The following is a 114,300-nucleotide window of genomic DNA, read 5'->3' as shown; positions in this document are numbered from 1 at the left end:
ATTTTGCCACTTCGCGCTCATCATGACCTCTATCTTCAATTTTTTCGTGGATTTCATGTGTGCTTTTGTAAAGTAGAAAAAGTCCGCCCCCGAACAAAATAATCGCTTGCCAGCTTATTCCACCCGTTATCCAAGATTCGTCGATCACCAAAAAAGGTTTTTTCATTTTGGTAAGCCAGGTAATACCAAACAATAAAATAATTCGCATCACCATTGCCAGTAACAATCCAATATTGGTTGCCTTTCGTCTATTCTTTTTTTCCAATTTACCTGCGGCAATGGAAATAAAAATAATATTGTCAATTCCTAAAACAATTTCCAAAAAAGTCAGGGTCAACAATGCCATCCAGGCATCTGGGCTTGCGAAAATATCGAACATGGTTAGTCTATTTTATGGGCAGTTCCTTTAAATTTTCTTGTGTCTCCAATAACATTATACTCAAAAGTATAGGAAGCTTCGGCGGTAGTCAGAATTTTTATATGGATAGATTTCTCTTCTTCTTTATTTTTTGGGTGAATGTTTTTGAGCACATATTCACAATCATTGATCCATCGAATGGAGGAGGAATCAATTTTTCCATCAAATTCATCAACCTCCAAATCTTCATACCTTGAAAATATGGTTTTCTTTTCTTCTCCATCAATTGTTGTGGTGAAAGAGAATTTTCCAGTTTTAAAATCAGAACAATTACGTTGTGGCGGTTGACCGCAGGCCCAAAGGATTGTAAAAAGAGCCCCTAAAAAAAGATTTCTAATCATGTTACAAAGTAACGGAAAGAACACGAAAGGTTCAATCGTTTTCAGGAATGAATGCCTTAAAAGTACCATCCGAATAAAACCAAACGATTTTAACGAGTTCTGGAATATTTTTGGGAGTAGGTTTAGTTTCGGGAATCTTTTTCTCCAACTCCAAGGATGCATCGGGAAATTGAATAGGAGCATTTAAAGATGTTTGCGCAGGTGTTTCACTGACTAAAAACTCCCCCTCACCTTTTAACAGCCAATATAAATTTACTTCAGGATAGGAGTCTACCAGTTTCATTACAAAATCCAAGCTGGGTTTATTTCGTCCATTTAATAAATGAGACATGCTCGAACGCTGTACACCAATCTCATCCGCAAAGGCGGAAACCGATATGCCATAGTGTTCAATCACTTGTTTAACCCTATCAATAATATCCATATTTACAAATGTAAATTTATAGATGTAAATATAGTTTTAAAGTTTGATGTAACAAGAATATTCAAGAGGAGTAGTACTAATATTTTAAAGTAATAGATAATATAAAAGCTAATAATATATTGAAATACAGTATTTAAAGATAAAATAAATTTTAAACGATTACAATTGTAACAAATCACAAATATTTTAATGTGATACAGCGTACAACTGTAAACAATAGTAAATGAATACCTGTTACATTTGTAAACTTTTGCTTGATTACTTTTGTAAATCTTAAAAACTATTCGATGGTTAATTATTCCTTGTTTAAAGAGGATTCAATAAAGGGGCGTTATGTTACCCTAGCACAATTACAAAATCATTTTTTTTCTAAAATCCGATCAGAAGCTATATATATAGGTAAGTCTGTAAAGGGTGAAAATATTCCTGCATTCCAATTTGGTCATGGAAAATTTAAGGTGTTGATGTGGTCGCAAATGCACGGTAATGAATCTACGACAACAAAGGCTGTTTGTGATATGATTCATTTTTTGCAATCCGAAGATGTATTGGCCAAACACATTTTAAGCAAATGCTCCATAACTGTGGTGCCAATATTAAATCCAGATGGGGCAGAAGTCTACACAAGAATAAATCACAATGAAGTTGATTTAAATCGAGATGCAAAAGACAGAACGCAGCCCGAGAGTCAGGCGCTACGAAAGTTATTCAAGAAGATTCATCCGCAGTATTGTTTTAATCTTCACGATCAAAGAACTTTATTTAGTGCAGGGAACACACAAAAACCTGCAACCGTTTCCTTTTTGTCACCTTCAAGCAATGTAGAAAGAGATATAACCCCCACTCGGGAAGCGGCTATGAAATTGATCGTGGCCATGAATTATGATTTACAAGAACTCATTCCAGGGCAAGTTGGCCGCTACGATGATGGTTTTAATGAAAACTGTACAGGCGACAGTTTTCAAACTACAGGAACACCAACCATTTTATTTGAAGCAGGGCATTATGCTGAAGATTACGAGCGCGAAAAAACCAGGGAATATATTTTTCATGCTTTAATAAAGGGATTACAAACCATTGCGGATAACCAAGTGAATGAGTTCAGCACCAACGATTATTTTAAAATTCCTGAAAATCGAAAGCTCTTTTTTGATGTTGTTGTTTGGCATGCAAACAAGGTGAATCCTAAGTTTAAAGAAGGGGTGAAGGTCGGAATTCGGTTTAAGGAAGTGCTTATTGACGATAAAATCGAATTTATACCCGAAATAGCGGAAAAAGGCACCTTGGAAGGCTATTTTGGTCACAAATTAATAGAATGTATTGATTCCAAGGATTTTGGATTTAGTTCCAAGGATAAAAAGGTTCTAGAATTGCTCCAAAATTTCGATGTGTAACAATCATTTTTAGGGAGTTCTTGTATTTTATGTAAAAAAGAACCATTTTTATTACGTAAATTTCTATTTTCAACTAATTTTGCTGCAAAATTAAATATAATGACCAAAGTTAAGCTAGACGAAATCGACCACCAGATCTTAGATATGCTAATCGATAACACTCGTACCCCTTTTACAGATATCGCCAAGAAGTTGCTGATATCTGCAGGTACGGTGCATGTTAGGGTTAAAAAAATGGAAGAATCAGGAATCATCAAAGGTTCTTCTTTAACCTTGGACTATGTTAAATTAGGATATTCTTTTATTGCTTATGTTGGTATTTTCTTGGAAAAGACCCACCAAACAAAATTTGTTTTGGAAAGACTTAGCCAGATACCTTACGTAACCGTTGCGCATATTACAACTGGAAAATTCAATATTTTCTGTAAAATAAGAGCAAGGGATACAACACATGCCAAAAACATCATCTTTAAAATCGATGATATCGACGGTATCAGCAGAACAGAAACCATGATTTCATTGGAAGAGAGCATCAACGATAAAAAACGTTTGATGCACACTATTTTCAACGAACTATAGATTTTATATCCGTTTGTTATGTTGCGTTCAGAACTCCCAACTTCTGAATACAATAATTTTTATCATACCTATATTCTTGCTTTAGGTGATGTTGAGTTATTGTCGGGCTTAAAAATGGGCAAAGAAGATTTTTTGTCCCTATTAAACCAAATTCCAGAAAATAAATTAGGATTCGCATACGCCGAAGGCAAATGGACATTAGCAGAAGCGATAGTGCACGTTATTGACACCGAAAGGGTTTTTCAGTATCGTGCACTTCGTTTTGCTAGAAACGACAAAACCGATTTACCAGGTTTTGACCAAGACCTTTATGTTCCAAATTCCAATGCCTCGACAAGAAACTTGGAAAGTTTGCAAAATGAATACAAAGTTGTTCGAGAATCAACTTTATCATTGTTTGACTCATTGGATGATGAGGCACTGCTTCGCATAGGTATTGCCAGCGGTTCTCGAATGAGTGTTCGTGCATTGGGGTTTATCATCAGCGGGCACCAAGCCCACCACGCTCGCATAATAAAAGAGCGATATTTAAAAATGGAATAGTCGATTAATATTCGCTGTCCATACTTTCTGTTTCCAAATCGTTTTCTTCAAAAGATGCTGTGTCAAAATCTACAGCGGCTTCAGGAACCATGTCTTTTTCCAATTCCTTTTCAATAATTTCTTCGAAATTGGCAATAAAGTTGGAAAGACTCTTGCTGATTTTAACCAAGTAGACCGTATCATCGGTATGTACCTCTACGGCCTCGATGATTTCTCCATTTGGTTTTTTAAAAGTAATGATGTCATCATCCCCATAACCATCAGGATATGAGTCGATTAATTTGGAAGCAGCCTTGTGGTCCAATTTTTTGTAGTCTATGAGAATGCGTTTCATAATGGTTAGTTATTAATTGCATTCCTAAGCTAGATTATTTTTTAATTGCTCCTTATAAAGAGTTGTAAATGGAAAAAAGTAGTAGGTGAATCACCTATTCTTTGTAGTAAGCAAATGCTTTTTCAAACAGATTTTCAGGCACTTTAATATCTGTTACAGCAATTCCGATGGATTGCAACAGCACAAAATTGATATCCCCGTGGGAGTTTTTCTTATCGTACTTCAGCAGTTTTAAAATGGAATCAATATCATTCTCATCAAATTCAACTTTTTCAAAATGCTTTAAGAAGGTTTGCTTGATATCATCCAAAGCCAATTTGGACAATCCTGTTAATTCATGCGAAAGATAACCCTCCAAAATCATTCCAATGGCAATGGCCTCACCATGAAGTAATGTCCTCTTGTCATAATTCTCTAAACAATAGGATTCAATAGCATGACCCAAAGTGTGACCGTAATTTAAAATCTTGCGAATGCCTTTTTCCGTAGGATCCTGTGTAACTACATCATTCTTGATTGCAATAGATTTTTGAATGCTCGACGCATCTTTAAAATCTTCTTTGGTCTTTAACTGTTCCCAATACTCCTGCTCTTTAATCAGTCCATGCTTTAGCATTTCAGCAAAGCCACTGGTTACCTGTCTTGGTTCCAAGGTTTCTAAAAATTCAGGAAAAACCAGTACCATTTGGGGTTGGTTGATGACACCGATTTGGTTTTTCAAGGCACCTAAGTCAACACCTGTTTTACCTCCAATAGACGCATCGACCATTGAGAGTAGGGTAGTGGGAATATTTATGAAATGGATACCTCTTTTAAATGTAGAGGCCACAAATCCACCTAAATCGGTAAGCACACCACCGCCAAGATTGATCAATAAGCTTTTTCGGTCTCCATCTTCATTGGATAGGAATTCCCAAACTTTTAAGCAGGTTTGGATGTGCTTGTTCTCTTCTCCAGATGCTATTTCAAAAATATCATCGATGGAATGTTCGAACATTTTTTGAAACTGCGGCAAACAAAATTTTCTGGTGTTTTCGTCCACCAAAACAAATATTTTGGAATATCCATGTTTAGCAACATGCTGATTCAGTGCAGCTTCTCCCAACTCATTTAAAAAGACTTCGTACGACTGTGATTTAACCGATTCCATAATTTGAATTACCCTGCTAAATAAAGACTATTTTAATAGATATCATTCTAATTTCCGTACTTATATTTGGTTCTTTAAAGGATTACCAAGAATGCAACCTAATTTTGAGAATACTGCAATAGCTTTTGAGCTTAAATCCGACTCAGAGTTGGAAAGAGCTTACTTTCTTTTTAAAATGATTGCCAACGAACCCTTGGTTCGTATCGGGACTGCGGTGACCAATTTCGCCATCAAGGCGCATCTTCCTGTTGAAGGACTTATTAGGGCCACGGTGTTTGACCATTTTTGTGGTGGTGTTAGTGAAAAAGACTGCCTACCCATTATCGATAAAATGTTTGAAAAAGGGGTGTGCTCTATTTTGGATTATTCCGCTGAGGGAAAGGAAGTGGACAATCAATTTGATTTTGCACTTGAAAAAACCTTGGAAATCCTTGATTTTGTAAAGGAGAAAGATGCCATGCCATTTGCGGTATTTAAACCTACTGGTTTTGGTCGTTTTAAGCTGTTCGAAAAGATGAGTGCAGGTCTAGACTTGACTTCGGATGAAGAAGCTGCCTGGGATAGAATTGTAGGACGATTTGACAAAGTGTGCAAAAAAGCACATGATTTAGATGTTTGCTTGTTGATTGATGCTGAAGAAAGCTGGATGCAGAAGGCAGCCGATGATTTGGTGTTGCAAATGATGCAGAAATACAACAAAGAAAAGGCTATAGTTTTCAACACCTTTCAAATGTATCGTTGGGACCGATTGGATTACATAAAAGCGTTATTTGAAAAAGGTTCTAAAGAAGGTTTTAAAATTGGTGCGAAAGTGGTTCGTGGCGCCTATATGGAGAAAGAAAATGAACGAGCCATTGAGAAGGAGTACAAAAGTCCTATTTGTAAATCCAAACAAGAAACCGACGAAAATTTTGATGCTGCCATTGAATATATGATGAATCATCTGGACCAGTTTGGTATTTTTGCAGGTACTCATAATGAGCAGAGTAGCCATAAACTGATCAGTTTAATGGAGCAAAACAAGCTTGAACCCAATGACCCGAGAGTCTGGTTTGGTCAACTGTTTGGGATGAGTGACCATATCACCTACAATTTGGCGGCAAATGGCTTTAATGTGGTTAAATATGTGCCTTATGGTCCTGTTCGTGATGTAATGCCTTATTTAATTAGACGTGCAGAAGAAAATACCTCTGTAGCAGGGCAAACTTCAAGGGAATTGGGCCTTCTCCAAAAAGAGCGAAAACGTAGGAAGCTGGAGGATTAATGTTAATTGTTGATTTCTTGAATCACAATTTTCTCCGCACAACTCTGCGCCTTTAACACCTTACCCTCATTTTCGATCAAATAGGTTTTGCAAGGTTCTGATTTGGTATCGCTATTTCCGAAATCCACATCACCATCGGTTAAAAAAGCTTTGATCAATAAGGTGTCTTTATATTGTTCTGGCAGGTTTTCATCAAAAGTCAAGGTTTTGGAGCGCATGTCCTTCAACACCCTACAATTGGGCAAATAGCAGAATTCAATTCCCTCTTCCCCTGATTTTTTCTTTAAAAAGAACACTAAAAAAATCAATCCAATGGATAGTCCAACCAAGTACCATCCCAAACGCCTTAAAAATGCCATGCAGTATTAAAAAATAAGAAAGTTAATGTCGTTGTAGCTCAATCCAAACCAATCTCCCACCGATTTATTGGTCAAAATGCCGTGGTACATGTACAACCCGTTTCGTAAACCTTTATCGAATCTTAGGGAGTGTTCCAAACCACCATCTTCACCAATTTTCAGTAAATAGGGTGTAAAGATATTACTTATAGAAATAGAAGAGGTCTTTGGATAACGCGATGGAATATTGGGTACTCCGTAGTGTACCACTCCAAACTTTTCAAAAGTAGGTTTTGTATGCGTAGTAATTTCCGAGGTTTCAAAGCAACCTCCCATATCAATGCTCACATCGATAACCACCGAACCTTTTTTCATGTTTTCCACCATTGAACTACTCACCACAACAGGGGAGCGGTCCTTTCCGCGGGTGGCACCAATAGCCACATCACATCGTTTTAGGGATTTTATCAAGTTCTTAGGTTGTATAGTCGATGTGTAAAGCGTTCTATTTAAGTTGGTCTGTAATGTACGTAACTTACTTATGGAATTATCGAACACTTTAACGTTGGCTCCCAATCCAATAGCGGAACGTGCTGCAAATTCACCAACAGTTCCAGCTCCGATAATCACGACTTCCACTGGTGGTACGCCACTGATATTTCCGAACATTAAGCCGTTTCCATTATTGGTATTTGCCATAATTTCTGCCGCAATCAAAATGGAGGAAGTTCCAGCTATTTCACTTAAAGAACGAACCGCAGGGTAATTTCCATCTTCATCTCGAATGTATTCAAAGGCAATGGCGGTCAAGCGCTTTTTTGCCATGATCTCAAAATACTCCTTTTTCTGCGTTTTAATCTGAAGTGCAGAAATCACAATCGTTTGAGGATTCAACAAATCAATTTCGGAAAGGGTAGGCGGTTCTACTTTTAATATTATGGGGCAGGAAAATACTTTCTTGGTATCGCGGGTAATTTCAGCTCCTGCATTGGTATAATCAATATCCGAAAAATTAGCTCCTTCGCCAGCGCCAGATTCCACCAATACACGATGTCCGTTTGCTGTAATGGCATTTACCGCATCTGGTGTAAGGCAGACTCTTTTTTCTTGGTACTGGTTTTCTTTGGGAATTCCTATTATAAGTTCCCCTTTTTGTTTTACTACCTCTAGCATTTCTTCTTGTGGTAGTAATTGTTGCTTGCTAAATGGGGAGGAGGGTTGGTTCATAAATGAAAAATGTATCCATGCCTAAAGGCGATTGGACAAATTTACATTTTTTTTGAGACGGTTTTTTGACGCTGTTCCAATTTCTGGCGTTCTTTTCGAAGCTCTTCTTTCTCCTTTAAAATTTGAAGTTCTGCATCCATGGCATCCAGATCGATACCATGCACATGTTTGTCTACCAATTTCACCCTAATAAAGTAAACGATAGGCACGACAACCATGGTAACCACGATGACGTACATCACTTCGTTTTCATCTACAATACCCGATCGGAAAGTCAATACCGAAAACAATTGGAAACTGTACATGGAAATAGGTATGAGGATTGCGTAGTACCACCAATCCTTACTGGTTATAAACCATATCACCAATGCCAACAAAGGCACTATTTTACTAAAGTAATAGTAGAAAGACTCACTTACATCATCAAAACCATTGGTACCAAACTCAATTCCCAAAAAGGTATAGGTTTGCGACCCTATCGGAATATACTTGTACCAATAGAACAAAATAGGGATTAACACAATAAGGAAGGCGAACAGACCTTCCAAGATCAGTTTCTTTTTTATGCTCTTTTTGTCACTCATCAATGTGATAACATAAAAAATCCCATTTTATTGCAAAAAAAATGGCCCTATTAAAAAATAGAGCCATCTTAATTTCTAAAAGTTTGAAAATTACAGTTTTCTAATTTTCGACTTTTCAATACTAACTGTTTGATCTTTGTCAATAGAAGCAGTTGAAACTGCAGTCATCGCTAAGAAAGCAACAGCCAATACTCCAAAAAATACTTTTTTAGTGTTCATCGTAAAAGAGTTTTTGGTTAATAAATGAATTCATTCACAAGACAAATGTAGGAAAATATTTCAACTGACCATACATTTTATCGATAAAATTGGGTTTTAAACGTTAAAATCGTACTCTTTATCGAAATCGTCTTGCTTAGAACATTAATTACAGGGAAGATATACGGAAACCCCTTTAAGAAATATTTAACTCGATTGAACGAGTGTTTTCATCGACAAACTGCAAGAATACCCCCACAGCATCTGAAGGTAAGAGTGATTTTATTTTTTCGGGCCATTCAATGAACATCCATGCATCTGAATTTAAATAATCTTCAAATCCCATATCCAATGCCTCCATTTCATCATTCAATCGATAAAAATCAAAATGGTAGGCAATGGGTTCATCGTTTAAATTGGAGTATTCGTTCACCAAGCCAAAGGTTGGACTGTTAGCGTTACCTACTGCTCCAATTTCTTTGACCAATGCTTTTATTAAAGTTGTTTTACCAACGCCCATGTCGCCATAGAAGCAAACAACTTTGTCCGTAAATCTATCAATAAGTTCTTTAGCTACGGAATCAATTTCATTTAGTTTAAACTCTCTTTTCAACTTTTTTTATTTTGGGTCCAAAACTACAAAGGGAACAATCATTTCTTCCAAAGAAACCCCTCCGTGTTGGTAGGTATTCCTATAATAACTTACATAATGATTGTAGTTATTGGGGTAGGCGAAGAAAAGATCATTCTTGGCAAAAATAAAGCTGCTACTTAAATTAATATTGGGAAGATATATTTCTTGTGGATTTTTTGTAGAAAGCACATCCTTGTCCTCAAAAGTTAAGCTGCGACCAGTTTTGTACCTTAAATTCAAACTCGTTTCACGGTCACCAATTACCTTGGATGGCTGTTTTACATTGATGGTTCCGTGGTCGGTAGTCAATATAAGTTTCATCCCTAAGTCTTGCGCTTGTTGAATTATATCCAATAAGGGCGAATTCTTGAACCAGCTTAGTGTTAGGGAACGATAAGCTTTATCATTGGATGCCAATTCCTTAACCACTTCCATTTCAGTTTTGGAATGTGATAACATATCCACAAAATTATAGACCACAACGGTTAAGTCATTATCCTTTTGGGTTTTAAAGTTGGAAGCTAGTTGCTTACCTTGCTTTAGATTGCTGATTTTATGGTACTCCCACTTTAAGTTAAGTCCCAAACGTTTCAATTGCTCACCTAAAAACTCGGCTTCAAATAGGTTTTTACCACCCTCATCGGTATCGTTCTTCCACCAATTCGGATATCTTTTTTCCATTTCAGAAGGCATCAGCCCTGAAAAAAGAGCATTACGGGCATATTGCGTAGCGGTTGGCAAAATACTGCAATAGGCCGATTCTTGCTTTTTCTTATAATGAACCGAAAGGGTCTTTTCGAAAGCCAGCCATTGATCATAGCGAAGGTTGTCAATCACCACCATTAAGGTTTTATTGCCTTCCAGTTCAGGTTGAACCTTGTTTTTAAATAGGGTGTGCGACATGGTGGGAGCATCTCCGTCCTTAAACCAGCTTTTATAGTTTTTGTCTATAAATTTACTGAACTGCGAATTGGCCTCAACTTTTTGACTTTCCAATATCTCGAACATGCCTGAATCCTCAATTTGCTCCAGTTCAAGCTCCCAGTAAATTAGCTTTTTATATAATTCGGCCCACTCTTCATAAGAATTGACCATGGAAAGGTCCATCGCAATTTTCCTGAATTCTTGTTGATAATTCGATGTGGTTTTTTCCGATACCAACCTAGAATTGTCTAAGCTCTTCTTCAAAGACAACAATATTTGATTGGGATTTACGGGTTTTATCAGGTAATCGGCAATTTTAGAACCGATGGCCTCATCCATTATATATTCCTCCTCGCTTTTGGTGATCATAACCACAGGAATGGAGGCATCATATTTCTTTATTTCATTTAAGGTTTCCAAGCCAGAAAGCCCTGGCATATTTTCATCCAAAAAAACAATATCAAAAAAGGAATTCTTTATCTCTTCCAGCCCATCTTGACCACTGGGACTGGTCACAACTTTGTAATTTTTGCTTTCAAGAAAAAGAATGTGAGGTTTTAATAGGTCAATTTCATCATCGACCCAAAGAATTGTTATCTTGTTCATATAGTCGTTATCTTTGTGGAAATAAAACAAAAACACTTGGTAAAAACCAATAAGCTTAATGTTTTCAACGATCCAATTTACGGTTTTATTGGAACACCCAACGAACTTATATTCAACCTAATTTCGCATCCGTATTTTCAACGTTTGCGTAGGATTTCTCAAATGGGCCTTTCATATTTGGTTTATCCAGGGGCTCACCACACTCGATTTCATCATGCCCTTGGTAGTATGCATTTAATGACCAAGGTAATCCAAGTACTCAAGTTAAAGGATGTTGAAATTTCTCCCGAAGAAGAAAATGGATTGCTTTGTGCCATTTTACTGCATGATATTGGTCATGGGCCATTTTCCCATGCTTTGGAAGGTTTTGTGGCCAAGGATATAAGCCATGAGCAGATTTCATTGGAATTTATGAAAGAGCTCAATCAACAATTTGATGGACAGCTCGAAATAGCAATTGCTATTTTTAAGGGTGATTATCATAAAGCTTTCTTGAATCAGTTGGTGTCCAGTCAGCTGGACATGGACCGTTTGGATTATTTAAAAAGGGATAGTTTTTATTCTGGAGTAACTGAAGGGAATATTAATTCCGAACGCTTAATCTCCATGTTGAATGTAGTTGATGGCAATTTGGTGGTAGAGGAGAAGGCTATTTATGCCGTAGAAAAATTTTTGATGGCCCGTAGATTTATGTATTGGCAAGTGTATTTGCACAAAACAGGATTGGTGGCAGAACAATTATTGGTTCGAATTATGCAGCGCGCTCGACTGTTGTTGAAGCAAGATGTTGAATTAACTGCGAGTCATCCCCTAATGTTTTTTTTAAGGAACAATGAGAGTCCATTAAAGCTGGATACTCTGAAAACCTTTGCCCAATTGGATGATGTAGATGTGCTTTCGGCCATTAAAAACTGGCAGTTTCATGATGATTTGGTGCTTTCCAAACTTTGTCAGATGTTGCTTAATCGCAAATTGTTGCACATAAAAATCAAAAAGCAGCCAATTGATGAAGAAAAAATGACACAAAGGTTGAGCTCATTAATGGAAAAGCACAATCTTTCCGAAGATGATGCGTCCAATTTTGTGTTTCAAGGAGAAATCTCGAACAGAGCATATGGTAAGGAACAAGCCATTAGCATTCTAAAAAAGAATGGCAAAGTCACCGATGTTCTTAAGGAATCGGACCAACTTAGTTTAAAGGCTTTGGCCAAGACTGTAACCAAATATTACAGTTGCTACCCAAAGGAAGCCGTTTAACAAATTTTGTTACTTTTGCACAGATGAAATTTACAGCTACCCAAATTGCCGGAATCCTAGAGGGGGAAGTTGAGGGAAATCCTCAAATTGCTGTCCATAAATTGTCTAAGATAGAAGAAGGTGAATCAGGGTCCTTGACCTTTTTGGCCAATCCAAAATACACCTCATATATATATTCGACAAAAGCCTCTATAACCATAGTAAACAAGGATTTTGTGCCTGAGCAATCCATTTCTACCACATTAATTAAGGTAGAGGATGCGTATAAGTCCTTTTCCAAATTATTGGAATACTACAACCAAGTAAAAAACAACAAAGTTGGCATTGAAAATCCTTCTTACATTTCAGAAAGTGCTGAATATGGAGAAGGTTTTTATTTAGGCGCCTTTGCCTATTTGGGAAGCAATGTGAGCATAGGCGACAATGTTAAGATTCATCCCAATGCTTTTATTGGCGACAATGTAAGAATAGGTGATAATGTTGTTGTTTTTGCAGGAGCTAAAATATATTCAGAAACCATTATTGGGAACAATTGTGTTATTCACGGAGGTGCCATTATCGGTGCCGATGGATTTGGTTTTACCCCCAATGCAAATGGAGAATATAGCAAAGTGCCCCAGACAGGAAACGTTATTATAGAGGACAATGTAGATATAGGAGCTGGCACAACAATCGACCGTGCCACTTTGGGCTCCACTATTCTAAGAAAAGGGGTGAAGTTGGATAATCAGATCCAAATTGCGCACAATGTTGAGATTGGAGAGCATACGGCCATTGCAGCTCAAACAGGCGTGGCAGGATCCACCAAAATAGGCAAGCATTGTTTAATTGGAGGCCAAGTAGGAATTGTTGGGCACATCACAATTGGTGATCGTGTTCGCATTCAAGCCCAATCAGGAATTGGTAGGAACGTTAAGGACGATGAAGTGCTTCAAGGATCTCCAGCATTGAGTTACGCGGACTACAATAAATCATACGTACATTTTAAAAATTTACCGAAACTGGTAAATAAAATCTCCAACATCGAAAAAAAGGTTGAAGGTGAGTAAGATAAGCAACAAACAACGCACTATACAGAATAAAGTAACCCTTCAAGGCGTGGGGTTACATACAGGTGAAAACGTGACCATGAGTTTTTTACCTGCTCAGGAAAACCATGGTTTTGCCTTTAAAAGGATAGACCTTGAGGGGGAACCTATTATCGAAGCAGATGCCAACTATGTGGTTAATACCCAACGAGGTACCAACTTGGAAAAAAATGGTGTCAAAATCCATACTTCAGAGCACGTTTTGGCTGCTTTGGTTGGTTTGGATATCGATAACGTTCTAATTGAATTGGACGCTCCTGAGCCACCAATCATGGATGGGTCATCCAAGTTTTTTGTGAAGGCTTTGGAAGAAGCAGGTATTGTTGAACAAGAACAAGAAAGAGAAGAATACATTGTAAAAGATGTTATTTCCTATAAAGATGAAACCACAGGAAGTGAGATTACCATAATTCCTTCAGATCATTACCAAGTCACCACAATGGTTGATTTTGGTACTAAAGTATTGGGCACCCAAAATGCCACCTTGGAAAAAATGTCCGATTTCAAAGAGGAAATTGCGGATGCAAGAACATTCAGTTTTCTTCATGAAATTGAAATGTTGTTGGAGCATGGCTTAATCAAGGGTGGTGATCTTAATAATGCCATTGTTTATGTGGACAAGGAGATTTCCGAAGCCACCATGAAAAAACTGGAGAAAGCATTTAACAAAGAAAAACTGTCTGTAAAGCCTAATGGGATTTTGGACAACCTTACCCTTCATTATCCCAATGAAGCGGCAAGACATAAATTATTGGATGTAATTGGTGATTTAGCCTTGGCTGGAAGCAGAATTAGGGGCAAGGTGATTGCCAACAAGCCTGGACATTTTGTGAATACGCAATTCGCCAAAAAATTGTCCAAAATCATCAAAATTGAAAAGCGCAATAAAGTTCCTAGCTATGATTTGCACCAAGAACCATTGATGGATGTAAACAAAATCATGGCCAAATTGCCACACCGTCCTCCATTTTTATTGGTGGATAAGATTTTGGAACTTTCTGATTCGCATGTGGTTGGGGTGAAAAATGTAACCATGAACGAGCCCTTTTTTGTAGGGCACTTTCCTGGAGCTCCCGTAATGCCTGGTGTGTTACAGGTAGAAGCTATGGCTCAAACAGGAGGGATTTTGGTGTTGAGTACGGTTCCTGACCCAGAAAACTACTTGACATTTTTTATGAAAATGGACAATGTAAAGTTCAAACAGCAAGTAGTTCCAGGGGATACCTTGATTTTTAAATGTGATTTGATTTCACCTATTCGTAGGGGAATCTGCCACATGCAAGCTTATGCCTATGCCAACGGTAAATTAGTATCAGAAGCAGAATTGATGGCACAAATCGTAAAAGTAAAACAAGACTAAATGAACCAGCCACTAGCATACGTTCACCCAGGAGCAAAAATTGCCAAAAACGTGGTGATAGAGCCCTTTACAACCATACATAATAATGTGACCATTGGCGAGGGCACTTGGATTGGATCCAACGTAACCATCATGGAAGGCGCGCGCATTGGAAAAAACTGTAATATTTTCCCTGGTGCTGTAATTTCCGCCATGCCACAAGACCTTAAATACCAAGGGGAAGAAACAACCGTACACATTGGTGACAACACCACAATTCGTGAGTGTGCCACGATCAACAAAGGAACTTCCGACCGAATGAAAACGGTGATTGGAAACAACTGTCTTATCATGGCTTACTGTCATATTGCCCACGATTGTTTCGTAGGTGATGGATGTATATTCAGTAACAATTCCACTTTAGCAGGCCACGTGACCATAGGTCAGAATGTGGTTTTAGCAGGAATGGTCGCCGTGCATCAATTTGTTTCCATCGGGAATCATGCTTTTGTCACAGGTGGTTCTTTGGTGAGAAAAGATGTGCCACCATTCGTAAAAGCGGCTCGTGAGCCCTTATCATATGTAGGTATCAATTCCATCGGACTCCGAAGAAGAGGCTTTGAAGCTGCGAAGATTCGTGAGATTCAAGATGTATACCGTATACTTTATCAAAAAAACTACAACAATTCACAAGCGGCCTCCATTATCGAAGCTGAAATGGAAGCAACTCCCGAAAGAGACGAAATTCTTCAGTTTATTAGGGATTCGCAACGCGGAATTATGAAAGGATATTTTAGTTCAAATTAATTTTATGGCAAGTACTTCAGATATTAGAAAAGGGTTGTGCATCCGTTACAACCATGATATTTACAAAATCATTGAGTTTTTACACGTGAAGCCAGGTAAAGGACCTGCATTTGTAAGAACCAAATTGAAAAGTGTAACCACTGGCAAGGTAATCGACAATACGTTTTCCGCAGGACACAAGATTGATGATGTTCGTGTGGAAACTCGTTCGTATCAATTTTTGTACCCAGAGGGAGACACGTTTCATTTTATGAACACGGACGATTACAACCAAATTGCCTTGCAAAAAGATAACTTGGACACTCCAGATTTATTGAAAGAGGGAGAAGTAGTGACCATTATCTTTAACGCTGAGGATAACATGCCTTTATCTGTTGAAATGCCAGCAAGTGTTATTTTGGAAGTGACGCACACGGAACCAGGAGTGAAAGGAAATACGGCCACTAACGCCACAAAACCCGCCACTGTTGAAACTGGAGCACGAATCAATGTGCCTTTGTTCATCAATGAAGGGGATAAAATTAAGATAGACACTGAGAAGAGTGCCTATATGGAACGTGCTAAAGAATAGCGCAAATGAAATTTCCTAAAGCCCACACCTTAAAGGCAATAGCAGAGATCATAGGTTCCGATTATGTTGGAGCAGATGATTTTCCTGTATTGGGCATGAATGAAATCCATGTAGTAGAAGAAGGTGATATTGTATTTGTGGACCATCCCAAATATTATGACAAAGCCCTTGAATCCAAAGCCACTATTGTTCTCATCAACAAAGAGGTGGAGTGTCCAGAGGGTAAAGCATTGTTGATTTCGGATGATCCCTTTAGAGATTTCAACAAATTGACATTACACTTTAAGCCTTTTCAAAGTGCCAATGCATCCATTGCTGAAACGGCCGAAATAGGAGAGGGGACCATTGTCCAACCGAATGCTTTTATCGGTAACTATGTGAAAATTGGAAAGAATTGTTTGATTCATCCCAACGTGACCATTTATGACCATTGTATTTTGGGCGATAATGTAACCATTCATGCCAATACGGTTTTGGGTGCCGATGCCTTTTACTATAAAAATCGTCCAGAAGGTTTTGATAAATTACTTTCTGGCGGAAGAGTAGTCATCGAAAACAATGTGGACATTGGTGCATCCTGTACCATTGACCGTGGAGTAACTGGTGACACAACTATAAAAGAAGGTGCTAAACTGGATAATCAAATCCAAGTGGGCCACGACACCGTGATAGGCAAAAAATGTTTGATTGCCTCCCATGTTGGAATTGCAGGCTGTTGCATTATCGAAGATGAAGTTACCCTTTGGGGCCAAGTGGGAATCACAAGTGGAGCCACCATTGGAAAAAAAGCAGTGATTTTGGCCCAATCAGGCATCTCAAAATCATTGGAAGGAGGGAAGACTTATTTCGGATATCCTGCCGAAGAAGCTAGGGAAAAACTGAAACAAATTGCATTGGTGAAAAAGATTCCAGAAATCCTTCAAAAATTAAAAAAGATTTAAAAAATAGGTGGCTAAAAATTGTAGCATACCCTATTTTTGTAGTAATAATAAGTAAAACCTATGAGCGTCTTAGTAAACAAAGATTCAAAAATAATTGTACAAGGATTTACCGGTAGTGAGGGAACTTTCCACGCCGGACAAATGATTGATTACGGAACCAACGTGGTTGGGGGTGTAACTCCAGGAAAAGGAGGTCAAGAACACCTTGGAAAACCAGTTTTTAATACAGTGGCTGATGCCGTTGAACAAGTTGGTGCCGATACCACAATTATTTTTGTGCCGCCTGCATTTGCTGCAGACGCAATTATGGAAGCTGCTGATGCTGGAATCAAAGTGATCATTACCATCACAGAAGGAATTCCAGTAGCGGATATGGTAAAAGCCAACGATTACATTCAAGATAAAGACTGTACTTTGGTTGGTCCTAACTGTCCAGGGGTTATTACTCCAGGGGAAGCAAAAGTGGGTATTATGCCAGGCTTTGTTTTCAAAAAAGGAAAAGTTGGTATCGTTTCAAAATCTGGAACCTTAACTTATGAAGCTGCTGATCAAGTAGTACGTCAAGGATTGGGAATTACAACTGCCATTGGTATTGGTGGTGACCCAATTATCGGTACTACAACCAAAAAAGCGGTTGAACTTTTGATCAACGACCCAGAAACCGAATGTGTGGTAATGATCGGTGAAATTGGTGGTCAATTGGAAGCAGAAGCTGCAAGATGGTACAAAGAAAGCGGAAGCAAAAAACCAATCGTTGGATTCATCGCTGGTGAAACTGCACCTGCTGGACGTACCATGGGACACGCTGGAGCTATTGTTGGTGGTAGCGATGACACGGCCCAAGCCAAGAAAAGAATTATGAAAGAATGTGGTATTCACGTAGTGGATTCCCCAGCTGAAATTGGCGTAAAAGTGAAAGAAGTGGTTGGATAACCAACCGTTAAAACCATACTAAATCCCGTTTTATGCGGGATTTTTTTTCGTCTAAACATAAAACAACAACTATATTTGGTTATTAACCATTCAAACAAACGTAGTATGAAACTTTTGGAAGGTAAAAATGCAATTATAACTGGAGCAAGTAGAGGAATTGGAAAAGGCATTGCAGAAGTATTTGCAAAGCACGGTGCCAATGTTGCTTTCACTTACAGCTCCAGTGAGGCTCCAGCTTTGGAGTTGGAAAAAGAATTAACCGCACTTGGCGTAAAAGCCAAAGCATATAAAAGTAATGCGGCAAGTTTTGAAGATTCTGAAGCATTGGTAGCAAAGGTTTTGGAAGATTTTGACGGCAGAATTGATGTACTTATCAACAATGCGGGAATCACCAAAGACAATTTATTGATGCGTATGGGTGAGGATGATTTTGATAAGGTGATTGAAATCAACCTAAAATCCGTGTTCAACATGACCAAAGCTGTGCAACGCACCATGCTGAAACAACGCAAAGGTTCTATCATCAACATGAGTAGTGTTGTTGGTGTAAAAGGAAATGCTGGACAGACCAACTATGCGGCCTCAAAAGCAGGAATGATTGGATTTACTAAATCCGTTGCTTTGGAATTGGGATCTAGAAACATCCGTTGTAATGCTATCGCCCCAGGTTTCATCGAAACAGAAATGACCGAAAAATTGGACGAAAAAACCGTTCAAGGTTGGAGAGAGGGTATTCCATTAAAAAGAGGAGGAAGTCCAGAAGATGTAGCAAACGCCTGTTTGTTCTTGGCTTCAGATTTGTCAGACTACGTTACAGGGCAAGTCTTGAACGTAGACGGAGGTATGCTAACATAAGCCTATGGATTTGAGCACGGTACTTCTTATTATTTTAGCAGTAGCAGCCGCGCTTACCATAGTTTATTTTCAATATTTCTATAAAAACCCAAGAAAGGGTTCTTTAAAAATACTATTGGCCGCACTCAGGTTTATTACCCTGTTTTGCGGCCTTTTACTTTTGATCAATCCAAAATTTATTGATAAAGACTATTTTATTGAAAAATCCAATCTGATTTTTCTGGTGGATCAATCCTCCTCCATGCAAAATGGAACTACCGAGGATGAATTAACCGCGACCGTTCAAAGTCTAAAACAGAATAGCGAACTGAACGAACGCTTTCAAATGCATCAATATGGATTTGGGAATACCTTGCAGGCCACCGATTCCATCCGTTTAAATCAGAACAACACCAATATTTCGGAAGCTCTTTCAACATTGGACCAAGTTTTTGTGAATGGCACGAATGCAGTGGTTCTTCTTTCAGATGGAAACCAAACCAGGGGTCGGGACTACGAATACCTTAATCTGAATGAAAACCTGTCGATGTTTCCCATTGTGGTCGGAGATACCACGCAATATGAGGATATTTTCATTGGGCTAATCAATGTCAATAAATACGCCTTTCTTCAAAATAAATTTCCGATTGAGGCTACGGTTCAATTTCGTGGAGATAGACCTATAACCAGCACGGTCACTATTTCCATAAATGGAAATAGGATGCATCAAGAGCGGGTTCAGCTCAATTCTTCAAAAACCAGCGAGACAATCAATGCATTGGTTGAAGCGGAAAGTGTGGGCATAAAAACCATTAAGGTCGAAGTAAGCACCTTGGAAAATGAAAAAAATACAGCCAATAATAGCAAGGAAACTGCCATTGAGGTCATTGATGAGAAAACCAATGTGGTAATTGTTTCGGATATGTTGCATCCAGATATCGGAGTGCTAAAAAAATCCATTGAAGCCAATGAGCAACGTACGGTAAGCATAATTGAGCCAAATGCATCAAGAAACCAATTGGAAGAGGCTGATATCATTATTCTGTATCAGCCCAATGGGAGTTATAGGGCAGTATATCAGTTTTTAAAAGATTCGAACGCCAACTATTTTACCATTACTGGCAGCAAAACAGATTTCAATTTTGTAAATCGTTCCCAAGAAAGTTTTACCTACCGAAGCAGTGGTCAATCTGAAGAAATTGTTCCCGTTTTAAATAATGCCTTTAGCATTTTTGGTTTGGGTGAATTTAATGTTGATGGATTTCCACCATTGTTGGGTACTTTGGGAGAAGTTGAGTTCCAAAAGAACAGCGAAACTTTAATGTCTCAACAAATTAAAGGGGTAAACTTGGATAATCCTTTATTTGCTATTGTTACCGATGGAACTCAAAAGGAAGCTGTTTTGTTTGGTGAAAACCTTTGGCGGTGGAGAGCGCAGACGTACAGAAGTGATCAAAGTTTTAACAAGTTCGATGCCTTTATGGGCAACTTGATGGTGTATTTGACGGCCAACAATCAAAGAAATAGATTGGAACTGGATTATCAATTGGTATTTGACAACCCGAGTATGGCAATGGTTCGTGCTTCTTATTTTGATGAAAGCTATCAATTTGATTCCGATGCCAAGTTATCTGTCACCTTAAAGGGTAAGGACAACGAATTTGAACGTGAGGCTCCTCTACTTTTAAAAGGCAATTACTACGAAGTTGATTTAAGCGATTTGGTCGCTGGCGCATATGATTTTACAGTTACTGCCACCAATGCAAATATTTCACGTTCAGGAAGTTTTAGAATATTGGATTTTAATCCTGAGCAACAAGTAACTGCATCCAATTATCAAAAAATGGGTAGGTTGGCCGCCAAAACCAATGGTCGATTGTACTATTTGGACAACCTAGATTCATTTGTTGCTGATTTAAGTGAAAACCCTCAATTTCTACCTGTACAAAAGAGCAGGGATAATGTTGTATCTTTAATAGATTTCCGTATTTTACTCGGACTGATGGTACTTTCCCTAGCTTTGGAGTGGTTCATCAGAAAATATAACGGACTAATATAAAACCATATACAAATGGATAAATTACCCAAAATTGCATTGCCTGCATTGGCAGCTGTTATTTTTCTAATTATTTTAATTTCTAAATCTGCCGTGACCATAGGTTCAGGGGAAGCTGGAGTACTTTACAAAACTTTTGGAGGTGGTGTAGTTACCGACGAACCACCTTTAGGTGAAGGTTTTCATCTAGTGGCCCCTTGGAACAGAGTTTATGTTTACGAGGTGCGTCAGCAGGAAAGACTGGAGAAAATGAACGTGCTTTCCTCCAATGGATTGGATATTAAGTTGGAAGCATCTGTATGGTTTCAGCCTAAATATGTTGAACTTGGAAAATTGCACCAAGAGAAGAGTGAGCAATATATTGAAAGAGTGCTTCTCCCAGCTATTCGTTCCGCAGCACGTAGCGTTGTAGGTCGATATACGCCTGAACAATTGTATTCCAGTAAGAGGGATGCCATTCAACAAGAAATTTTTGAGGAAACACAAATTATTGTGGAAGACCAATACATTCAATTGAATGAAGTTTTGGTAAGGGATGTAACACTTCCACCAACCATTAAGGATGCCATCGAACGTAAGCTAAAGCAAGAACAAGAGTCCTTGGAATATGAGTTTAGATTGGTCACAGCCGAAAAAGAGGCTGAAAAAGTACGAATCGAAGCCCAAGGTAAGGCAGATGCAAACAGAATTCTAAGTGCTTCTTTGACGGATAAAATATTGCAGGACAAAGGAATCGATGCCACTTTAAAACTGGCCGAATCCCCAAATGCCAAAATTGTAGTGGTAGGTTCGGGAGATGACGGATTACCATTAATTTTGGGAAATAACTAATTTCCACTTTTTTGATAAAAAAATATATTCTACTTTTGAAACCATAATGAGAAAGACAAACGTACATCACCATCATTTTTATACTTGCCCTCAAGCGAGATAGGAATGTATTGTTGTATTTAAAATATATTCTAAACCCGTTTGAGAAATCAAACGGGTTTTGTTTTTTAAGTCCATTTGGTTTTTCAAACAAAATTGAACAACGATGACAAAAATTAGGATTGCAGTACAAAAGAGTGGTCGATTAAACGAGGATTCGCTCGCCATTTTAAAAGACTGTGGTATTTCCATCGACAATGGAAAAGACCAACTAAAAGCCACCGCCAGAAACTTTCCTTTGGAAGTGTTTTATCTGCGAAACGGTGACATCCCCCAATATTTAAGGGATGGAGTTGTGGACATTGCCATTATTGGCGAAAATGTATTGGTTGAAAAAGGTAAGGACATTGAAGCGGTGGAAAAACTGAATTTTTCTAAATGTAGAGTGTCTTTGGCAGTACCAAAAAACGCCAAATACAATTCGGTAAAAGATTTTGAGGGGAAAAAAGTAGCCACTTCCTATCCAAATACAGTACGTGAATATTTGGAATCCCAAGGTGTAAATGCCGAATTGCACATTATTAATGGTTCTGTAGAAATTGCCCCAAACATTGGTCTGGCCTATGGGATTTGTGATATTGTTTCCAGCGGGAGCACCTTGTTCAAAAACAACTTGAAAGAAGTTGAAGTCATCTTGAAAAGTGAAGCGGTTCTGGCCGTATCTCCAAAAATCACTGAAGAGCGACGTGAAATATTGAGAAAGATTCAGTTTCGAATTAAATCAGTACTTCAAGCTCGGAACAACAAATATGTATTGATGAACGCTCCGAATGACAAACTGGATGAGATTATTTCCATACTTCCAGGAATGCGTAGCCCCACAGTTTTGCCATTGGCAGAAGAGGGGTGGAGTTCTGTGCACACTGTCATCAATCGGGAAACCTTTTGGGAAGTCATCGACGAATTGAAACAAGCTGGTGCTGAAGGTATTTTGGTTTGTCCAATTGAAAAAATGGTGCTCTAATCATTTGAAGATGGAAAGTCAATTCAACATACAATGGATTCCAACGGAAAATTTAATTTCCATTTTGCCCTTGGCCTTTGTTCTCAATGGCGAAAAAATTCCTTTAGAAGTTTTGGAAGCACGACTCTCGGCAATGATTCCCATGGGTTACAAATGTATTGGGGTTTACGATGGAGAAAGATTGGTCGGAATTTGCGGAGTGTGGGAATTAAATAAGCTCTATGCAGGCAAACATTTAGAGCCAGACAATGTTATTATTGACCCCGAATACCAAGGAAAGAAAATCGGTGAAGCTATGATGTCTTTTCTAAACAACTATGCCGAAGAATTGGATTGTGACGCCCTTGAAGTAAACTGCTACGCTAAAAATATTAGAGGTAAAAAGTTCTGGGAAAACCAAGGTTATGAGCCCTTGGGCATTCACCTGATTAAAAAACTAAAAGCATGAAAAAGTTTTTAAACCCAGAAAGAATTGAATGGGAAAGTATCTTAAAAAGACCTACCCAAACCGTTGCTGATATTGAAGGAATTGTTGAAAATATTTTTGACGAAGTACAATCTGGTGGGGATGCTGTCATTAAAAAATACACGGCCCAATTCGATAAAGTTGAATTGAACTCCATTTTAGTTGATGCTTCAGAAATAGAAATTGCCAATAACAAAGTATCAGATGCTTTAAAGGAAGCTATCAATTTGGCGAAATCCAATATTGAAAAGTTTCATGCAGCTCAAAAAACATCAAAAGTTGAATTGGAGACTATGCCAGGGGTGGAGTGTTGGCAAGAAAAACGCCCGATTCAAAAAGTAGGATTGTACATTCCAGGGGGGACAGCTCCCTTGTTTTCCACCATCTTAATGTTGGCCATTCCCGCGAAGCTTGCAGGATGTAAAGAAATAGTGCTCTGCAGTCCCCCAGATAAAAATGGTGAAATCAATCCTGCAATTTTATATGCTGCCCAATTATGTGGTGTAACCCAAATTTTTAAGGTTGGAGGTATTCAAGCTATTGCAGGGATGACCTTTGGAACGGAGAGCATTCCAAAAGTGTACAAAATATTTGGTCCCGGCAACCAGTATGTGACCGTTGCAAAGCAATTGGCCACCAAATATGGAGTAGCGATTGATATGCCAGCAGGACCTAGTGAATTGTTGGTGGTTGCGGATGATTCTGCTAATCCTGCCTTTGTTGCTTCGGATTTATTAAGTCAGGCAGAGCATGGAGTGGACAGTCAAGTAATTTTGGTCTCTACTTCTGAGAAAATGATTGATGCTGTTGAAAAAGAAATTGAAATTCAGCTTGAACAATTGCCAAGAGTCGAAATTGCCCGAAAATCAATTGGCAACAGTAGATTGATTTTGGTAAAAGACGATAAAGAAGCATTGGAACTTATTAACGAATACGGTCCAGAACACTTTATTGTTTGTGTGGAGAATGAAGAATATTATCTGGAAAACATTCAGCATGCGGGTTCCGTTTTTATTGGAAACTACACGCCAGAAAGTGCAGGAGATTATGCTTCAGGGACCAATCATACCCTACCAACCAACGGTTACGCCAAGCAATATAGTGGTGTGAATCTAGATAGTTTTATGAAGAGTATGACTTTTCAGAAAATTTCAGAAAAGGGAATTCAAGGGATAGGAAGCGCAATCGAATTAATGGCAGAAGCGGAAGGATTACAAGCACACAAAAACGCGGTAACCCTTAGATTAAATAGTTTGAATAAAGATTAAATGTCAGGTCGAGCGCAGTCGAGACCAAATGCTATGCAAAAAACATTCGACTTAAATAATATAGTAAGAGTGTCAGTTCTTAAACTACAACCATACTCCTCAGCACGTGACGAGTATGTTTCTGATGGGTCGGAAATGATATTTTTGGATGCCAATGAAAATCCATTCGATAATGGAGTCAACCGTTATCCAGATCCGTACCAACGAAGCTTAAAATCATTGTTGGCTGAGCAAAAAGGAGTATCCGAAAACCAAATTTTATTGGGGAACGGAAGCGACGAAGTTTTGGATTTGATTTATAGGGCGTTTTGCGAACCGAATCAGGATAACATCATCACTTTGCCTCCAACTTATGGAATGTACAAGGTGTTGTCGGGAATCAATGCAGTGGAGAATAGAGAAGTTTTGCTAACTATTGATTTTGAACCCTATGTAGAGGAAATCTTGAAGGTCGCTGATGCCAATTCTAAGCTGCTATTTATTTGTTCTCCCAATAACCCTACTGGCAATGCTTTCAAAAAAGAGAAAATCGAACAACTGTTGAATTCTTTCAATGGTTTGGTAGTAATAGATGAAGCGTATATTGATTTTTCAAAAGATGAAAGTTGGTTGTCTCAACTTAAAAATTATCAAAACTTAATTGTGACCCAAACCTTGTCCAAAGCCTATGGATTGGCAGGGATTCGATTGGGGATATGCTATGCATCCGAAGAAATTATTGGCGTTTTGAATAAAATCAAGCCACCGTATAATGTCAATCAATTAACACAGAAAAGGGCCTTGGAACGGGTTATGAATCAAGATTTAGTCAATCAAGAGGTGCAACAAATACTAAATGAAAGAGACGAATTGATTAAGGCATTGAATGGTTTGGAATTCATAGAAGAAATTTATCCAACCGATGCCAATTTTGTATTGGCCAAGGTTGACGACGCCAACAAACGCTACCAACAATTATTGGATAAGCAAGTGGTGGTGCGAAACCGAAGTACACAGCCGTTATGTGGAAACACCTTGCGTTTTACAGTCGGAACACCAGATGAGAACAAAAAATTGATAGCCATTTTAAAAGCATTGAACTAATGGGCAAAAAAGTACTATTCATTGATCGCGATGGAACGATTATCAAAGAAACTGTGGATGAGCAGATAGATTCCTTTGAAAAAATGATTTTCTATCCTAAAGCTTTCACTTATTTAGGGAAAATTGCCAAAGAACTGGATTATGAATTAGTGATGATTACCAACCAAGATGGTTTGGGAACGGATATTTTCCCAGAAGAAACTTTTTGGCCCGTACACAATTTCATCATGAAATCCTTTGAAAATGAGGGGGTTTTCTTTGATGCCGTTTACATCGACAAGACCTTTCCAAAAGACAATGCCGATACCCGTAAACCAGGAACTGGCATGCTCATCTCATATTTTTCTGAGGAATATGATTTGGAAAATTCGTTTGTAATCGGTGATCGTTTGACCGATGTGGAGTTGGCCAAGAACTTAGGCGCAAAAGGAATTTTCATCAACGATGAAACTCATTTAGGTGCAGGTGAAATTACCGTGAAAAGAGAAGAGTTGGATGACTTCATTGCCCTAGAAAGCAACGATTGGGAAAAAATCTATGAGTTCTTGAAATTGGAAAATCGTATTGCGGAAATTTCCAGAAAGACCAATGAAACTGATATTCAAATTAAAATTAACCTTGATGGAACTGGAAAGAGTGACATCAACACAGGTTTGGCTTTTTTTGATCATATGCTGGACCAATTGGCTAGACACGGTCAAATGGATTTGGACATTAAAGTTGATGGTGATTTGGAGGTGGATGAACACCATACCATTGAGGACACGGCTATTGCTTTGGGGGAATTATTTTCCAAAGCTTTAGGCAACAAATTAGGCATTGAACGCTATGGGTTTGCTTTACCTATGGATGATTGTTTGGCACAAGTGGCCATCGATTTTGGTGGTCGAAATTGGTTGGTTTGGGACACCGAATTCAAACGTGAAAAAGTAGGAGATATGCCCACAGAAATGTTCATGCACTTTTTTAAATCGTTCACGGATGGTGCCAAGGCCAATTTGAACATCAAAGCTGAAGGCACTAACGAACATCATAAAATTGAGGCCATATTTAAGGCTTTCGCAAAATCCATTAAAATGGCGGTAAAACGGGATGCTGAGAAAATGGTATTGCCATCAACAAAAGGAATGCTATAAATGAAAATTATCATCATCGATTACGGAGCGGGAAACATTCAAAGTATCATGTTTGCCATAAAGCGACTTGGTTTTGAAGCCGTTTTAAGCCATGATACCGAAGAGATTCGAAATGCCGACAAAGTGATTTTTCCTGGAGTAGGTGAAGCGAGTTCTGCAATGGCCAAATTAAAGGCTACAGGATTAGATAAGGTGATTCCAACATTGATGCAGCCTGTTTTGGGCATCTGTTTGGGCATGCAGCTCATGTGTCATTCATCCGAAGAAGGGAATACGGATGGTCTGGGCATTTTTGATTTGGATGTGATTAAATTTTCCAATAATGTAAAGGTTCCTCAAATCGGATGGAACCAGATTACAGGTTTAAAGAGTGAACTTTTCACCCAAATTCCTGATAAATCATACATCTATTTGGTACACAGTTTTTATGCACCCATTGGAAAAGAAACCATTGCAACATCGGAATATGATTTGGAATATAGTGCGGCATTGCAAAAAGATAATTTTTATGGGGTGCAGTTTCATCCAGAAAAGAGCAGTGATGTTGGTAGTGATATTCTACAAAACTTCCTAAATCTATAAGTATGAGATTGATTCCAGCCATTGATATCATCGACGGAAAATGTGTGCGACTTTCCAAGGGCGATTACAGCACCAAAAAAGTCTATAACGAAAATCCTCTGGAGGTTGCCAAGGATTTTGAGGCGCATGGCATTCAATATTTGCATTTGGTTGATTTAGATGGCGCAAAATCAAAACATATTGTCAACCATAAAGTTTTGGAGTCCATTGCATCAAAAACAAGTCTTCAAATTGATTTTGGAGGTGGATTAAAATCCAATGAGGATCTGCACATCGCTTTTGAAAGTGGAGCAAAACAAATTACAGGTGGAAGTATTGCTGTAAAAGACCAAGAAACCTTTTTGGGTTGGTTATCAACGTATGGACCAGAGAAAATTATTTTAGGAGCCGATGCCAATAATGAAAAGGTAGCCGTTTCTGGCTGGCAAGAAGAATCAGATTTACAACTTATTCCTTTTGTTCAACGGTATCAATCGGAAGGAATTACTTATGTGATTTGTACTGATATAAGCAAAGATGGCATGTTGCAAGGTCCTGCTTTCCAGTTATACACAAAAATGCTGGAACAAACCAAAAAAGGATTAAATTTAATTGCCAGTGGTGGAATCTCCACTTTTGACGAACTCCCCAAACTTGCTGAAATTGGTTGTGAGGGCACAATCATAGGCAAAGCCATTTATGAAGGCAAAATCAGTTTAAAGCAATTGGAAAACTACATACTCGAAAATGGATAAGGAAAAAGAACTCCAGGAAGAATTGGTTTGGAATGCGGGGTACCGAATGAATGAAAGCCTTCGCATGATCAAAATTTGTTTAGATCAAGTATCGGAAGAGCAGGCTTGGGAAAAACCCAATGAGTCAAGCAACAGTATTGCCAATCTCATTCTTCATTTATGTGGCAACATTACCCAATATGGGATTGCTTCTATTCAAAATTCTGAAGATGAACGTAAAAGGGATGAAGAATTTTCCACTGAATCTGGTTATAACAAAGCTGAACTGATTAAAAAACTGGAAGATACCATCTCCGAAGCCAAAAGAGCTTTTTATGATGCTCCATTAAACGAACTATTGCGCAAACGATATGTGCAAGGGTTTAATTTTTCAGGGGTTGGCAATATTATCCATGTAACGGAACACCTTTCCTATCACACAGGTCAAATTGCACTTTATACCAAAATGTTGAAGAATCAAGATCTCGGATTTTATTCTGGAGTTAACTTGAATGTGAAGAACGAATAATATGCTTACAAAAAGAATCATCCCTTGTCTTGATATAAAAAACGGGGGAACTGTAAAAGGAGTCAACTTTGTAGATCTACGTGATGCTGGTGACCCTGTGGAATTGGCATCCATTTATGCCAAAGAAGGGGCGGATGAATTGGTTTTTTTGGATATTTCGGCCACTGAAGAAAAGCGAAAAACCTTGGCTGAACTGGTCTATCATGTTGCCGAGACCATCAATATTCCCTTTACAGTTGGTGGTGGCATTTCATCTGTGGAAGATGTAGATGTTCTTCTAAAAAATGGAGCCGACAAGGTTTCCATCAATTCTTCTGCAGTAAAAAGACCAGAATTGATCAATGAATTGGTGGCTAAATTCGGTTCGCAATGTATTGTCGTAGCCATTGATGCCAAACAAATTGATGGACAATGGAGAGTTCATTTAGTAGGGGGGAAGGTGCCTACTGAACTGGACCTTTTTGAATGGGCAAAAGAGGTGGAAGAACGAGGAGCTGGAGAAATTTTGTTCACCTCTATGGATCATGATGGCACCAAAAATGGGTTTGCGAACAAAGCTCTTGCAGAGCTTTCAGACTTGGTAAATATTCCTGTGATTGCTTCAGGAGGAGCAGGTGATATTTCCCATTTTACAGATACGTTTAAAGATGGAAAAGCAGATGCAGCTTTAGCTGCCAGCGTTTTTCATTTTAAGGAAATCGAAATCAACACACTGAAACAAGAATTAAAGGAAGAAGGAATTCCTGTAAGGATATAAAATATACATCTCGACTGCGCTCGAAGTGACAGTCTAAGAAAAATTCAAAATGCAAATAGATTTTAATAAAAATTCAGATGGACTTGTACCAGCCATAATTCAAGATTCAACAACCAAAAATGTGTTGATGCTGGGCTATATGAACCAAGAAGCGTTTGAAAAAACCCAAGAAACCAAAAAAGTCACATTTTATAGCAGAACCAAACAACGTTTGTGGACCAAAGGGGAGGAAAGTGGCAACTTTTTATACCTTGTGGATATAGAAGTGGATTGCGACAACGATACACTTTTAGTTAAAGTAAATCCTGTTGGACCAACCTGCCATAAAGGGACCGATACCTGTTGGGCCGAGGAAAATGTTCAAGGTTATGGTTTTTTATCCACTTTAGAAGAAGTGATTGCCTCTAGAAAAAATGACCAAGAGAATCCAGATAGTTATGTGGCTTCTTTGTTTCGAAAAGGCATCAATAAAATAGCCCAGAAAGTGGGAGAAGAGGCTGTGGAAACGGTAATAGAGGCAAAGGACGATAATGAGGAACTTTTTCTAAATGAAAGTGCCGATTTGCTGTTTCACTACTTGATTTTACTCCAGGCCAAGGGATATACGTTGAATGATATAGCCAAAGTGCTCGAAAAGCGTCATTAAACAAATCCGTTAAGTTTTTTCTAAAGCCATAGTCATTACAGCGTTTTGTCTTAAATTTATGTAATGGCTATGAATACAAGAAAAGGGTTTCGTTTTACCAATTACGAAGCACCCGACCAAACCCCGTTCGAAAAACTCTTCGAGATTTTTCAGGAACTCATCACCCATACTTCGGGTGATGTGGAAGAGGCTTTGGATTGGCTACGTCAATTAGACCAAGAGTATCAACTTACCGACGAAGATTACACTATTGATGATTTTATCGAGGATTTAAAAGCCAAGGGATACATCCGTGAAGAATTTGATGCGGATAATCCTCAAGGCGGAGAAGGTGAAGAGGATGATGAGAATGGCGGTGGAGGATTACTTTCCATTACTTCAAAATTGGAGCGGATGCTCCGACAAAGAGCTTTGGACCAAATTTTCGGAAAAATCAAACGTAGTGGTTCAGGGAATCACAAAACTGGTAAATCTGGAAAGGGAGATGAGCATACTGGGGAATTCAGGGAATACCGATTTGGGGATTCTTTAGAGCACATTAGTATGACGGAAAGCCTTAAAAATGCCCAGGTTAACCACGGATTGGACAATTTTTCCCTCAGTGAGGATGATTTAGTGGTGGAAGACACCCAATACAAAGCCCAAATGAGTACGGTATTGATGATAGATATTAGCCATAGTATGATTTTGTATGGCGAAGATCGTATCACACCTGCTAAAAAAGTAGCAATGGCCCTTGCCGAACTGATTACGACCCGTTATCCAAAGGATACCTTGGATATATTGGTGTTTGGAAATGATGCGTGGCCAATTCCTATTAAGGATTTGCCTTATTTGAAAGTAGGGCCGTACCATACTAATACTGTTGCAGGATTGCAACTGGCAATGGACATGCTTCGCAGAAAACGGAACACCAACAAACAAATATTCATGATTACTGATGGAAAGCCTTCCTGTTTACGGCTTCCGAACGGTGATTATTATAAAAATAGCGTGGGATTGGACGACTATATTGTTGAAAAATGCTACGCCATGGCCCAACAGGCTAGAAAACTTCATATTCCTATAACAACCTTTATGATTGCTGAAGACCCTTATTTGATGCAATTTGTTCGCGAGTTTACCCAAGCGAACAAGGGAAAAGCCTTTTATACAGGTCTTAAAGGTTTAGGTGAAATGATTTTTGAAGACTACGAACAAAATAGAAAAAGAAGAATTAAAGGATAAACCAACATATGAATTTGGATCATACCAACATAACAACTCTAGGCGCACTCAAAGCTGCAGGGTATTCAAGTAAAAGCATCAAAGATGAACTTCGAGATAACCTTTTGGAGAAAATTTCTGAAGGAGAGCAAGTATTCGAAGGTGTTTGGGGCTATGAAAACTCTGTAATCCCTGAATTGGAAAGAGCTATTTTATCACGCCACAATATTAATTTATTAGGTTTAAGAGGTCAGGCGAAAACACGTTTGGCCCGTTTGATGGTACAATTGTTGGACGAGTGGATGCCCGTTGTTGAGGGTTCTGAAATCCATGATAACCCATTAGACCCTATTTCTCGATACGCAACAGAACTTATAAAAGAAAAAGGAGATGATACCCCAATAAGTTGGGTACACAGAAGTGAGCGTTTCTATGAAAAATTGGCCACGCCAGATGTAACGGTAGCAGATTTGATAGGTGATGTGGACCCCATTAAGGCGGCTAATTTAAAGCTTTCCTATGCAGACGACCGTGTGATTCATTTTGGAATGATTCCACGAGCCAACCGCTGTATTTTTGTGATCAACGAGCTGCCAGATCTTCAAGCAAGGATTCAAGTAGCGTTATTCAATATACTGCAAGAGGGGGATATACAGATTAGAGGATTTAAACTTCGACTTCATTTAGATATTCAATTTGTATTTACAGCAAATCCTGAAGATTATACGAATAGGGGAAGTATTGTAACCCCTTTAAAGGATAGAATCGGTTCCCAAATTTTAACGCATTATCCAGAAAGTATTGAAATAGCAAAGCAGATTACCAAACAAGAAGCTAAACTGGATCACCGTCAATCTGACAAAATTTATGTTCCAGAAATTGCGATGGATGTGTTGGAACAAATCAGTTTTGAAGCACGGGAAAGTGAATATGTCGATGCCAAAAGTGGGGTGAGTGCTAGAATGAGTATCACTGCTTTTGAAAATTTATTAAGCACTGCCGAACGGAGAGCAATAATTTCAGGGAACCAAAAAACTTCAATTCGTTTAAGTGATTTTATGGGGGTTATTCCTTCTATCACTGGAAAAATAGAGTTGGTTTATGAAGGAGAACAAGAAGGTTCTGGATTTGTGGCTGAAACTTTAATAGAAGAAGCGGTGAAATCCTTGTTTCCAAGTTATTTTCCTAAAATCGAAAAATTGCAACGTAGGGAAGAGGAAACCCAATACGATGAATTGGTGGCTTGGTTTTTTGAAGGAGAAGGATTTGACTTGCTGGACGATGATACCGACGACGAATATAAATCCAAATTAGATGCAGTAGGTCCACTCAATAACCTAATAAAAGAGTTTCAACCTGAAGTGATCAAAGAAGATTCCTATTTCTTGAAAGAATTATTGCTTTGGGGACTCGTGGCACACAACAAATTAAGCAAACACCGTTTTGAACAAGGTTTACAATTTAAAGATCTGTATGGTAACTATATAAGAGGACTATAGTTTATTGCCAGATATTTAAATTGCTGTTGTAATTATCAAAATTATAAATGCCAATCAACTTTTTGCGTAGCCAAAAAGTGTACAAAGTCATAATTGGTAGAATACTATAAAGCACCACATTCAAAGTTGCCATAGGCTTAAAAGTTGATGGGATAATTTGGTCTTGGTACAATTGCACAGAATTCAGTACTTGAATACTTTCATAGATTTTAAAACCGTACACAAATAAGATGGCATATAGCACATATTCCACATTACGCATTTTGGGGTCTGGGAGTTCATCTTCGCGAATTTTAAACCAAACCACATACAAATACAATAGATGAACTAAAGCCAAAACGGAAAAAATATAGTTATCGGCTTTCAAAAAGTAAAATTGATTGGTGTAAACACCATAGAAATCGAGTACCATCAAAGAAATCAAAACAAGTATACTGGCGAATAGGTTTCTTTTCCAGGTAATAATCTTTGAAATTGTATTCATATCAAAATTGATTTGGGGTTCAAATTTGATGTAAAGTAAATTCCAAAAAGCATTATCGTCTTTATCCTATCGATAAACCGTTATTTAAGAAGGATTATGAGGACAAATGACTTAAAATAGAAAGATTTTAGAAAGTTGGAGGTTCCATCAATCGTCAAAAAGATCCGATGAAAGATATCTGTCACCACGATCACAGACTATCGAAACAATGGTGCCACTTTCCAACTGTTCAGCAAGACGAAATGCTATAGTTGCTGCACCACCACTGCTCATTCCAGCAAAAATACCTTCTTCTTTGGCCAATTTCTTTGCCATAACTACCGCATCCTCTTCACTCACTTCCATTACGGAGTCAACTTTTTGAGGATTAAATATCTTGGGGAGATACTCTTGAGGCCATTTTCGAATACCTGGAATTTTGGAATCATCTGTGGGTTGCACCCCAACTATTTGGATTTCGGAATTTTGTTCTTTCAAATAGGTTGAAGTACCCATAATAGTTCCTGTGGTTCCCATGCTGGAAACAAAATGCGTGATTTCACCATCGGTATCTCGCCAAATTTCAGGACCCGTAGTTTTATAATGTGCTTGCCAATTGTCATTGTTGGCAAACTGGTTCATCATAATGTACCCTTCTTTTTCCACTTTGGACTCTGCATAATCCCGTGCACCTTCAATTCCAACTTCAGCAGGGGTAAGGGTGACTTTGGCTCCGTAGGCACGCATGGTCTGTACGCGTTCCTTGGTTGAGTTTTCAGGCATTACCAATTCTATATCCAATCCAAAAAGACTGGCAACCATGGCTAGGCCGATTCCTGTATTGCCACTGGTGGCTTCAATAAGTTTTGATTTTTTGGTGAAATCTCCACGCTCCAAACCACTCTTGATCATGTTGTAAGCTGGACGGTCTTTGACACTTCCGCCAGGATTATTTCCTTCTAACTTAAATAGAACCTTTACGTTGGGGTTAGGATTAAGAACTTTGGATTCGACCAAAGGTGTATTTCCGATTAAATCGAGTATGCTTTTAGACATTGGGTGCTGTCTTAATTTTAATTTCTGGGGTGTGATATACTTTTGAGTTGGGCGGCACGGATTCCGTAATCCAAGCGTTACCACCAATTATTGAATTAGCGCCTACTACGGTTTCACCTCCTAAAATTGTAGCATTGGCATAAATGGTGACATTGTTTTCAATGGTCGGATGCCTTTTGGTCTTCTCTAAGTTTTTTGCAACATAAAGAGCGCCAAGAGTTACCCCTTGGTAGATTTTAACATTATCATGAATTATCGCAGTTTCTCCAATTACAACTCCTGTGGCATGATCAATGAAGAAAGATTTTCCAATTTTAGCCCCTGGATTAATATCCACACCAGTTTGTCTGTGCGCATATTCTGTCATTAATCTTGGAATCAAAGGAACGCCTGCCATATATAATTCGTGGGCCAATCTATAAATAGAAATGGCATAAAAACCTGGGTAGGCCATATAAATTTCCTGAATGGACAGCGAGGCTGGGTCACAATTTAAAATAGCTTCGGCATCCAAATTCAATTTTTCTAAAATTAAAGGGAGTTGGGCGATATAGCTATTCCAAAGCTCTTCACTCGGTTTTTCAAGCTCCATACAAGCCTTGTCCATTAGATGGTTGAACTTGTTTTCCAACATCTCCAAATTCACACCCACTGGCGTATTGGTATCAAAAAGTGTATAAAAAAGGGTGTCGGTAAACTCTTCCGTTTCTTGCTTCAACCTGAAGTCTAAATACGGCATTTTTTTATGCCTATTGAGTTCGGCTATAATTTTATCTTTATCCATACTGCCTTTTATTGTCTTAAAATTAGACAAATCCTTACCACGCACCCATATAAAAGGGTAACTTTAGATTAAAAATAACATATCATCAATCAAATGGCATCTAAAATTACAGTTTCAAAAGAAGTTTTTGATTTTTTGTCCCAGTTGAGGGCCAATAACAATAAGGAATGGTTTGAAGAAAACAAACCCACCTTCAAATTGCATGAAAAGTCAGTGAAAGGCTTTTTTGAATCTGTGAAAGAACAATTGGAACACCACGATGAGATAGAAAAAATGAAAATGTTCCGAATTTATAGGGATGTTCGTTTTTCCAAGGACAAAACCCCTTATAAAAGTCATTTGGCAGCTTCGTTTTCAAGGTTAGGTGCTCATTTAAGAGGAGGATATTATGTGCATTTAAGTCCAGGAGATTCTATGATAGCTACAGGTTTTTGGGCTCCCAACAAAGAAGATTTAAAGCGGATTAGAAAGGAATTGGAAATGGATGCCAATGAGTTTAGAGACGTAATTGGTCATGATAATTTGAAAAATATTTGGGGAGATCTTCAAGGAGATGAATTAAAAACAGCACCTAAAGGTTTTGATAAAGACCATCCAGATATTGATCTGATTAAAAAACAACAATATGTCTTTACCCGAAAGTTTACTGATAAAGAAGTGTTGTCCGATAACTTTTTGGATGAAGTGGATTCATCCTTTAAGGCAATTCGTCCTTACTTTGATTTGATGAGCGACATTCTCACCACCAACTTGAATGGAGAATCAGTCCTGTAACAAGGCTTCTTCCTGTTCAAACAATTGAATCTGATCTTTTAACCGTTCCACCACAATATTCATCATTCGCTTATTCAATGCGGATGAATTTGTAATGTAATCGCGGTATTCTTCAACGGTAAATTGACCAATGATCATGCCTTTGAGAGCATTCCTGAACTTGATGTCCTTTTGAATGGCACGCTCTATGTATTCCATCTTTTTTTCCAAAGGAAGACCATAGAAAACACCCTTATGTTTGTTCGCGTAATTCTTAAAAGCCTCAACCAATAAAAGGTTCTGGAGCTTGATTACGGGGCGCAAAGTTTGGTTCTGAAAACGTTCATCAAAACCCATTTGATTGTTGAAATGGGCCTTTAAAATGTCTGGACGTATGTCGACTAGACGTTTGGATCGTGAGTCCATGGTTGCAAGTTTTCCTAAAATTACGCAATCAAAATCCAGACACTTTTTCCAAACGTGATAGTTGTTAACGATGTTATGAACAAGAAGATGAAATTCCCTATCAAATACTAAAAAAACAGCCTTATGCAAAATACAACCTTATTTTTAGCGGAATTTTAAATTCAAGCTATTCAAAATTATGTTCTATTTAGTGCCTGAATATGAATTGTTTCAAATTGATAATTATATAAAATTAGTAGGGTAAAGAAGTTACAATGTAAACGCTATTAAAGTAACTTTGTCCCTGAATCTAAATTCGTTTCACAATGCGATTTCACACAAGAAAATGGGTTAAACCCGAAGACTTGAACGCCAATGGAACACTTTTTGGCGGGAAAGTACTTGCCTGGATAGACGAAGAGGCTGTGCTTTATAGCATTATTCAGCTCGAAAATAAAAAGGTAGTCACCAAATATATGTCCGAAATCAATTTTATGAGCACCGCCACGGAAGGGGATGTGATTGAAATTGGAATTGATGTAATAAAATTCGGGGTCACCTCAATTTCCCTCAATTGCGAGGTAAGAAACAAGATGACCCACGAAAGTATTGTTACCGTAGACAATATTATTATGGTGAACTTGGATGATAATGGTAATCCAAGGGCCCACGGAAAAACAAAAATTGAATACGTAAAAGATCGTTTGGCAAAAAAGGAAAAGGAGGAAAACTCCTAGTTCAAAGTTTTGGCCACGGCCTGAACTTCGTCAAGCACTCTTAATAGGTTGCCACCCCAAAGTTTGTCAATTTCTTCTTCGGTATATCCTCTTTTTACCAATTCCAAGGTAACATTAAAGGTTTCCGAAGCATCTGACCAACCTTCAATTCCACCACCTCCATCAAAATCGGAGCTGATTCCTACGTGGTCAATACCAATTAATTTCACCATGTAGTCGATGTGATCCACAAAATCGGAAACATTGACTGCTGGTGGGGCATTTGGATCTTTGGCAGCCAAGTCTTGTGCCATGCCTTGGACTTTTCTGTAGTTAGCAAAGAAAGATTCACGCTGTTCAGGAGTCAAAGTTGAAAATTGAGAACGCTCGAACCATTCGATGCCCAAAGAATCCGCAACTTTCTTGCTGATTTCACTAACATATGCTGATCTGGCATCGTTCTTTTCGGTGTTTAAATAAGAGCTAAATGCTACGGTTTGAACAACTCCGCCGTTTTCTTTCATTAACAACAATTGCTCATCGTCCAAATTACGGCTATGTCCACACAAAGCTCTGGCAGAAGAGTGGGAAGCAATGATTGGAGCTTTGGTCAACTCGATCATTTGCTTCATAGCTTCTTTGGATGGGTGGGAAACATCGATCATAATTCCAACACGGTTCATTTCGGCAACAGCTTGTTTACCCAATTCACTTAAACCATTGTGCATCCAAATACTATCTCTTTCTCCAGTGTTTGAGTCACTGAACTGGCTATGTCCATTGTGCGCCAATGAAATGTATCTGGCACCACGTTTTTGGTATTCTTCAATTTTGGATAGGTCTTCACCAATAGGGTAGGCATTTTCAACGCCGATCATGGCCACTTTTTTTCCTGCAGCTACAATTCTGCGAACATCATCAGAAGTCAAAGCCAGTTCAATTTGATCAGGAGCAATTTCCTCACACAATTTGTGAATGGCCTCAAATTTAGAAATGGCATTTTCAGACGCTTTGGCATATCCTTCAGTAGTCAATGTATCTTGACCCGTGTACACAATAAACCAAGCCACATCCAAACCACCTTCGTTCATTTTTGGCAGATTTACTTGAGTATCCAAACGTTGGGTATAGTTGATGCTATCGGTAAAGTTTTGAACGTTGATATCGTCATGCGTATCAATGGTGATCACTGAATCATGGATTCGTTGTGCTTTTTCTTCCAAAGTTTCGGTTTTTTCAGGTTTTTTCTCCCCACAAGAAGTGAGCAGGGCAATACTAAATAATAGATAAAAATATTTCATGTTCAGGTTGTTTATACATACAAATAAAACAATTTGACAACAAAATAGAGTAGGTACATAACAATAAATTGTAATCCCTCAATTAATTGGAGATTTTTAGAAGGATTAACCATTTTTCTATACATATTTTGGGGACGCGAGAATTACTTAACTATCTAGAGAAACTAGAAATCGGATTGAGCTCATTTTCATATGAAGAATTGGGTGTTGTCGAAGCAGGTGAACTGAAAAAATCCTTTGAGCTCTTTAAGCACGGATTGGAAAGCAAGGTGTTCGGGATTTCAGAAATGGAACAACTGCAGAAAATTTATCAAAAAGTGGGAATTGAAAGCACATTTGCCGCTCCGCTGACTCCAGCAGCACAGGATCGCTGCATTTGTTTGATAAAAGCACTGGAAAAAACACGCTTAACGGATGAACAAGCAGAATTAGTAAACGAGTTGAAGCAAATAGCGCAAAATATACCAACCACTACCGACCAAAAAAACATGACTCCCCCAAAGAATTTTACAACGAATTTTCAATTTATAGAACGAACCTTGGAATCTGACTATACATCCAATAAGATCAACCTAAAGCCCGTACTCGAAGATTGTATGGGACAGATGGAGCTTATGGAAGAGTTGGTAAAAGTGTTCAAACAAAACATTCTTGAGTTTATCGGAAGTGCCAAAATACATCTGATGAACCGAAATTTTGAAGCTCTGGACAATGCTTGCCAGAAGGTTGGGCCAAGTCTTCAAATGATGAAAATTAGAAGCTTATTGGAAATTACAGACCAAATTTCCCGTCTCTGTAAAACCGACAACGATATGAAGCACCATGCTTTTCTTTACGATCAATTCCTTCAGGAATACCCGATTGTGGAAGAGCAGGTAGATTTTGAAATGGAAGTGTTTAGAACTATGTAAAAAAGCAACATCATGGCAGAAAACGAATTACCCGAATACCTGCAAAGCATTTTTTATCCACTGTTCCAACATTGTACCGATGTGGAATGTAAACTGATGTTATTGGATGAAATACTTGAAGTAGGGGATAAGAAAGAAATTCCTTTTTTGACCGAGTTGGAATCCCATTCAAACCCCAAGATCAGCAACAAAGCATTTCAAATTAAGAATGAACTACAATCCAAATTAGGATTGATGACCAATACCGAACGTAGAAGGTTACCGATGAGTCTATGTTTTATTTATGATGAATTCAACATTAGACCAAGCAAAACAGATCCCGAGTTGGATTTTGAAGTAGAGCTTGACATTTTGGAAATGGAAGATTAATTGAATTTACACAACCTAAGTAGGCCTTTTCACCACAAAATGTTGTTTTCATATAATCTTTAAAATAGATTCACGTTATACCATAGACCCAAACTTAATACCAATAAAGAACTATGTTGTACGACACCTACGGAGAAGAATACTTGGCTTTTTTACAAGAACTCAACGAGATATTGACCATAAACCAACTTGCCGAACTAGATTATTTATAGATAAACACCCCAAATGTTATCCAATGAAAAATTATAACCAAGAAAACAGCGCTTACTTGAATTTTATTCGAGATTTAAATGAACTGCTCACCGATTTTGAAATTAGTTTGTTGAGCAAACCTTGATGTTTAAGTAGTATATCATGGAAAAGGGGATGTTGTTCAACATCCCCTTTTCTATTTTTAAGGTTTTGGTAAATTATCCCAAATACGATTTCAAAATTTTGCTTTTAGACGTGTGCCGCAGCTTTCGGATCGCTTTTTCCCGAATTTGACGTACTCTTTCACGCGTAAGATCAAAAGTACTTCCAATTTCTTCCAAGGTCATGGAGGGTTGGTCACCGATACCGTAATACAAACGCACCACATCTGCTTCTCTTGGTGAAAGCGTATCCAATGCCCTGTTAATTTCAGTGTTCAACGATTGATGCATCAGCCCGTTATCTGGTTTTGGTGAATCTCCCGCATTGAGTACATCGTACAAATTAGAAGTTTCCCCTTCTTTTAAAGGTGCATCCATAGAAACGTGCCTACCTGTATTCTTTAAAGATTGTTTCACCTCAGATACGGTCATATCCAATTCTTTGGCAATCTCTTCTGGAGATGGTGGACGCTCATGGGCTTGTTCCAAATAGGAAAAGGTCTTTTTAATTTTATTTATGGAACCAATTTTGTTCAATGGCAATCGCACCACCCTGGATTGTTCGGCCAAGGCTTGAAGAATGGATTGACGAATCCACCAAACCGCATAGGAAATAAATTTAAATCCACGGGTTTCATCAAAACGTTTGGCTGCTTTTACCAAACCTACATTCCCTTCATTGATCAAATCGGGTAATTTCAATCCTTGGTTTTGGTATTGCTTTGCCACAGATACCACAAACCTAAGGTTTGCATTTGTCAACTTTTCTAAAGCAACCTGATCACCTTCCCTAATCCGTTGTGCTAGCTCAACTTCTTCCTGCGCAGTAATCAAATCAATTTTACTGATGTCCTGCAGGTATTTGTCAAGGGATTTGGATTCGCGGTTCGTGACCTGTTTGATAATTTTAAGCTGCCTCATGCTGAAGTATGGTTTTTTGTAAGTGTTATAAGCTATCATTATACGTCATATTCGCCTTATTTCCAAACCGAAAATGTTATTGTTATCAAAATGTTATGAGCAATAGCAAGGATTTGCCGAAAAACTCGTATGAAAACAAATTGTTGATAGTATCTTGATAGAAAACCAGAAATACAATTGGGCTTACGCCCAAAAAACTCCTAATTTTGTAGGGTTTTTTATTGAAGAACCCATAATCCATATCCTTTGCAGGTAAACAAAAAGATTAAGAAGAAGAAATTATACGATTATCAGGAAGAAGATCTGAATAAGATTTTCACCCAACTGGAAAAACTTCCCACGGGCACCAATATATTATATCAGTTGCCCACTGGTGGAGGGAAAACTGTGGTTTTTTCTGAAATCACACGTCGCTTTATTGAGCAAACGGGTAAAAAAGTAATGGTGCTTACCCATCGCATCGAATTAAGCAAACAAACCTCTAAGATGCTCCACGGGTTCGGAGTGGCCAACAAGGTAATCAATAGTGAGGTCAAGGAATTGATGGACCAAGACGATTACATGTGTTTTGTGGCCATGGTAGAGACCTTGAACAACCGTCTGCAGGAAGAAAAGGTGAAAATCAACAATATTGGTCTGGTAATTATTGATGAGGCTCACTATAATTCCTTTCGGAAGCTTTTCAAATACTTTGAAAACTCTACCATTCTTGGAGTAACTGCAACGCCATTGAGCTCCAACATCAAACTCCCCATGAAGGATAATTACAAACACTTGATCATTGGGGAATCCATTAAATCGTTGATTGATAAGGAATTTTTGGCCAAGGCTAATCTTTACAATTATGATGTAAGCCTTCGTACCCTAAAATTGGGAATCAACGGGGATTATACCGTAAAATCTTCCGATGAGTTTTATAGCAACCATAGCATGCTGGGCAAGTTGCTTACGGCCTATGAAGAAATTGCGAAAGGAACCAAAACGCTTATTTTTAATAATGGGATCAATACCTCGCTCTACGTTTACGAAACCTTTAAAAAGGCGGGCTACAATGTTCGACATCTAGATAACAAAAATACAGCCACAGAACGTAAAGATATTTTGGAGTGGTTTGCCAACACCCCAGATGCTATTTTAACTTCGGTAAGTATTTTGACCACAGGTTTCGATGAACCTACCGTAGAATCCATAATTCTGAATCGAGCCACTAGATCTTTGACCCTATATTTCCAAATGATCGGTAGGGGATCAAGGGTGTTGCCAAACAAAGATGAGTTTAATGTTATTGATTTAGGTAACAATCTGGCTCGTTTTGGTCCTTGGGATGCACCTATTGATTGGCAAGAAATCTTCCATTTCCCCGATTTTTATTTGGAAAACATTAAAAATGATGAGGAAATTGAACGTGACTTTGTCTATGAAATGCCAGATGACCTCAGAGCTAAATTTAGTAAGTCCGACAACATAACTTTTGATGTAAAAGAAGAGTACAAAAAGATATTTGCCCAAGGAAGAAAATCTAAGGAGGTTCTGGAATTGAGTATTGAGCAACATGCTGAAATCTGCGTGGAAAACAGTGAAGATGTTTTCGATGCGCGTATTTTGGCCAAAGAGCTCAAAGACGAAATTCAGTATCGGGTAAAACAATATTCGTATTGCATCATGAACAACACCAAAAACTACAAAGAGTGGTTGGAGGAGGATTACGAACGAAAATTACGATCCAGCATCTCTAAAAAGTTTGCCGCTAGAATGTAGCATTGGATTGTTGGATTCTTAGATTTTTGGATTCTTAGATTTTTGGATTGCTTGATTGTTCGATTGTTGGATTATTAGATTTTTGAATTTGAGCTTGAACTTGAATTTCAACTTGACAATTGTACTTCGAGTAAATTTGAGTCATTAAGCGATTATTGGATTGTTCGATGATAAGATTTTGAGTTTGAAGTTTGAATTTGAACTTGTCTTGCACTGGAGTTTTAACTTTCTACCTCCAACTTCGTACTTTTACCTCCATGTCTCAAAAACTCCTAGTTATCGGTTATGTTTGGCCCGAGCCTACCACCACGGCCGCTGGAGGTCGTATGCAGCAACTGTTGGAAGCGTTTTTGGCATTTGGATATCAAATTACTTTTGCTAGTACGGCAAGCAAAACTGAATATAGCTTGGACTTACAATCAATGAGAATTTTAGAGACTCCCATTCAGCTAAATCATTCCAGTTTTGATGACTTCATTCAAGAATTAAAGCCTGAAGTGGTAGTATTCGACCGTTTTATGATGGAAGAACAATTTGGGTGGCGGGTAGCTGAATTTGCTCCCAATGCTCTTCGTATTTTAAATACCGAAGACCTTCATGCTTTGCGAAAGGCTAGGGAAGAGGCACATAAGCAAAATCTCCCCTTTGATTTGGCACAATGGAAAAACCATCCCATAACCCTTCGTGAAGTAGCCAGTATCTATCGCTGTGATGTTAGCTTGATGATTTCCACCTTCGAAATGGACATATTGGAGGAGCAATTACAAATCCCTTCTGAGTTGTTACTCCACTTGCCCTTTATGGTTGATGTTTTAGATGAACCGTTACCCAGTTTTGAGGAACGAAAAGGATTCGTAAGTATTGGAAATGGAAAACACGCTCCAAATGTGGATGCAGTGAAAATTTTAAGAAATGAAATATGGCCACTCATTCGTAAACAATTGCCTAAAGCTGAACTTCATATTTATGGTGCCTATTTGCCTCAACAAGTAAACGAAATGCACGATCCTAACAATGGGTTTTTAGTTGAGGGTTGGGCCAAAAATGCGAAAGAGGTTCTTACAACTTCACGAGTATTGTTGGCACCAATTCAATTTGGAGCAGGAATCAAAGGGAAATTATTGGATGCCATGCGAACGGGAACCCCAACTGTAACCACAAGTATCGGGGCCGAAGGAATGCACGGAGACCAAGACTGGAATGGAACCATTACTGACGATTGGGACATCTTTGCCCAAGCTGCAATTCAATTATACCACGATCAAGAAATCTGGAGGAATGCACAAAAGCAAGGTGTTTGGTTACTTCAAAACTTTTACAATAAAGAAAAACTTCAACTACAATTTAAAGAGCGACTCCAAACCTTAACCAAAACTTTAGATTATCACCGTTCCAAAAACTTTATTGGAAAAATGCTGCAATCCCAAACCATGTCCAGCACAAAATATATGGCCAAGTGGATTGAAGCGAAAAATAAAACCCAATAATTATTCTGGAGAAGAGTCCATAGTTGGCATAGGCAAAGGCACCTCGCTTACTGGCGCATCCCAAAGAATTTTCCAATCCCCATTAATCTTTTCCCAAAGAACCACATAATTTCCTTTATCGTTCATTGGAGGTATTGGAGAGTTTTCATTGGGAGTGAAAATCACTGTATATTTTCCCAATTCAGTTGCTAGATTTCCAGAAGCTTTAACCTCTTGAGTCATCAAATCAAAATCCCATTTTCCAAATTGAAAATTTTGTGCCCAACCTGTTTTATAATTTTCAATCCCTACCAAAGGTGGCATATTTGGGGGCATTTGAATGCTGTTATCTGCAAAAATAGTGGCTACAGAATCTACTTGGCCAGCCAAATACCAAGCTTCTACCTTTTCGTTTTTAGCCTCAATGATTTGTTTAACTTGTTCGGAATAATCAGGTCCAGAAAGTTGTTCAGGTTTTTGTGGTTGCTGACAGCTATAAAGTCCGATTATCAGGGAAGTTACCCAAAATGAAGAGGAAAGTAGTCTTTTCATAATTATCAAGTTTAGTGTTTATTGATAATCATAAAGATATATAAATTTGATTTTAAGCAGTTTAAAGTTTAATTGGACGAGATGCTTTAATTTTTATTTACATACACGGCGGTTCTTCCACCACTTTAAACTTATCCTTAAAAGCTTCTGAGGTCATTTTAGTGGAATATTGCGTCATTCCGCCATCATAATTAGGCTCTTTCCACGACCAATTGGATAAATAGGGGCTGATTTTGGTGACTGTAAAGGTGATTTTGACATTATCAGGTCTTCTAATATTCACTTTTGTGGTTGTATCATCAATAGTTATAATTCCATCCACGGTACTTTCCCATCCATCTTGTCCCGTTACCTCAATGAGTTTGTTTTTTTTATCAGTGTCTTCAAAAATAAACTCTGTGTTCTGGTAATCGCAAGGAATAAAAATTACATCTTCTCCATCAATAGTTGATATCTCGTACCAATGCGTAGGGAAAGATTCAGGTTCTTTGGATTGATTTTCAGAGGTATTTCCAAGTAAAAATGGAAAGGATAAAATAATTGAATAAAAGAATGTAAGGGGACTCATTTAAAAATTGAATTTATGAATTTTCATTATTGTTTAATGTAACCAGGACCACGAACTACTTGACCAGGCATTGCTCCAGTATGCTCTCCATCCTTTAATACTTGCTTGCCATTAACAAAAACGTGCAAAACCCCTTCTGAGTATTGGTGAGGGTCTTCAAAAGTTGCTTTATCGGTAATGGTTTTTGGGTCGAACAGTACAACATCGGCATAATTACCCTCGGTTAAACTGCCTCGTTTTTTAATTTTAAGATTGGTGGCAGGCCATTGTGAAAGTTTATGGACAGCTTCCTCCAAGGAAATCACTTTTTCATCCCGCACATATTTACCCAACAATCGGGCCACGTTGCCATAGGTTCTTGGATGGGTGCTCGACTTTAAGAATACACCCTCAGTGGCAGGGGAGCCAGCATCCGAACCAAAACTCATCCAAGGCAAAGCAATTTGTTTTTTTACATTGTCTTCCGACATTAAAAAGTAAATGGTGGTTACGCGACTTCCATCTTGCACTACCAAATCCATCGCAGTTTCCTCTGGAGAAGCGCCTCGCATTTCAGCTACCTCTTTTAAAGTTTTTCCAGTTAAATATTTTAAAGAATCTGCTCTAAATCCTACCAATAGAATTTTACTGGGATCCCCCGCTGCCATCATCAAACTTTCCCATTCAGTTGTGGGAGTTGTCATTTCAGTCATTAATTGCTTACGGATTTTAGGATCTTGCAAACGTTCTGCCCACTTTTCATACCCGCCTTCTTGTACCCAAGGCGGCATAGAGGCATCCAATCCTGTAGCACCTGCAACATAATTGTACATATCTGCAGTAATATGCAATCCTGCCGCATTCGCCGAATCAACTTTAGCTACCACATCATCAAACTTGGTCCAGTTTTCCTTTCCACTTTGTTTTAAATGATAGATTTCTGCTCTGATCCCAGCCTCATCTGCAATTTGAATCAATTCATCCAAACTTTCCAATAATCTGGAACCTTCACTGCGCATATGACTAATGTACATACCATCATACTCAGCAGCTACTTTGCAAAGTTCAATCAATTCCTCGGTGCTAGAATAAAAGGCTGGGGCATAAATTAAGGAGGATCCTACACCCAAAGCACCATCTTCCATGGCCTCTTTCACCAACAATTTCATAGTATCCAATTCCTGTGGAGTAGGGGCGCGGTCTTCGTACCCAACCGTGTAAACACGAAGGGTGGTTGCTCCAACAAAGGAAGCTACGTTCGGGGATATTCCCTTGGTGGTCAAGTATTCCAGATATTCATTTAAAGATTCCCAAGCGATTTCATATTTTATATCACCTTGACTTTCTTTTTCGTCCTCTTTCATAGATTTATTTAACGGTCCCATGGACCAGCCCTCTCCAAAAACTTCAAGTGTAACGCCTTGTTTAATGTCTGCCATAGACCGTCCATCTTCAATCAAAGATTCGGTTGCCCAGCTCAACATATTTATAAATCCTGGAGAAACAGCTAAACCAGTAGCATCAATCTCGGTAGTTCCAGTGGCATCACCCAAATCCCCAACGGCAGCGATAGTATCGGCGTTTATACCAACCGCTCCAATGTAAGAGGGTTGACCAGAACCATCTACGATCTGCCCATTTTTAATGAGGATATCAAAATTTTGTGGTTGAGAGCAACTGGCTAAAATGAAAATAAAAGCAAGGAAGGAGAAATAGTAGTTGGGTTTCATGGCTTGGTTATTAAGTGGGTAACCAATTTAAGTCAATTCCACCGCTAAATCAAGCTATTGAAGCCATTCTAGTCCTTTTTTACACGATATAGATAAGGTTTTCTTCCTGGGCTATCGGTTTGCAGTTTGGGAAGACGCTCAAACATTCCAGAAGCCAACATTTTTTTCTGAAAACGACTTCGATCCAATTCCTCTCCCAAAATAGTTTGATGCAATTGATGCAATTGAGGCATGGTAAAATCCTCTGCTAATAGATTGTAGGATAAATATTCGTGACGCACATCTTCCTTTAAGCGCTCTTTGGCCGTCAAAACAATTTCTTTGTGGTCCATCATCATATTGGGCAATTGGTCTAAATCAAACCAACCAAAAGCGGTGTCCAAATTTCCAATAACAGGAGTAGTACTTTCAAAATCCACCAAAGAATAATAGGCCAGGGTCACAAAACGGTCATTGGTCCAATAATCTTCTTTAAAAGGAAGGTTGTTGATTTTAAAAAATTGCCGCCATTCCTCTGTAAACTTTCTGTCTTTACCTCCAAATACCGATAAAAATTTAAAGTGAGGGTCATCCAATCCCGTACGCTCCTGTAAAATGCGCAATGTTGCATCGTCTACAGATTCTGTGCGTAAAATGTATCCCCCTGGCAATATCCATTTATCACCCAATTGAAGCAATAAACATTTAAGCTTACTGTCGGTGTAGCCAATGATTACTAAATCTACAGATAGATTGGGCAAAAACAGTTGCGCTCCCTTTTCGTAAAAATCATTCAAGTTCATGAAAACAAAAATAGTGATTTGTGTCATTTTGTCACATAAAAATTATTTTTATATTTGTGGCATATTGTCACATACTAAACAAACATGAAAAAATTTCTTCGAATTACATTAAAAACCCTCGGTATTATTCTGGGAATAGAATCTTGGGTGGACTTATTGGATGGTGGTATCTAAAATCCCAATTTTTGGATTTTGAAGATGACTACAAAGAAAAGAGAGACCTAACAGAACTCACATTACAGGGTAAAACATTTTTAGACCGCAACGAAAATGGAAAAATGGATGTGTATGAAGATCCAAACCAATCCATTGAAGCTAGGGTAGAGGACCTACTTTCACAAATGACAGTGGAAGAAAAACTCCATTTGCTTAAAGGTTCTGGGATGGCTTCTGGCGTTGGAATGGTTGATCCTGATGAGGGAATACCAGGGGTAGTAGGTACTATTGTAGCAACACCACGTTTGGGAATTCCAGCCATAAATTTATCCGATGGCCCTGCAGGTTTGCGCATTGAGCCGACCCGTGAAGATATTGATCGAACCTTTTATTGTACCGCATTTCCAATCGCAACTTTATTGGCTTCAACTTGGAATACGGACTTGGTATATCAAGTAGGGGATGCCATGGGGAACGAGGCTTTGGAATACGGAATTGACGTAATACTTGGCCCTGGCGCCAATATTCACCGCCATCCATTTTGCGGTCGAAACTTTGAATATTATTCCGAAGACCCAGTGGTTACAGGTAAAATAGGTGCTGCGATGGTTAATGGCATCGAATCCAACGGGGTTGGTACCTCGGTAAAACACTTTGTGGCCAACAACCAAGAAACCAACCGTAATTTTAATGATACACGGGTTTCTGATCGTGCTATGCGCGAAATTTATCTTAAGGGATTCGAAATCATAGTAGAAGATGCACAACCTTGGACCATAATGTCCTCTTATAACAAGGTAAATAGAACCTATACCTCTGAAAGTAGGGATTTGTTGACCGATATTTTACGTGATGATTGGGGATTTGAAGGTTTGGTGATGTCCGATTGGTTTGGTGGAAACGATGCCGTTGCAATGATTAATGCAGGAAACGATCTATTGGAACCTGGCACTAAAAAACAATGGAAAGCTCTTATTGAAGGGCAAGAAGATGGCACTTTGGACATGGAGGCTGTGGACACTTCTGTTCGACGCATTTTAACCCTAATTTTTAAAAGTAAGAAAATGCAGGACTACACTTATGGTGAAAACCCTGATCTAAAAGCACATGCCGATATCACTAGAAAATCTGCCTCTGAGGGTATTGTGTTGCTCGAAAACAAAGATGCACTGCCCATTTCAAAGGGGCAAAATGTTGCTTTAATTGGCTTGTACTCCTACGATTTTATTGCGGGAGGAACAGGTTCTGGCGATGTGAACGAAGCTTATTCTGTTTCTTTGGAAGAGGGACTCACCAACTCTGGATTTACTGTAAGTTTAAAAGCAAAAGAGGCCTATGAAGCACATAAAAGTGCCAATGCGGAAGCTTTTATAAAACCAGAGGGCATCAATGCCATGTTTGATCCTTATTTGCCTCCAGAAATGACATACGATAATGGGCTAATGCAAGAGATTGCCTCAGAAAGTGATGTTGCCATTATCACGATTGGCCGTAACAGTGGTGAAGGTGGTGACAGGAAAGTTGCTAATGACTTTTTGTTGTCCGAAGTGGAAAAAGATATGCTAAAAACAACTTGCGAAACATTTCATGCAGCAAATAAAAAGGTAATCGTGGTGTTGAATATTGGAGGGGTAATTGAAACCGCTTCTTGGAAAGATCAGCCTGATGCAATTGTATTGGCCTGGCAAGGAGGTCAAGAGGGTGGAAATGCTGTTGCCGATATTTTAGGCGGTGCCGTAAATCCTAGTGGTAAATTGACCATGACTTTCCCCATAAATGTTGATGATCACGCCAGTAATGCTAATTTCCCGCAAGATGGAGCTCCTATGCAAATGACGGATTTGCTTTTTGGAAAAGATGAAGTGCCTGCTGAAGAAATGGTAAAAGATGTGGATTATACCGAATATGAAGAGGGTATTTATGTAGGTTATCGTCATTTTGATAAAGCTGGTTTGGATGTTTCCTATCCTTTTGGCTATGGACTTTCCTACACCCAATTTGAATATGGGGATATGACAATGATTCAAGAAAATGATTCTTTGAAAGTGGCCATACCAGTGACCAATATTGGTGAATTATCTGGTAAAGAAGTGGTTCAGTTTTATGTCTCCAAAGATTCAACTCAAATAGATAGACCTGAGCAAGAACTAAAAGCCTTTGCCAAAACAGCACTTTTGGCCTCAGGAGCAACTGATACCTTAAAAGTTGTTATTCCTAAAAAGAGTTTACGCTATTGGAACGAAAATAGCTCCCAATGGAGTTTGGAGCCTGGCTCTTACACCGTAAAAGTTGGAGCTTCTTCTAGAGTTATTAAAAAAGCAATGCAAGCAGACCTAGAGTAGGTAGAATTTTGATTTTTGGATGATGAAACAGGCAATCTTTACGGTTGCCTGTTTTTTTTCGTGAAACTTAGAATACTTTATTTTCTTCCAATTTTCAATTTCTTTAGCCCATGTAAAGTGGAATATCTAAGTTTTTCCTTATAAAGCACCCAGCCACCTAGGGCGCCAAGTATACTTCCTATGCAAATTTCCCAAAATCGAAGTTCAACCAAAGTACTTGGTTCGGCCATAAGTGGACTAGCAGCTTCGGATAAAAATATGGTCATAGGTGTAATGAATATCACCGCTAAAGCATAATGACGGGTAATCAATAACTCAATAATGAATTGTAGTATGATAATGGCAATGCAGATTTCCAATGGGGTATCCACAAAAGTTAGTAATAACCAACATAGCCCCAAACCAACAAAGGTTCCCAAAATTCGATAGGCCATTTTTTGGGTCATATGATACAATGAGGCCCCTTGCATGATGGCAGCACTGGAAACTGGAATCCAATACGGATTTTGATATCCCAAAGCATAACCAAGGGCCAGTCCACCTGAGATAAAAGCGGCGGTAACAATTGCTTCCCAAATGTCAGCGGCATCGTTTTTAAGAAAAATGGAATATACCTCTTTCTCTTCCTGATCTTTTGATCGATTTGTTTTCCAAAGGATAAGAATGGTCCCTAGAATACATGCTTCCATGGTACCCAGACTCAATGCCCCGATTTTAGTTGGAATAGTTTCCAAATGAAAAGGTTGACATATGGACAAAGCAGCAATCATCACAAAGAAAAAACTGCGTGGGGGTGATGTTTTGTACATTAAAACAATCCAATGCACCAAAAATGTGAAAAGGGCCAAAGCAATTACCGATGCAACGGGGTGAAAACTGAATATTTGTCCCACAGAAAAGGAAATGATATAACCAAAAGAGGCTACTAGAATGGTAACAAATCTAGATGTTCTATTACCTGTTTCAGGCAGATAAAGAATTACCAAACCTCCCAAACTTCCCATTAGGCCCAATCTGAGATTGTCAAAATAAAGACCGACCAATAATGGAATCCCAACACATATGGAAGCCAAAAGTGGAATATTCCAATTGCGTCTACTTTGACCTAGACTAAAAAAAAGTTTTAACTCCTTGCTGAACGATTGTTTCCAATTCATAAATCCGAACTAAAATTGGACTGAAAAGCACATTACACAGTCCCATTGCAAAGGTACAAAAGCCTTAAGCAAGGATTAAGGGCTGTATTGGTTAAAACCTGTTAAACTGGTACCTGCTGACTCAAGCAATGTAACGTTCCAAACCCCCAAATTAAATCTATGGCGTTAATTGGAATCACCTCTCTATCCTTAAATGCTTCTGCTAAAATATTCAAAGCTTCTCGGTCTCTGGAATCGTTGAAGGTCGGAACTAAAACAGCTTTGTTCAAAATCAAAAAGTTGGCATAACTGGCCGGTAATTCGAGACCATCAAAATCTAGACGATGAGGCATAGGCAACTCGATAATTTTTGGGGATTTTCCATTTTCGAGTTTTGCTGCTTTCAAACGTTGCAAATTTTCCTGAAGTGGGGAGTAGTTTGAAGATTTTGGGTCATTTTCGACAACGCTAACAATGGTATCCTCATTTACAAATCGTGCCAAATCATCTATGTGACCGTGCGTATCATCGCCTTTTATCCCATCTTTCAACCAAATGGTGTTTGTAACCCCTAAATATTCTTTGAAAATAGCTTCGTAATCTTCTTTGGTAAATCCTGAGTTTCTCACCTGAACTTTTGGATCCAATAAACATTCTTCGGAAGTAATCAGAGTGCCTTTTCCATTGACATCGATAGCACCACCTTCCAAAATTACAGGCTTGCCCTTGTATGTAACCTTTTGTGTGGGCACTTTCAAAAAGTCCGCAAATGTAGAAGGAACTTTACTATCTAGCTTGTAATTGTTGTATTTGGCCCATCCATTAAAATTAAAGTTCAAGGCGATTCGTTCTTTTCCTTTTTTAACGATAATTGGACCTGAATCCCTCATCCAACTACGATTGGTTTTGAGAATGATAAAAGAAACCTTTTTGGTGCTCACATGTGCAATTTCCAAAAGGCCAGTTACTTTTTCTTTCAGTTTTTCAGAAGCAACTACCAAAAACACTTCTTCATATATGGCCACTTTTTTAATGAATTCCACAAAGGCCCATTGAATGGCTCCATATTTCCCAGGCCAATCGTTGCCATTATGGGGAAAACAAAGCAAAATTCCTTGCTGTTTTTCCCACTCAGCGGGAAACCAAAAATTGTTTGCTCCCATGTTAGTCAATGGCTCTTTTGGTGATGGAACCATACATATCTATTCGTCTATCGCGAAGGAACGGCCAATTTTGACGTACATTCTCCTGAAGATCTAAATCTACTTCCGCCATCAATATTTCTTCTTTATCATGGGAAGCTTGCGCTAAAATTTCGCCTTGAGGACCACAGATGAAAGAGGAACCCCAAAATTCAATTCCAGCAGTATCGGGTAAGTATTTTTCCAATCCAATTCGATTGGCTGCCGCCACATAAACTCCATTGGCCACAGCATGACCTTTCATCACGTTCATCCAAGCACCATGCTGCTTTTCACCAAATTCTTCTTTTTCCTGCGGATGCCATCCAATGGCAGTAGGGTAGAAAAGCACTTCAGCACCTTGAAGAGCAGTTAACCGCGCAGCTTCTGGATACCATTGGTCCCAACAAATCAAGGTACCCACTTTCCCTTTTTGGGTAGGAATGGTTTTAAATCCTAAATCGCCAGGGGTGAAATAGAACTTTTCATAAAAATGAGGGTCATCTGGAATATGCATTTTTCGATATAAACCTGCTTCTGATCCATCTGTATCGATAATATAAGCGCTGTTGTGATAGATGCCAGCCATTCGTTTTTCAAAGAAAGGAACAATAATTACCACACCCAATTCTTTGGCCAACGCACTGAAAGCCGTAAAGGAGGTGCTATACAATGGTTCTGCAAAGGCAAAATTTTCGGTATCCTCAATTTGACAGAAATAATGACTGCTGTACAATTCGGGAAGGGATATTATCTCCGCTCCTTGGGATGCCGCTTTACGCACCCAACTTATGCACTTTTCTAGATTGTTTTCTGGTGTATTGTTCAGATTTAGTTGAATTACCGAAATGGTGTATTTTTTCTTTGCCATGTTATTTTAAAACTCAAATTTGCTTATGTAAAGATACTTGTAAAGCTTTAATTGTACTTATCTTTTGTCATATGGAATGTAATTTTCCCATTCCCATGGTGTATAAACGTCTTTCATTACAACCTCCAAAATTTCTTTGAAAATACTATTGCCCTTTTCAAAATTTGTCATGATCATGACGCCTTTTCCTGTTTCAGGAAACAAAACGGAATGATGTACAAACCCACTACCATGACCTTCTTTAAAAACAGCTTTTCCATAAGGGGTTTCAAAATAGCCCCAACCCAAACCATAACCAAAATTGATGTCATCATATTTGTCGGTAAAAATATTGGCTTCCTCACCAAATTGTTTTACGGTACTAATTTTAATATGAGGGCTAAAAATCTCGTTGTAGGACTCTTCAGAAATCAATTTTTGACTGAGTACTGCGGTCAAGAACTTAGTGTAATCCTCTGTGGTTGTTTCTAAAGTTCCACCGCCCCTTGGCTCATTATCTTTATCTTTTTTTAGGGATTTTCCATTTTCATCATGTCCTAGAGCATAATCATTTTCAAATTTTGATTTCCATTCATAGGCCGTATTATTCATTCCTAATGGCTTAAATATGTTTTCTTGTGCAAGTTCTTCCAATCCCTTTCCAGTTAGCTTTTCCAAAACCACTTGTAAATAGATGAAACCTTCTCCGCTATAGCCAAATTTTGTTCCTGGTTCCGAATGCACCCTTAATTTGTAATCCTCTTCAAACCATCTGTAATTTTTGAAACCTGTTGTGTGGTCCAAACACATACGAGCAGTTATTTTGTGGTACAAGGAATCTTCCTTCAAAGTTGAAAAATCATCGTGCCAACTTGTTTTAGGCTCGTATTCATACATTTTTTTGGGTAAATATGATTCCAGTCGAGTGTCTAAATCAATTACTCCTTTTTCTACCATTTTCATCACCAAAATCCCGAATACCGCCTTACTAAAAGAAGCTCCATACATATTTGTAGAGTCTGTTAATGGAATTCTATTGAGGTAATCTTTATATCCAAATTGTTTTTGGTAAATGGGTTGGTTATTGTTGAATACCGTAATGGCCATACCGTGAATTTGGGCATCTTCCATTAATTGATTCATTTTTCTTGTAACAGAATCTTTTGTGATCAAAGACCCATCCAGTCGTTCTAGGGTTTCCAATTTTGGCCCTGAACAGCTACAAAAGAAAATTATCCCAAATAGCAGTAGGAGAGTAGGCAATTGATTTTTATTTAAACGAATAAATGGTATGGAAAAAGGGTAATAGCATTTATTTTTTTGCACCACATATATAATGTTGAATATGATAATACCCACACATATAGGAACTACTGAAATGAAGATGAAAAAGCCCCATTTTTCAATAGTGAGCAAGCTCACAAAAGAAAGTACTGCCAAGATCAAGGCCGTTATTTGAAAGTTGATGACCTTTATGCCATGTTCGTTATAAATGGGATTGTCCTCTCTTTTATGAATCCAAAGGAACAAAGGAATAAGTACGTTGAGAAGGGGCAAAAACAATCCGACCAATGGGGTGGCATGCATTAAAAGTAACCATTTCTTTTTTAAAGTTTCATCCTTGGGATTGGTCAGCACCACCAAATCGTCCACTTCTATTTCTAACGCAACCGCTAATAATTTAATGGTATTGAGGTGAGGGGACACCTCTTCTTTTTCTATCCGTTGAATAGTTCTGACAGTAACATTGGTTCGGTGGGCAAGTTCTTCTTGGGAATACCCCTTTATTTTTCTTTGGTATTTGAGGCGTTCTCCTATGGATGCATTGTTCATAAATTATGGCTTTAAATTCACGAACAAAGTTATCCTTCGCATATAGACAGCACCACGACATTTAGATGTCACCTTTATGTCTTCATCAACAAAAATAGGAGGTAAGGACATATTTCTTGCGATAAATGAATTTGTCATTGAACTTAGTATTATAAATCAACAATACCTAGTCAGAAACAAAAAACCCAAGCATATGGCTTGGGTTTCTTTATAACATTAAGGATTCGATTAGGAATAAACTTCACTTAAAAAAGTACTAATTGTTTTCGTTTTTCTGCCCAATACACTTTCCAAATCATCAGTTGTTTGGTCGAATTCCCCATTGGCAATTCCTAAACTGAACATGGTCAACATTCCAATGATTTCTTCAGGTAATTGGTACGAAGCCATGGTTGTTTTAAACTCATCCACTTCAGGGGAAACATAGCCAATGGTTTCTACCAATGTTTCGGTCAATAATTTGGAAACCTCTTCAAAACTGGTTTGTTCGCTACCATTGAACTCCAATATTTTGTTTTCAAATTTGGATGGGTCAGCAAGAATATTGGCTTCTGCTTCTGCAAAGTCTTCACGGGGCACAAAGGAAGTTTTTCCATTTCCCGTTGGCAAATAAATAGTTTTGGATTGCAACAACTGTTCTTTTGCACCCAAGAACATCGGAATTAACTCTGCATACAAATTGTGGCGCAAAAGGGTATAGGTCAAGCCAGATTCCTTTATCCATTCTTCTGTTTTAATGTGGGCATCCACTACAGCAAATAATGGTGCGTCGGACGATTCATCTTTACGAACGGTACTGGTATACAAAATGTGCTTTACTCCTGATGCTGTAGCTGCTTCAACTACATTTTTGTGTTGTGGAATACGTTTTCCAATATCGCTGGCGGAAACAAAATAAAGTGTGTCTACGCCTTTAAAGGCTTCTTTTAATGCTTCCAGATTGTCATAGTCTCCCAAACGAAGCTCAAATCCTTCAGCAGCCAAAGCTCTTGCCTTATCGCTTTCTTTGTCCCTTACCAATACTGCAATGTTGCTTACATCTATTTTCTCTTTTAGCAATTTAGCGGTGGTGCCACCTAGTCCCCCAGTTGCACCAGTTATCAATATTTTAGCCATTTTATAATTTATTAAAGTTATTTAATTACTTTTGGTAAGTCAAAGGTAAATAGTAAGTTACTTTTCCACAAGAGCAGACCTTAAGGTTTGCCACTTACCTTTAGGTAATTACTATTGAAAAAGAGATAGTTATGGATAATAATGTGAAAAACTATGCAGATGAAGAACATTGTCCCGTACGAAATGTATTGGATAGGTTCGGGGATAAATGGTCGATGTTGGTTTTAATGTTGTTGAGTGACATGGAGGTACTGCGTTTTAATGAAATACATAAATACATTGGCACTATTTCTCAAAAAATGCTGACCGTTACCCTTAAAAAACTGGAAGTTGATGGATTGGTGAATCGCAAAGCATATCCAGAAATTCCTCCAAGAGTGGAATATTCATTAACTGACCGAACAAAAACTTTGATGCCGATAATTCAAGATTTGGCACAATGGGCCAATCAGAACATGGCGGATATTCAATACTCCAGAAGTAAAGCGGTTTAGTTATTTCCTTTTGCCCATAAATCGAATCACAGAACCAATTCCAACATGACCATCACCTTCATTGAGTTGAACTGTTGTTTTTTTGAGTTCGAGGATTTCAAAATTGGAAAAATCGTTTTGCAATTCGTCCAGAGAAAATAAATAGTCTACATTATTTGGACCTCCCACTTTTGGATTGACTTGTTTGTATTCCAAATGATCCTTGCTAAAAGCCTCAAAAATGATTGTGCCTCCAGGTTTCAGGTAACTATTCAATAATTTATGCAAGCCAGTACGAACGTTGGGAGGGAAGTGGGCATAAATTAAAGCAATGGCATCAAATTGTTCGGGTTGAAAGCCAAGTTTGCTTAATTCTCCAATCCTATAATCAAGGTCTACTTGATTTTTCTCCGCCAATTTTAAAGCTTTTTTTCTGCCTTCTTCACTAATATCAAAAGCGGAAACTCGCCATCCCAATTGTGCTGCATAGACTGCATTACGACCTTCACCTTCCGCTCCAAACAAAATGGTTCCAGGTTCCAATTCTTGCAATTTATTCTTTAGGTATTCGTTCGGCTGTGTGCCATAGGCGTATTCTTTCTGCCCAAATCTTGTATTCCACATTTTAAGCCAATCACTGCTCATACTTTTAGATTTTGGAACTAAAAATACATTGAATTAAAAAGTATGACAAGACTATGTGCTTTCATACACGACTCTTTCAGGTCTGGAGAACCACTCCAAATACATGGGTTGATGGATGGTTTCAATACGATTTCTTCTAATTTTCATGGAAGGGGTCATTAAACCATTGTCAACGGTCCAATTTTCCTTCATGATTACAGCTTTTTCAAGCTTTTCATGCTTTTTAAGATGCGGATTCAATTCATCAATAGACTTCAGGATAGAGCTGTTCAAACCTTCTTTCCCTTTAGCTCGTCCAGCTTCAGATGGAATAATTAAAACTATGGGCTGGGAAATTCCTGTTCCCACCACACAAATATGTTCCAAATCGGTGTTTTTGGACAACTCCAATTCAATTAAAGATGGCGTTACGTATTTTCCTTTGTCTGTTTTAAATTGATCTTTTATTCGCCCAACAATGGAAAGGTACCCATCGTGATCAAATTCACCGAGATCACCAGTTCTTAAAAAACCATCCTCCGTAAACATTTCAGCCGTTTGATCTGGTGATTTATAATATCCGACCATTAATGCATCACTTTTGATCAATATTTCGCCTTCGGCAGACAATTTTGAGGTCACACCTGGCAATGGTCTGCCAACCGCACCAAATTTATTGGTGCCTGGCAAGTTGAAATGGGAAAGGATGCAGTCTTCCGTCATTCCATAACACTGATGAATTTCCACTCCAATCCTTCGGTACCATTTTTGAAGACTTACCGCAATTGGAGCAGCTCCTGAAGCACAGAATTGGGCATCACCCAAACCTAATTTCATCTTGATTTTTTTCTTCACCAATGCATTTATAATTGGAATGGAAAGTAATTTGTCCAACTTCTTTTGCGACATTTTATTTAATACACCTTCTTGAAATTTTTGCCATATTCTGGGTACGGCAAAAAAGGTATTGGGCTGCACCAAGGCCAAATCTTCTGCAAAGGTTTCCAAAGATTCAGGAAAACTGACAGTCCCACCACCATATATGGCTCCCATTTCTATTCCTATACGTTCGGCAATGTGGGATAAGGGCAAATAGGAGAAAAACTTGGATTCATCCTTAAACTCTAAAGATTTTAAACCGTTTTGAGCCACCAGATTAAACGATTTCACTTTGTGCATTACACCTTTGGGGTTACCCGTGGTGCCCGAAGTGTACATAATACTGATCAAATCCTCTGGGTTTTGATTGAAGGGTTCAAATTCTGAAGTATTGTTAACCAAATCTTCCCAAGTAAATTCTTCTGAAACCCCATAAAGGGCCACTCCAATTTTTGGGATTTCTGGGATTCCTTTTTTTTGGGATTTATAATCATCCAATTTTCCAATAATAATGGCCTTGCTCTCACTGTGAATCAATATTTCGTGAATACTATCGCTATCCAATGTTGGGTAAAGAGGCACTGAAACAAACCCACCAAGCATCATGGCCAAATCAGCCATGAACCAATGCGCGCAATTTTTCGATAAAAGTGCGACATGGTCTCCCTTTTTCAATCCCATTTTATGCAAAGCGGCAGCAACCCTAATAGCTTGATCAAATGCATCTTTTCTGGAGTATTCAATGAACTTTCGTTGTATCGGTTGTCTTAAAAAAATGCGGTCAGGATTCTTTTCCAACCAAAAGTAAAATGCTTCCAGCGGAGTTTGAAAATTTTCCATTGTTCGGTTAATTATGTGTATATCAATATAATGAATTTATGCTTCACATGTATTCATTATTGTTTGATTATCAACCTTAAAGAAGTAAAAAAGTGACTTGTTTTAGATTAATGGGGTACTCCAATCCCATATTTTTCGGCTAAGAATTCTGCAATCAATGGTGCTTTGTTCTGAAAATAAAACTCACCATAAGACTCTAAGTAGTCAAGATCATCCAAATCAGATAATTCATCCTTTTCAAAAATTAGATTGGGACAGCCTTGGTTTTCTTCACCCACTAAATCTACAATCTCTTTTCTTGGACGTTTAAAATCAATGTAAATGATATCCAATTTTTCTTTGAGTACAGGATAATAAGTAATAACTCCTAAGATTTGGGCACAGGACGGACAATAGAACTTGGCATTTTCATCCATGTTCTTATCTGAAAAATCAGGTTTGAGTAGAAATAGTTTGGCCATAGTTTTAGGTTTTTATCAGTTAAATCCAAAAATGAAGTAGTTGTTAAATTAAACAATTAATGTTTTTAATTCATTGTTGGTTAAGCTAATAAATGAAGTGGCGGTTAATTACGGTCGAAAATGTAGAATTTCCGTTATTTTGTAATCCAATTAAATACTGCACTTATGGAATCACCCAAATGGCAAACTGCCATGGAATTTGAGGATATCACTTATAAAAAATGTAATGGGGTAGCCCGTATCGCTTTTAATCGTCCTGACATTCGAAACGCGTTTCGCCCAAAAACTACCAGTGAGTTGTACAAAGCATTTTATGATGCCCAAGAGGATACTTCTATTGGTGTTGTGTTGCTTTCTGGTGAAGGGCCTTCTTCAAAAGACGGTAAATGGGCCTTTTGTAGTGGGGGAGACCAAAAAGCGCGTGGCCATAAAGGTTATGTTGGTGAGGATGGTTACCACCGTTTGAACATTCTTGAGGTGCAACGCTTGATTCGTTTTATGCCCAAGGTGGTGATTGCAGTGGTACCTGGATGGGCCGTTGGGGGAGGACATAGCCTTCATGTGGTGTGCGATATGACTTTAGCGAGTAAGGAGCATGCCATCTTTAAACAAACCGATGCCGATGTAACCAGTTTTGATGGCGGTTATGGTTCTGCTTATCTAGCTAAAATGGTAGGACAGAAAAAAGCTCGTGAGATTTTCTTTTTGGGAAGAAATTATTCTGCCCAGGAAGCTTTTGAAATGGGTATGGTCAATGCTGTGATTCCACATGATGAGCTTGAAGATACTGCATACCAATGGGCACAAGAGGTATTGGAGAAATCGCCAACTTCCATTAAAATGTTGAAGTTCGCCATGAACCTGACTGATGACGGTATGGTTGGGCAACAAGTTTTTGCAGGGGAAGCAACGCGATTGGCCTATATGACCGACGAAGCTAAAGAGGGTAGAAATGCTTTCTTGGAAAAGCGTAAACCTGACTTTGGTAAGGACAAGTGGATTCCGTAAATCAATTGACAATAAACAATTGTCATTCTGAAGTTGGTGTCAATCCAATGAGATACCCTTAAATAGAAAAGAGTCTTGCCATTTGGTCAAGACTCTTTTACGAGAACACTATATGAAAATGAAAAAATTACTTTCTGAATTAATTACAATGTAAATCTACCCCTGTAGTTTCTGAATTTGAAATTATTGTTGTGAAGTGTTCCTTGTTTGTTGTCATCACTGTTAAAATAGAAATTGATGCTTCCCTGTGCGTAGAATAACACCCAATTATTCTAGTAATCCGAGCAATTAGTATAAATCCTACCTGCGAAAGACAGATGTAGCAATTAAATGGAATACCCCTAAATAGAAAAGAGTCTTGCCGTTTGGTCAAGACTCTTTTACGAGAACACTATATGAAAATGAAAAAATTACTTTCTGATTAATTACAATGTAAATGTAGTTTCAGAGTTCCCGTAAATGAAATTATTGTTGTGAAGTACCTTTAAAATGTGGTTTTATCCCCATTTTAATACATCAAGCCTATTAAGGGACGGCATTTACTATGGTCGAAAGCACCTCATTTATATTAAAATAAGGATCTTCTGCCAATCCTGTGCGAACAACCACCAAATCTTTGGATGGAATCACAAATACGTACTGGCCTTCAAAACCATTGCATGAAAAAAGGTCCTTGGGAACATCGGGATAAATCCATTCTGCATTTAACCAAAAATGAGCACCATAAGTTCCATTGGAGTGTAGAGTAGGTGTTGTTATGTAGTCAACCCATTCTGGGTTAAACAACTGTTCTCCATTCCACATGCCTTTATCCAAATACAATTGACCAAAACGAGCCCAATCACGAGTGGTGGCCCAGCTATAAGACGAACCCACATAATTTCCTGCTATATCCGCCTCCAAAACCATAGAATACATCCCAATTTTATCCAAAAGTGATGAATAGGGGAAATCCAGATATTCTTGATGGCTCCTAAACTGTTGCCTGAGTATCCCAGAAAGTAAGTTCGAAGTACCAGATGAATAGTTCCAAATTTCAGTAGGTTTGGCAATTGCTTTTTTATTTCGTTGTGCAAGGGTCATATCACTGTCCAAAAATAGCATTCTGGTCACATCAGAAATGCCTGTATAATCTTCCTCCCAAGCCAAACCACTTTGCATTCTAAGCAAATGGTTCAATGTAATGTCTTTTCGCTCATCATCCTTCCATTCCGCAATTGGAGCTGGCCAATCCATTTCTAACTTACCCTGACGCTCCAAAATACCATATAAAGTGGCCATCACACTTTTGGTCATCGACCAACCCAAAATAGGGGTATCCTTGTCAAAGCCGTTGATATATTTTTCAGCAATTAAATGTCCTTTATATAATATAAGTAACGTTCTTGTTTTTTGAATCTCTGGTTCCGAAAACGCCAAAGCCAAAGCCTTATTTATTTGACCCATATCCACCTCTGGTAATATTGTATCAATAGGAGCTGCCTGTCCAAATGGATAAGGAATGGTATCCAAAGGTTGGATTCTCTTAGGCCGAAGCGTCATTTTATCAGGGTTGTAATCATCATTCACCAGTACTGCACCTAGACCATCACGGTAAACTGCCGTTCGTTTCATAAGACCATAAACAGTGGAAGATGCAGATTCATTACTTTCATCCACCTCAGTAACGGCCAACTCAACCAATGGCGCACTATTATCATATTGGTTCATGGATGCAGCAGAACGATGTGCCACATAAACACCTGAGGCAACATTCTTGGCCGCATAGCCAGAAATGATATTCAATTTGGGGTAATTCAGGTAAATAACCACTCCTAATACAAGGACCAGAAGTAGCAAAACACGTTTGAGTAGTTTCATGATTTAGGATCTATTTGTAACTTTCTGCTTTTAAATATAGTTAGATTCGTTTGAATAGCCACTTCCATAAATTACTCTTATACTTTAGCTGTATTGGCTTTATTTATTTGGGTTGTTCACCTAAAAAAGAATCTGTTGCACCACCTAAAAAATTTGAATGGATTGGGCATGAAGTCACAGCATCGGCCTACAACTCGGTGTATTGGCAAACAGATACTTTAAATCCTTCCGTGGCCGCTTGGGGCGACACTCTAGAACCTGGTATGAAAACCATCGCAGTATCCAGGGATTTGATAAAAATGGGACTTGTCCACAATACCATGGTTAAAATTGATACCTTTCCAGACACCTTTTATGTGAAGGATAAAATGCACTACCGCTGGAAAAACCGAATTGATATTTATATGGGAAAAGATGTTCAGAAAGCGCGGGAGTGGGGCAGAAAAAAATTGATGATTTGCTATGCAATTCCCATTGACACCTTACAAAATACCTTAGAATGAAAAGAAAAGGATTCCTCCTTATTATGACCTTAATTTTAGGAGCTTGTGCTTCCAAAAAAGAAATAGTGGATATTCCCCTAATTTTTGATGAACAACGCGAAGAGCTCACTATAGAATACCTTGCCAAAAGATATAATTTGGTTCAGGACACCCCTGATATCACCCCAAAAATGGTGGTACTGCATTGGACGGTTATCCCTACTTTGGGTAAAACCTTTGAAGCTTTTAATCGTTCTACGTTGCCCAATTGGAGACCCGATTTGGTCAATGTAAGCGGACTCAATGTTTCTTCACAATTCTTGGTAGACCGAGATGGAACTATTTATAGGTTAATGCCCGAAACAACCATGGCCAGACATACCATTGGATTGAACCATTGTGCCATAGGTATTGAAAATGTGGGCGGTACAGAAGATATGCCATTGACCAAGAAACAATTGAAATCCAATATTTATTTAGTAAAATATCTAGCGTCCAAATATGATATTGAATATGTTATAGGCCATCAAGAGTATACCTTGTTTGAAGATCACCCCTTATGGCTGGAAGTGGATGAAGGTTACAGAACTGTAAAAGATGACCCAGGCATGGATTTTGTAAATAAGGTGCGAAATGCCACCAAAAAATTTAATTTTAAACCCGTACCAACGAAATAAAATGATGATCAAAAAAATATGGGCTTTGGCCATTGGCTTGTTTGCTATTTCAGCACAAGCACAAGACGCAATCACCACCAAGCTTTACGATTCTTACGAGCAATATAAAGAGACCTCTATAGGAAAACGAAGAATCAAGCATTCCGATATTCAACCTTTGATTCAAGAATTAAAAGCCAACCCAAAGTTTGAAGTTCAAAAAGTAGGGGAGAGCATCGAGGGACGCGATTTGAATCTGATCAGCATTGGTTCAGGTGAAAGTAACATTTTTCTATGGTCGCAAATGCATGGCAATGAACCAACTGCCACACAAGCTATTTTTGACATCCTTCATTTTTTGGATGCTCCTGAATTTAAGGAAGAAAAGGAAGTTATTCTTTCCAAACTCAAATTACATTTTCTTCCTATGCTCAATCCAGACGGAGCAGAGGTGTTCCAAAGACGAAATGCATTAGGTGTGGATATCAATCGTGATGCATTGCGCTTACAATCTCCAGAGAGTCAAGCTTTAAAAAGGATTAGGGATAGTTTAGATGCCGATTTCGGTTTCAATTTGCACGACCAAAGCACGTATTATAATGCAGAGCTTACCGAAAAACCAGCTACAATTTCTTATTTGGCCACAGCCTACAATTACGAAAAGGATATTAATGAAGTTCGTGCCAACGCTATGAAAGTGATTGTGTACATGAACAATATCATCCAAAACTATGCGCCTGGCCAGGTAGGACGATACAGTGATGATTTTGAGCCAAGAGCCTTTGGTGACAATATTGCCAAATGGGGTACCAGTCTAATTTTAATTGAATCGGGAGGTTACCAAAACGATCCAGAAAAACAAGAGATTCGAAAACTCAACTTTGTTTCCATTATTTCTGCATTGTATACTATTGCCAACGAATCTTTTAAAAGTATTCCCACAGAGGATTATGAAAAAATCCCGAAAAACGACCGCATGCTGTTCGATTTAAAAATTACGAATGCCAGCTATGAGTTATTGGGTAAAAAATACATCATTGATTTGGGCATCTTTAGAAATGAAGTGGACCTCAAAGGTCACAACGATTTTTATTATCAAAGTTCGGTGGCCGACCAAGGGGATCTATCTACATACTACGGGTACGAAAATTTTGATGCAAGTGGTTACACTATTGTTCAGGGTAAGATTGCAGAGACAGACAATCTTTCCAACCCTTTTGAATTGCTTCAAAACGGAATCGCTTTTGTAAAAACGCAACAACCTGAACAGAAAAAATTCACCGAGTTACCTGTTCTTCTGGTCAACAAAGATTTTAAACTGAATGAATTTAGGCTCGGCCCTGGAGATAATCCTACTTTCTTTTTGAAAAAAGACGGGAAATATGCCTACGCGGTAATCAATGGATTTTTGATTGATCTTTCTAAACCATTGAACGACCAAAAAACGGGCAATGGACTGATTGTACGTTAATAACAAGCACATAAATTAAACTAAATAAACATCAATTAATTATGAAGCAACTGATTACAATTGCATTGGCCTTTTTGGCATTTCAAGGCATTTCCGCCCAACAAACCATTAACCTGTTCAATGGTGAAAATTTGGATGGATGGGTGAACCATGGAGAGGAGAAATGGTACGTGGAAAATGGTGAATTGATTTGTGAAAGCGGGCCAAAAGCAGAATATGGCTACTTATCTACAGAAGATTTCTATGGAGATTTTGAGTTGACCTTAGAATTTAAACAAGAAGCCGATGGCAACAGCGGAGTTTTTATCCGTTCCACCTTTGATGGTACCAAAGTAAGTGGTTGGCAAGTTGAAGTTGCACCTCCAGGTTTGCACACAGGGGGCATTTACGAGTCCTACGGTAGAGGTTGGTTGATCAAGCCAGACCCTGAATTGGACAAAAACCTAAAAATGGGGGAGTGGAACACAATGAAAATCAGAGCTGCTGGAACAAAAATCACCTCTTGGCTCAATGGAGTTAAAATGGTAGAATTGAAGGATGAAAAAATAGGCGAAGGCAAAGGTGCCGTTGCACTTCAAATTCATGATGGAGGCGGAATAAAAGTGAAATGGAGGAATATAAAAATAACTCCATTAACAGTTCAATAAAAAGAAAAACCCCGCCAATAGAGCGGGGTTTTTTATTACTTGTAGATTGGTTTACTTTTTTAGTGGAGTCACTTCAAAACTTCTAAATTCAACGGGGCCGTGATCCCCTTGAATCATAAAAGAACCAGGTTCGCCCTCCTTACTATCCAAAGCTCCACCTGTAATCCCTGGAATGGTCGCATCTGAAATGATAGTTTTACCGTTGAGTTCAATAGTCACTCTATTTCCAATTAAGGTGATGTCATAGGTTTGCCATTCTCCTCCAGGTTTACCCGCATTTTGGTTGGGCTCTAAAAAGCCATAAACACCTCCAATATAAATATCGGCAGGCTCTAAACCTTCACTGTCCACAATTTGAACTTCGTATCTTCCTCTTAAATAGATGCCACTATTGCTTCCTTTTGGAAAACGAAATTCTGCATGCAATTTAAAATCTTGGAATTTTTGATCGGTGATAAAGTTGGAACCCGATTCTGGACTTGTCAAAATTCCATCCTTTACGGTCCATTGGTTTTTCTCACCATCCACATGCCATCCAGATAAATCTTTTCCATTAAAAACCTTAATGGTTTTATCCCATTTTGGGTCTTCGGTATAAGCCAGCGTTGGTGCTTTAACACCTGTCCAATGTAAAACAGACCCGTCTGTATAGATTAAGGTTCCTTTTAATTGATCATCCACCAATTCGCCATGAAAAATCATATCGCTTCCCTTGGGTTCCCATTGGTTGGGAATGCTAAAAGTGAACTTGTTCTCTCCATAAGTTTTTACTTCGGAAATTGGTCTTGCGCTACCAAATGCAAACACAAAGCGTCCCAATAAAGTGGCATGACCAGAGTGCCTAATTTCTAACCAAGAAGGGGAAGTTTTTCCCATAAAATCCATTTCCAAATCCCATCTACCCTCTAAAGGGCTGATGTTTTGGGCCTGAACATTAAAAATTACTCCCAATAAAAGGGTGAAAATAAAAATCCGAATGGAGTTTTGTTTGGGTGTCATAGTTTTGTTTAGTTTAATTAAAATCGACACCCAAGATAAGGATTAAATACGGTTACTCACATCCTCCCGTAAAGCCGTTGGCACTAAATTTGGTCTGCACCGCACCATCAAGTCCGCTGTGGTTTACTTGGATTACCAAGTTGTTTTCTCCACTACCATCTCTTTTTGGCGTACAATATTCAAAAAGGTAAAAACTGTTGGCTTGTTCGGATACTCTTTGGGAAATTTCGTTAAAGGTGTTTTCCAATTCTTCCTTATTGCTGGCAAAAACACTGGCAGTTTTTCCGATATCGGTCAACACCTCCGTATCAATTTCAGCTCCAAGACCAATGGTGAAGTAGGAAATATTTCTGTCCGCATTTTCTACAGCTTCAAGTGCATCAGACTCACTATATCGAGATGCTTGGTCGGTACCATCAGTGAAAATTACCACAGAAGCTGCACCTATCGCATCAACACTATCATCCAATAAATCTTCGGCAATATTTGTAGATTTAATCACAGCACCATACAAATCGGTGGATGGGTCGTTGCTGATATCTGCTGTAATTCCATCAACCGCTGCCGTTAATTCTGTAGACGAAGAGGTGAGGGGGTTCAATAAATGAAGTTCGTCTTCACCATCAAACCAATAAATGGCCATTTTAAAAGACTCCGAAGCAGGAGATGGCATCACATTATTGATGAAACTAGTGGAAGCCGCTTTCAATTCATTTAAACTACTTTGAAGCACACTATTACTTAAATCGAGTACCAAAAGGGTATTGTTGTTGAACACCTGAGTGTTAGGTGAAATACGAGCGAAAGATTCTGAAGAAGAAATCAAATTGAAACAATCGTCGTTTCTTCCTTGTTCATATATCGTAAATTCATCAGCTGATAAACCAGAAACTGGATTGCCCATTAAATCAGAAACCTTGAACAATATAGACACCTTTCCTGGCAGGGTAGTGAACTCATCCTGAATGGATAATAGAAGTTCATTTTCTCCAAATCCCAAACAATCATCGGGTTCTTCACCAAGGCCCAATTCGCTGTTGTTGATGTCGAAACTTACATCATCATCGGAATTACCACAAGAAGAAATTAATAGTGCAAAAGCAAAAAGGAGGATATACTGAAATACGTTTTTCATTTTCAAATAAAGTTGAGGTTCTGCTTGCAGAACGTTCAAAATTATAGAAAAGTATATGCCGTTGGTGGAAATAATCTAAAGAAAAGTTAAAATAAATCTCACCTTGTTAAAATGGCAACACTGTGTTTGATTTTTAATAATTTCACTCACTTAAAATAAAACCTACCAGCCTATCTAACCAAAATTCAAACAAAACAAAAACTAATAGGTTGATTTTATGACAGTTCTTTTATATGGTAAAGCCAAAGACATTGTAGGCACCCCATCGCTATCCATTCCAACGTCGAATATTTCAGGGAGAAAAATTCCAACTACGGTGAAAGATTTAAAAATTTTCTTGGAGCACACATATCCAGAGCTTAAAAGTTTACCTTCCGTATTTTTTGCGGTGAACCATAATTACGCCAAGGAAAACGAAAGCATAAATTCATACGATGAAATTGCCATGATTCCATCACCGAATTAAATATTAACCATGAAACCATCCGAACTTTATGGGTTAGTTTTAGCTGGAGGATCCAGTTCCCGAATGGGTTTGGACAAGGGTTTGTTGGAGTATTACCAAATACCACATCGGGAATACTTGCACCAACTTTTGGGCGGTATTTGTTCTAAAGTGTTTCTAAGTCTTCGTGATGGGCAACAATCAGATAGTTCCGCAGGAATTGAATATATTCTTGATAAAAATAAACATCAAGGCCCTTTCAATGGGATTTTGAGTGCCCATGAAGCCCATCCTAATGTGGCTTGGTTGGTTTTGGCCTGTGATTTACCTTTTATAATTGAAGCAACATTGAAAGAGCTTATTCAAAATAGGAATCCAGATAAAGATGCAACAGCTTTTAGGTCCAAAATAGGGGAGCCCGAACCTTTGGCTTGTATTTGGGAGCCTCATGGATTGGAAAAAGCAACATCTTTTTTGGCTGAAACCAATTCTAGAAGTCCAAAACGATTTTTGACAAATGCCGATGTTGAACTAATTCAACCTGCAAATGATAAGGTCTTATTAAACGTGAATACTTTGGATGAATTTAATGCCATCCAAAATGGGAAGGATAATTAATTTTTGGAGTTGGAACGTTTTTGGGCATCAAGGTCCAAAACCTCCAAATCTTGGAAAATTCCGCAGGAAATCTGTTTTTTGATCAACGACTGGGACTTTTTCTTTTTGGCAAGTGCTTCTATCTCCTTGTTTAAAAACTGCATGGTAAATGTTTTTATCTGAAAACGAAATTAGAATTATTTTATTTTGATCTTCAGAAGATTAACCATTTTTAACGTTCATTTGGTTTTCCATATGCTCCATAACCGACATCCAATGCATTTTTAAAATGAGTGCCGCGGTAGGGATATTATCTTCTGCAATGGCCTCAATAATGGCGTGAGTTTGAACGCCCATTTTTTGAAAAAAGGAGTCTTCTTTTATGAAAACATATTCATAAAAATGAAAGCGTAGTTTCAAATCTTGTAAAATCTGAAGTAAAACTTTATTGCTACAATTTTGAATAAGCTGGTTGTGGAATTTGAATCGTTTGTCCAATCCCTCGGAAATAGAAGTGGCATTAATCATCTGTGACTGTGATTCTTTCAGATGTGCTATTTCTTCCAATTTAAAATTGGACGCTTCCAATGCCATGACCTCCAACTGGGCAATGGTCTCAATAATATTTTTGGCCTCTTCCACCGTTAATCGGGCAACCACAAACCCTCGATTGGGTATCGCTTTGATTATTCTAGCATGTTCCAATTGACTCAAGGCTTCACGGATAGGGGTGACACTGATTCCTGTTCCACGTGATAACGCTGCCAGATTAATGGTTTTTCCAACTTTAAGCTCACCTCGCTGAATTTGGGCCAATAAATGCTGTTTTATTCGATCACGAAGCACTGATGTGTTTGCCATAGCTCTAAAATACAATTTACAAGTTCAAGTTCAATAGCATGAATCAAGTTCAAGGGCATCTAACCATCTAAAAATTGAACAATCCAATAATCTAAACCTCTAAAAATCACATACACTTTATCGAATAGTAATGAACAAAAACACTAAATGGAATGCTTGAGCGTTAGTTCACTAACGACCCAAAAACTTTTACCAATGAGAAAACTTACACTACGACTTTACGCCCTAGCTTTTATGGGTGTTGCTTTGTTGGCGTTCCAATCGTGTAGCGAAGATGCTATGCCTGGTGAAGACGAAGCACTTTCTGCCACAGATTTGGAGGCCATTATGACCACAGATGAAATTGCTGGAGTTGCCGATTTTGCCATTGCAGAACTTTATAATAGCAATACAGCCAAAGGAGCTACTGCCGCCAAAGATGATTGTTACAGCGCAACTTATACCGATACAGGTTTTGAAGCTACCTTTAATAATTGTGTGCTCAATGGCACAGAAAATGTAAACGGAACGGTATCCGTAACCTACGTAGCAGGAGGGGAGAATGCATCATTTACTGCAACCTACACTGATTTTTACGTTGGAACCATTAAAATAAATGGAACCAGAACGTATACAATTGTTGGAAACAACGATTCCAATACAATCTCATTAACCGTTGAAAGTGATATGTCCGTTGAAATGGAAGACGGTACGCTAATCTCGGAAAATGGTAATAAAACGTTGAGCATCACTTTTGGTGAGACTTTGGAAGATATCACAATTACTTTAGGAGGATCTTGGACTGTAGAAGTTAACGAAGATACTTACCAAGTAGAGATTTTGGAGGACTTACAAGCAAATGCTGCTTGCGAATATGCAACCAGTGGAACTATGTTGGTTTCCAAAAACGGTTTGGCTGTTACTGTTGATTTCGGAAACGGTGAATGCGACAATGTTGCAACATTAATTTATCCTAACGGAGCTACACAGGAAATCACCCTATAAATTTCCTTTAAAATAGAATTGAAGAGCATCGGCAATTGTCGGTGCTTTTTTTGTTGGGTTTGGCTATATTTAGAAAAATATACTCTCCATGATCGATCAACTGGTTCATGATCAAAATGCATTTTTTGCTTCACAACAGACAAAAGATGTACGCTTTCGCAAAAAGTATCTCAAAAAGCTGCGTGAAGTTATTACCGAACAAGAAGATGCCATTTGTGAGGCACTTTATGCCGACTTTAAAAAGCCTAAGTTTGAAAGCATGGCCACTGAGACCCAATTTGTATTGGCTGAACTCAACCACGCCATTAAAAATATAGGGGAGTGGAGTGAGCCCATTCATGTTTCCAGTTCGTTGAGCAATTTTCCATCAAGAGACTGGATTCAACCTGAACCTTATGGTACGGTATTGATCATTGCGCCTTGGAATTATCCTTTTCAATTGGTGATTGCACCTTTGATCGGGGCTTTATCGGCAGGGAACACTGCGGTTCTAAAGCCATCGGAGTTTAGTCCAAATACGTCCAAAATTATAGTAGAAATTATCCAAAAAGTATTTCCGCCAGAGTATGTTACTGTGGTAGAAGGAGGAGTAGATGTTTCTACTGCATTGCTAGCCCAAAAATGGGATTATATTTTCTTTACGGGAAGTACACAGGTAGGCAAAATTGTTTACAAAAGTGCTGCAGTACAACTAACTCCAGTTACTTTGGAATTGAGCGGGAAAAATCCATGTGTAGTGGATGAAACAGCCAAAATTCCGTTGGCTGCCAAGCGAATTGCTTGGGGGAAATTCATGAATGCTGGGCAAACCTGCATCGCTCCAGACTATATTTTGGTACATGCTTCCAAAAAGGAAGTTTTGGTGAACGAATTAAAGAAGCATATCACTTCATTTTATGGAGAAGATTTGGAATCTTCGAAAGATTTTGCCCGTATTGCAACCACCAAACACTACAATGAGCTAAAACAGAAACTGGAAGGGCAAAATATCCTTTTCGGAGGTTCTTTTAATGATACAGACCGATTTATTGCTCCTACATTGGTAAATGAACCCAAACTGGATAGCGAATTGATGGGAGGGGAGATATTTGGTCCTATTTTACCCATTATTTCTTATGAGAATGAAAGCGAAATTCACGAAATAGTATCCAAATACGACAAGCCTTTGGCTTTTTATGTTTTTTCGCAAAACAAGAAAATTCAGGAAAAGTTGATGCATCAATATTCTTTTGGGGGAGGCACCATTAACGATACAGTGGTGCACATCAGCAATAAGAGATTACCCTTCGGGGGAGTTGGTTCTTCTGGAATAGGGGGATATCACGGAAAACATAGTTTTGAACTCTTCTCACACCATAAATCCATAGTAAAGCATGCTACTTGGCTAGATGTACCTTTGCGTTACGCACCTTACAAGATTTCAGATTATATCTTGAGAAAAATTAAATATTTATTTTAAAATATTCTACAAAATTTAATTTATCATATCCAAAATTACATATTTCTGATTTTAGTGTTTAAGATTAGTTAAACAATTGATTATTAGGGTTTTTGATGCTACATTTAAAAGAACACATCAAAACTTGACCTAATGAAAACCTATCACATTTCTGTTTTACTTGATTTGTCCAAAGACTCAGAAATTGTCTTGGCCAATGCCGTTGGTTTGGCAAAAGCCATTGGTGGGGTAGTTGAAGTTTTTCATGTGAAAAGTCCAACTGCATTTTATAAGGATGACACTTCGGCCAAAGTGAATTTGGAGGTAATGGTCTCTAAATTTAGGACCAAGGGAGCACTGCCCATTAACTTTATAATAAAAAAAGGAGCTGTAAAGAAAAGGGTGTTGGAATACGTATCCAGTGAACAACCAGATTTTTTGGTGCTGGGTAAAACACGTCGATTTTCAAGTGTATTTGGGCGTAGCATCACCGATTTGGTGATAAAACATACCGATCACACCAATATTTTATTATTGGGAAAGGATGATGAACTGTATTCTTTTAAAGAAATGAATCTCGGCATATTTGGTGGTGGCATTAAGGAAAGTGGACTACAAATCATTAAAAATTTAAATCCAAAAGATGATAATCCTGTTCGTTTATTTCACATTAAAAAAGATAAGGTTTCTAAAACCAAAAAGTATTTGGGTCAAAAAACCATTTCCTATGTTTTTAGTAAAGGCACCAATGCCTTGGACAGCATGGTAAATTACGTGACGAAAACAAATATTCAATTACTATGCGTTTCTAAAGAGGAAGGAAAACATTTGTGGTTTAAAACAAGTCCGATAAAAGCTGTAATCCGAAAATCCAAGATTCCTTTAATGATTTTGGCCTAGAAGTGAAATAGGTGAGTTTTTACCTCTTATTTAATATTCTATTTAACATAATGTAAATTATAGTACAAATGTCGTCATGTTGTATTTTAAGCGTTTCGCCATCCGTAAGCTATAATTTTCCATTATGTAAAATATCCCTCATGTGAGCGTTATTTATGGTAATTTTCAACGGGGTCATGAATATTTTTAATCTGTGTGCTTCGCACCGTTGGTTTTCATTTGTACCATAATTTGTCGTTATATTTAATTGCCGCGCGCAAACGATCGATTGTTTTACAAAAGCAAAATGCTCGAGGCATTTTCTTTTCCACACAATTTGCCCACGCTTGCCCCGGCCAAAAGCAAAAATTTTCTGCCCGAGTTGAACTATGTTCTTAGTTTGATAATTGGAAAAGAAAAGTTCAGAATATTCTCGACAACTTGTCGCAAAAGCTTAAAATTTAGCAGAGCATAAATTTCCAAGCACTTGCTTTACTTCCGTATCAATTTTTACAAGGAAAATTTATTTTCTTCGATTTCATGGTCTATTTTACGAATTATTAGAGTTTTAATCTTATTAAATCTCTTTTCATCTTCATCATAATAATCAACCCAGCTAGAATTGTTTTTTAGTACATCTTCCCAAGTAATGGTCCTAATTGGAATTTTATTAATTGAAGTATATTCATATAACAATTCAGCCAAAAGACTAGTTGCAGACTTAGAAATTTCATCCTTTTCCTCAATGATTCTTCTAGCGTCCTTTACACATAGTCTGAATACATGTTTATCATAAGTGCTATCCATCTCATATTTTATATTACGTTCATATCTTTTTTCTTGATAAAAAAGAAACAAAAAATCAAGAAGAAAATATGCTTCCACGCGCTCTTTGTGTCTTATAGCTTCGCTATCAGTGTGTTTCACACACACAAAGCCCAGGGCAATGGCTCTTTGTGCCCAGCCACAAATTCACGCCCTTGCTGGCCCGCATTTTCTTCTAGCCACCAATTACCGCTAAATCATTATGCAAATTTGGCAAGATACTTTTAACATATTCTGGGTTCTTATCCTTAACTATGTTAGATAAAATATTAAGCTCGTCCTTATTTAGTTTTTTATTCTTGTTTAATAGTTCAGCAGTATAAAAAAACATATCATAAAATATTCTGTTTCTTGTGCCAAAACCTGAGCCACCCTTAAAAACACTCTTGTTAGAAAATAAATTTGGGTCTTCCTTATCAATCTCAATCAACAATTTTCTTATATATTCAGATTGTTGAGCTAGTGATAATTCTTTTACCCTTCTATAAATCAACTCAATATATTTCATTAATGCTCCAATGCCAATAGTTTTTAATAAAACATGATCATACCTTGTTTTATCACCTATCTGGTTATAAAAGCGCCTAATTACCCTGCCTTTTTCCTCAGAATCAATTTGAATTGGTACGTATTCATTCCAATGATCTAAAACGACCTCAAAATAATTGTTTAAAAACCCATAGATCTCATTTTCAATTTTTTGTTTGGAATCCATTAGGCGTATTAATTCAGCTTGATTTTTTTCTTGCTCATTTGATAGTCTAGAATAGTCTTTATTAACAATCAAATATTGCGAAGCTTTACTTCCCCAAATAGAACTTACTTTAAAAAACTTTAATAAGGATTCCACAAAAAATGATTGAGAGAACAACCCTGGGCCCCCACCAAGCATTTTTATATTTCCATTAAATACTGAATTTTCATTTGTAAAAAATAGCTCTGTAATTTCATGAGCTAAAACAATTTCATTATTGTCTACATCTGGGTAGGTGCCAAAAATATCATAGAAAAGGGATTTATTAACTGACTTTTGATTAAAGTTCACGTCTGCAAAAACTCTACTTTGATCATATACATCAAAGTTGACTAGCATTGAACATAAGAAATCAAAATCTTCTAGCTCACTTTTCACAATTTCAGGTGTAAGTTTATTGTCAAAAATATCCTTTTCCCTTCGATAATATTTATCAATAATCTCCTGACTCTCTGACACATCTTCATATAATTTGGTTATGCCATATAATCTATGTTGTCCATCAACAATTAAAGCTGATTTTCCTTTGGGGATAAATGCTGTAGCTTTTAAACTATTCTCATCTTCAATTAAAAAGCATTCATTGAACTCGTTATTCCTTTCCTCTAAATCTCTGGTTGCTTGCATATAATTTGAAAATTCTTCCAGATTTTCATAATCATTATTCGAATTAATTGCAATTATCGTAGAAGTAGGAAAAGTTCCTAAAGCTGAGGAGTTAAGGTCTTCGTTAATCTTTTTATTAATCTGTTTAAGAATAAAAAATTTAATGTCAAGAATTTTCTGATCTTGAATTGCACGTTGATAGTATTTTTCCTCATCATCTTCCCTTCGAGTATAAGCTACGACATCTTTCAAATCTAAAAATGGTATTTGAGCAATGCCAATTTTTTTATCATCATTGATAATTTGATTTAGATATGTTATTTTAACTTCTATCATAATTTTTAATCAGATTTATTCCTCTAGCTTCTGTAGAATTGCATCTACTTTATTTTCTAAAACTGAAATTTTAGCAGAATCAGAGGTATCAATATCAGATGTAATATTATTCTTAAATTCTTCTAGTTTTCTATCTAACTCACTTTCAAAATTTGCCCAATTATCGTTAATGACCCCATCCTCTCGAATCAAATCCATTATTGTCCTTTTAAGTTCGTCAGATAAAAGGAATTTTGCGGTTTTTCTAGCTTCTTCTGTTGTGTCATCCTTAACGGAAGTTTTAATATTAACAAAACTTCGATATCCGAGAAAAGCAGTTAGAGCAATTATCAATAGAACTAGCGAATAAAAGACATTAGATTTTAATTCAAAATCAATCTTTAATTCTTTCATTTTATTGACCTTCTTATTATATAAATCAATAGAATTATTCAAAGAATCAATTTTTCCTTCAAAGAGAAGCAAATTGTCATTGTTTAATGAATCAATTAATAATTTGTGTCTAATAATTGATTTTTCAATATTCTGAAACCTTTTTTGCATTCTATCATCAAAAACATAGGTTGTATCCGATAACATTTGATTTTTAATAGAATCTAATTCTTGAATAGAAATAATCTCAGAACTGTAGACTTGATTTAAGGTGTTAAAATAAGCTTCCTGGCCATTTTTAAAATCATTTTTAAATGAAACGAATTGAACAATACTCGCAATCACAAGGAATAAGGGAACAAAAATAACAATCCCCCAAACAATTATTATGTACGTTTTTATTACTTTTTTATCATGTTCAAGCATACAATACCTAATTAAAATTCAATTGGGGGAATTCCATTTAGAATTATAAATGAATAATTATTTTCTCTCTACTTTGTTGGCACAAGCAAATCTCTAATATTCACATCCAGAATTTCCGCAATCCTTTTAAGATCTTTTAAATGTGGTTGGGATTTATTATTACAGATAGAAGTAATTGTATTTGGATTACGGTCAAGTTTAACCGCCAACTCCTTTTGGCTCATTCCCTTGATAACGAGCACTTCTTTAATTCTGTTTATTCGCTCAGACATAGTCTAAAGCTAGGCATAATCACGTTTTAAGACAATGTTAGATTTTAACGAGTGTTTATTAAAACAATATAAATATTGTTTTAAACTATATTTATATACACTAAAACAATGAATTTTGTTTTCATTTTTATAAATAAAACCTATATTTATATAGTTATTACCAGTGTTTCCATCGTAAATGCAAATAGATTTATCCTAAAATGAGCTTAAAACCAAATAACCTACTACCCCTACTCTCCTACTTCGAAAAATGCCATGAGGGAGATTTACTTTCCTTTACACAATGGTTGGACAAAGCCATTTATATGTTTCATTACTTACCTACTGATTCATTTTCAGAGATGGACCGCCAAAATGTTTGTCATGTACTAATGGAACTCAAGGAAGCTATATTGAAAATCCATGTTGAGAAAAATAATTGTGCCTAAAACCCATTCCACACACATTTCCTCCCCTACTCCGCAGGCTCGATAAATAAGTGTTCCATTACATTTTTTAAAAGAAAGTTTTTAGCCCAACTTTTCTGGAAATTTGAGGAAGTAAGCTTTGCTTATACCTAAGCAAAGAAACATAACGCGAGAACATTATAGTACAAATGTATTCGTATTGTATTTTAAGGGTTCGCCATTGGTAAGCTATAATTCTCCATTAGTCAAAACACATACTTTATTGAGCAGTTGATTGCGTTCATTGATTTTATTTTCTGTAATACGAAATCCTTTATAGTGTTGCATCTAAATAAATATCGAACCATAAAGTGTCATGATCAACATTCAAAGTTTAGAATATAATTATTCCAAGAAAATCAACATTTTTAAAAACATAAACCTTCAGTTTTCTTCGGGGAAAATTTATGGATTGCTTGGTAAAAACGGTGTGGGTAAATCTACCTTAATCAAGAATATCACGGGCATGCTTTTTCCTACCAAAGGTAATTGTGAAGTTTTTGGTTTAACACCTGGTAAACGTGAGGTTGAATTTCTACAAGACTTATTTTTTGTCCCAGAAGAATATTATTTACCCAACCTGACCATAAAGGAACTTATAACCATATATAAAGATTTTTATCCAAATTTTGATGAAAATCAATTTGATACTTACACAAAAGAATTCAAAATATCAAAAGACAAAAGGGTAACTGAACTCTCTTTGGGTCAGAAAAAGAAAATATTAATCGGCTTTGCTTTATCTGCCAATACAAAAGTGTTGATCATGGATGAACCTACCAATGGTTTGGATATCCCTTCCAAAATCACCTTTAGAAATATGATCAAGGACGCTTTTAAAGAGGATCGAATTGTCATTATCACCTCACATCAAGTACGGGATCTGGACGAGCTGATCGACGCCATAATCATTATGCATGATGGACAAATTTTGCTGAATCAGGATAAAGATGCTATTGCCAAAAAATTACAGTTTGAATTATCTGAAAATGAAAAAGATGACCCTACAATTCTGTATCAAGAAAAAGTAAGTAACGGATTCGCTTCCATTCAAAAAAATACATCCGATACATTGGGGTATGTTGACATTGAACTGCTGTTCAATGCAGTCTTGGCCAATAAACTTAAACTATAAAGCACCATGAATTATTCTACATTGTCCTTATTGATCAAAAGACAATTTAAAGAGCATTATAAGACCTATGTTACTGGTCTTTTGGTCCTACTCGTTTTATTGATTTTTATGTTTTTAGTAGTACATCAATGGAAAGACAGTTTTTCAGGAGCTGTACAAAATGGTGTGTTTGTTATTGGTCTTTTTATTGCTGGAGGTGTTTTTTCCAATTCTATGTTTGGTGAGTTTTCCAGTCCGCAAAGTGGTATGTGGCTTTTGAGCATTCCTGCTAAAGCTTCGGAAAAAGTGGTATCGAGCATCGTGATTTCTACTGTATTCTTTTTATTGGTTTATGTAATTACTTTCTACGTCGCGGATTTTTTCTATTTGCTTTTTGCAGGCTCATTAAAATTTGAATCTATTCTGAATCCGTTTAAAAACGACTTTTATCAATTCTTTTTTATCTATTTAATATTTAATGGATTAATGCTATTGGGAAGTGTCATATTTAATAAAAATAGTTTGATAAAGATGCTGTTGGCAATAGCTATTCTTTTCATCATTTTAAACTATTTAAATGGTTTGCTGTTGAGTTTATTAATTCCTGAAGCCAACATAGTTTCCAGTATTACTTTTGATAGTTTTTTGTTTTCACACCATGGAGAAAATGTAAAAGTGTTTTTATCCGATCACATCAACTTTTATAGCGCTCTATTTGTGCGTATAATTTTGCCTATTGCACTCTGGGTTTTGGTTTGGCTTAAGTTGAAAGAAAAAGAAATTTAAGATATGAAAACAAGTACTGTATTTATCATCATTTTAAGCATCACTATGGCTGGAGTGCTGTTTGCTAGCAATGTAAGCCTTAAAATAGAGTATGAAAAAATTGATCTGGACGACGTATTTAAAAACTATGTTTCAGTAGATTCAGAATCCTATTCAGTTATATCAATTTCTGGAAGTAATGGATATCCCATTGAAATTGTACAAAAAGACACAAATGCCATAAAAGTGCTGCGTTCTAGATTGGAACATTTTAAAAGTGTGGTAAAGAATGATACGCTTTTTATTGAGTTTACGGGATCCAATATTTCGATGGAGCAAAGTTTTTTAACCACTACTCCATCTGGCATTGTAATTCATAAAAACAATCTTTCTGGAATCATAGCTACAAACACGCACCAAAGAGTCAATGGTTTTAAAACCGAACATTTAACATTGAAATTAAAAGGTAATTCTTATATAGAATTGCAGAACTGCAATGCCCAAACCTTATCGATTCAAATGGAAAATGAGAGTCATCTTCAATTTTCAGAAAAGAATATCGCAGATTCTATAGCTTTAAAAATGACCCATACTTCAGTAGCAAATTTGAATGATGTCACCTTCAAGAAAGTACATCCTGTATTGAGTGATAGCGTCGCTATAGTGTTATCCAACGAAGCTTTTAAAAACCTCTTGAACAATTAGGTATGTTAGATACCATAGCTAAGAAGTATTATTTATAAAAAAGTATATTGCTATCCATATGACATTAGACGCATTCATAGAAAAAAGAAATGCTTCAAAAACCATTAGAATTGGCTCCCATATTCTATTTTGGATAATTCTATTTTTCAGTTATTACTTTTTATCAAAATCTTCGTTTGACGCTTATAATCGAACCCCCTTAAGTTATTTATCTCCTTTAAGAAGAATACTGGAATTAATACTGTTTTTTTATCCATTGATGTACGTGTTGATTCCGTATTTTTTCGAAAAGAAACGTTGGATACCATTTATTCTATATTTCACTTTACTCCTATTTTTTATCATTTTTATTGAAGCAATAAGTGAAAAACTCACCTTTTATTATTGTGATGCTTGTGCCGCCATGGCCCAGGAAAGAGATCCAGATTACTTGAGTGTGCTTCAAAAATCAGTGCTTGATAATTTCCTGTTTAAATCGTCAAGTGTTGGATTGTATTTCAACTTGTTCTCTGGATTATTGTTGCCCATTGCCGTAAAAAGCAGCCTGGGGTATTATCAAATTCATATTAGAAACCTTGAATTGGAAAAAGAGAAAGTACAATTGGAATTGAACTTTTTAAAAGCACAGGTAAACCCACATTTTTTGTTCAATACATTGAACAATCTATATGGATTAATTTTACACGATCGCCCTGATGCTTCAGCAGAAACGGTAACACGGTTGTCAGATTATTTGCGATATTCCTTAGATAATGCAAATAAAAAAAGTATTCCCTTGTCGGATGAAATTACATTGATCAACAATTACATTGAATTAGAGAGTTTACGATTAAACCATACAAAAGTGTCTTTTACAACCAATGTTGATAATACCACCGCAAGCCTCCCCCCTTTGCTATTTATACCTATAATTGAGAATGCATTTAAGTATAATGTGGATAAAAAAGAAACAGAAATACGTATTGATTTATCGGTAAACTCAAATACTGTAAAATTAGAAGTTGAAAATGCTTTTGATAAGGATAGAACCAAAATTGATAGTGGAGGTCTGGGGTTATCCAATTTAAAAAAACGATTGGATCTATATTTCTCAGAAAATTATACGTTCGACGTAGACATTGATAATTCTGTGTATAAAGTATCATTGAAATTAATCTTAACATGAAAAATATTAATGTTTTAATTGTTGATGATGAACCACTTGCAAGAGAAATTATTCAAACGCATTTGAGTAAAATCCCAAATTGGACAGTGGTTGATACTTGCATAAACGCCGAAGAAGCTTTTGAAACACTGTTGAAAAGCGAGATTGATGTGGTGTTTTTGGATATTCAGATGCCTGTAATAACTGGAATTGAATTTTTAGAATCATTACAAAATCCGCCTTTAGTAATTTTCACAACGGCCTATTCTGAATATGCCCTTAAAGGCTTTGAATTAAATGCAGTGGATTACCTATTGAAACCTTTTACTTTTGCTCGGTTTTATCAAACCGTAGAGAAAGTGAACAAAAAATTGGAGTTGCAAAATGATGTGTCCAAAACACCCCAAAAAGAAGTAACATATCTTTTTGTAAAACACGATGGGAAACTCTTAAAACTTGATTTTTCTGATATTTTATACATCAAGGCAGAGCAAGAGTATAGTTCGGTTTTTAAAACAAACGGAACACTATTGGTTAGTATGCATTTAAAATTATTAGAAACCCTTTTACCTGAAAAACAATTTACCAGAATCCATAGATCGTATATAGTTCCGCACGAAATCATTACCTCGGTTTATGGAAACACCGTCCAAATTGGAACAGACATTCAATTGCCAATAGGCAGTAAATACAAGGAGGAGTTATTGCACAAATTACAGATTAAGTAAACTACGCTTGTCAATTTGAATGGGTTTGGAAATGTCGTTTAAACGCTAATAGTCCTTCCATATGAAGATTAATTAGATTGCAACGGTCAATCAAGATGTGCCACAAAAAAACGCCTTACCTAACCAGATAAGACGTTTTTAATATTTGTAAAATTATATACCTATAGAATTTCCACCAATTCTAGGTCAAACACTAAAGCTTCACCTGCCAATGGATGGTTACCATCTAAAATGATATCATCAGCCTCTACTTGTGCAACACGAAACTGCTGTTGTTGACCATTTGCATTGGTTCCAACCAATCCCATACCAACTTCAGGTTGAATATCTTCTGGTAATTGGGTTTTGGATATTTTTTGAAAGAGATTTTCATTGACTTCACCATAAGCATCTTCTACATCTATGGTGATGGTTTTCTTTTCATTTACGGCCATATCAATCAAACCTTTCTCAAATCCTGGAATCAACTGTCCTTGACCCAAGGCCACTTCCAACGGTTCGCGTTGCAACGAACTGTCAAAAATCTGTCCATTGGTCAATTTGCCCGTATAATGAACTTTTACCGTGTCGTTCTCTTTTACTGTACTCATAATTTTGGTTTACATTTTTAAAATCAAAACGTTGCAAATATACGGGCTATAAAATGGTTCAGCGAAAGAGTTGTCTTAAGCTTTCCTAAAAACTGAAATATCCTTGCTTTTCACGTTTGCAGTCTTCTCGTTTTTTAACCCAAAGAGTGGTCGTAAAAACCAAATTCTACGGATGACAAATTCAAACAACACATAACAAACCGCAAAGGTGAACACCGTGATAGCTAAAAATTGTAAAAACGGAGGAATCCCCAATGGCAGAATCAATAATCCACCCAAATACATCACAAACATATGGATGATGTAAATTGGATAGGCAGCCTGACTCAAGTACCCTAAATATTTGTTCGGTTTGTTCAGATAGGTGTACCCTAAACCAAACACCCCAAATATCCAACAGTTCGATTCCAATGCCATTAAATACCCTGGCGCTTCCAAATTGAATTCAAAATAACGTAGCACATACAATCCAACCGCCAAAGCCAAATAGCCCCATTTCCATTTTTTAACGGTATTCCAGAAATTAGTTCCGCTATACACAAACAAGTAGCCGAAAAAGAAAGCCAATCCGCCCAAAAAGAAACCGTGCCAAGTTTCTGCATACAAAGAATAGATCTGCGGCCTTACCAAAATCGCTTCCAACATAAAGAATATAGAAATCATCAAAGGCCCAAATGGGTTAGACATTACTTTATTTAAAATTTGCTTGAATCGTTCACCTTTTCCGCGTTTCAACAGATAAAATACAGGTAGAAACAATAAGACATACACGAAAATATTACCCAAAAACCACAAGTGACCCATATGCGGATAATACCCCAGTGGTAAATTGTAGAACTTTTGGAAAACGAACATATGTAAGGGAGCAATGGCCACGATACCAAATACCAATGGCACTAAAATGCGGCGGGTGCGCTCACCTATCAATTGTTTACAGTTGCGTTTGCGCATGGCAAAAAATAATCCCATTCCCGATACAAAAAATAATATAGGAATACGCCAAACGTTCAGCATCGTCATCGGAGTCCAAAGGCTCTCCAAAGGTTGTTCACTTCGTACAAACCCCACGAACATGGCCCAGGGTTGAAAAATTATGGCAATATGATAGATCAATAGCAAGGCAATGGTAATTACCCTTAACCAATCTATATCGTGTCGTCTTACAGTTTCCATGACTTGTTTGTTTTTTGTTTGATTATTGTAGTATCATTGCAATTACAGGTCGAGTTTTTTCTACCTCCTCCAAATCCAATTGAAGACCGATGGGCCCCAATTGTTGTTGCATCATTTCATAAATAGGTTTGATGTCTGTAAATGACCCCACCACGGTTTCTCTTGGCGTAGCACCGTAATTGTTTTTGGTAGTTTTGTCAGCACCCGCATCCATCAACATTTGCACGGATTCAACCCTGCAAAAGAAAGCAGCGACATGCAGGGCAGTTGAACCATCACTGTTTTTGATAGACAAATCAGCTCCAGCATCGACCAATGCTTTGGCAATATCGTTTTTCTCGAAAGTGATGGCCGTAATCAATGGAGTGGAGCCACTCAAAGCATCTTTTTGGTTGATATCGGTTCCAGCAGCAATGTGTTGTTTTACAGCATCAAAGTTTCCTGTTACCACAGCAGCCTGCAATGCCACATCTGGGGCCTTTACTTCAGTTTTAGTTGTGTTTTCTGCTTTGGGATTTGCTTTTTGTTGACCGCAAGCGGATAGACTTACTGCTAAAATGAACAATACATACTTCACTTGTTTTACTGAATTGATTTTAAAATTTCTCATGACTTTACGTTTAAATTGTTGAACATTAAATTTTATGTTACAAAGATTCCCCAAACCCTGATGCAGCACCAATCACCTATGCCGCGAAGTATATAAGCCCTGCTCGGACCATAAAAATTATGAAGCAGGTATATAAATTATGCAGCAAAAGATGCATTTTGCTGTGATTTGGAATCGTTTATCTTTGTTGAAAATGGGTGCAATTATCCATCTGTAATTCAACATGCAAGACAAACCAAAAGGGCAGAAATTTACCGAACAAGCAGAGGACATTATCCTTGAACATTTGAGTGATGAGCATTTTGGGGTATCCGAATTGGCCGAAGCGATGTATATGAGTCGTTCCAGTTTGTTGCGTAAATGCAAAAAGCAAACAGGCCTATCTGCAAGTCAGTTTATTCGGAAGATTCGTTTGGAACAGGCGATGGAAATGTTACAGGATTCAGACCAAACGGTTTCGGAGGTTTCTTATCAAGTGGGTTTTGGAAGCTCTTCTTATTTTATCAAATGTTTTCGAGAGGAATATGGATATCCTCCAGGTGAAGTTGGTAATCAAACTTTAGAAGTAGAGAAAGAAGAAAAATCCCCTAAAATTCCCTTTTATAAAAAATACAATTGGGCTATTGGATTAGCATCAATTGTTCTATTAGCGGTTTTAGGCTTTTTGTTGATACCCTCCTCTCCCACTTCTAATGAGCCGATGAAATCGGAAGTGGAAAAATCCATTGCCGTACTTCCCTTTAAAAATGAAAGTAGCGATTCCACCAACCTCTATTTTGTCAATGGGTTGATGGAAGCCTCCTTGGGCAACTTGCAAAAGATTGAAGATTTACGGGTAATTAGTCGTACTTCGGTGGAAAAATACAGGCATTCCGATAAGAATATCGGTGAGATAGCATCGGAATTGGATGTGAACTACATTGTGGAAGGTAGCGGGCAAAAAGTAGGAGATCAAGTACTGCTCCATATTCAATTGATCGATGCTGCTACGGACACACCCATTTGGGGACAACAATACACCCAGGAGGTAGTTGATATATTTGCTTTGCAAAACGAGGTGGCCAAAAAAATAGCGGATGCCATAAAGGCCAAAGTCACAGCATCCGAACTGGAACAAATTGACAAAAAACCTACTGACAACCTTGCGGCCTATGATTATTACCTACAGGCACAGGAACCTTTTAACCGAGAAACCATAGATGGATTGCTTGAAGCCATCCCATTATTTGAAAAAGCCATTGAAGAAGACCCTGAATTCTCCTTGGTCTATGCTGATTTGGCCATAGCCTACTATTATCTTGACCTCTACAAAAAGGAAAAACAGTATACCGAAACCATTAACAACTATGCCGACAAAGCCCTGTTGCACGACTCAAAACTTACCGAAAGTTTAATGGCCAAGGCTTTGTATTACATGCATATTGAGGATTATAGATTGGCAATCCCATATTTGGACAAGGCTTTGGAATACAACCCTAACTCTTCGGCAGTTGTAAATATGTTATCTTCCATTTACTCCAATGCACTTCCCGATACTGGAAAATATTTGGAAAATGCCCTAAAGGGCATTCAATTGGATGTAGCGGAGAATAATGTCACGCAAAGCTACATCTATCTTAATCTGAGCAATGCACTTGCACAATCTGGGTTTACCGATGAAGCCTTGACCTATATTGATAAATCGCTAGAGGTTAATCCTGAAAATTATTACGCACCCTATTTAAAGGCCTTTATTCGATATGCCAAAAACAAGGACCTCAATCAGACCTTGAATGCCTTAAAACGGGAATTGAGAAAAGATACCACCCGACTTGACATTTTACAAGAGGTTGCCAAATTACATTATTTCCAAAGGGAGTTTGATAGTGCATACCATTATTACAAACCTTTTAACGAGATAAGAAAATCGAGGGGCCTGAACATTTATCCCCAAGAGGATATAAAAATTGGGGTTACTTACGAAAAAATGGGATTTCAGGAAGAAGCTGATCAACTTATAGCATCGTACGAAGAGTATTGCAAAAATGACCAGTCGATTTACCAACCTGCGAGTATGGCCGTGCTATATGCTTACGAAGGTAAGTATGCAGAAGCCATTGAAGAATACGAAAAGTTTTCGACCAAAAACCATTTTCAATACTGGATGATCTTATTTATGGACATGGATCCAGCTTTGGATTCCCTAAAATCCTACCCTGGCTATGATGAAGCCATGCAAAAAATAGAGGAGCGATTTTGGGAGAACCACAACTTATTGAAAGCCACTTTGGAGGAAAAAGGGTTACTTTAAAAAAGAATGACCAACCTAAAACATAGATTGGTCATTTATTGTAATGAGTTAAAAATTAAACCCCGCCTTTCAGCACATCTTGCCATTTTTTGAGTTCCTCCCATTGACCAATTTCAGCCAATTTTGCCTGGGCTGGCCATGTTAAGGTTTTGCCTCGATGGGTTGTGTACGCGGGTCCCCCGTCTTCAATAATTTTCTCTAAGGTTGCCACATCGGTATTGGATAGATCATAATAGCTTTTGATTCCTTTATTATTGAGCAATCCTTCAATTTTAGGGCCAATACCCTCTACTTTGGTAAGGTCGTCTTTACCATGGGAAACTGTTGTAGCTCCTCCACCAAAAATCTGTTTAAGAAGCCATCCAAGGATCAATCCGATAATAAAAGCGGCCAAAAGCCATAATATCCAGGTCCAGAACACATCTGAACCATCGCATGCGGTTGTATTTATTTGTAATGCCATGATTTTATTTTTAAAAAGTTTAGTCGATTATTTTGATTTCAACGCGTCTGTTTAACCTCTTGTTTTCCTCTGTATCGTTGGGTTTCCATGAGTCAGCTTCACCTTTGGTCTCTACTGCGATTTTAGATTCCTCAACTCCTAGACTTACCAAATGGTTCTTGTACTCCTGGGCACGTTTGAGTCCCAATGCAAGGTTGTAGTCTTCCTCGCCGTCTGCATCGGTATATCCAGTGATAAGAATTGCATCCCCAGAAGATTTCAGGAATGTGGCCAATTCATCAAAATAAGCGAGAGTGGCCGCATTGGTAATTTCTTCGTCGGAATCGAACTTGTAAAAAACTTTGGTATGGTCGAGATGTTCAATAACATCATCGCTACGGGTTACCCATTTGTACCTGAGTTCATGAAGCATATTGGTTTTGGTGGCTTCACAATCCCCTCCAGGTCTCGCATCGACCAAAATTGTTTCGGGTAGAATCTCAGCGAACAAAAGTTTTACTCTTTCGGCCCTTGCCAAACCTGCACTTTCTGTTTCTCCTGAAAAATAAGGTCCAACCAGTAACAATTGTTTTCCAGGCACTTCACCCGCAATGATCTCGGCCTTTTTGTCGGGCCACAGATCGTTGGTAATAACTTCTCCAGAGTCACAGTCGAAAATCAGTGGACCGTACTCAATTTCCACCACCTCTTCTGGGCAGCAGACTACCGTTTCCTTGTACCATCCCCAGCTGTACCATGCCAGAAATAGAAAAAGAAGCAATAGAAAAATGGCTAGTGTTTTTTTCATTTCCCTATGTTTTTGATTAGTAACACCTTAAGGTAGTGATAAAAGATGTTCCATATCCAAATAGCGAGAAAAAATCACGTAGATTTCATGTAATTCCGAGTGAAGTTTACAGAATTACCCTCAAAAACCCTTAAATAGTCTGATTTACATGGTCTTATCGACCAAAAACAAGTCAAGAAAGACTTTGATTTCTATTTTTCGTTAAGCTTTACCAGCTCATCATCGTCCCATTCACCACCAGCGACAACATCTCCCTCAGCATCATAAAACTTGCCCGTTCCGCTTCGCTTATCATTTTTCCAATCTCCTGTATATTTTTCACCATTGGGCCAATAGTAGGTTCCGAAACCACTGCGTTTATCATTTTGATAATTGCCCACGTAAGATTCACCATCGGCCCAAAAGAAAGTTCCCTCGCCATGGCGTTGGTTGTTTACCCATTGGCCTTCGTATCTGCTTCCTGTATCCAATAAGGCCACACCATATCCATTCGCCTTACCATCCTTAACTTGACCGATATAATGTATCTGGTTGCCTTTGGCACTTTTGAAGGTGAGATATTCACCAAAGGATTTTTGCTGTAACTGCTTTTTTAATCGAGCCAATTGCACCTTAGCCTTCTCCAAAGAGAAATTAATGGAGTCATATTTACGGGTGGCCACTTCTTCTGACCAATCAGATTTTGGAGTACTATCCTTAGCAATTGAATTCGTATGCGCTATTGGATTGATAGCTGAGCTATTGCTCATCAATTTTTCCGTCAAGGCAATTCGCAATGGAATATTCATGTGGTTTTCTTCCTCCGAATTTAAAGTTGCTGTGTAGGATTTAATAGCAGCATCATAATTACCATGAAGCACCAAGGAGTCTATCTGCGCCAATTGCTCATACCTTTTTACTTTTTGCGCAATGGTTTTGTTTTCCTGCTGAACCTTCTTCAATTCCGTTTGAATTTGATTGGATTTTGACACAAAAAACAACAGTCCTGCTGCAAAAATGACTAGTAAAATATAAGGAGTAGATGTTTTAAAACTCATGTAGTTAATTGCTTGGTTCAAAATTATTTACGAATTAATCGTTCAAATGGACGTCGGGAAGCTTATTTTTCACTCTTCTAAAGTCTGGAGAGAAATACATGTGAAGGCGTACCGTCCAATTTTGTTTGTAATAACCTCCATTGTAGCGTTCTTGCCCTTGCGAATACATTACCCCAGCCGCAAAAGTCAATCTAGGTGTGGCAATATAACCTATGGTGGTGGTCAAACGTAAATCTTCCATAGGACTATCAACTACTTCCTTTCCACTTTGCATGATCAACTCGGCTTCAGGAGACACATAAAATGTTTTGGGTTGTAGTTTGTTATCGTTCAATGGAATTTTGGCCCTGAACATGTATCGCCAGCGATTTCGAAAAATGTATTCGCTGTTTTCTTCAAAACCCTGGGTCCAACGGTGCTCAATTCGAATTCGATGGTACAACATGGCCGAATAAAAGGGCATAGCAAACTGATATTGATGCCAAATTCGCCATTCAGGCACTACATTTCTATCCTCTGATTCTTCGTCAGTATTAAAATTAATACGCACTACCCCACCTAAACTCACATTGGTTTTTTTGGAAATAATATACCCAATGGCGTGTCGGTTGTAAATCTGACCAATTTGTCCCATAAAAGGGGTGTTTTTGGTTTCTTCAAAGCGAAAATGGGTCTGTGCATCCCAAAAAAAGTGTTTTCCGATACGAATATTCCCGTAAGTATTGACCCAAAATTTGGTCTTTGGTTCTTTGTATTGTGAGGTTTCGGGCAAAACTTCCTGCGCGTGACCAAGGTTAAACATTCCTACGACCAACAAAACCAACAAGAAGCTATTTCTATAATTTCTCATACTTATTGGTTTTTACGGGTTAGTTCCTGATTCAACAATTGTAGAATTTCCTCAGGACGTTTTTCACGCCGTAGTTTCCGTTCCAGCTTTCGGGTATCTTTATTTCGAAGTGCCAAAATGTTTTGTTGCACCTCCAAAATTTGACTGTTCAGGGCACTCGCATTTTCGCAACCAACCTCATTGGTAATCGTTGTCAGGAAATAGGGAATCAATTTTCCTTCGTAGGCCCCAACAATATGTTTTTTAACCTCTTCATCCATTACATTGGCCATAAAGGGGTTCCAAACTGCAGTGGTGTACTCCTCTTTTATAGCTTTTTGTTGTGATGGGATGTCTTTAATGGTTAGCGTCAAGACTTTTAAATCGGACAAGCAGGTTTGCAATGATTGCCCATAAGCCAATTTTTCTGTGGGATTTTCAATGTCTGCATAGGTGGTCAATGCACTATCTGCCACATTTTGAATTTGAGCCAAAGCATTTCTGTAAGTTTCGGAAAGTCCCGAAGCGGAATCAATCTCTTGCACCAATTCATCGTTGCGTTTGATCAGGGTTTCCTCTACGCCATTCAATAGTTGCAATTGCTCTTCATTGGTAAGTCGCGAAGCCAAAGAACCTTTGATAAATTCCAGACTCATTTTGGCATAGGTACCCAAAGCTGCCACGGACAACAAATCGTCACCTTCATATTCAAATTCATTGGCACTGGGCAAGCTAAACGTCCTTTCTTCTCCAGCTTCATTGGCTTTGGCAATAATATCCTTTTGAGGTTTTCCATTAGGCCAAAAGCTATTGATGATATCTGAAACTTGCTGGTATTGCACAACATCATGCTCCACATAGTTGACCAGTTCGCCCAAGGGCGATAAGAATTCATCACTTATTTTTTGAGAAACATTGTAATAAAAGAAGGCTTCAGGGTCCGTTCGTTTTACAATATTGAGATGACTGTTTTTTAAGATGTTCTGGCTCAGTTTATGGGAAACCTTGTAATCCGAAACTATTTGTTCCAAAATCTGCTTTTGAACCGAATCCAAAGGATAGTAAGGCACTTTCACCTGCATGTTTACCTCAAAACTAGGTGAACCCAATGCCTGAATTACCTCGCTCATTTTTTGATAATACCCCTGGTTCTGTTTTAAAAGTTGGGAAACATGGCTTTTTCCTTCCACGTCATTTAAAAGGGCTTCCAATAAGGTGAGGTAATCTGCATTTAATGGAATGGTCTCCAATTGTGCTGCATCATTTGGGTCGAAAATGGAAATCTCTTTGGAAACTCTGTCTGATTTTATTTGAATGCGACGAAGCAATCCATCTTCAAAAAACCAATTTTCGATATCTTCAACGTTTTCGGTTCCGTAAAACGACCATTCATCATGCGCCAAACCATCACGTAGCAGCCTTCCGACAAGCACACTGCTATCATTTTCTATTTGAAAATTTTGTTGTGGAACGCCTTCATCAAAAGATATACTGCTTTTGAACTCAACTTGATCAATTTCTGAATCCTTGATTTTGTTAATGGTATAGGTCCAAGTGCCATCTGGTTTTCCTTCAGAAAGCATCCCAGAACCAATTTCTTGAACTCCACTTACTAGTACGCGATATTCATAATCAACCACTTGGCTTTGGCTATTGGTCTTATATTCTCCAAATTGAAATTCCCACGGCCCATTGGCTATGCCACCATCAAAGAAGCCCTCAAATAAAAAAGAGGCATCCTCTTTTTCCATTAAAGTTTCTAGATTGGATTTCTGTAATTGAAAATCACCATCAAAAATGGTATCTAAATCAACAAGGGTGTATTGGTAAACCGCTTTCCCGAAATAAGGCCCCACTTTTAAGGGTCCTTCATATAATTTTCGCTCCTGACCATAAGACATGGTAAACAACGTAAATGCGAACAATAGAGAGAAAAGCCATTTTTTAGAAGGCAGAATCATAGAATTATAGGTGGTTTAGCTGATAGTCTATATAATCTACGAACGGAATAGGCTTTTTGGACGAAATCATAACTTGCTTTTATCATTTCATTCAATTTTAACTTAAAAAGTTAGAAGCTAACAAAGCCTTTATCATAATTAATTGGAAGCCTTATAATTCTTGATGTCAAGGTTGATTTTCCCTAAAGGAGTTTACCGCGGCACATCTCATTTTTTCATATCTTGTTAGCTTTAGTCATGAATAAATAACTTAGATGAAAAGAAACCAGACTTTAATGGTCATGGCCTTATTTATGGGACTATCGCAACTTTTTGCACAAGAAGCCGATAGTACCAAAAAGGCGACCAAGGAGCTCCCATTGGAGCCCGAAAGAACAATTGCTTACACCACAGAAGAGGGCACTTGGTTGTCCTTGGATGTGAGTCCAGACGGTACGACCATCATTTTTGATATGATGGGCGATTTATACACTATTCCAATTACAGGTGGAAAAGCTACTCAAATTACTGAGGGAATGGCCTATGATGTACACCCTAGGTTCAGCCCTGATGGAAAATCGATTGTGTTTATTTCCGACAAAAGTGGTTCCGAAAACATTTGGACCCTAGAATTGGATTCCAAAGAAACCAAGCAAATCACCAAAGACAACAACCAAAACTACTTTTCGGCAGATTGGAGTCCAGATGGGGATTACATTGTTGGTGCCCGTGGCAGAAGAAACATTAAGTTGCACATGTACCACAAAGATGGTGGTGGCGGTGCCCAACTAATTGACAAACCAGACAATTTAAAAACCATTGATCCTGAGTTTGCCCCTGACGGAAAACTCATTTACTTCTCTCAACGAAGAGGTGGCTGGAACTACAATGCGCAATTTCCACAATATCAATTGGGCACCTATAACACCGAAGATGGTGAAATGGCGGTAATCACCTCCAGATACGGTTCCGCATTCACCCCTACCCTTTCGCCTGACGGAAAATGGTTGGTCTACGGTAGCAGATTCGAAACCGAAACAGGTTTAGTATTGCGTAATTTAGAAAACGGGGATGAAAAATGGTTGGCTTATCCGATTCAACGCGATGAGCAAGAATCAATCGCACCTTTAGGTGTATTACCTGCCATGGCATTTACTCCAGACAGTAAAAATTTAGTGGCCAGTTACGGTGGAAAAATTTATTCCATCAGTATAGCTTCGAATTCAGCATCCGAAATCCCTTTTGAAGTTGATGTAAAATTGGAATTGGGTCCTCAGTTATCCTTTAAATATCCTATCGATGATGCCAAAGAGGCTTTTGTTACCCAAATCCGTGATGCAGTGCCATCACCAGATGGTAGCAAATTGGCTTTTACCGCATTGAACAGATTATATGTTATGGATTTGCCTGGTGGCACTCCAAAACGTTTGACCAAAAATGATTTTGTAGAAGCACAACCAGCTTGGTCTCCCGATGGGAAAAGTATCGTTTTTACCACTTGGGAAACCGATGGCGGATATTTATATAAAGTAAGTGCTAGCGGCCGTGGCAGAATCACCAAACTTACCGAGGAAGCTGCCGTTTATACCAACCCAGCATGGTCTTACAAGAACGACCGCATTGTATTTACCAAAGGAACAGCACAGGTTTACAGAGATGCCATTGGCCCAATCACCAGAGGTTCACAAGATGATTTGGCTTGGGTTCCTGCAGAAGGCGGAAAAGTAACCCTAATTGATAAATCCAAAGGGCGTTCCATGCCTCACTTTACCAAAGTAGATAATCGTATTTACTTAAGTAAAGGAAAAACATTGTTATCTATTCGATGGGATGGTACGGATGAAAAAGAACATTTAACTTTAAGTGGAATCACCACTTTTGGTTCTTCCATTTTGGATGTACATGATGCTGAAGGCGGGCACGACTTATTGCCAAGTGCTGAAGCAGGACCAGAAGCTGAGGATAAATCCTCTTCCCCTTCCGAAATGAAAATTTCTCCTGATGGCACCACTGTTTTGGCACAAATCAACAACGATATTTATACGGTGACCCTTCCGCGTTATGGAAAAACACCAAAAATTTCCGTTGCCAGTGCAGATAAAGCTGCTTTCCCAGCCAAAAAATTAACCGTTTTAGGAGGTGAGTTCCCTACATGGGCAGGCAACAGCAAAGATGTGCACTGGTCGTTGGGAGCAAGTCATTTTATTTATAATCTTCCTGCTGCAGAAGCTTATGCAGATAGTGTTGCCATAGCAAAAAAGGAAGCAGCAAAGCTGAAAGAAGAAAAGAAAGATGATGAAGAAGACGATGAGGAGGAGAAAGATAAAAAAGAGGATAAGGACGAAGGCTATAAAGCTAAAGAGTTGAAGGTAAAGGTGAGTTTCACCAAAGACATGCCCGAAGGAACCATCCTTTTAAAAGGTGCCAGAATCATCACCATGAAAAATGATGAAGTGATTGAAAATGGTGATATTCTTATCGAAAACAACCGCATCAAAGCTGTTGGTGCCACTGGTACTTTGGAAGTTCCCAAAGGAACGGTCGAAATTGATGCCACTGGTAAAACCATTACTCCAGGATTTGTGGATACGCATGGTCACTTAAGACCCAACTGGGGCATCCATAAAAATCAAATCTGGATTTACTCCGCGAATTTGGCGTATGGAGTTACCACCACAAGGGATCCACAAACCTCTACCACCGATGTGTTGACCTATGCCGATATGGTAAAGGCTGGAATGATGCACGGTCCGCGTGTATACAGCACTGGTCCTGGTGTTGGGTATTGGGCCTACAAACTGAAATCATTGGAGCACACCAAAGATGTTTTGAAACAGTACAGTGAGTATTATGACACCAAAACCATTAAAATGTATTTGGTGGGGAACCGTCAAATGCGTCAGTGGGTTATCATGGCAGCCAAAGAGCTGAAATTAATGCCTACTACCGAGGGTGGTCTTGATTTTAAATTGAATATGACCCAATTGTTGGATGGTTACCCAGGACATGAGCATTCGTTCCCGATTTATCCAATTTATAAAGATGTAATACAAAGTGTTGCTGAATCTAAAATGGCAGTGACCCCTACCCTTTTGGTTTCTTATGGTGGACCTTGGGCGGAAGAATTTTATTATTCCTCTGAAAACCCATACCACGATAGCAAATTGCAATACTTTACTCCTTACAAAGAATTGGCAGGAAAATCCCGTAGAAGAAGTGCATGGTTTATGCCAGAAGAGCACGTTTTCCCAAAACATGCCGAGTTTATGAAAGATTTGGTTGAAGCTGGTGGACTTGCAGGTGTTGGCAGCCATGGGCAATTGCAAGGATTGGGCTTCCATTGGGAGTTGTGGTCTGTAGCAAGTGGCGGAATGAAGAATATGGACGCCTTAAAAGTAGCTACCATTATTGGAGCAGAGGATATTGGATTGGATGGGGATATTGGAAGTATCGAAGCTGGTAAATTGGCAGATATCCTTATCATGGAGAAGAATCCATTGGAAGATCTTCGCAATACCAATACTTTGACCCACGTAATCAAAAATGGAAAAGTGTACGATGCCGATACGCTTGATGAAGTTGCTCCTGTTGAAAAAGAAGCAGAAACTTTCCATTGGCAGACTAAAAGACCTGAGGGAGTTCCAGGCATGAAGAAATAGAAATTTTCTCGTTTACATAAATGAAAGGCGCACCGTTGGGTGCGCCTTTTTTATTCAAACTAATATTCTGGAATTACCAGATTTTAATACGCTCTTCTTCAGATTTATAATTTTCATCCCCAGGTTGCAGATCAAAAGTTTCATAGAAAGGAGTGAAATTCATCAAAGGACCATTAACTCTCCAAATAGCAGGTGAGTGTGAATTTGTATTCACATAGTTTCGCATGAACTCATCCCTTGTTTTTACCCTCCATATTCTTGCGATGGACATAAAAAAACGCTCATCTGGAGTATTGCCACCAATCTTAGTAGTATCCTGACCTTGTTCGGTCATTTTAAAAGCATCGTAGGCAATGGCAATACCACCATTATCGGCTGTGTTTTCACCAATGGTCATGGCTCCTTTTAGGTGCACAGTATCCAAAACGGTGAACGAGCTATATCTATCAATCAATTGTTGGGTTTTCCCTTTGAATTTTTCCAAATCGGACTCAGTCCACCAATTTTTAAGGTTGCCCTCTCCATCATATTGTGAACCATTATCATCAAATGCATGGGTCAACTCGTGCCCGATCACCATCCCGATGCCACCATAATTCACCGCATCATCGGCAGCCATATCAAAGTATGGAAATTGCAAAATACCTGCTGGGAAAACAATTTCATTCAAAGAGGGATTGTAATAAGCCGTTACCGTGGATGGCGTTGTACCCCAGCGACCTTTGTTCGGTGGGTTATTAAGGTCTTTTACATTATACGCATAATTGTTCTTTTGAAGCGCAACCACATTTTCAAAGTATTGATCTCGCGCAATGTCCACATCATATTCGCGCCACACATCGGGATAGCCAATTTTTTTGGTGATGGCATATAATTTTTCCTTGGCCTTGGTTTTGGTGCTATCGCTCATCCAATCCAATTGCGACATTCTATTTTCAAACGCTTTTTGCAGGTTGTTCACCAAATCCAATACACGTTGTTTGGCAGCTTCATCAAAATAGCGTTTCACATAAAGTTGACCCAAGGCAAAACCTAATTGTCTGTCTACTTGTTGTGCCATAATTTGGGCTCTAGGTTGTTGTTGTGATTGTCCCAATAACACTTTGTTGTACTCAAATAGGGCATCTTCAAACGGAACACTTAAAAATCTGGAATAGTGATCTAAACTATGGGCTTTCAGATAAGTTTTCCAATCTTCCACCGAAACTTCGGATAACAATTCGTCCAGCTTGTTGTAATAATCAGGTTGACGCACATTAATGGAATCAGCTTCAAGATCTAAGTCGCTCAACAACATCTCCCAAGCAATGTTGGGATTGGATGCAGTAATATCACTCACCGCCAATTTATTGTAGTTTGCTTGAATGTTTCTTCTTTCGATACGGGTTTTATGGGCTTCTGCAAGTTGTTTTTCGATGTCATAAACCGTTTCAGCTTTTTCAGCACCATTCTCAATTTCTGAAAGATCAAACAAGGTTGCCAAATAGGTTTTGTAGGCATTCTGAATCTTTACGGTAGGCTCATCGGTTTTAAAATAATAATCACGATCGGGCAATCCCAAACCAGATTGGCTGGCATGCAAAATGTTCATTTGGCTGTTCTTGTTGTCTGGAGCCACGCGAAGTCCCATAACGGTGTTGTTTCCTTTGGTGATTTGTTCGGTAACAAATGCCATAACCTCTTTAGAGTTTGTGATGGCATTAATTTCTTCCAATAAAGGTTTAATTGGTTCATACCCTCTTTGATTTAGGGTAGCGGTATCCATTCCCGATGCAAAGAAATCACCTACTTTTTGCTCCACAGTTCCTTTGGCATGTTCCGAAGCCGAGACTTCTTCCAAAATGTTCTGCAATAATTTACGTTGTGGAATGTTCAAAAAGCTATAGGATCCAACACCAACTTGGTCATCTGCAATTTGAATGGTATCGTACCACGTTTTGTTTACATGTTCGAAAAAATTGTCTCCTGGTTTAATGGATTCCGAAATCCCCGTAAAGGCAATTTTTGATGGTTCTTTTGGTTGTTCTTCTTGGCAGGAGACCAAGAATATAGCTGCAAGAGCTATGGTAAAAGTGTATTTCATAAGGTTGGTATATTTCCTCAAATATACCCAATAATCAAGTCGAGCTATTAGAGCATTTTGCCAAAAAATAGTTAATGCCTTTAATTCTTTTAAAAGTTGAATATCCCTTTTTCGGTCTTTTCAACTAAGAAATTTCTGAACAATTGTATTTGTTTGCTATTTTAGAACCACATAATCATTACCAACTAACCAAATGCACAAACCCATTACCCTACTCCTACTATTCGTATCATTTTATATCTCCTACAGTCAAGTTTCCATTACCAAAGAGCCCTCTTGGATTGTCAACGAAGAACATAATCCCTATGCAATAGCCCCTGAAGATGGGCTGTATGGCGGAGCACATGTGCTTTTATATACAGAACAGGTTCATGTGGATCGTGAAGAAGCCTACATTAAAAATGTAGCAAAAGCGGTTGAATATAGTGGTATCCAAAATATTTCCAGTGTCGTTGCCGATTACGACCCTAGCTACCAAGAGCTAAGGTTCCATCGCATCGATGTAATCAGAAATGGAGAAACTATTAATAGGTTAAATCAACAGGACATCCAAACTGCTAGACGTGAAACAAACGCCGAAAGCTATATATATGATGGTTCCATTTCTGCTTTTGTAAATATTCCTGATGTAAGAATTGGCGATATTGTGGTCTACAGTTATAGCGTTAAGGGTTTTAATCCCATTCAAAAGAATAAATTCTCTACAAGTTTTGTTTTGAATTCAACCCAACCCATAGATCGAATTTCCGCACATATTTTTACCAAAAGAGCATTGCATTATAAAATGCTTAATTCTGATTTGGTCGCCGATGTAAAGGTAAGTAACGGTATAAACCATTATAAATGGGCTCAAGAAGAGGTTCCCGCAATTTTAATGGAAGAGCAAACACCAGCTTGGTATATTCAAAATGAAACCGTTTTGGTTACCGAATATGATTCATGGGAACAAGTAATCGATTGGGGGAAGAACATTTTCACCTTTAATGAACCTTTAAGCCAAGAGCTCCAACGAACCATTTCTAAAATTGAAACCAATAACAAAACAGAGGGCAATCGTATTAAATCCGCCTTGTCTTTTGTGCAAAATGAAGTGAGGTATCTCGCCATTGCTTCAGGCATAGGGGGATATAAACCGAACCCTCCAAACAAAGTAATGGAACAGCGCTTTGGAGATTGTAAGGACAAGAGTGTTCTGTTTGCTACCATGCTGAACCAAATGGGCATTGAAGCCTACCCCACTTTGGTAAATACCACCCTCAAACAAGAGTTGCCCAAACTCACACCATCTTCCAAATTGTTTGATCATTGCATTGTAAAAGTCGTGGATAAAGACGGGTCAACTTTGTGGTACGACCCCACCCTTACAGACCAAGGAGGTACATACGCCAATACGTATACACCTGACTATAGATATGGATTGGTCTTGGACCAAAGTATGTCTGATTTGGATACGATTGCGGATTTTCGCAGTAATATGATTGAAACATTTAGCACCTTCACTCTGGAAAAAGGTGGTATGTGAGCTGACTTGGAAGTCCGTACACATTACAATGATGGTGAAGCTGATTTTATGCGTTCCGTTTTTCGAAATAACAGTAAAGATCTTATTCAGCAGGAGCTGATGTCCTTTTACGTGGAGAAATATGGTAAAGTTTCTTCCTTGGCTCCACCAACCATTGAAGATGATACCCTCAAAAATGAATTCTTGATGTTAGAACGTTATCATTTAGATTCCATTTGGAGTCCATCTGTGGAAAAGAGCAACACTATGAATTTATCCATTTTTCCAACAGGTCTAATCTCCAATTTGAGCATGCCCACCCAATTGAAGCGACTAACACCCTATGCCATAAGTTTTCCTTTTGTTCGCAAAGAACACATCAAAGTAAAATTGGCCGAAGCCATAAGGGTCCAGCCTGAAAATGTGACCATTAATTCGGATTATTTTTATTATGATTTTAATTCGAAATATAATGCTGCAGATAAGATTATAGATCTGGATTATTACTACAAACATCAAGATGACCATGTGCCTGTTTCAGGGTTTGACATCTATTATAATGATATGGTCAAATTGGATCAAAACTTAGGATATCTAATTTACACCAGTAATGGATCAGGCATTAGCACATCAACTTATAACATAGGATATACCATAGGAACAGTTTTGGGTGTCGGAATTATTATCGGCATTCCAATTGCTGTGATTGCCGTGATAATAATTCTTGTATTGCGATACCAAAAAAGAAAAAAAGCCAAACCATCATCTTAATTTCCAGAGGGATAAAACTACAGTGACACCTGTTTATATTCCACTCGCTCAATAATCTCAGGAAAATTACTGTCCACGGATCTTGAGTAAAGGTCACGGGAAATGGGATAGCCCTCCAACTCTCCCTCCCAAAGATCATCGTGGATAATTTGGAGCACATCTGCTGAAGTATTGCCTTGATACAACCAGGAATCCACATCCTCATCCTTTAGGATGACAGGTCGACGGCGTTCCGTTTTGGGCTCTTTATTATGAATTTTGTAAAATAGACTATCCTCTTCGGGCATGGCCTGTCGCGTTAGGACCGTAAAGGTATTTCGCCCATCGGCATTGGTGGAATAGATTCCTGCCAAACAAATGGGGTCGTTGTCTTTCCGATGAAAATAAAAGGGCACCTTAAAATCCCTACCCTTGACCTTTACATGGGTGTTATGGGGTTCAAAAAAACCATCAATGGGAACCACACATCTTTTATGCATGGGTTGGTACCGCTGCGCATAATACCCAAACAGTTTTTCCGATTGCGCATTTAATCCACCGAAAGCTTTGGGGTATTTTTTAAAGTATTCCTGAAAATCTTGCTGTTTTTCACTAGCTGGCATAATGCCCCATTGCGCCGCCACCAATTTATTGGGGTCTTCTTGTGGAATCATCCACATAATAGGGTGCGACCAACCATTGGCATGAAAATAAATCAAGTCCAGTTCCTCTTGGTTTTCCTCCAGAGGGACCGCATCAAAGATTTTTTTCAGCTCAGACGTTTTTTTGGTCTGGCGTGTGGAATAGCACATAATTGAGGTTGATCTTCGTAAAAGAAATAATTGTGTTATTACTTATCGAAAAGGTACAAAAAATGAAATCTCTTTTGCGGTGTGGTCTAATTCTTTTTTAAATACTTGCGTGGAATATCCTTGCCATTATCATAGCTCATGGCCCAAACCATGTTGGCGATCCACCAACGTCCCTCGGAATAGACAAATTGAAAGCTGTTTACGCCTTTACCTGTTTCATTTTCGGAGTCCATCCCCTCAAAACTTTGAATCACTTGTGCCATACCATTGTATTCTTCCACAATGGCACCCATACCCGCTTCGTGGTAACCATTGGAATAATATTCATCGGTAAGGGTTGCCAAAAATTCATCAAGGCCCATGGTCTCTTGCATAAATTCGCCGTCTTCTTGGCCGACCATACTAAAATGTGCAGTCGGCAAAAACAAGGTTCGAAAATAGGCCGTGTCTATCACTTGACCTTTTTCAATGGAAATTACACGCTGGGTTTCTTTCACTAGTTCATTTACACTCTGGAAAACATCCTTGTTTTGTGCACTTAAAACGCCACAGATCAACAATACGGAGCAAAAGACTAGTGATTTCATATGTAATTTTTTTATGCAAGACCCTCAATGAGTTGTAAAGCCCTATCTATTTCTTCTTTAGAATTATAAATATGAACGGAATGACGCAACATTTCACTACCCACCGAACGGGGTTGCAAACGCTCTTTTTCCCACATGTATTTTTGAAGTTCAGGTCCTGACATGCCCTCCACGCCATAGGTGGTGATTCCAGCCGCCATAGCTTCATTGGTGGAAGAGTAAAACGTAACATGGTTCATCTCTTTTAAACCATCACGCAAATACTTTCCAAGTTCTTTAACTCGGTTTAACCACACATCATGGCCAATCGTATTGAAGAAGTCCACCGCAGCATCATAACCTGCCATGAGTCCTGCATTTCCTGTTCCGTTTTGCATCAAACGGAAACCATGATCGTCTTGGTTGTCCCAATTGTAACTTGCAATGGTCGTCCAGATATCGCCCACCACATCTTTGTTGATGTACAGCAATCCACTTCCTGATGGAGCCAACAACCATTTATGCAAACTGGAGTAATAGGCATCGCAGCCAATATCCTTAACGTCCACAGGAACTTGACCTACACATTGCGCGCCGTCCAAAACCGTAAAAATGCCACGTTTTTTAGCTTCAGCACAGATTTCTTTCACTGGCATTACCGTTCCAAACCCTGAAATAATATGCGGAACCGCAATCACTTTGGTCTTTGGGGTGACTTCCTTAAAAATAGCATCCACAATTTCTTGAGGGTCGTTTGCAGGTTCGGGCATGGTGGCTTGTTTGTACACGCAGCCTTTACGCTTAGCCAACAATTGCCAAGCACCAAATCCACCGCCGTGTTCTTGATTGGTATTGAGCAGTTCATCCCCTTTTTTCAGGTTGAGGCCCATACCCACGTAGTTCATACCAAAAGTGGCATTTTGGGTCAGGGAGATTTCCTTAAAATCGCAGTTGATGATCTTGCCCAATTTGGTTCGAAGTTCCTCGTAGGGAAAATAGCCCGTCAATAAAACAGGACCAGAACCATTTTTATAGTCCACCGTAGCGGCCTCCACATTCCAGTGCATCATGTGGTCGAACATTTTGTCGAGCACATAACCAGGTGTTGGGCCCATGGTTCCGTTATTAAAATAGGTTTGCCCCTCCTTTAAAGGAAACTGTTTGCGCACCATTTTCCAATACGCCTCATCTTTGGGGGCATTGGTTTGCAATGGGGCAATGGACCAGTCTTTTTTAGGGTCAAAGGATAGCAAGGGCAAGGACATCATCGCCGCTGCGCCTTGTTTTAAGAATTTTCTACGTTGAGACATATTGGGTTTTAAGGTTGGTTTGCCGTTAAAGTTAAAATAATCCTTTAAAAAAGCACATCAACCCCAAAAACCAATCGAATTTATTTGGCTACGATCATTCCCTTTAGGGACCATAATACGGCCAAAACATCCTTTTGTGTAGTTTCATCAATGCTGAGTTGGTCCAAAGCACGCATAATATCGTCCAACACATGGTAGTATTCGCCAGGACTAATGTTCATGCCTTTATGTGCGGTTTCCATATCCATTCCAGTGTATGCAACATTGCCCCCACTCCCCGCGCTAAAAAATTCCACGGAATGTTCTTTTACAATTCTGAGTTTTTCGGGATGTTCCTTTAAAGGCAAAAATCGTGCGTTTACGGCAGGATTTTCCATGTGATTGTTTACTGCGGTGTTCACAATGGTAGAAATACCATCGGATCCGCCCAGACGTTCAAAAAGTGTGCGTTCCATTTTATGTTTGTTTAGGTTGTTACGTACCGAATCTATCGCTCGAAAAGTAGGAAGTGAACGATAATCAATAAAAGTGCGGGGCGAGAATCACAATAAATAGAATAACTTATCTGTCTATATTTCAGAAAGTTACTGAAAATAAATTAAATAGTTGAAACCAAAGGTTTTAAAGGTAAATCTACCTCTCGTTATAGCCTTTCCCTTTGTAGATATTGGGAATGCACTTTTCTATACGATTGCTACGGGTTTGGGATTGTTTGGCCTGAGAAATAAAGAGCATATACCCTCTTTGACGCCCTGGGGTCAAGGCTTCAAATGCCATTTTAAAATCTGAATCTTCATCCAATTTTTGTTGGAGTTCTTCGGGCATTTCATATTCCGAAGTGGCTTTCTTTTTGATCTTGAGTCCAGCTTTATCAACTTCAATGGCTTCAAAAATGTAGGCTTTCAGCACGTCTTCCAGCTTTGCGATTTCATCCACACTAGTAAACCGCACAACCCTGCTCGCTTGGGAATTTTTCCCTGGCTTCATCAAAATGCCATGCTCATCCCTTAAAAGGGCTCCTTTAAAAAAGCTAAGCGTGGCACTTTCCTTAAAAGCGACCACCATAACCAAGGTATGTCCATTATAGGTGTAACAAGGTACGCTCCACTTCAATTCCTCATCCAGACCACAGTCCAAAACAAGTCGTCTGAGGTATTTGAGTTCCTCTTGCCAAGTATGCACCTTGCATTCAGGAGTGCTGTACAGGGAGCAACGTCCACAGCCATCGGACAAATACATGGTCTATCTTCGGATTCATATTTTGTTTTGTCAATTTAAAGGTGCTTTTTCAAAGAAAATGCAAATTCTTTGAACATTCGATATAGGTTCACCTCTTTTTACTTCATTTACTTCAAGCAAACCCTTAAATTTAGGGAGCTAATTCAATACAATGAAAAATAAATTATTACCCCTACTGCTCCTTTTAGGAATTGTAGGTGTCTCGGCCCAGGACAAAATAATTGGGTTCAGTGAAAAAGCTTCGGAAGAACAGACCCAACTCGAAGCTGAGTACGAAAAACAACTTTCCACTAAAAATTTGGACGAATGGATGAAACTCATGGTGGCAGAACCACACTGGGTAGGTACCGAATATGGTGAAAAGAACGTAAAATGGATGGAAAAACAGTTCAAATCGTGGGGCTACAAAACCCGAATTGACACCTATCAGGTACTTTTCCCCTATCCAAAAGTAAGGGTACTGGAATTAACTGGCCCAACCAAATACACCGCTTCCTTGGAGGCCATTCCAGTAGAGGGTGACCCTTACACCGCTCAAGGCGACAAATTGTTGCCCAGCTACAACGCTTTCTCCACCGACGGAGATGTAGAGGCCGATTTGGTGTTCGTGAACTACGGAATTCCAAGTGACTACGAAGAACTTGCCAAATTGGGCATCGATGTAAAAGGAAAGATCGTTATCGCCAAATACCAAGGTTCTTGGAGGGGTATCAAACCAAAACTGGCCGCTGAAATGGGCGCTATCGGTTGTATTATTTACTCCGACCCTAAAGATGATGGATATTACCAAGGTGATGTGTATCCAAAAGGGCCATTTAAAAATAAAACAGGGGTTCAGCGTGGTTCTGTAATGGACATGCCATTGTACCCTGGTGATGTATTGACCCCTGGTTATGCCGCTACCAAGGACGCAAAGCGTTTGGACAGAAAAGATGCACCGACCATCACAAAAATTCCAGTATTGCCCATTTCCTACGAAGATGCACAGCCGTTGTTGGCTGCTTTGGAGGGCCCTGTTGCGCCATCTAACTGGAGAGGTGGTTTGCCAATTACCTATCATATTGGCCCTGGACCTGCCAAAGTGCACTTAAAATTGGAGTTTGACTGGCAATTGAAACCTGCCCACAACTTGATCGCTACTTTAGAGGGTGACGAGTTTCCAGATGAGTGGGTTATCCGTGGAAACCACCACGATGCTTGGGTGCACGGTGCAAGTGACCCTGTAAGTGGTATGGTGGCTTTAATGGAAGAAGCCCGCGTAGTGGGTAAATTGGCCAAAGCTGGCAACAAACCCAAACGTACCTTGGTGTACTGTGCTTGGGATGCCGAAGAGCCAGGATTGATCGGTTCCACCGAATGGGTTGAAGATCATATCCCAGAATTGAAAGAAAAGGCCGTGGCCTACATCAACACCGATGGAAACAGCCGTGGGTATTTGGGTGCTGGAGGTTCGCACTCCCTACAGGCCATGGTGAGCCAAGTAGCCAACGTGGTGACCGACCCACAAAAAGGAGTTTCCGTTGCGGAGCGTCGCAAAGCGGCCAACGTAATGCGCGGTGGGGACAATTCGTTTAAGTTGTCTGCATTGGGTTCAGGTTCGGATTATACCCCGTTTATCCAACACACAGGTATCGCCTCTTTGAACTTGGGCTACGGTGGTGAGGGTAGTGGCGGTGAATATCACACCATTTACGATACCTACTCCCACTACACCCGTTTTAAAGATCCTGGGTTCGCTTATGGTGTTGCTTTGGCAAATACCGCTGGACGTATCTCTTTGCGTTTGGCAAATGCCGAAGTTTTACCGTTTGAGTTGACCCAATGGCACAGCACCATCGAAACCTATTTGGGCGAGGTAATAAAAACCTTGGAAACCATGCGTGCCGATGTGGAAAAACACAACAAATTGGTAAAAGCGGATACCTACGGATTGGTGATGGATCCTAAGAAACCGATAGCTCCTGCAAAAATGGAGGGCGAAGTACCTTATTTGGACTTCTCGCCTATCCAAAATGTGGTAGCGGAACTAAAGAAAAGCATAGAAACCTTTTCCAAGGCAGATGCATTGGCGCTGTCCCCAGCCAAAAAGGCACAACTGAACCAAGAGTTGATGGGCATGGAGCAAATTTTGTTGCAGGATAAAGGACTTCCCCGTAGAGATTGGTTCAAGCACCAGATCTATGCTCCTGGATTTTACACAGGGTATGGGGTAAAAACACTTCCAGGCGTGCGCGAGGCCATTGAACAGAAGGAATGGAAAGAAGCACAGGAACAAATTGGGGTATTGGCCACCACCCTAAAAGCTTTTAATGCGCAGGTACAAAAACTGAACAGCATTGTGCAGTAGATAGATTTCTCCTGAAAAGCCAAGACCGCCCCTGCGAACAACGTTTGGGGCGGTTTTTTTATGCACAAATCGCATTTTTGTTTTTTTCACGGGCATGGACTACCTTTCCCCAACCCAAAACTTACAAACACCTACCATGAACGTACGGCTTACCAAAGAACAAAAGATAAAAGTGCTCAACTCTGCGGACATATATGCGATCATGCAACAGGTATTGCTGCGCGAAAACAAGATACGCCGCAACCAAGAGCATTTTTGGGTGGTGGGGCTCAACCACAACAACAAAATTTTGTTTGTGGAGCTCATTGGATTGGGTGCCAGCAACCGCGTAAATGCCGACCCGCCCGATGTGTTTCGGATGGCGATCTACAAACTGGCCAGTAAACTGATCTTGGTGCACAACCACCCCAGCGGCTCGCACGAAGTTACCGATGCCGATATTACCTTTACCGACCATATGCTAAAAGTGGGGAAACTCATAAAAGTGGAAGTACTCGACCATTTGGTGATCACCGAGACCAACTACACCAGTTTTGCCGACCAAGGCGTAATGGACGAACTGCAAAAAAGTGGTCTTTTTGAAATTATGGGCCCCGAAAAGCAGGAACTGGAACAATTTAAAATTGATACCGAGAAAAAACGGGCCGAAAAGGAAAAGGCGATTAGTATTGCGAAGAAGATGAAGTCTGATGGTCTCGACGATGAAACCATTAAAAAGTATACGGGCTTGAGTTTAAAGGTGATTGGGGGGATTTAAAATGTTTCCAACTTATTCTTCTTCATCACTAATGTCAACGTTTTCTCGAAGTTGAAATATTTTAACTAATTTTTTTAATTGGGCATTATCATTAAATTTTTTGGAATCATATTTCAATTGAAGTTCACTTATTGCCGAATCTTTATGCTCTTTAGACATGTTTATTATTGATACACATTCATCAAGTCTCTCAAGAAAAATATTTTCAAAATTACTATCAGATTCAATTAAGGGAATTAAAATCTTTAAAGTAGCACTTTCAGGTTTTTTATTTAAATTCCCATATTTAATTAGTCCTTTTTCTAAAAAATACAAATCCGCCTCTGTCAGTTCTCCTCTTTGATTAAAAAGTATATCTCTCACAACAGTAAACGTGCTTCTTAATTTTTTCTCATCCATTAGGTTTATTAACCTATCCCATATTCCTATATTTGGAATATTCTCATCACCTAACGCTATTCCTTTAATAAAATCATCATATGCACTGTAGAATGCAGCAGAAAAGCTTTTCGGTTGATAATTATTGATTAATGATTTTAATATCAAGAAATCTTTATTCTCCTCCCTAAAAGAAATTAATAAATTATCTTTTGACAATCCATTAAAATATTCCAAAGTCTTTTCAATAATAAGCTCTATCAATTTCAAATCACTTCTTCCAAAGAATCCAAATATTTCATTTGAACACTGTGGAATCTCTAATGTAAATTCTTTATGCCAAGCATCTATATTCTCAATAAAAATTGAGAGTTTTTCTTCCTCATCAAATACTTTTGATTTAATCTTTTCAAGATTCTCAATCACCCAATTTATATCTACATTTTTCATTGTTTGAGGTCCAGTTGTCAGCTCAAATAATAAATCATTCAACTTAGGATATTGATCAGTTTCAACTCGAGTGGCTTTCAACTTTAATAAATCATTATAGGAAAAATACTGTTCAATTTTTTCTGATAATTTTCGAATTTGATCCTGGGAAAAATTAGTTAACGTGTTTTGAAAATTAGAAGAATTAGAATATGATATTAAGAAATTTGAAATTGCAATACAGCATGCATCAATATAGATGCTATTTGAATCAATTAACTGGGTAGTTAAATTTCTATAGAATGGTAAAGATAGTTCTAGTTTAACTGGAGGATCTAGGAGTCCGTTTAAAATTTTTAAATACCTTTCGAGCAATACATTATCATTGTAAGGAATGGATTTAACTTTTTCTTGAATTCCTTGGGTAATTTCTTCAAAATTATATACTTCTCTAACTTTAATTAATTCGTCTATATGTTTTTCGACTAAATCAATATTTATGTCTCCATTTTCAGGAATAAACAATTCAATTAATTCGTTCTCTGGACAATCTATTTTGAAATCATCATAGTTGTCTTCAACGGATTTTAAAAAGTTGAGATAAGCCTTTGAGCTAAAACTAGTATTTTGTGTTATTTCAAAAATATCAATTTCAATACTTTCTTTTTTGATATATTTTTCAATTTCAATTAGTTGAGAGACATATTTATTTTGACTCTCCTCAGAATTTAAATTATTATATAAAGCTTTAATGAGTCTAAATATTATCCGTGTTCCAATTTTATTATTAGTATTTTTAAGTATAGCTCTGTGATTGTCATTAAATGCCCAAAATTCATTTTCAAGAGTTAATATTCCCTTACCAAAATCCTCCCAAAAGGTATTCATCATTATATCTGAGAAAACTTCTTTTATATTTGGTAAAATAATTGCAAGACTATGACTCTTCTCTATAAAGGAGGTTTCATAATAAGCTTTTATAAAATATTTTTGAAAAGCCTTATGGTGAATTGAAGATTTTATTATTTGGGTATCACCATGTCTTATCGCATTTTTAAGCTTTCTATCTAATAAAACTTCATCTGCTAAATCTTTCCTAACCCCAAATGTTATCATTGAAATACTAGTGTCTAAATCTTCATCATCACTAAAAAAACTCTCGGCACCATCCAAATAATTCCTATTCAAAATTGAATCATGTGGATTATTAACTATTTCATCTTTGGTTAAAACGAATAATGCCAGATAGCGAATCTTCAGTTCATGATTTTTTATGTCCTTTTCCCAAATTTTATAAAGTGAAACAATGTCATTTATATAATTAATAATTTGCCTTGGTTTTATGGTTGTTGTTGGAGTCAGAATATCAAATAGCTTTAAAATAAATTCTCTTTCCTCCATTGTTAAAAGCTTCTTTCCAAAAGCTTTGTCTAATTTTTCATCTAAAAATTTTTCCCATTGTCTAACAACAGGTGGAGTTACTCTAAAATTTAAAGAAAATGTTTTACCTATAAATCCTTCAAAACCATCATCAAGATGTGAAGATAATTTGGATCTATCGTATGGAATAATTACCCAGGAATCAAATGAATTATTATCCTCTGCAAAAAATGTGTGTATTGAAGACCATAGAGATTTTAACTTGTCCTCCTCTAACCTATCAAGATTATCAAAGACCAAAATCAATTTTCCCCTATCTTTAATTTCGTCTTCAATGTTTTTAAAATACTCTCTAAACTGTTTTACAGACGGGTCATCTTCTATAATATTTTGTACTTCTTCAGAATTAATATCGTCACCATTAAACCAATAAAATAACTTGCCAATTGTTTGCCATTCGGTATCCTGTTCAATGAGGTCTTTACGTGAATTTAACTGTCTTTCTCTTTTATATTCAAGCCATGTCAAACGAATACCTAAAAGAAAAATTAAAAATGGAAGTAAATAAATCCACAATATTGGTTTCCAATAACCGTAATATTGAGAAGTAATGAAGTCAAAATGTTGACCAATGTATTCGTATGTACCTGATAAAATACTCAATACTAATATAGAAAACGACAAGATGAGGACATGTCTTTTTATTTGGGGGAATTTTTGAGTATGTGTCGTGGAAGTAGTCGATAAGAGTCTATTTTTTAATTCTTTCCATTTTTCTTTATTAGTTAAATATTCCGCTTCAAAAAGCTCATTAATTAATTGCTCTAAGAATGATTTTCTTGTCAAATCTTCTTGACTTCCCCAAGCATCAAAAATGAAAGTATGGTAATCTTTACCAAGTTTTGATTGTATTATTTTTATGAGATTTGTTTTTCCAGCACCCCAATCCCCCTCTAATCCAAGAATTTTTTTTTCAAGATTCTCTTCATTAATTACATTCGATATAACTTTTGCTAAATTCTCCTGTGACTTTCCTTCAAATTTATCTTCCCCTGTTGCTATTTTGGATAGGAATACTGGATAATTTTCATTCATATTTATTAATGGTTTATAGGTTGGATTTAAAAAGGTGGGGAGCTAAATATATAAATTTTTAACAAGTAACCGATTACACATTCCACAACTAAATAAAAAAACCCTAAAGGGCTTTCTCCAACATTCCAAAAAATCCAACAATCCAACCCTCCTTAAAAAGAAAGTATCCCCTGCACCCGCTTCAACAACTCGGCTGCCATTTCGGGCTTCAACCCATAATCCTGTAAGCTTTGTACAGGGTTTTTAAAACTCAGTTGGGTGGTGGTATCATCCAGCTGGTGCAGTACCAGTTTTAGGGGAATATCGTTAATGGCCAAAGGATCGTTCGCCATGATCTCCGCAATATATTTCGGGTGAAAAAAGAGCAATTGCCGCAACGGCGCTATGCGCACCCCATGTTTGGCCACAATGGCCTGGGTGTCTATCTCGTGCAGGAGCAAAAAGTCGTGATCCACGATCCGTTTCTTTAACGCACCGTACAACTGCCCAAAGGGCACGGGCAGGGTTTGGCGTATTACATGTGCTTTCATAGGTTGGGGTTAGGCCATGGCGGCACGGGCAAAGCCCACCGTTTCGCGATAGGTTTTGGGCGAAATGTCCGCATTGTTCTTAAAAAATCGGCTAAAATAGTGTTCATCGTCATACCCAAGGTCGTAGGCAATCTCCTTTACCGTTTTGTTGGTAAGGTACAGCTCGCGCTTGGCCTCTATAATGATCCGTTCGCTGATCAGGTTGGTCATGGTCTTGTTAAAATGGTTCTTGGTCATCTTGGCCAGCGCCTTGGGGCTAATGTTCAACAGATCGGCATACTCCCCAGCGGAGTGCATGGTCTTGTAATGCGTTTCGATCAGGTTTTTGAGCTTTTGGAGGATAAAGGGCTCCTTTTCTTCAGGAGTGCCCTCCAAGGCTTCGGGCTGTTGCTTGGCCTTGGCACGGGAGGCTGTGATCAAGAATATTTTAAGGTAAGAGACCAACAGCTCGTACTGCGCCAGTTCCGATTTTTGCACTTCGGCATACATCTGCTCCAGCACCAGTTCAAAACTTTGGCACATGTCGTCGGTTACACAGAGCATGGGCGGACTGTAAATATTGTTGAACAGCACCCCATTGCAGGCCACCTGTTCGTGGTGCTTGTGGATGCAGAAAAAATCGGGATGGAAATTCAACACCACGCCCTCCAACGGTTCTTCCTCGGTGAACGCAAAGGGTTGATAGGGCGTTACGGCAATTAGGGTGTTTGGCGTAAACGTGTACTCCGAAAAGTCCACTTGGGCGGTACCCCTCCCCTTTTTTATCCAGATCAAGGAATAGTAATTTAAACGGTGCGTGTCGCAAAACTGACAGCTGCTCTCAAATTCGGAGAGTTTAAAGGCCAGGTTTCCCGTTTGTTCGTCGATGAGCGTGTTGGTGTTGTAGATGTCCATATCAATGTTCAATAAACAATTATCAATGTTCAGTTATCAGTTATCAGTAGGCAGTAATCAGTATTCAGTTATTAGTAGTCTGTCGTCAGAAGTCAGTGGTCAGTGTTCAGTTCTCAATAATTGGAAATCTGAAATCTTACTTCTGAAATCTGATGTTCTACTTCTTAAATCTGATATCCGATGTCCGAAATCTGATGTCTGAAGTCTTATATCCGATGTCTGAAATCTTATATCTGATATCTGACGTCTAAAATCAAAGTCTTCTCTCCGATTCATCTATCGGAAGATCGTTGATGCTGGCATAACGCTTTTGCATAAGCCCCTGCTCGTTGAACTCCCAATTCTCGTTTCCATAGGCGCGAATCCACGCTCCCTCGGCATTCTGGTATTCGTATTCAAACCGAACCGCAATCTTATTGTCGGTAAAGGCCCATAGTTCCTTTCTCAGTTTGTAATTTTTTTCTTTTTGCCACTTCTCGGTCAAAAATGCAACCACTTCTTCGCGCCCGTTAACAAACTGGGAACGGTTGCGCCATTCGGTGTCGATGGTATAAGCTTTACTTACTTTTTCTGGGTCTTGACTGTTCCAGGCATCTTCTGCCAATTGTACCTTGTCGCGAGCGGTTTCAGCCGTAAAAGGTGGAATGGGATATTTTATTTCTGTTTCCATGTTCGTATTTTTTAGATTGAAAAAGGGCAGGACCTTACGACCCCACCCCTTTTACTTAATTAAAACTATTTGCTGTTTTTAACTTTGGGCCAGTTGGCATGTGCTGCCTTTTTAAGCTCCGTAGTGCGTTGTCCCCAATCTTCGTACGTATTGAAAGGCTCCCCGTTGAACGGTCCGTTAAAGAATAGGTACAGTTTACCATCGATCACGGTATAGGTTTCTGGGTTGATAGGAAATTTAGCTTCCTTGGCACCCACACCCCAAGCACAGTACCCATCAAACTGAGGTAAATAACTGTTCGGAGATTTTTTAAAGGCACTTTGGTTGTCCTTGTTGGCAAAATAATAGGTAGCGCCGTTGTGCTTTACCGCATAACTTTTGCTTCCGTGTGTTGCTTTTCCCGAAAAATAGGAAACCACATCGTACCCACCAATGGCAAGACCGTTATCGTCTACAGGTGGGGTTTGCGCTTGCGCGCTGATGGCCGCAAACAATACAATTCCAAATAGAACCAGTTTTTTAATTGTTTTCATGTCTTTTGATTTTAAGATTATTATTTGATTAGACTGTAGCCACTTCCACTACTGGGAAATCAATGTCGGTGTTGGCAGTATTGTTGAAATAATTCGTCAAGATGTTCAAGGCTACGTGCGCCACAATCTCTCCCACGGCACCATCGGTATAGCCAGCGGCTTTAACGGCTTCCACATCTTCGGAAGAAACGCGTCCGTTTTTGTTGATCAAGGTTTTTGCAAACTGAAGCGCTGCGGCCACCTTTGGGTCGGAGTTGATGCCCTCTCTAGCTGCTTGAAGCGTGTTGGTGTCGATGCCTACCAATTTCTCGCCGATAAAGGAGTGCGCGGAAAGGCAATAATTACAGGCGTTGGACTCTGCTACGGACAAGGCCAATAATTCGCCCAATCTATTTCCCAAGGATCCTTTGCCCAAGGCTTCGCTCAAGTTCAAATATCCCTCCAAAACGGCTGAAGAGTTCCCCATGGTCCGCATCATGTTGGGTACCATGCCCAATTTAGCCTGGATACCGTCAAACAATTCTTTTGATCTTCCAGTGGCTACTTTAGGATCTAATGCTTGTAAACGTGTCATAACTTTCTGTTTTTTAATTCATAAATGGTTTGTCACTATTGACATTACAAAGGTGCGTTGATACCTGTTCGGATAAAATGGACAGATGCCGCAACTCCTTGGACATTTTTCCCCATTGCGTAATACATTACTGATTATCAACAAAAAAGAAAGGCCGAACCTATGGTTCGACCCCTCCTAACTAACTACAACATCACAAACACAGACGTTTATTTTTTCGGTTGCATTTTCAATTCTTTCACCAATTCTTGGGTAGTGAATACTTTACTGGAAATCATTTTATAGTTGGTCTGGGCAGCTTGGTCGCCATCCAATCCAGGCAATTTTGCAGAAGCGGTAGCGTCACCGACAACGGCAACTTCAAAACCGTTCTCTACCAATTCCCTCATGTGCGATTCGGCACAAAGGTTACCAGACATTCCTGCCAATATCACTTTGTCCACCCCTTGTTTTCTTAATTGTAGAGCCAAATCGTTGGACTCAGAACCAAATACTTTGTGGGGACTGGTCACTACTACCCTATCCTTGTTGATGTATTTTTTGTAGCGAGGCAACCAATCGGCACCTGAACCTTCAAAACCTTTTACGTTCAATTGGTCCCCACGGTCGAACATATTGATGTTGTGCATCAATTTTTCAAGGGTCCCCTCGAATTTCCACACGTGATCGTGCTCGTAGTAGTAGTGCGGGGAAACAAATACGGGAATGTTGTATTGTTCGCCCAATTTAAAAATGGTCTCCAAGTTTTCGATGGTGTTGTTTTCCTGAACGCTTTGTCCAACGGCACCCCAAGCCACTCCATCAGGACTTAGGAAATCGTTTTGCGGATCGGTGATCACAATGGCGGTAGATCCGTCAATGATAAAACCTGGTTCTGGCAATTGGGCATATACACCCGTTACGGTAATCATGAACAGTGTTAGTGTTCGCATCAAATTTTTCATGGTATTCTTTTTTAATTGATTAAACTTAATTTTTGATGGAACAAAGTTGCGGCAGTACCACGTGGGAAAAAATGGATGAACTACGCCACTGAATGGACAATTTTCTTTTTACTGTTGAAATCCTTTAAAGGCAAGAACCATACTTGTCTGGAATGTAGCCATATTCGTACTTTTATTTTGCATCCATCAATCCAGACCACCTATTCATATATCCAAACAGGGCATTGGTCAATTGGAAAAACAAAACATAGACAAAAGGGAATAACTTGGTGAAAAATCAGAAAATGACCACTTTAGAAACCATAAATACCTTACAGATCGTTTGTGCTTTCCTTGTAGCCTTTATTGTGTATTTGGCAGGATGGCTCCACGGCGCACATTGGGGCACGCGAAACCGCTATTAAATACTATTAAAACCAAAACAACGTTAAAACAAAACCCAAACCAACCTAAACCTACTTAACCATCTACTGGCACGATTCAAATATTAAAGCTGTTTTGGCTTTTTGTAGAGATGATCAATTTATTATTCGGATTGATGAACTTAAATGTGGAAAACTCCGCTATCTCTGTTGGCACAAAAGCAAGAGTATTTTTAGCCTTCCCTGTTTGATACTAAGGGATGGGGTAATTGAAAAATCGGCCAGTGGAAATAAACTGGAATTCGTTTTTATCAACAAGGATTCCCTTTATGTAATGGAGTACCTATTACCCCTTACAGAAGATGGGCGACCAAAGTTCTTTTTGGAAATTACGGATTACCGCAACAAAAAAAGTACCTGGAAAATGGAGGAAATCCCATTGCCCAGGTACCTTTTAAATATATAATCTTGTTGCTTAACCTTTATAGGTCA

General features: G+C 38.3%; 117 protein-coding genes (2 of these 117 running past the window's edge). 57 read left to right on the top strand and 60 right to left on the bottom strand.

Going from position 1 to position 114,300, the window contains the following annotated elements; all coding sequences use genetic code 11:
- The 3 genes in view from BLQ18_RS12655 to BLQ18_RS12645 are tightly spaced (at most 31 nt apart) and all read right to left on the bottom strand, a layout consistent with a single transcriptional unit that may run on beyond the window.
- Window positions 1-379, bottom strand: the 5' portion of a protein-coding gene (locus BLQ18_RS12655) for a TerC family protein (RefSeq protein ID WP_090296759.1). 437 nt of this gene lie to the left of the window's left edge; the window shows 379 of its 816 coding nt (coding positions 1-379); its start codon is at window positions 377-379; the stop codon falls past the left edge of the window.
- Between the two features lie 2 nt (window positions 380-381).
- On the bottom strand, window positions 382-759 hold the full coding sequence (locus BLQ18_RS12650) for a DNA topoisomerase IV (RefSeq protein ID WP_090296755.1): 378 nt from the start codon (window positions 757-759) through the stop codon (window positions 382-384).
- 31 nt (window positions 760-790) lie between these two features.
- Window positions 791-1,183 carry a helix-turn-helix domain-containing protein gene (locus tag BLQ18_RS12645; RefSeq protein ID WP_090296750.1) on the bottom strand — a complete coding sequence of 131 codons (393 nt, stop codon included), beginning with the start codon at window positions 1,181-1,183 and terminating at the stop codon, window positions 791-793.
- 287 nt (window positions 1,184-1,470) lie between these two features.
- On the opposite strand from BLQ18_RS12645, the gene BLQ18_RS12640 reads away from it, so the two are divergent.
- From BLQ18_RS12640 to BLQ18_RS12630, 3 genes are all read left to right on the top strand, one after another.
- Window positions 1,471-2,577 (top strand): M14 family zinc carboxypeptidase, encoded by a 1,107-nt coding sequence (locus tag BLQ18_RS12640; protein ID WP_090296746.1) that lies wholly within the window; start codon window positions 1,471-1,473, stop codon window positions 2,575-2,577.
- A 99-nt stretch (window positions 2,578-2,676) separates the two neighbouring features.
- On the top strand, window positions 2,677-3,156 hold the full coding sequence (locus BLQ18_RS12635; RefSeq protein ID WP_090296742.1) for an Lrp/AsnC family transcriptional regulator: 480 nt from the start codon (window positions 2,677-2,679) through the stop codon (window positions 3,154-3,156).
- Between the two features lie 18 nt (window positions 3,157-3,174).
- Window positions 3,175-3,699 carry a DinB family protein gene (locus BLQ18_RS12630; protein WP_090296738.1) on the top strand — a complete coding sequence of 175 codons (525 nt, stop codon included), beginning with the start codon at window positions 3,175-3,177 and terminating at the stop codon, window positions 3,697-3,699.
- A 4-nt stretch (window positions 3,700-3,703) separates the two neighbouring features.
- On the opposite strand, the gene BLQ18_RS12625 is transcribed toward BLQ18_RS12630, so the two are convergent.
- Both BLQ18_RS12625 and aroB read right to left on the bottom strand, forming a co-directional pair.
- Window positions 3,704-4,033: a hypothetical protein gene (locus BLQ18_RS12625; RefSeq protein WP_090296729.1), complete on the bottom strand. Its 330-nt coding sequence runs from the start codon at window positions 4,031-4,033 to the stop codon at window positions 3,704-3,706.
- Window positions 4,034-4,127: 94 nt separating this feature from the next.
- Complete coding sequence (gene aroB, locus BLQ18_RS12620) at window positions 4,128-5,183, bottom strand: 3-dehydroquinate synthase (RefSeq protein ID WP_090296726.1); 1,056 nt, start codon at window positions 5,181-5,183, stop codon at window positions 4,128-4,130.
- A 91-nt stretch (window positions 5,184-5,274) separates the two neighbouring features.
- Here aroB and BLQ18_RS12615 point away from each other — a divergent pair, with 91 nt between their 5' ends.
- Window positions 5,275-6,447 carry a proline dehydrogenase family protein gene (locus tag BLQ18_RS12615; RefSeq protein WP_090296724.1) on the top strand — a complete coding sequence of 391 codons (1,173 nt, stop codon included), beginning with the start codon at window positions 5,275-5,277 and terminating at the stop codon, window positions 6,445-6,447.
- Between the two features lie 2 nt (window positions 6,448-6,449).
- Here BLQ18_RS12615 and BLQ18_RS12610 read toward each other — a convergent pair whose 3' ends face one another.
- From BLQ18_RS12610 to porX, 6 genes are all read right to left on the bottom strand, one after another.
- Window positions 6,450-6,806, bottom strand: a complete 357-nt coding sequence (locus BLQ18_RS12610) for a hypothetical protein (RefSeq protein WP_090296723.1) — start codon at window positions 6,804-6,806, stop codon at window positions 6,450-6,452.
- A gap of 6 nt (window positions 6,807-6,812) precedes the next feature.
- Window positions 6,813-8,012, bottom strand: coding sequence for an alanine dehydrogenase (locus BLQ18_RS12605; protein WP_090296721.1), 1,200 nt, complete (start codon window positions 8,010-8,012; stop codon window positions 6,813-6,815).
- 41 nt (window positions 8,013-8,053) lie between these two features.
- A complete protein-coding gene (locus tag BLQ18_RS12600; protein ID WP_090296718.1) occupies window positions 8,054-8,596 on the bottom strand; it encodes a hypothetical protein in 543 nt (180 codons plus the stop codon).
- Window positions 8,597-8,686: 90 nt separating this feature from the next.
- Window positions 8,687-8,815 carry a hypothetical protein gene (locus BLQ18_RS17160; RefSeq protein ID WP_262492766.1) on the bottom strand — a complete coding sequence of 43 codons (129 nt, stop codon included), beginning with the start codon at window positions 8,813-8,815 and terminating at the stop codon, window positions 8,687-8,689.
- A gap of 175 nt (window positions 8,816-8,990) precedes the next feature.
- On the bottom strand, window positions 8,991-9,407 hold the full coding sequence (gene tsaE, locus BLQ18_RS12595; RefSeq protein ID WP_090296717.1) for a tRNA (adenosine(37)-N6)-threonylcarbamoyltransferase complex ATPase subunit type 1 TsaE: 417 nt from the start codon (window positions 9,405-9,407) through the stop codon (window positions 8,991-8,993).
- Window positions 9,408-9,413: 6 nt separating this feature from the next.
- Entirely contained in the window at window positions 9,414-10,958 is a 1,545-nt protein-coding gene (gene porX / locus BLQ18_RS12590; RefSeq protein ID WP_090297600.1) for a T9SS response regulator signal transducer PorX, read from the bottom strand.
- A 36-nt stretch (window positions 10,959-10,994) separates the two neighbouring features.
- Here porX and BLQ18_RS12585 point away from each other — a divergent pair, with 36 nt between their 5' ends.
- The 22 genes from BLQ18_RS12585 to BLQ18_RS12480 all read left to right on the top strand — a co-directional run bounded on the left by BLQ18_RS12585 (window position 10,995) and on the right by BLQ18_RS12480 (window position 32,563).
- Complete coding sequence (locus BLQ18_RS12585) at window positions 10,995-12,215, top strand: HD domain-containing protein (protein ID WP_090297597.1); 1,221 nt, start codon at window positions 10,995-10,997, stop codon at window positions 12,213-12,215.
- Window positions 12,216-12,238: 23 nt separating this feature from the next.
- The gene (gene lpxD / locus BLQ18_RS12580) at window positions 12,239-13,264 is read left to right on the top strand and encodes a UDP-3-O-(3-hydroxymyristoyl)glucosamine N-acyltransferase (RefSeq protein ID WP_090296716.1); all 1,026 of its coding nucleotides are present in this window, start codon (window positions 12,239-12,241) and stop codon (window positions 13,262-13,264) included.
- Entirely contained in the window at window positions 13,257-14,663 is a 1,407-nt protein-coding gene (locus BLQ18_RS12575; protein ID WP_090297594.1) for a bifunctional UDP-3-O-[3-hydroxymyristoyl] N-acetylglucosamine deacetylase/3-hydroxyacyl-ACP dehydratase, read from the top strand. Before lpxD ends, BLQ18_RS12575 begins: the two co-directional genes overlap by 8 nt.
- Window positions 14,664-15,449 carry an acyl-ACP--UDP-N-acetylglucosamine O-acyltransferase gene (gene lpxA, locus BLQ18_RS12570; protein WP_090296710.1) on the top strand — a complete coding sequence of 262 codons (786 nt, stop codon included), beginning with the start codon at window positions 14,664-14,666 and terminating at the stop codon, window positions 15,447-15,449.
- Between the two features lie 4 nt (window positions 15,450-15,453).
- On the top strand, window positions 15,454-16,020 hold the full coding sequence (gene efp, locus BLQ18_RS12565; RefSeq protein ID WP_090296708.1) for an elongation factor P: 567 nt from the start codon (window positions 15,454-15,456) through the stop codon (window positions 16,018-16,020).
- 5 nt (window positions 16,021-16,025) lie between these two features.
- Window positions 16,026-16,961, top strand: a complete 936-nt coding sequence (locus BLQ18_RS12560) for a UDP-3-O-(3-hydroxymyristoyl)glucosamine N-acyltransferase (RefSeq protein ID WP_090296705.1) — start codon at window positions 16,026-16,028, stop codon at window positions 16,959-16,961.
- Window positions 16,962-17,021: 60 nt separating this feature from the next.
- Entirely contained in the window at window positions 17,022-17,894 is an 873-nt protein-coding gene (gene sucD, locus BLQ18_RS12555; RefSeq protein ID WP_090296702.1) for a succinate--CoA ligase subunit alpha, read from the top strand.
- 105 nt (window positions 17,895-17,999) lie between these two features.
- Window positions 18,000-18,749 carry a 3-oxoacyl-[acyl-carrier-protein] reductase gene (gene fabG, locus BLQ18_RS12550; protein ID WP_090296699.1) on the top strand — a complete coding sequence of 250 codons (750 nt, stop codon included), beginning with the start codon at window positions 18,000-18,002 and terminating at the stop codon, window positions 18,747-18,749.
- A gap of 4 nt (window positions 18,750-18,753) precedes the next feature.
- Window positions 18,754-20,787 carry a vWA domain-containing protein gene (locus BLQ18_RS12545; protein ID WP_090296693.1) on the top strand — a complete coding sequence of 678 codons (2,034 nt, stop codon included), beginning with the start codon at window positions 18,754-18,756 and terminating at the stop codon, window positions 20,785-20,787.
- A gap of 12 nt (window positions 20,788-20,799) precedes the next feature.
- The gene (locus BLQ18_RS12540; RefSeq protein ID WP_090296690.1) at window positions 20,800-21,615 is read left to right on the top strand and encodes a prohibitin family protein; all 816 of its coding nucleotides are present in this window, start codon (window positions 20,800-20,802) and stop codon (window positions 21,613-21,615) included.
- Window positions 21,616-21,820: 205 nt separating this feature from the next.
- Window positions 21,821-22,678: an ATP phosphoribosyltransferase gene (gene hisG, locus BLQ18_RS12535; protein ID WP_090296685.1), complete on the top strand. Its 858-nt coding sequence runs from the start codon at window positions 21,821-21,823 to the stop codon at window positions 22,676-22,678.
- 10 nt (window positions 22,679-22,688) lie between these two features.
- Entirely contained in the window at window positions 22,689-23,126 is a 438-nt protein-coding gene (locus BLQ18_RS12530) for a GNAT family N-acetyltransferase (protein ID WP_090296682.1), read from the top strand.
- Complete coding sequence (hisD, locus tag BLQ18_RS12525; protein ID WP_090296679.1) at window positions 23,123-24,412, top strand: histidinol dehydrogenase; 1,290 nt, start codon at window positions 23,123-23,125, stop codon at window positions 24,410-24,412. Before BLQ18_RS12530 ends, hisD begins: the two co-directional genes overlap by 4 nt.
- Window positions 24,413-24,445: 33 nt before the next feature.
- Window positions 24,446-25,495, top strand: coding sequence for a histidinol-phosphate transaminase (gene hisC / locus BLQ18_RS12520; protein WP_090297590.1), 1,050 nt, complete (start codon window positions 24,446-24,448; stop codon window positions 25,493-25,495).
- The gene (hisB, locus tag BLQ18_RS12515) at window positions 25,495-26,631 is read left to right on the top strand and encodes a bifunctional histidinol-phosphatase/imidazoleglycerol-phosphate dehydratase HisB (RefSeq protein WP_090296675.1); all 1,137 of its coding nucleotides are present in this window, start codon (window positions 25,495-25,497) and stop codon (window positions 26,629-26,631) included. The genes hisC and hisB overlap by 1 nt, the downstream gene beginning before the upstream one ends.
- A complete protein-coding gene (gene hisH / locus BLQ18_RS12510; RefSeq protein ID WP_090296671.1) occupies window positions 26,632-27,213 on the top strand; it encodes an imidazole glycerol phosphate synthase subunit HisH in 582 nt (193 codons plus the stop codon).
- A 2-nt stretch (window positions 27,214-27,215) separates the two neighbouring features.
- Window positions 27,216-27,947, top strand: coding sequence for a 1-(5-phosphoribosyl)-5-[(5-phosphoribosylamino)methylideneamino]imidazole-4-carboxamide isomerase (gene hisA / locus BLQ18_RS12505; RefSeq protein WP_090296668.1), 732 nt, complete (start codon window positions 27,216-27,218; stop codon window positions 27,945-27,947).
- Complete coding sequence (locus BLQ18_RS12500) at window positions 27,940-28,455, top strand: DinB family protein (RefSeq protein WP_090296664.1); 516 nt, start codon at window positions 27,940-27,942, stop codon at window positions 28,453-28,455. The genes hisA and BLQ18_RS12500 overlap by 8 nt, the downstream gene beginning before the upstream one ends.
- A 1-nt stretch (window position 28,456) precedes the next feature.
- On the top strand, window positions 28,457-29,212 hold the full coding sequence (gene hisF, locus BLQ18_RS12495; protein WP_090296660.1) for an imidazole glycerol phosphate synthase subunit HisF: 756 nt from the start codon (window positions 28,457-28,459) through the stop codon (window positions 29,210-29,212).
- A 49-nt stretch (window positions 29,213-29,261) separates the two neighbouring features.
- Entirely contained in the window at window positions 29,262-29,858 is a 597-nt protein-coding gene (hisIE, locus tag BLQ18_RS12490; RefSeq protein WP_090296657.1) for a bifunctional phosphoribosyl-AMP cyclohydrolase/phosphoribosyl-ATP diphosphatase HisIE, read from the top strand.
- Between the two features lie 63 nt (window positions 29,859-29,921).
- Window positions 29,922-31,085, top strand: coding sequence for a vWA domain-containing protein (locus BLQ18_RS12485; protein WP_090296653.1), 1,164 nt, complete (start codon window positions 29,922-29,924; stop codon window positions 31,083-31,085).
- Between the two features lie 8 nt (window positions 31,086-31,093).
- Window positions 31,094-32,563: a magnesium chelatase gene (locus BLQ18_RS12480; protein WP_090296648.1), complete on the top strand. Its 1,470-nt coding sequence runs from the start codon at window positions 31,094-31,096 to the stop codon at window positions 32,561-32,563.
- Window position 32,564: 1 nt separating this feature from the next.
- Here the strand turns inward: BLQ18_RS12480 and BLQ18_RS12475 are convergent, their stop codons facing one another.
- From BLQ18_RS12475 to epsC, 3 genes are all read right to left on the bottom strand, one after another.
- Window positions 32,565-33,047: a hypothetical protein gene (locus BLQ18_RS12475; protein WP_090296645.1), complete on the bottom strand. Its 483-nt coding sequence runs from the start codon at window positions 33,045-33,047 to the stop codon at window positions 32,565-32,567.
- Window positions 33,048-33,194: 147 nt separating this feature from the next.
- Window positions 33,195-34,082 (bottom strand): cysteine synthase CysM, encoded by an 888-nt coding sequence (gene cysM / locus BLQ18_RS12470; protein WP_090296641.1) that lies wholly within the window; start codon window positions 34,080-34,082, stop codon window positions 33,195-33,197.
- A complete protein-coding gene (gene epsC / locus BLQ18_RS12465) occupies window positions 34,075-34,866 on the bottom strand; it encodes a serine O-acetyltransferase EpsC (RefSeq protein WP_090296638.1) in 792 nt (263 codons plus the stop codon). Before epsC ends, cysM begins: the two co-directional genes overlap by 8 nt.
- 93 nt (window positions 34,867-34,959) lie before the next feature.
- On the opposite strand from epsC, the gene BLQ18_RS12460 reads away from it, so the two are divergent.
- Window positions 34,960-35,640, top strand: coding sequence for a DUF2461 domain-containing protein (locus BLQ18_RS12460; protein ID WP_090296634.1), 681 nt, complete (start codon window positions 34,960-34,962; stop codon window positions 35,638-35,640).
- On the opposite strand, the gene BLQ18_RS12455 is transcribed toward BLQ18_RS12460, so the two are convergent.
- Complete coding sequence (locus tag BLQ18_RS12455; protein ID WP_090296626.1) at window positions 35,629-36,045, bottom strand: glyoxalase; 417 nt, start codon at window positions 36,043-36,045, stop codon at window positions 35,629-35,631. The genes BLQ18_RS12460 and BLQ18_RS12455 overlap by 12 nt on opposite strands.
- A gap of 305 nt (window positions 36,046-36,350) precedes the next feature.
- Between BLQ18_RS12455 and BLQ18_RS12450 the strand changes: the two genes are divergently transcribed.
- Window positions 36,351-36,761, top strand: coding sequence for an acyl-CoA thioesterase (locus tag BLQ18_RS12450; protein WP_090296623.1), 411 nt, complete (start codon window positions 36,351-36,353; stop codon window positions 36,759-36,761).
- Here the strand turns inward: BLQ18_RS12450 and BLQ18_RS12445 are convergent.
- On the bottom strand, window positions 36,758-38,041 hold the full coding sequence (locus BLQ18_RS12445) for a dipeptidase (RefSeq protein WP_090296619.1): 1,284 nt from the start codon (window positions 38,039-38,041) through the stop codon (window positions 36,758-36,760). The genes BLQ18_RS12450 and BLQ18_RS12445 overlap by 4 nt on opposite strands.
- A 176-nt stretch (window positions 38,042-38,217) precedes the next feature.
- On the opposite strand from BLQ18_RS12445, the gene BLQ18_RS12440 reads away from it, so the two are divergent.
- Both BLQ18_RS12440 and BLQ18_RS12435 read left to right on the top strand, forming a co-directional pair.
- Window positions 38,218-38,952, top strand: a complete 735-nt coding sequence (locus tag BLQ18_RS12440; protein WP_139150395.1) for a hypothetical protein — start codon at window positions 38,218-38,220, stop codon at window positions 38,950-38,952.
- Window positions 38,953-38,964: 12 nt separating this feature from the next.
- On the top strand, window positions 38,965-39,321 hold the full coding sequence (locus tag BLQ18_RS12435) for a hypothetical protein (RefSeq protein WP_090296608.1): 357 nt from the start codon (window positions 38,965-38,967) through the stop codon (window positions 39,319-39,321).
- 410 nt (window positions 39,322-39,731) lie between these two features.
- Here the strand turns inward: BLQ18_RS12435 and BLQ18_RS12430 are convergent, their stop codons facing one another.
- On the bottom strand, window positions 39,732-40,595 hold the full coding sequence (locus tag BLQ18_RS12430) for a sigma-70 family RNA polymerase sigma factor (RefSeq protein ID WP_090297587.1): 864 nt from the start codon (window positions 40,593-40,595) through the stop codon (window positions 39,732-39,734).
- Window positions 40,596-40,841: 246 nt separating this feature from the next.
- Here BLQ18_RS12430 and BLQ18_RS12425 point away from each other — a divergent pair, with 246 nt between their 5' ends.
- The gene (locus BLQ18_RS12425; RefSeq protein ID WP_090296604.1) at window positions 40,842-42,353 is read left to right on the top strand and encodes a DEAD/DEAH box helicase; all 1,512 of its coding nucleotides are present in this window, start codon (window positions 40,842-40,844) and stop codon (window positions 42,351-42,353) included.
- 257 nt (window positions 42,354-42,610) lie between these two features.
- The gene (locus BLQ18_RS12420) at window positions 42,611-43,840 is read left to right on the top strand and encodes a glycosyltransferase (RefSeq protein WP_090296599.1); all 1,230 of its coding nucleotides are present in this window, start codon (window positions 42,611-42,613) and stop codon (window positions 43,838-43,840) included.
- On the opposite strand, the gene BLQ18_RS12415 is transcribed toward BLQ18_RS12420, so the two are convergent.
- From BLQ18_RS12415 to BLQ18_RS12400, 4 genes are all read right to left on the bottom strand, one after another.
- On the bottom strand, window positions 43,841-44,371 hold the full coding sequence (locus BLQ18_RS12415; protein WP_090296595.1) for a YybH family protein: 531 nt from the start codon (window positions 44,369-44,371) through the stop codon (window positions 43,841-43,843). It abuts the gene before it with no gap.
- A 97-nt stretch (window positions 44,372-44,468) separates the two neighbouring features.
- On the bottom strand, window positions 44,469-44,939 hold the full coding sequence (locus BLQ18_RS12410; protein ID WP_090296592.1) for a hypothetical protein: 471 nt from the start codon (window positions 44,937-44,939) through the stop codon (window positions 44,469-44,471).
- A gap of 26 nt (window positions 44,940-44,965) precedes the next feature.
- Window positions 44,966-46,648: an N-acyl-D-amino-acid deacylase family protein gene (locus tag BLQ18_RS12405; RefSeq protein ID WP_090296589.1), complete on the bottom strand. Its 1,683-nt coding sequence runs from the start codon at window positions 46,646-46,648 to the stop codon at window positions 44,966-44,968.
- A gap of 68 nt (window positions 46,649-46,716) precedes the next feature.
- Entirely contained in the window at window positions 46,717-47,430 is a 714-nt protein-coding gene (locus BLQ18_RS12400; RefSeq protein ID WP_139150394.1) for an NUDIX hydrolase, read from the bottom strand.
- Window positions 47,431-47,615: 185 nt separating this feature from the next.
- Here BLQ18_RS12400 and BLQ18_RS12395 point away from each other — a divergent pair, with 185 nt between their 5' ends.
- Window positions 47,616-49,928 (top strand): glycoside hydrolase family 3 C-terminal domain-containing protein, encoded by a 2,313-nt coding sequence (locus BLQ18_RS12395; RefSeq protein ID WP_245668118.1) that lies wholly within the window; start codon window positions 47,616-47,618, stop codon window positions 49,926-49,928.
- A gap of 77 nt (window positions 49,929-50,005) precedes the next feature.
- On the opposite strand, the gene BLQ18_RS12390 is transcribed toward BLQ18_RS12395, so the two are convergent.
- From BLQ18_RS12390 to BLQ18_RS12370, 5 genes are all read right to left on the bottom strand, one after another.
- Window positions 50,006-51,085, bottom strand: a complete 1,080-nt coding sequence (locus BLQ18_RS12390) for an FUSC family protein (RefSeq protein ID WP_090296580.1) — start codon at window positions 51,083-51,085, stop codon at window positions 50,006-50,008.
- 101 nt (window positions 51,086-51,186) lie between these two features.
- On the bottom strand, window positions 51,187-52,227 hold the full coding sequence (locus tag BLQ18_RS12385) for an agmatine deiminase family protein (protein ID WP_090297585.1): 1,041 nt from the start codon (window positions 52,225-52,227) through the stop codon (window positions 51,187-51,189).
- Between the two features lies 1 nt (window position 52,228).
- The gene (locus BLQ18_RS12380) at window positions 52,229-53,116 is read right to left on the bottom strand and encodes a carbon-nitrogen hydrolase (RefSeq protein WP_090296576.1); all 888 of its coding nucleotides are present in this window, start codon (window positions 53,114-53,116) and stop codon (window positions 52,229-52,231) included.
- Between the two features lie 57 nt (window positions 53,117-53,173).
- Entirely contained in the window at window positions 53,174-54,928 is a 1,755-nt protein-coding gene (locus BLQ18_RS12375) for a serine hydrolase (protein ID WP_090296572.1), read from the bottom strand.
- Window positions 54,929-55,156: 228 nt separating this feature from the next.
- Window positions 55,157-56,044, bottom strand: a complete 888-nt coding sequence (locus BLQ18_RS12370; protein WP_090296571.1) for an SDR family oxidoreductase — start codon at window positions 56,042-56,044, stop codon at window positions 55,157-55,159.
- A gap of 131 nt (window positions 56,045-56,175) precedes the next feature.
- Here BLQ18_RS12370 and BLQ18_RS12365 point away from each other — a divergent pair, with 131 nt between their 5' ends.
- Window positions 56,176-56,538: a winged helix-turn-helix transcriptional regulator gene (locus BLQ18_RS12365; protein WP_217630553.1), complete on the top strand. Its 363-nt coding sequence runs from the start codon at window positions 56,176-56,178 to the stop codon at window positions 56,536-56,538.
- Here BLQ18_RS12365 and BLQ18_RS12360 read toward each other — a convergent pair whose 3' ends face one another.
- The 3 genes from BLQ18_RS12360 to BLQ18_RS12350 all read right to left on the bottom strand — a co-directional run bounded on the left by BLQ18_RS12360 (window position 56,539) and on the right by BLQ18_RS12350 (window position 59,321).
- Complete coding sequence (locus BLQ18_RS12360) at window positions 56,539-57,162, bottom strand: class I SAM-dependent methyltransferase (RefSeq protein WP_090296568.1); 624 nt, start codon at window positions 57,160-57,162, stop codon at window positions 56,539-56,541.
- Window positions 57,163-57,213: 51 nt separating this feature from the next.
- Window positions 57,214-58,860: an AMP-binding protein gene (locus tag BLQ18_RS12355; RefSeq protein WP_090296563.1), complete on the bottom strand. Its 1,647-nt coding sequence runs from the start codon at window positions 58,858-58,860 to the stop codon at window positions 57,214-57,216.
- Window positions 58,861-58,967: 107 nt separating this feature from the next.
- Window positions 58,968-59,321: a DUF3088 family protein gene (locus BLQ18_RS12350; protein WP_090296559.1), complete on the bottom strand. Its 354-nt coding sequence runs from the start codon at window positions 59,319-59,321 to the stop codon at window positions 58,968-58,970.
- 165 nt (window positions 59,322-59,486) lie between these two features.
- On the opposite strand from BLQ18_RS12350, the gene BLQ18_RS12345 reads away from it, so the two are divergent.
- Window positions 59,487-60,329, top strand: coding sequence for a 1,4-dihydroxy-2-naphthoyl-CoA synthase (locus tag BLQ18_RS12345; protein ID WP_090296556.1), 843 nt, complete (start codon window positions 59,487-59,489; stop codon window positions 60,327-60,329).
- 525 nt (window positions 60,330-60,854) lie between these two features.
- Here BLQ18_RS12345 and BLQ18_RS12340 read toward each other — a convergent pair.
- Window positions 60,855-62,189 (bottom strand): serine hydrolase domain-containing protein, encoded by a 1,335-nt coding sequence (locus BLQ18_RS12340; RefSeq protein WP_090296551.1) that lies wholly within the window; start codon window positions 62,187-62,189, stop codon window positions 60,855-60,857.
- 50 nt (window positions 62,190-62,239) lie between these two features.
- Between BLQ18_RS12340 and BLQ18_RS12335 the strand changes: the two genes are divergently transcribed.
- Genes BLQ18_RS12335 through BLQ18_RS12320 form a run of 4 tightly spaced genes read left to right on the top strand, consistent with a single transcriptional unit; the run spans window position 62,240 to window position 65,445 of the window.
- On the top strand, window positions 62,240-62,692 hold the full coding sequence (locus BLQ18_RS12335; RefSeq protein WP_417935106.1) for a 3D domain-containing protein: 453 nt from the start codon (window positions 62,240-62,242) through the stop codon (window positions 62,690-62,692).
- Entirely contained in the window at window positions 62,689-63,348 is a 660-nt protein-coding gene (locus BLQ18_RS12330; protein WP_090296543.1) for a peptidoglycan recognition protein family protein, read from the top strand. Before BLQ18_RS12335 ends, BLQ18_RS12330 begins: the two co-directional genes overlap by 4 nt.
- A gap of 4 nt (window positions 63,349-63,352) precedes the next feature.
- Window positions 63,353-64,798, top strand: a complete 1,446-nt coding sequence (locus BLQ18_RS12325) for a M14 family zinc carboxypeptidase (RefSeq protein ID WP_417935113.1) — start codon at window positions 63,353-63,355, stop codon at window positions 64,796-64,798.
- Window positions 64,799-64,839: 41 nt separating this feature from the next.
- Entirely contained in the window at window positions 64,840-65,445 is a 606-nt protein-coding gene (locus tag BLQ18_RS12320) for a 3-keto-disaccharide hydrolase (protein ID WP_090296533.1), read from the top strand.
- A 51-nt stretch (window positions 65,446-65,496) separates the two neighbouring features.
- Here the strand turns inward: BLQ18_RS12320 and BLQ18_RS12315 are convergent, their stop codons facing one another.
- Window positions 65,497-66,444: a 3-keto-disaccharide hydrolase gene (locus tag BLQ18_RS12315; protein ID WP_090296528.1), complete on the bottom strand. Its 948-nt coding sequence runs from the start codon at window positions 66,442-66,444 to the stop codon at window positions 65,497-65,499.
- A gap of 52 nt (window positions 66,445-66,496) precedes the next feature.
- Window positions 66,497-67,579, bottom strand: a complete 1,083-nt coding sequence (locus tag BLQ18_RS12310; protein WP_090296525.1) for a vWA domain-containing protein — start codon at window positions 67,577-67,579, stop codon at window positions 66,497-66,499.
- A 217-nt stretch (window positions 67,580-67,796) separates the two neighbouring features.
- On the opposite strand from BLQ18_RS12310, the gene BLQ18_RS12305 reads away from it, so the two are divergent.
- Window positions 67,797-68,045 (top strand): MoaD/ThiS family protein, encoded by a 249-nt coding sequence (locus BLQ18_RS12305; RefSeq protein WP_090296521.1) that lies wholly within the window; start codon window positions 67,797-67,799, stop codon window positions 68,043-68,045.
- 9 nt (window positions 68,046-68,054) lie between these two features.
- On the top strand, window positions 68,055-68,642 hold the full coding sequence (locus BLQ18_RS12300; RefSeq protein ID WP_090296516.1) for an NTP transferase domain-containing protein: 588 nt from the start codon (window positions 68,055-68,057) through the stop codon (window positions 68,640-68,642).
- On the opposite strand, the gene BLQ18_RS17025 is transcribed toward BLQ18_RS12300, so the two are convergent.
- Both BLQ18_RS17025 and BLQ18_RS12295 read right to left on the bottom strand, forming a co-directional pair.
- Entirely contained in the window at window positions 68,639-68,785 is a 147-nt protein-coding gene (locus BLQ18_RS17025; RefSeq protein WP_175443758.1) for a hypothetical protein, read from the bottom strand. The genes BLQ18_RS12300 and BLQ18_RS17025 overlap by 4 nt on opposite strands.
- 58 nt (window positions 68,786-68,843) lie before the next feature.
- The gene (locus BLQ18_RS12295) at window positions 68,844-69,482 is read right to left on the bottom strand and encodes a GntR family transcriptional regulator (RefSeq protein WP_090296513.1); all 639 of its coding nucleotides are present in this window, start codon (window positions 69,480-69,482) and stop codon (window positions 68,844-68,846) included.
- A 195-nt stretch (window positions 69,483-69,677) separates the two neighbouring features.
- Here BLQ18_RS12295 and BLQ18_RS12290 point away from each other — a divergent pair, with 195 nt between their 5' ends.
- The 3 genes from BLQ18_RS12290 (at window position 69,678) to BLQ18_RS12280 (ending at window position 72,804) form a co-directional block, all read left to right on the top strand.
- On the top strand, window positions 69,678-70,466 hold the full coding sequence (locus BLQ18_RS12290) for a hypothetical protein (protein ID WP_090296509.1): 789 nt from the start codon (window positions 69,678-69,680) through the stop codon (window positions 70,464-70,466).
- An 88-nt stretch (window positions 70,467-70,554) separates the two neighbouring features.
- Window positions 70,555-71,925, top strand: a complete 1,371-nt coding sequence (locus tag BLQ18_RS12285) for an aldehyde dehydrogenase (protein ID WP_090296503.1) — start codon at window positions 70,555-70,557, stop codon at window positions 71,923-71,925.
- 132 nt (window positions 71,926-72,057) lie between these two features.
- Entirely contained in the window at window positions 72,058-72,804 is a 747-nt protein-coding gene (locus BLQ18_RS12280) for a universal stress protein (protein ID WP_090296499.1), read from the top strand.
- A 489-nt stretch (window positions 72,805-73,293) separates the two neighbouring features.
- Here BLQ18_RS12280 and BLQ18_RS12275 read toward each other — a convergent pair whose 3' ends face one another.
- The 4 genes from BLQ18_RS12275 to BLQ18_RS12260 form a co-directional block, all read right to left on the bottom strand.
- Window positions 73,294-73,710, bottom strand: a complete 417-nt coding sequence (locus BLQ18_RS12275) for a hypothetical protein (RefSeq protein WP_090296492.1) — start codon at window positions 73,708-73,710, stop codon at window positions 73,294-73,296.
- Window positions 73,711-73,783: 73 nt separating this feature from the next.
- The gene (locus BLQ18_RS12270; protein WP_090296489.1) at window positions 73,784-75,304 is read right to left on the bottom strand and encodes a DGQHR domain-containing protein; all 1,521 of its coding nucleotides are present in this window, start codon (window positions 75,302-75,304) and stop codon (window positions 73,784-73,786) included.
- 15 nt (window positions 75,305-75,319) lie between these two features.
- Window positions 75,320-76,102, bottom strand: a complete 783-nt coding sequence (locus BLQ18_RS12265; RefSeq protein ID WP_090296484.1) for a hypothetical protein — start codon at window positions 76,100-76,102, stop codon at window positions 75,320-75,322.
- Window positions 76,103-76,170: 68 nt separating this feature from the next.
- On the bottom strand, window positions 76,171-76,374 hold the full coding sequence (locus tag BLQ18_RS12260) for a helix-turn-helix transcriptional regulator (RefSeq protein ID WP_090296480.1): 204 nt from the start codon (window positions 76,372-76,374) through the stop codon (window positions 76,171-76,173).
- Window positions 76,375-76,574: 200 nt separating this feature from the next.
- On the opposite strand from BLQ18_RS12260, the gene BLQ18_RS16900 reads away from it, so the two are divergent.
- From BLQ18_RS16900 to BLQ18_RS12235, 6 genes are all read left to right on the top strand, one after another.
- Window positions 76,575-76,802, top strand: coding sequence for a hypothetical protein (locus BLQ18_RS16900; RefSeq protein WP_090499887.1), 228 nt, complete (start codon window positions 76,575-76,577; stop codon window positions 76,800-76,802).
- Between the two features lie 334 nt (window positions 76,803-77,136).
- Entirely contained in the window at window positions 77,137-77,955 is an 819-nt protein-coding gene (locus tag BLQ18_RS12255) for an ABC transporter ATP-binding protein (protein ID WP_090296476.1), read from the top strand.
- Between the two features lie 6 nt (window positions 77,956-77,961).
- Window positions 77,962-78,720, top strand: coding sequence for a hypothetical protein (locus tag BLQ18_RS12250; protein ID WP_090296471.1), 759 nt, complete (start codon window positions 77,962-77,964; stop codon window positions 78,718-78,720).
- A 3-nt stretch (window positions 78,721-78,723) separates the two neighbouring features.
- Window positions 78,724-79,404, top strand: coding sequence for a GIN domain-containing protein (locus BLQ18_RS12245; protein ID WP_090296467.1), 681 nt, complete (start codon window positions 78,724-78,726; stop codon window positions 79,402-79,404).
- Window positions 79,405-79,807: 403 nt separating this feature from the next.
- Window positions 79,808-80,569 carry a sensor histidine kinase gene (locus tag BLQ18_RS12240; RefSeq protein WP_175443757.1) on the top strand — a complete coding sequence of 254 codons (762 nt, stop codon included), beginning with the start codon at window positions 79,808-79,810 and terminating at the stop codon, window positions 80,567-80,569.
- Complete coding sequence (locus BLQ18_RS12235; protein ID WP_090296460.1) at window positions 80,566-81,276, top strand: LytR/AlgR family response regulator transcription factor; 711 nt, start codon at window positions 80,566-80,568, stop codon at window positions 81,274-81,276. The genes BLQ18_RS12240 and BLQ18_RS12235 overlap by 4 nt, the downstream gene beginning before the upstream one ends.
- Before the next feature lie 161 nt (window positions 81,277-81,437).
- Here BLQ18_RS12235 and BLQ18_RS12230 read toward each other — a convergent pair whose 3' ends face one another.
- The 3 genes from BLQ18_RS12230 to BLQ18_RS12220 form a co-directional block, all read right to left on the bottom strand.
- On the bottom strand, window positions 81,438-81,866 hold the full coding sequence (locus BLQ18_RS12230) for an FKBP-type peptidyl-prolyl cis-trans isomerase (RefSeq protein WP_090296456.1): 429 nt from the start codon (window positions 81,864-81,866) through the stop codon (window positions 81,438-81,440).
- A 75-nt stretch (window positions 81,867-81,941) separates the two neighbouring features.
- Window positions 81,942-83,039: an acyltransferase family protein gene (locus BLQ18_RS12225; RefSeq protein WP_090296451.1), complete on the bottom strand. Its 1,098-nt coding sequence runs from the start codon at window positions 83,037-83,039 to the stop codon at window positions 81,942-81,944.
- 22 nt (window positions 83,040-83,061) lie between these two features.
- Complete coding sequence (locus BLQ18_RS12220) at window positions 83,062-83,649, bottom strand: ankyrin repeat domain-containing protein (protein ID WP_090296445.1); 588 nt, start codon at window positions 83,647-83,649, stop codon at window positions 83,062-83,064.
- A 223-nt stretch (window positions 83,650-83,872) separates the two neighbouring features.
- Here BLQ18_RS12220 and BLQ18_RS12215 point away from each other — a divergent pair, with 223 nt between their 5' ends.
- Entirely contained in the window at window positions 83,873-85,939 is a 2,067-nt protein-coding gene (locus BLQ18_RS12215; protein WP_090296441.1) for a helix-turn-helix domain-containing protein, read from the top strand.
- A gap of 55 nt (window positions 85,940-85,994) precedes the next feature.
- Here BLQ18_RS12215 and BLQ18_RS12210 read toward each other — a convergent pair whose 3' ends face one another.
- The 5 genes from BLQ18_RS12210 to BLQ18_RS12190 form a co-directional block, all read right to left on the bottom strand.
- Window positions 85,995-86,402 (bottom strand): helix-hairpin-helix domain-containing protein, encoded by a 408-nt coding sequence (locus BLQ18_RS12210; RefSeq protein ID WP_090296437.1) that lies wholly within the window; start codon window positions 86,400-86,402, stop codon window positions 85,995-85,997.
- Window positions 86,403-86,421: 19 nt separating this feature from the next.
- Complete coding sequence (locus BLQ18_RS12205) at window positions 86,422-87,189, bottom strand: OmpA family protein (protein WP_090296432.1); 768 nt, start codon at window positions 87,187-87,189, stop codon at window positions 86,422-86,424.
- A 191-nt stretch (window positions 87,190-87,380) separates the two neighbouring features.
- On the bottom strand, window positions 87,381-88,226 hold the full coding sequence (locus BLQ18_RS12200) for an MORN repeat-containing protein (protein ID WP_090296427.1): 846 nt from the start codon (window positions 88,224-88,226) through the stop codon (window positions 87,381-87,383).
- 34 nt (window positions 88,227-88,260) lie between these two features.
- Complete coding sequence (locus BLQ18_RS12195; RefSeq protein WP_090296424.1) at window positions 88,261-89,076, bottom strand: DUF2490 domain-containing protein; 816 nt, start codon at window positions 89,074-89,076, stop codon at window positions 88,261-88,263.
- Window positions 89,077-89,078: 2 nt separating this feature from the next.
- Entirely contained in the window at window positions 89,079-91,016 is a 1,938-nt protein-coding gene (locus BLQ18_RS12190; RefSeq protein ID WP_139150393.1) for a hypothetical protein, read from the bottom strand.
- Between the two features lie 254 nt (window positions 91,017-91,270).
- Here BLQ18_RS12190 and BLQ18_RS12185 point away from each other — a divergent pair, with 254 nt between their 5' ends.
- Window positions 91,271-94,654, top strand: a complete 3,384-nt coding sequence (locus tag BLQ18_RS12185; protein WP_090296411.1) for an amidohydrolase family protein — start codon at window positions 91,271-91,273, stop codon at window positions 94,652-94,654.
- A gap of 73 nt (window positions 94,655-94,727) precedes the next feature.
- On the opposite strand, the gene BLQ18_RS12180 is transcribed toward BLQ18_RS12185, so the two are convergent.
- Entirely contained in the window at window positions 94,728-96,737 is a 2,010-nt protein-coding gene (locus BLQ18_RS12180; RefSeq protein WP_090296406.1) for a M13 family metallopeptidase, read from the bottom strand.
- Window positions 96,738-96,930: 193 nt separating this feature from the next.
- On the opposite strand from BLQ18_RS12180, the gene BLQ18_RS12175 reads away from it, so the two are divergent.
- The gene (locus tag BLQ18_RS12175; protein WP_090296402.1) at window positions 96,931-98,259 is read left to right on the top strand and encodes a DUF3857 domain-containing transglutaminase family protein; all 1,329 of its coding nucleotides are present in this window, start codon (window positions 96,931-96,933) and stop codon (window positions 98,257-98,259) included.
- Between the two features lie 6 nt (window positions 98,260-98,265).
- Complete coding sequence (locus BLQ18_RS12170) at window positions 98,266-99,009, top strand: hypothetical protein (protein ID WP_090499879.1); 744 nt, start codon at window positions 98,266-98,268, stop codon at window positions 99,007-99,009.
- A 17-nt stretch (window positions 99,010-99,026) separates the two neighbouring features.
- On the opposite strand, the gene BLQ18_RS12165 is transcribed toward BLQ18_RS12170, so the two are convergent.
- The 5 genes from BLQ18_RS12165 to BLQ18_RS12145 all read right to left on the bottom strand — a co-directional run bounded on the left by BLQ18_RS12165 (window position 99,027) and on the right by BLQ18_RS12145 (window position 102,915).
- Window positions 99,027-99,800: an SOS response-associated peptidase gene (locus BLQ18_RS12165; RefSeq protein WP_090296395.1), complete on the bottom strand. Its 774-nt coding sequence runs from the start codon at window positions 99,798-99,800 to the stop codon at window positions 99,027-99,029.
- Between the two features lie 86 nt (window positions 99,801-99,886).
- On the bottom strand, window positions 99,887-100,387 hold the full coding sequence (locus BLQ18_RS12160; protein ID WP_139150392.1) for a hypothetical protein: 501 nt from the start codon (window positions 100,385-100,387) through the stop codon (window positions 99,887-99,889).
- Between the two features lie 11 nt (window positions 100,388-100,398).
- The gene (locus BLQ18_RS12155) at window positions 100,399-101,676 is read right to left on the bottom strand and encodes an aminotransferase class V-fold PLP-dependent enzyme (protein WP_090296385.1); all 1,278 of its coding nucleotides are present in this window, start codon (window positions 101,674-101,676) and stop codon (window positions 100,399-100,401) included.
- Between the two features lie 80 nt (window positions 101,677-101,756).
- Window positions 101,757-102,131, bottom strand: coding sequence for a group I truncated hemoglobin (locus tag BLQ18_RS12150; RefSeq protein WP_090296381.1), 375 nt, complete (start codon window positions 102,129-102,131; stop codon window positions 101,757-101,759).
- 178 nt (window positions 102,132-102,309) lie between these two features.
- Entirely contained in the window at window positions 102,310-102,915 is a 606-nt protein-coding gene (locus BLQ18_RS12145; protein WP_090296377.1) for a YdeI/OmpD-associated family protein, read from the bottom strand.
- Between the two features lie 151 nt (window positions 102,916-103,066).
- Here BLQ18_RS12145 and BLQ18_RS12140 point away from each other — a divergent pair, with 151 nt between their 5' ends.
- Together BLQ18_RS12140 and BLQ18_RS12135 are read left to right on the top strand one after the other, a co-directional pair.
- Window positions 103,067-105,262 (top strand): transferrin receptor-like dimerization domain-containing protein, encoded by a 2,196-nt coding sequence (locus tag BLQ18_RS12140; RefSeq protein ID WP_090296370.1) that lies wholly within the window; start codon window positions 103,067-103,069, stop codon window positions 105,260-105,262.
- 136 nt (window positions 105,263-105,398) lie between these two features.
- Complete coding sequence (locus BLQ18_RS12135) at window positions 105,399-106,019, top strand: JAB domain-containing protein (protein WP_090297579.1); 621 nt, start codon at window positions 105,399-105,401, stop codon at window positions 106,017-106,019.
- A gap of 12 nt (window positions 106,020-106,031) precedes the next feature.
- Here the strand turns inward: BLQ18_RS12135 and BLQ18_RS12130 are convergent, their stop codons facing one another.
- From BLQ18_RS12130 to BLQ18_RS12100, 7 genes are all read right to left on the bottom strand, one after another.
- Entirely contained in the window at window positions 106,032-109,301 is a 3,270-nt protein-coding gene (locus BLQ18_RS12130; RefSeq protein ID WP_090296367.1) for a P-loop NTPase fold protein, read from the bottom strand.
- A 152-nt stretch (window positions 109,302-109,453) separates the two neighbouring features.
- Window positions 109,454-109,831: a DUF302 domain-containing protein gene (locus BLQ18_RS12125; protein WP_090296362.1), complete on the bottom strand. Its 378-nt coding sequence runs from the start codon at window positions 109,829-109,831 to the stop codon at window positions 109,454-109,456.
- 9 nt (window positions 109,832-109,840) lie between these two features.
- The gene (locus BLQ18_RS12120) at window positions 109,841-110,725 is read right to left on the bottom strand and encodes a helix-turn-helix domain-containing protein (protein WP_090296357.1); all 885 of its coding nucleotides are present in this window, start codon (window positions 110,723-110,725) and stop codon (window positions 109,841-109,843) included.
- A gap of 253 nt (window positions 110,726-110,978) precedes the next feature.
- Window positions 110,979-111,395, bottom strand: coding sequence for a nuclear transport factor 2 family protein (locus BLQ18_RS12115; protein ID WP_090296353.1), 417 nt, complete (start codon window positions 111,393-111,395; stop codon window positions 110,979-110,981).
- A 65-nt stretch (window positions 111,396-111,460) separates the two neighbouring features.
- Window positions 111,461-111,928 (bottom strand): YHS domain-containing (seleno)protein, encoded by a 468-nt coding sequence (locus tag BLQ18_RS12110; protein WP_175443756.1) that lies wholly within the window; start codon window positions 111,926-111,928, stop codon window positions 111,461-111,463.
- 28 nt (window positions 111,929-111,956) lie between these two features.
- The gene (locus BLQ18_RS12105) at window positions 111,957-112,502 is read right to left on the bottom strand and encodes a carboxymuconolactone decarboxylase family protein (protein ID WP_090296349.1); all 546 of its coding nucleotides are present in this window, start codon (window positions 112,500-112,502) and stop codon (window positions 111,957-111,959) included.
- Between the two features lie 209 nt (window positions 112,503-112,711).
- Complete coding sequence (locus tag BLQ18_RS12100) at window positions 112,712-113,446, bottom strand: cysteine hydrolase family protein (protein WP_090296344.1); 735 nt, start codon at window positions 113,444-113,446, stop codon at window positions 112,712-112,714.
- A 609-nt stretch (window positions 113,447-114,055) separates the two neighbouring features.
- Here BLQ18_RS12100 and BLQ18_RS12095 point away from each other — a divergent pair.
- Window positions 114,056-114,274 carry a hypothetical protein gene (locus BLQ18_RS12095; protein WP_090296341.1) on the top strand — a complete coding sequence of 73 codons (219 nt, stop codon included), beginning with the start codon at window positions 114,056-114,058 and terminating at the stop codon, window positions 114,272-114,274.
- A 9-nt stretch (window positions 114,275-114,283) separates the two neighbouring features.
- Here the strand turns inward: BLQ18_RS12095 and BLQ18_RS12090 are convergent, their stop codons facing one another.
- Window positions 114,284-114,300 carry the final stretch of a PQQ-dependent sugar dehydrogenase gene (locus tag BLQ18_RS12090; RefSeq protein ID WP_090296337.1) on the bottom strand. 1,171 nt of this gene lie beyond the right edge of the window, so the window shows 17 of its 1,188 coding nt (coding positions 1,172-1,188); its start codon lies beyond the right edge, outside the window — the gene reads right to left on this strand; it ends in the stop codon at window positions 114,284-114,286.

The organism is Flagellimonas zhangzhouensis, assembly GCF_900102925.1.
Lineage (GTDB): Bacteria > Bacteroidota > Bacteroidia > Flavobacteriales > Flavobacteriaceae > Flagellimonas > Flagellimonas zhangzhouensis.
The sequence above is the reverse complement of the archived record's forward strand: the minus strand, read 5'-3'. Positions and strand labels throughout refer to the sequence as shown.

What these genes read in the sequence shown, in the direction of transcription:
- BLQ18_RS12415 (WP_090296595.1), bottom strand. Translation starts at nt 44,371, where the DNA reads ATGAAAAGACTACTTTCCTCTTCATTTTGGGTAACTTCCCTGATAATC.
- BLQ18_RS12615 (WP_090296724.1), top strand. Translation starts at nt 5,275, where the DNA reads ATGCAACCTAATTTTGAGAATACTGCAATAGCTTTTGAGCTTAAATCC.
- BLQ18_RS12210 (WP_090296437.1), bottom strand. Translation starts at nt 86,402, where the DNA reads ATGGCATTACAAATAAATACAACCGCATGCGATGGTTCAGATGTGTTC.
- efp (WP_090296708.1), top strand. Translation starts at nt 15,454, where the DNA reads ATGGCAAGTACTTCAGATATTAGAAAAGGGTTGTGCATCCGTTACAAC.
- hisIE (WP_090296657.1), top strand. Translation starts at nt 29,262, where the DNA reads ATGCAAATAGATTTTAATAAAAATTCAGATGGACTTGTACCAGCCATA.
- BLQ18_RS12640 (WP_090296746.1), top strand. Translation starts at nt 1,471, where the DNA reads ATGGTTAATTATTCCTTGTTTAAAGAGGATTCAATAAAGGGGCGTTAT.
- BLQ18_RS12180 (WP_090296406.1), bottom strand. Translation starts at nt 96,737, where the DNA reads ATGAAATACACTTTTACCATAGCTCTTGCAGCTATATTCTTGGTCTCC.
- BLQ18_RS12135 (WP_090297579.1), top strand. Translation starts at nt 105,399, where the DNA reads ATGAACGTACGGCTTACCAAAGAACAAAAGATAAAAGTGCTCAACTCT.
- BLQ18_RS12645 (WP_090296750.1), bottom strand. Translation starts at nt 1,183, where the DNA reads ATGGATATTATTGATAGGGTTAAACAAGTGATTGAACACTATGGCATA.
- BLQ18_RS12650 (WP_090296755.1), bottom strand. Translation starts at nt 759, where the DNA reads ATGATTAGAAATCTTTTTTTAGGGGCTCTTTTTACAATCCTTTGGGCC.
- BLQ18_RS12435 (WP_090296608.1), top strand. Translation starts at nt 38,965, where the DNA reads ATGGCAGAAAACGAATTACCCGAATACCTGCAAAGCATTTTTTATCCA.
- BLQ18_RS12340 (WP_090296551.1), bottom strand. Translation starts at nt 62,189, where the DNA reads ATGAAACTACTCAAACGTGTTTTGCTACTTCTGGTCCTTGTATTAGGA.
- BLQ18_RS12400 (WP_139150394.1), bottom strand. Translation starts at nt 47,430, where the DNA reads ATGAACTTGAATGATTTTTACGAAAAGGGAGCGCAACTGTTTTTGCCC.
- BLQ18_RS12445 (WP_090296619.1), bottom strand. Translation starts at nt 38,041, where the DNA reads ATGAAATATTTTTATCTATTATTTAGTATTGCCCTGCTCACTTCTTGT.
- BLQ18_RS12205 (WP_090296432.1), bottom strand. Translation starts at nt 87,189, where the DNA reads ATGAAAAAAACACTAGCCATTTTTCTATTGCTTCTTTTTCTATTTCTG.
- BLQ18_RS12150 (WP_090296381.1), bottom strand. Translation starts at nt 102,131, where the DNA reads ATGGAACGCACACTTTTTGAACGTCTGGGCGGATCCGATGGTATTTCT.
- BLQ18_RS12145 (WP_090296377.1), bottom strand. Translation starts at nt 102,915, where the DNA reads ATGTATTTGTCCGATGGCTGTGGACGTTGCTCCCTGTACAGCACTCCT.
- BLQ18_RS12260 (WP_090296480.1), bottom strand. Translation starts at nt 76,374, where the DNA reads ATGTCTGAGCGAATAAACAGAATTAAAGAAGTGCTCGTTATCAAGGGA.
- BLQ18_RS12230 (WP_090296456.1), bottom strand. Translation starts at nt 81,866, where the DNA reads ATGAGTACAGTAAAAGAGAACGACACGGTAAAAGTTCATTATACGGGC.
- BLQ18_RS12130 (WP_090296367.1), bottom strand. Translation starts at nt 109,301, where the DNA reads ATGAATGAAAATTATCCAGTATTCCTATCCAAAATAGCAACAGGGGAA.
- BLQ18_RS12370 (WP_090296571.1), bottom strand. Translation starts at nt 56,044, where the DNA reads ATGGCTAAAATATTGATAACTGGTGCAACTGGGGGACTAGGTGGCACC.
- BLQ18_RS12280 (WP_090296499.1), top strand. Translation starts at nt 72,058, where the DNA reads ATGAAAACCTATCACATTTCTGTTTTACTTGATTTGTCCAAAGACTCA.
- BLQ18_RS12115 (WP_090296353.1), bottom strand. Translation starts at nt 111,395, where the DNA reads ATGGAAACAGAAATAAAATATCCCATTCCACCTTTTACGGCTGAAACC.
- BLQ18_RS12310 (WP_090296525.1), bottom strand. Translation starts at nt 67,579, where the DNA reads ATGAAAAACGTATTTCAGTATATCCTCCTTTTTGCTTTTGCACTATTA.
- BLQ18_RS12430 (WP_090297587.1), bottom strand. Translation starts at nt 40,595, where the DNA reads ATGAGGCAGCTTAAAATTATCAAACAGGTCACGAACCGCGAATCCAAA.
- lpxA (WP_090296710.1), top strand. Translation starts at nt 14,664, where the DNA reads ATGAACCAGCCACTAGCATACGTTCACCCAGGAGCAAAAATTGCCAAA.
- hisC (WP_090297590.1), top strand. Translation starts at nt 24,446, where the DNA reads ATGCAAAAAACATTCGACTTAAATAATATAGTAAGAGTGTCAGTTCTT.
- BLQ18_RS12220 (WP_090296445.1), bottom strand. Translation starts at nt 83,649, where the DNA reads ATGAGAAATTTTAAAATCAATTCAGTAAAACAAGTGAAGTATGTATTG.
- BLQ18_RS12185 (WP_090296411.1), top strand. Translation starts at nt 91,271, where the DNA reads ATGAAAAGAAACCAGACTTTAATGGTCATGGCCTTATTTATGGGACTA.
- BLQ18_RS12410 (WP_090296592.1), bottom strand. Translation starts at nt 44,939, where the DNA reads ATGAGTCCCCTTACATTCTTTTATTCAATTATTTTATCCTTTCCATTT.
- aroB (WP_090296726.1), bottom strand. Translation starts at nt 5,183, where the DNA reads ATGGAATCGGTTAAATCACAGTCGTACGAAGTCTTTTTAAATGAGTTG.
- BLQ18_RS12100 (WP_090296344.1), bottom strand. Translation starts at nt 113,446, where the DNA reads ATGAAAAATTTGATGCGAACACTAACACTGTTCATGATTACCGTAACG.
- BLQ18_RS12190 (WP_139150393.1), bottom strand. Translation starts at nt 91,016, where the DNA reads ATGATTCTGCCTTCTAAAAAATGGCTTTTCTCTCTATTGTTCGCATTT.
- BLQ18_RS12380 (WP_090296576.1), bottom strand. Translation starts at nt 53,116, where the DNA reads ATGGCAAAGAAAAAATACACCATTTCGGTAATTCAACTAAATCTGAAC.
- BLQ18_RS12480 (WP_090296648.1), top strand. Translation starts at nt 31,094, where the DNA reads ATGAATTTGGATCATACCAACATAACAACTCTAGGCGCACTCAAAGCT.
- BLQ18_RS12455 (WP_090296626.1), bottom strand. Translation starts at nt 36,045, where the DNA reads ATGGACTCACGATCCAAACGTCTAGTCGACATACGTCCAGACATTTTA.
- BLQ18_RS12350 (WP_090296559.1), bottom strand. Translation starts at nt 59,321, where the DNA reads ATGGCCAAACTATTTCTACTCAAACCTGATTTTTCAGATAAGAACATG.
- BLQ18_RS12345 (WP_090296556.1), top strand. Translation starts at nt 59,487, where the DNA reads ATGGAATCACCCAAATGGCAAACTGCCATGGAATTTGAGGATATCACT.
- hisF (WP_090296660.1), top strand. Translation starts at nt 28,457, where the DNA reads ATGCTTACAAAAAGAATCATCCCTTGTCTTGATATAAAAAACGGGGGA.
- BLQ18_RS12385 (WP_090297585.1), bottom strand. Translation starts at nt 52,227, where the DNA reads ATGGGAGCAAACAATTTTTGGTTTCCCGCTGAGTGGGAAAAACAGCAA.
- BLQ18_RS12420 (WP_090296599.1), top strand. Translation starts at nt 42,611, where the DNA reads ATGTCTCAAAAACTCCTAGTTATCGGTTATGTTTGGCCCGAGCCTACC.
- BLQ18_RS12165 (WP_090296395.1), bottom strand. Translation starts at nt 99,800, where the DNA reads ATGTGCTATTCCACACGCCAGACCAAAAAAACGTCTGAGCTGAAAAAA.
- BLQ18_RS17160 (WP_262492766.1), bottom strand. Translation starts at nt 8,815, where the DNA reads ATGAACACTAAAAAAGTATTTTTTGGAGTATTGGCTGTTGCTTTCTTA.
- BLQ18_RS12315 (WP_090296528.1), bottom strand. Translation starts at nt 66,444, where the DNA reads ATGACACCCAAACAAAACTCCATTCGGATTTTTATTTTCACCCTTTTA.
- BLQ18_RS12105 (WP_090296349.1), bottom strand. Translation starts at nt 112,502, where the DNA reads ATGACACGTTTACAAGCATTAGATCCTAAAGTAGCCACTGGAAGATCA.
- BLQ18_RS12225 (WP_090296451.1), bottom strand. Translation starts at nt 83,039, where the DNA reads ATGGAAACTGTAAGACGACACGATATAGATTGGTTAAGGGTAATTACC.
- BLQ18_RS12365 (WP_217630553.1), top strand. Translation starts at nt 56,176, where the DNA reads ATGGATAATAATGTGAAAAACTATGCAGATGAAGAACATTGTCCCGTA.
- BLQ18_RS12530 (WP_090296682.1), top strand. Translation starts at nt 22,689, where the DNA reads ATGGAAAGTCAATTCAACATACAATGGATTCCAACGGAAAATTTAATT.
- BLQ18_RS12240 (WP_175443757.1), top strand. Translation starts at nt 79,808, where the DNA reads ATGGCCCAGGAAAGAGATCCAGATTACTTGAGTGTGCTTCAAAAATCA.
- sucD (WP_090296702.1), top strand. Translation starts at nt 17,022, where the DNA reads ATGAGCGTCTTAGTAAACAAAGATTCAAAAATAATTGTACAAGGATTT.
- BLQ18_RS12320 (WP_090296533.1), top strand. Translation starts at nt 64,840, where the DNA reads ATGAAGCAACTGATTACAATTGCATTGGCCTTTTTGGCATTTCAAGGC.
- BLQ18_RS12270 (WP_090296489.1), bottom strand. Translation starts at nt 75,304, where the DNA reads ATGATAGAAGTTAAAATAACATATCTAAATCAAATTATCAATGATGAT.
- BLQ18_RS12460 (WP_090296634.1), top strand. Translation starts at nt 34,960, where the DNA reads ATGGCATCTAAAATTACAGTTTCAAAAGAAGTTTTTGATTTTTTGTCC.
- hisB (WP_090296675.1), top strand. Translation starts at nt 25,495, where the DNA reads ATGGGCAAAAAAGTACTATTCATTGATCGCGATGGAACGATTATCAAA.
- BLQ18_RS12200 (WP_090296427.1), bottom strand. Translation starts at nt 88,226, where the DNA reads ATGAGTTTTAAAACATCTACTCCTTATATTTTACTAGTCATTTTTGCA.
- BLQ18_RS12390 (WP_090296580.1), bottom strand. Translation starts at nt 51,085, where the DNA reads ATGAATTGGAAACAATCGTTCAGCAAGGAGTTAAAACTTTTTTTTAGT.
- BLQ18_RS12255 (WP_090296476.1), top strand. Translation starts at nt 77,137, where the DNA reads ATGATCAACATTCAAAGTTTAGAATATAATTATTCCAAGAAAATCAAC.
- BLQ18_RS12375 (WP_090296572.1), bottom strand. Translation starts at nt 54,928, where the DNA reads ATGAACAATGCATCCATAGGAGAACGCCTCAAATACCAAAGAAAAATA.
- BLQ18_RS12600 (WP_090296718.1), bottom strand. Translation starts at nt 8,596, where the DNA reads ATGAGTGACAAAAAGAGCATAAAAAAGAAACTGATCTTGGAAGGTCTG.
- hisA (WP_090296668.1), top strand. Translation starts at nt 27,216, where the DNA reads ATGAGATTGATTCCAGCCATTGATATCATCGACGGAAAATGTGTGCGA.
- BLQ18_RS12475 (WP_090296645.1), bottom strand. Translation starts at nt 33,047, where the DNA reads ATGAATACAATTTCAAAGATTATTACCTGGAAAAGAAACCTATTCGCC.
- BLQ18_RS12485 (WP_090296653.1), top strand. Translation starts at nt 29,922, where the DNA reads ATGGCTATGAATACAAGAAAAGGGTTTCGTTTTACCAATTACGAAGCA.
- BLQ18_RS12140 (WP_090296370.1), top strand. Translation starts at nt 103,067, where the DNA reads ATGAAAAATAAATTATTACCCCTACTGCTCCTTTTAGGAATTGTAGGT.
- BLQ18_RS12265 (WP_090296484.1), bottom strand. Translation starts at nt 76,102, where the DNA reads ATGCTTGAACATGATAAAAAAGTAATAAAAACGTACATAATAATTGTT.
- hisH (WP_090296671.1), top strand. Translation starts at nt 26,632, where the DNA reads ATGAAAATTATCATCATCGATTACGGAGCGGGAAACATTCAAAGTATC.
- BLQ18_RS12175 (WP_090296402.1), top strand. Translation starts at nt 96,931, where the DNA reads ATGCACAAACCCATTACCCTACTCCTACTATTCGTATCATTTTATATC.
- BLQ18_RS12285 (WP_090296503.1), top strand. Translation starts at nt 70,555, where the DNA reads ATGATCGATCAACTGGTTCATGATCAAAATGCATTTTTTGCTTCACAA.
- BLQ18_RS12125 (WP_090296362.1), bottom strand. Translation starts at nt 109,831, where the DNA reads ATGAAAGCACATGTAATACGCCAAACCCTGCCCGTGCCCTTTGGGCAG.
- BLQ18_RS12295 (WP_090296513.1), bottom strand. Translation starts at nt 69,482, where the DNA reads ATGGCAAACACATCAGTGCTTCGTGATCGAATAAAACAGCATTTATTG.
- cysM (WP_090296641.1), bottom strand. Translation starts at nt 34,082, where the DNA reads ATGTCTAAAAGCATACTCGATTTAATCGGAAATACACCTTTGGTCGAA.
- BLQ18_RS12215 (WP_090296441.1), top strand. Translation starts at nt 83,873, where the DNA reads ATGCAAGACAAACCAAAAGGGCAGAAATTTACCGAACAAGCAGAGGAC.
- BLQ18_RS16900 (WP_090499887.1), top strand. Translation starts at nt 76,575, where the DNA reads ATGAGCTTAAAACCAAATAACCTACTACCCCTACTCTCCTACTTCGAA.
- hisG (WP_090296685.1), top strand. Translation starts at nt 21,821, where the DNA reads ATGACAAAAATTAGGATTGCAGTACAAAAGAGTGGTCGATTAAACGAG.
- hisD (WP_090296679.1), top strand. Translation starts at nt 23,123, where the DNA reads ATGAAAAAGTTTTTAAACCCAGAAAGAATTGAATGGGAAAGTATCTTA.
- fabG (WP_090296699.1), top strand. Translation starts at nt 18,000, where the DNA reads ATGAAACTTTTGGAAGGTAAAAATGCAATTATAACTGGAGCAAGTAGA.
- BLQ18_RS12635 (WP_090296742.1), top strand. Translation starts at nt 2,677, where the DNA reads ATGACCAAAGTTAAGCTAGACGAAATCGACCACCAGATCTTAGATATG.
- BLQ18_RS12300 (WP_090296516.1), top strand. Translation starts at nt 68,055, where the DNA reads ATGAAACCATCCGAACTTTATGGGTTAGTTTTAGCTGGAGGATCCAGT.
- BLQ18_RS12360 (WP_090296568.1), bottom strand. Translation starts at nt 57,162, where the DNA reads ATGAGCAGTGATTGGCTTAAAATGTGGAATACAAGATTTGGGCAGAAA.
- BLQ18_RS12625 (WP_090296729.1), bottom strand. Translation starts at nt 4,033, where the DNA reads ATGAAACGCATTCTCATAGACTACAAAAAATTGGACCACAAGGCTGCT.
- porX (WP_090297600.1), bottom strand. Translation starts at nt 10,958, where the DNA reads ATGAACAAGATAACAATTCTTTGGGTCGATGATGAAATTGACCTATTA.
- BLQ18_RS12250 (WP_090296471.1), top strand. Translation starts at nt 77,962, where the DNA reads ATGAATTATTCTACATTGTCCTTATTGATCAAAAGACAATTTAAAGAG.
- BLQ18_RS12540 (WP_090296690.1), top strand. Translation starts at nt 20,800, where the DNA reads ATGGATAAATTACCCAAAATTGCATTGCCTGCATTGGCAGCTGTTATT.
- BLQ18_RS12305 (WP_090296521.1), top strand. Translation starts at nt 67,797, where the DNA reads ATGACAGTTCTTTTATATGGTAAAGCCAAAGACATTGTAGGCACCCCA.
- BLQ18_RS12560 (WP_090296705.1), top strand. Translation starts at nt 16,026, where the DNA reads ATGAAATTTCCTAAAGCCCACACCTTAAAGGCAATAGCAGAGATCATA.
- BLQ18_RS12610 (WP_090296723.1), bottom strand. Translation starts at nt 6,806, where the DNA reads ATGGCATTTTTAAGGCGTTTGGGATGGTACTTGGTTGGACTATCCATT.
- BLQ18_RS12155 (WP_090296385.1), bottom strand. Translation starts at nt 101,676, where the DNA reads ATGTCTCAACGTAGAAAATTCTTAAAACAAGGCGCAGCGGCGATGATG.
- BLQ18_RS12330 (WP_090296543.1), top strand. Translation starts at nt 62,689, where the DNA reads ATGAAAAGAAAAGGATTCCTCCTTATTATGACCTTAATTTTAGGAGCT.
- BLQ18_RS12405 (WP_090296589.1), bottom strand. Translation starts at nt 46,648, where the DNA reads ATGAAACCCAACTACTATTTCTCCTTCCTTGCTTTTATTTTCATTTTA.
- BLQ18_RS12450 (WP_090296623.1), top strand. Translation starts at nt 36,351, where the DNA reads ATGCGATTTCACACAAGAAAATGGGTTAAACCCGAAGACTTGAACGCC.
- BLQ18_RS17025 (WP_175443758.1), bottom strand. Translation starts at nt 68,785, where the DNA reads ATGCAGTTTTTAAACAAGGAGATAGAAGCACTTGCCAAAAAGAAAAAG.
- BLQ18_RS12245 (WP_090296467.1), top strand. Translation starts at nt 78,724, where the DNA reads ATGAAAACAAGTACTGTATTTATCATCATTTTAAGCATCACTATGGCT.
- BLQ18_RS12120 (WP_090296357.1), bottom strand. Translation starts at nt 110,725, where the DNA reads ATGGACATCTACAACACCAACACGCTCATCGACGAACAAACGGGAAAC.
- BLQ18_RS12355 (WP_090296563.1), bottom strand. Translation starts at nt 58,860, where the DNA reads ATGGAAAATTTTCAAACTCCGCTGGAAGCATTTTACTTTTGGTTGGAA.
- BLQ18_RS12630 (WP_090296738.1), top strand. Translation starts at nt 3,175, where the DNA reads ATGTTGCGTTCAGAACTCCCAACTTCTGAATACAATAATTTTTATCAT.
- BLQ18_RS12235 (WP_090296460.1), top strand. Translation starts at nt 80,566, where the DNA reads ATGAAAAATATTAATGTTTTAATTGTTGATGATGAACCACTTGCAAGA.
- lpxD (WP_090296716.1), top strand. Translation starts at nt 12,239, where the DNA reads ATGAAATTTACAGCTACCCAAATTGCCGGAATCCTAGAGGGGGAAGTT.
- BLQ18_RS12325 (WP_417935113.1), top strand. Translation starts at nt 63,353, where the DNA reads ATGATCAAAAAAATATGGGCTTTGGCCATTGGCTTGTTTGCTATTTCA.
- BLQ18_RS12110 (WP_175443756.1), bottom strand. Translation starts at nt 111,928, where the DNA reads ATGAAAACAATTAAAAAACTGGTTCTATTTGGAATTGTATTGTTTGCG.
- BLQ18_RS12500 (WP_090296664.1), top strand. Translation starts at nt 27,940, where the DNA reads ATGGATAAGGAAAAAGAACTCCAGGAAGAATTGGTTTGGAATGCGGGG.
- epsC (WP_090296638.1), bottom strand. Translation starts at nt 34,866, where the DNA reads ATGGATAAAGATAAAATTATAGCCGAACTCAATAGGCATAAAAAAATG.
- BLQ18_RS12160 (WP_139150392.1), bottom strand. Translation starts at nt 100,387, where the DNA reads ATGAAATCACTAGTCTTTTGCTCCGTATTGTTGATCTGTGGCGTTTTA.
- BLQ18_RS12545 (WP_090296693.1), top strand. Translation starts at nt 18,754, where the DNA reads ATGGATTTGAGCACGGTACTTCTTATTATTTTAGCAGTAGCAGCCGCG.
- BLQ18_RS12605 (WP_090296721.1), bottom strand. Translation starts at nt 8,012, where the DNA reads ATGAACCAACCCTCCTCCCCATTTAGCAAGCAACAATTACTACCACAA.
- BLQ18_RS12195 (WP_090296424.1), bottom strand. Translation starts at nt 89,076, where the DNA reads ATGAGAAATTATAGAAATAGCTTCTTGTTGGTTTTGTTGGTCGTAGGA.
- BLQ18_RS12290 (WP_090296509.1), top strand. Translation starts at nt 69,678, where the DNA reads ATGAGAAAACTTACACTACGACTTTACGCCCTAGCTTTTATGGGTGTT.